This is a genomic window from Devosia sp. A369 (assembly GCF_054489345.1).
The window spans coordinates 1-112,653 of record NZ_JBTMWV010000008.1; the positions used below are offsets into that span (position 1 = coordinate 1).

The 112,653-nt window shown below is 63.2% G+C and carries 110 protein-coding genes, 1 other RNA gene and 1 pseudogene (1 of these 112 only partly in view); 38 read left to right on the forward strand and 74 right to left on the reverse strand.

Annotation, left to right across the window (positions count from 1 at the left end; all coding sequences use genetic code 11):
• The first annotated feature begins 468 nt into the window (after positions 1-468).
• Together ACX3OZ_RS11650 and ACX3OZ_RS11655 are read left to right on the forward strand one after the other, a co-directional pair.
• Positions 469-693, forward strand: coding sequence for a hypothetical protein (locus tag ACX3OZ_RS11650; RefSeq protein WP_459104553.1), 225 nt, complete (start codon positions 469-471; stop codon positions 691-693).
• 1,522 nt (positions 694-2,215) lie between these two features.
• Positions 2,216-2,440, forward strand: a complete 225-nt coding sequence (locus ACX3OZ_RS11655; protein ID WP_459104554.1) for a hypothetical protein — start codon at positions 2,216-2,218, stop codon at positions 2,438-2,440.
• A gap of 89 nt (positions 2,441-2,529) precedes the next feature.
• On the opposite strand, the gene ACX3OZ_RS11660 is transcribed toward ACX3OZ_RS11655, so the two are convergent.
• The 4 genes from ACX3OZ_RS11660 to ACX3OZ_RS11675 form a co-directional block, all read right to left on the reverse strand.
• Complete coding sequence (locus ACX3OZ_RS11660) at positions 2,530-2,784, reverse strand: hypothetical protein (RefSeq protein ID WP_459104555.1); 255 nt, start codon at positions 2,782-2,784, stop codon at positions 2,530-2,532.
• A gap of 399 nt (positions 2,785-3,183) precedes the next feature.
• Entirely contained in the window at positions 3,184-3,315 is a 132-nt protein-coding gene (locus ACX3OZ_RS11665) for a hypothetical protein (protein WP_459104556.1), read from the reverse strand.
• Between the two features lie 125 nt (positions 3,316-3,440).
• A complete protein-coding gene (gene tnpB, locus ACX3OZ_RS11670) occupies positions 3,441-3,764 on the reverse strand; it encodes an IS66 family insertion sequence element accessory protein TnpB (protein ID WP_459104557.1) in 324 nt (107 codons plus the stop codon).
• 19 nt (positions 3,765-3,783) lie between these two features.
• Positions 3,784-4,125: a transposase gene (locus tag ACX3OZ_RS11675; RefSeq protein WP_459104558.1), complete on the reverse strand. Its 342-nt coding sequence runs from the start codon at positions 4,123-4,125 to the stop codon at positions 3,784-3,786.
• Positions 4,126-4,296: 171 nt separating this feature from the next.
• On the opposite strand from ACX3OZ_RS11675, the gene ACX3OZ_RS11680 reads away from it, so the two are divergent.
• Positions 4,297-4,584 (forward strand): DUF2934 domain-containing protein, encoded by a 288-nt coding sequence (locus ACX3OZ_RS11680; protein ID WP_459104559.1) that lies wholly within the window; start codon positions 4,297-4,299, stop codon positions 4,582-4,584.
• Between the two features lie 127 nt (positions 4,585-4,711).
• Here ACX3OZ_RS11680 and qatD read toward each other — a convergent pair whose 3' ends face one another.
• The 6 genes from qatD to ACX3OZ_RS11710 form a co-directional block, all read right to left on the reverse strand.
• Entirely contained in the window at positions 4,712-5,281 is a 570-nt protein-coding gene (gene qatD, locus ACX3OZ_RS11685; protein WP_459104634.1) for a Qat anti-phage system TatD family nuclease QatD, read from the reverse strand.
• A 73-nt stretch (positions 5,282-5,354) separates the two neighbouring features.
• A complete protein-coding gene (scpB, locus tag ACX3OZ_RS11690; protein ID WP_459104560.1) occupies positions 5,355-6,026 on the reverse strand; it encodes an SMC-Scp complex subunit ScpB in 672 nt (223 codons plus the stop codon).
• A gap of 11 nt (positions 6,027-6,037) precedes the next feature.
• Positions 6,038-6,997 carry a DUF1403 family protein gene (locus ACX3OZ_RS11695; protein WP_459104561.1) on the reverse strand — a complete coding sequence of 320 codons (960 nt, stop codon included), beginning with the start codon at positions 6,995-6,997 and terminating at the stop codon, positions 6,038-6,040.
• Positions 6,998-7,993: 996 nt separating this feature from the next.
• Entirely contained in the window at positions 7,994-9,388 is a 1,395-nt protein-coding gene (locus tag ACX3OZ_RS11700; protein ID WP_459104562.1) for a DUF6035 family protein, read from the reverse strand.
• A 32-nt stretch (positions 9,389-9,420) separates the two neighbouring features.
• Positions 9,421-10,473, reverse strand: coding sequence for an AAA family ATPase (locus ACX3OZ_RS11705; protein WP_459104563.1), 1,053 nt, complete (start codon positions 10,471-10,473; stop codon positions 9,421-9,423).
• 135 nt (positions 10,474-10,608) lie between these two features.
• Positions 10,609-10,743: a hypothetical protein gene (locus ACX3OZ_RS11710; RefSeq protein WP_459104564.1), complete on the reverse strand. Its 135-nt coding sequence runs from the start codon at positions 10,741-10,743 to the stop codon at positions 10,609-10,611.
• A 213-nt stretch (positions 10,744-10,956) separates the two neighbouring features.
• Here ACX3OZ_RS11710 and ACX3OZ_RS11715 point away from each other — a divergent pair, with 213 nt between their 5' ends.
• Positions 10,957-11,490 carry an IS3 family transposase gene (locus tag ACX3OZ_RS11715; RefSeq protein WP_459104565.1) on the forward strand — a complete coding sequence of 178 codons (534 nt, stop codon included), beginning with the start codon at positions 10,957-10,959 and terminating at the stop codon, positions 11,488-11,490.
• A gap of 438 nt (positions 11,491-11,928) precedes the next feature.
• On the opposite strand, the gene ACX3OZ_RS11720 is transcribed toward ACX3OZ_RS11715, so the two are convergent.
• The 5 genes and pseudogenes from ACX3OZ_RS11720 to ACX3OZ_RS11740 all read right to left on the reverse strand — a co-directional run bounded on the left by ACX3OZ_RS11720 (position 11,929) and on the right by ACX3OZ_RS11740 (position 17,911).
• Positions 11,929-14,247, reverse strand: coding sequence for a glycoside hydrolase family 15 protein (locus ACX3OZ_RS11720; protein ID WP_459097238.1), 2,319 nt, complete (start codon positions 14,245-14,247; stop codon positions 11,929-11,931).
• A gap of 16 nt (positions 14,248-14,263) precedes the next feature.
• Positions 14,264-15,126: pseudogene (locus tag ACX3OZ_RS11725) on the reverse strand (SDR family oxidoreductase).
• A gap of 8 nt (positions 15,127-15,134) precedes the next feature.
• Positions 15,135-16,025, reverse strand: a complete 891-nt coding sequence (locus tag ACX3OZ_RS11730; protein ID WP_459097240.1) for a sucrase ferredoxin — start codon at positions 16,023-16,025, stop codon at positions 15,135-15,137.
• Positions 16,026-16,039: 14 nt separating this feature from the next.
• A complete protein-coding gene (locus tag ACX3OZ_RS11735; protein WP_459097241.1) occupies positions 16,040-16,966 on the reverse strand; it encodes an ABC transporter substrate-binding protein in 927 nt (308 codons plus the stop codon).
• A 24-nt stretch (positions 16,967-16,990) separates the two neighbouring features.
• On the reverse strand, positions 16,991-17,911 hold the full coding sequence (locus ACX3OZ_RS11740; RefSeq protein WP_459097242.1) for an ABC transporter substrate-binding protein: 921 nt from the start codon (positions 17,909-17,911) through the stop codon (positions 16,991-16,993).
• Between the two features lie 127 nt (positions 17,912-18,038).
• On the opposite strand from ACX3OZ_RS11740, the gene ACX3OZ_RS11745 reads away from it, so the two are divergent.
• The 3 genes from ACX3OZ_RS11745 to ACX3OZ_RS11755 are packed head-to-tail and all read left to right on the forward strand — an operon-like array spanning position 18,039 to position 20,831.
• Complete coding sequence (locus ACX3OZ_RS11745; RefSeq protein ID WP_459104566.1) at positions 18,039-19,010, forward strand: FecCD family ABC transporter permease; 972 nt, start codon at positions 18,039-18,041, stop codon at positions 19,008-19,010.
• On the forward strand, positions 19,007-20,041 hold the full coding sequence (locus ACX3OZ_RS11750) for a FecCD family ABC transporter permease (protein WP_459097244.1): 1,035 nt from the start codon (positions 19,007-19,009) through the stop codon (positions 20,039-20,041). Before ACX3OZ_RS11745 ends, ACX3OZ_RS11750 begins: the two co-directional genes overlap by 4 nt.
• On the forward strand, positions 20,031-20,831 hold the full coding sequence (locus tag ACX3OZ_RS11755) for an ABC transporter ATP-binding protein (RefSeq protein ID WP_459097245.1): 801 nt from the start codon (positions 20,031-20,033) through the stop codon (positions 20,829-20,831). The genes ACX3OZ_RS11750 and ACX3OZ_RS11755 overlap by 11 nt, the downstream gene beginning before the upstream one ends.
• A gap of 7 nt (positions 20,832-20,838) precedes the next feature.
• Here ACX3OZ_RS11755 and ACX3OZ_RS11760 read toward each other — a convergent pair whose 3' ends face one another.
• From ACX3OZ_RS11760 to ytfQ, 5 genes are all read right to left on the reverse strand, one after another.
• Positions 20,839-21,579 (reverse strand): FadR/GntR family transcriptional regulator, encoded by a 741-nt coding sequence (locus tag ACX3OZ_RS11760; protein ID WP_459097246.1) that lies wholly within the window; start codon positions 21,577-21,579, stop codon positions 20,839-20,841.
• A 145-nt stretch (positions 21,580-21,724) separates the two neighbouring features.
• Positions 21,725-22,702: a galactofuranose ABC transporter, permease protein YjfF gene (gene yjfF / locus ACX3OZ_RS11765; RefSeq protein ID WP_459097247.1), complete on the reverse strand. Its 978-nt coding sequence runs from the start codon at positions 22,700-22,702 to the stop codon at positions 21,725-21,727.
• A complete protein-coding gene (locus ACX3OZ_RS11770) occupies positions 22,699-23,703 on the reverse strand; it encodes an ABC transporter permease (RefSeq protein WP_459104567.1) in 1,005 nt (334 codons plus the stop codon). Before ACX3OZ_RS11770 ends, yjfF begins: the two co-directional genes overlap by 4 nt.
• Entirely contained in the window at positions 23,700-25,217 is a 1,518-nt protein-coding gene (locus tag ACX3OZ_RS11775; RefSeq protein ID WP_459104568.1) for a sugar ABC transporter ATP-binding protein, read from the reverse strand. Before ACX3OZ_RS11775 ends, ACX3OZ_RS11770 begins: the two co-directional genes overlap by 4 nt.
• Before the next feature lie 200 nt (positions 25,218-25,417).
• Positions 25,418-26,392: a galactofuranose ABC transporter, galactofuranose-binding protein YtfQ gene (ytfQ, locus tag ACX3OZ_RS11780; protein ID WP_459104569.1), complete on the reverse strand. Its 975-nt coding sequence runs from the start codon at positions 26,390-26,392 to the stop codon at positions 25,418-25,420.
• Between the two features lie 269 nt (positions 26,393-26,661).
• Between ytfQ and ACX3OZ_RS11785 the strand changes: the two genes are divergently transcribed.
• Positions 26,662-28,284, forward strand: coding sequence for an ABC-F family ATP-binding cassette domain-containing protein (locus tag ACX3OZ_RS11785; protein ID WP_459104570.1), 1,623 nt, complete (start codon positions 26,662-26,664; stop codon positions 28,282-28,284).
• On the opposite strand, the gene ACX3OZ_RS11790 is transcribed toward ACX3OZ_RS11785, so the two are convergent.
• From ACX3OZ_RS11790 to ACX3OZ_RS11805, 4 genes are all read right to left on the reverse strand, one after another.
• A complete protein-coding gene (locus tag ACX3OZ_RS11790) occupies positions 28,281-30,098 on the reverse strand; it encodes a glycosyltransferase (protein ID WP_459104571.1) in 1,818 nt (605 codons plus the stop codon). The two genes, ACX3OZ_RS11785 and ACX3OZ_RS11790, sit on opposite strands and share 4 nt — an antisense overlap.
• 369 nt (positions 30,099-30,467) lie before the next feature.
• Positions 30,468-31,448: an Hsp33 family molecular chaperone gene (locus ACX3OZ_RS11795; RefSeq protein ID WP_459104572.1), complete on the reverse strand. Its 981-nt coding sequence runs from the start codon at positions 31,446-31,448 to the stop codon at positions 30,468-30,470.
• Between the two features lie 250 nt (positions 31,449-31,698).
• Entirely contained in the window at positions 31,699-32,631 is a 933-nt protein-coding gene (argF, locus tag ACX3OZ_RS11800) for an ornithine carbamoyltransferase (protein ID WP_459104573.1), read from the reverse strand.
• Positions 32,632-32,754: 123 nt separating this feature from the next.
• Positions 32,755-33,954, reverse strand: coding sequence for an acetylornithine transaminase (locus ACX3OZ_RS11805; protein ID WP_459104574.1), 1,200 nt, complete (start codon positions 33,952-33,954; stop codon positions 32,755-32,757).
• A 435-nt stretch (positions 33,955-34,389) separates the two neighbouring features.
• Between ACX3OZ_RS11805 and ACX3OZ_RS11810 the strand changes: the two genes are divergently transcribed.
• Positions 34,390-34,893 carry a GcrA family cell cycle regulator gene (locus tag ACX3OZ_RS11810; protein ID WP_459097376.1) on the forward strand — a complete coding sequence of 168 codons (504 nt, stop codon included), beginning with the start codon at positions 34,390-34,392 and terminating at the stop codon, positions 34,891-34,893.
• Positions 34,894-35,132: 239 nt separating this feature from the next.
• Here the strand turns inward: ACX3OZ_RS11810 and ACX3OZ_RS11815 are convergent, their stop codons facing one another.
• Complete coding sequence (locus ACX3OZ_RS11815) at positions 35,133-35,531, reverse strand: VOC family protein (protein ID WP_459104575.1); 399 nt, start codon at positions 35,529-35,531, stop codon at positions 35,133-35,135.
• Positions 35,532-35,764: 233 nt separating this feature from the next.
• Positions 35,765-37,048 carry a sensor histidine kinase gene (locus ACX3OZ_RS11820; RefSeq protein ID WP_459097257.1) on the reverse strand — a complete coding sequence of 428 codons (1,284 nt, stop codon included), beginning with the start codon at positions 37,046-37,048 and terminating at the stop codon, positions 35,765-35,767.
• Between the two features lie 68 nt (positions 37,049-37,116).
• On the opposite strand from ACX3OZ_RS11820, the gene ppk2 reads away from it, so the two are divergent.
• Both ppk2 and ACX3OZ_RS11830 read left to right on the forward strand, forming a co-directional pair.
• On the forward strand, positions 37,117-37,995 hold the full coding sequence (gene ppk2 / locus ACX3OZ_RS11825) for a polyphosphate kinase 2 (RefSeq protein WP_459097258.1): 879 nt from the start codon (positions 37,117-37,119) through the stop codon (positions 37,993-37,995).
• A 92-nt stretch (positions 37,996-38,087) separates the two neighbouring features.
• Positions 38,088-38,852 carry an N-formylglutamate amidohydrolase gene (locus ACX3OZ_RS11830; protein WP_459097259.1) on the forward strand — a complete coding sequence of 255 codons (765 nt, stop codon included), beginning with the start codon at positions 38,088-38,090 and terminating at the stop codon, positions 38,850-38,852.
• A gap of 146 nt (positions 38,853-38,998) precedes the next feature.
• Here the strand turns inward: ACX3OZ_RS11830 and ACX3OZ_RS11835 are convergent, their stop codons facing one another.
• On the reverse strand, positions 38,999-40,465 hold the full coding sequence (locus ACX3OZ_RS11835; RefSeq protein ID WP_459094770.1) for a mannitol dehydrogenase family protein: 1,467 nt from the start codon (positions 40,463-40,465) through the stop codon (positions 38,999-39,001).
• A gap of 125 nt (positions 40,466-40,590) precedes the next feature.
• On the opposite strand from ACX3OZ_RS11835, the gene ACX3OZ_RS11840 reads away from it, so the two are divergent.
• Positions 40,591-41,502, forward strand: a complete 912-nt coding sequence (locus tag ACX3OZ_RS11840; RefSeq protein ID WP_459094769.1) for a sugar kinase — start codon at positions 40,591-40,593, stop codon at positions 41,500-41,502.
• Between the two features lie 4 nt (positions 41,503-41,506).
• Here ACX3OZ_RS11840 and ACX3OZ_RS11845 read toward each other — a convergent pair whose 3' ends face one another.
• Together ACX3OZ_RS11845 and ACX3OZ_RS11850 are read right to left on the reverse strand one after the other, a co-directional pair.
• Positions 41,507-42,049, reverse strand: a complete 543-nt coding sequence (locus tag ACX3OZ_RS11845; protein ID WP_459094768.1) for a DUF924 family protein — start codon at positions 42,047-42,049, stop codon at positions 41,507-41,509.
• 71 nt (positions 42,050-42,120) lie between these two features.
• On the reverse strand, positions 42,121-43,041 hold the full coding sequence (locus tag ACX3OZ_RS11850) for a VOC family protein (RefSeq protein ID WP_459094767.1): 921 nt from the start codon (positions 43,039-43,041) through the stop codon (positions 42,121-42,123).
• A gap of 141 nt (positions 43,042-43,182) precedes the next feature.
• Here ACX3OZ_RS11850 and ACX3OZ_RS11855 point away from each other — a divergent pair, with 141 nt between their 5' ends.
• Complete coding sequence (locus ACX3OZ_RS11855; RefSeq protein ID WP_459094766.1) at positions 43,183-43,608, forward strand: organic hydroperoxide resistance protein; 426 nt, start codon at positions 43,183-43,185, stop codon at positions 43,606-43,608.
• A gap of 168 nt (positions 43,609-43,776) precedes the next feature.
• Here the strand turns inward: ACX3OZ_RS11855 and ACX3OZ_RS11860 are convergent, their stop codons facing one another.
• On the reverse strand, positions 43,777-45,573 hold the full coding sequence (locus ACX3OZ_RS11860) for an ABC transporter ATP-binding protein (protein ID WP_459104576.1): 1,797 nt from the start codon (positions 45,571-45,573) through the stop codon (positions 43,777-43,779).
• 573 nt (positions 45,574-46,146) lie between these two features.
• On the opposite strand from ACX3OZ_RS11860, the gene ACX3OZ_RS11865 reads away from it, so the two are divergent.
• The gene (locus ACX3OZ_RS11865; RefSeq protein WP_459094764.1) at positions 46,147-47,379 is read left to right on the forward strand and encodes an aminopeptidase; all 1,233 of its coding nucleotides are present in this window, start codon (positions 46,147-46,149) and stop codon (positions 47,377-47,379) included.
• A gap of 108 nt (positions 47,380-47,487) precedes the next feature.
• Entirely contained in the window at positions 47,488-47,934 is a 447-nt protein-coding gene (locus ACX3OZ_RS11870) for a hypothetical protein (protein WP_459094763.1), read from the forward strand.
• Between the two features lies 1 nt (position 47,935).
• On the opposite strand, the gene ACX3OZ_RS11875 is transcribed toward ACX3OZ_RS11870, so the two are convergent.
• The 5 genes from ACX3OZ_RS11875 to ACX3OZ_RS11895 all read right to left on the reverse strand — a co-directional run bounded on the left by ACX3OZ_RS11875 (position 47,936) and on the right by ACX3OZ_RS11895 (position 53,832).
• Positions 47,936-49,210 carry an L-fuconate dehydratase gene (locus tag ACX3OZ_RS11875; RefSeq protein ID WP_459094762.1) on the reverse strand — a complete coding sequence of 425 codons (1,275 nt, stop codon included), beginning with the start codon at positions 49,208-49,210 and terminating at the stop codon, positions 47,936-47,938.
• A 164-nt stretch (positions 49,211-49,374) separates the two neighbouring features.
• On the reverse strand, positions 49,375-50,106 hold the full coding sequence (locus ACX3OZ_RS11880) for an SDR family oxidoreductase (RefSeq protein ID WP_459094761.1): 732 nt from the start codon (positions 50,104-50,106) through the stop codon (positions 49,375-49,377).
• 173 nt (positions 50,107-50,279) lie between these two features.
• Entirely contained in the window at positions 50,280-51,221 is a 942-nt protein-coding gene (locus tag ACX3OZ_RS11885; protein ID WP_459094760.1) for a substrate-binding domain-containing protein, read from the reverse strand.
• Positions 51,222-51,313: 92 nt separating this feature from the next.
• Entirely contained in the window at positions 51,314-52,309 is a 996-nt protein-coding gene (locus tag ACX3OZ_RS11890; RefSeq protein WP_459094759.1) for an ABC transporter permease, read from the reverse strand.
• Positions 52,306-53,832, reverse strand: a complete 1,527-nt coding sequence (locus ACX3OZ_RS11895; RefSeq protein WP_459094758.1) for a sugar ABC transporter ATP-binding protein — start codon at positions 53,830-53,832, stop codon at positions 52,306-52,308. The genes ACX3OZ_RS11890 and ACX3OZ_RS11895 overlap by 4 nt, the downstream gene beginning before the upstream one ends.
• Before the next feature lie 78 nt (positions 53,833-53,910).
• Between ACX3OZ_RS11895 and ACX3OZ_RS11900 the strand changes: the two genes are divergently transcribed.
• The 3 genes from ACX3OZ_RS11900 (at position 53,911) to ACX3OZ_RS11910 (ending at position 56,504) form a co-directional block, all read left to right on the forward strand.
• The gene (locus ACX3OZ_RS11900; RefSeq protein ID WP_459094757.1) at positions 53,911-54,675 is read left to right on the forward strand and encodes an IclR family transcriptional regulator; all 765 of its coding nucleotides are present in this window, start codon (positions 53,911-53,913) and stop codon (positions 54,673-54,675) included.
• Positions 54,676-54,684: 9 nt separating this feature from the next.
• Positions 54,685-55,509 carry an amidohydrolase family protein gene (locus ACX3OZ_RS11905; RefSeq protein WP_459104577.1) on the forward strand — a complete coding sequence of 275 codons (825 nt, stop codon included), beginning with the start codon at positions 54,685-54,687 and terminating at the stop codon, positions 55,507-55,509.
• A 161-nt stretch (positions 55,510-55,670) separates the two neighbouring features.
• Complete coding sequence (locus ACX3OZ_RS11910; RefSeq protein WP_459104578.1) at positions 55,671-56,504, forward strand: sugar phosphate isomerase/epimerase family protein; 834 nt, start codon at positions 55,671-55,673, stop codon at positions 56,502-56,504.
• Positions 56,505-56,679: 175 nt separating this feature from the next.
• Here the strand turns inward: ACX3OZ_RS11910 and ACX3OZ_RS11915 are convergent, their stop codons facing one another.
• The gene (locus ACX3OZ_RS11915; protein WP_459104579.1) at positions 56,680-58,059 is read right to left on the reverse strand and encodes an FAD-containing oxidoreductase; all 1,380 of its coding nucleotides are present in this window, start codon (positions 58,057-58,059) and stop codon (positions 56,680-56,682) included.
• A 153-nt stretch (positions 58,060-58,212) separates the two neighbouring features.
• Here ACX3OZ_RS11915 and dapD point away from each other — a divergent pair, with 153 nt between their 5' ends.
• The 5 genes from dapD (at position 58,213) to ACX3OZ_RS11940 (ending at position 62,041) form a co-directional block, all read left to right on the forward strand.
• Complete coding sequence (dapD, locus tag ACX3OZ_RS11920; protein ID WP_459104580.1) at positions 58,213-59,055, forward strand: 2,3,4,5-tetrahydropyridine-2,6-dicarboxylate N-succinyltransferase; 843 nt, start codon at positions 58,213-58,215, stop codon at positions 59,053-59,055.
• 209 nt (positions 59,056-59,264) lie between these two features.
• A complete protein-coding gene (locus ACX3OZ_RS11925; protein ID WP_459094752.1) occupies positions 59,265-59,732 on the forward strand; it encodes a DUF805 domain-containing protein in 468 nt (155 codons plus the stop codon).
• Positions 59,733-59,755: 23 nt separating this feature from the next.
• Positions 59,756-60,916, forward strand: a complete 1,161-nt coding sequence (dapE, locus tag ACX3OZ_RS11930) for a succinyl-diaminopimelate desuccinylase (RefSeq protein ID WP_459104581.1) — start codon at positions 59,756-59,758, stop codon at positions 60,914-60,916.
• Positions 60,913-61,455 carry a hypothetical protein gene (locus ACX3OZ_RS11935; protein WP_459094750.1) on the forward strand — a complete coding sequence of 181 codons (543 nt, stop codon included), beginning with the start codon at positions 60,913-60,915 and terminating at the stop codon, positions 61,453-61,455. The genes dapE and ACX3OZ_RS11935 overlap by 4 nt, the downstream gene beginning before the upstream one ends.
• A 16-nt stretch (positions 61,456-61,471) precedes the next feature.
• Positions 61,472-62,041, forward strand: a complete 570-nt coding sequence (locus ACX3OZ_RS11940) for a hypothetical protein (protein ID WP_459094749.1) — start codon at positions 61,472-61,474, stop codon at positions 62,039-62,041.
• Here ACX3OZ_RS11940 and truA read toward each other — a convergent pair.
• The 3 genes from truA to def form a co-directional block, all read right to left on the reverse strand.
• Positions 62,038-62,775: a tRNA pseudouridine(38-40) synthase TruA gene (gene truA, locus ACX3OZ_RS11945; protein ID WP_459094748.1), complete on the reverse strand. Its 738-nt coding sequence runs from the start codon at positions 62,773-62,775 to the stop codon at positions 62,038-62,040. The genes ACX3OZ_RS11940 and truA overlap by 4 nt on opposite strands.
• A 174-nt stretch (positions 62,776-62,949) precedes the next feature.
• A complete protein-coding gene (fmt, locus tag ACX3OZ_RS11950) occupies positions 62,950-63,870 on the reverse strand; it encodes a methionyl-tRNA formyltransferase (protein ID WP_459104582.1) in 921 nt (306 codons plus the stop codon).
• A 220-nt stretch (positions 63,871-64,090) separates the two neighbouring features.
• A complete protein-coding gene (def, locus tag ACX3OZ_RS11955; RefSeq protein WP_459094746.1) occupies positions 64,091-64,606 on the reverse strand; it encodes a peptide deformylase in 516 nt (171 codons plus the stop codon).
• Between the two features lie 131 nt (positions 64,607-64,737).
• On the opposite strand from def, the gene ACX3OZ_RS11960 reads away from it, so the two are divergent.
• Both ACX3OZ_RS11960 and ACX3OZ_RS11965 read left to right on the forward strand, forming a co-directional pair.
• Entirely contained in the window at positions 64,738-66,144 is a 1,407-nt protein-coding gene (locus ACX3OZ_RS11960) for a DNA recombination protein RmuC (protein WP_459094745.1), read from the forward strand.
• A gap of 63 nt (positions 66,145-66,207) precedes the next feature.
• On the forward strand, positions 66,208-66,702 hold the full coding sequence (locus ACX3OZ_RS11965; protein ID WP_459094744.1) for a hypothetical protein: 495 nt from the start codon (positions 66,208-66,210) through the stop codon (positions 66,700-66,702).
• Between the two features lie 149 nt (positions 66,703-66,851).
• On the opposite strand, the gene recR is transcribed toward ACX3OZ_RS11965, so the two are convergent.
• From recR to ACX3OZ_RS11990, 5 genes are all read right to left on the reverse strand, one after another.
• Positions 66,852-67,448 (reverse strand): recombination mediator RecR, encoded by a 597-nt coding sequence (gene recR / locus ACX3OZ_RS11970; protein WP_459094743.1) that lies wholly within the window; start codon positions 67,446-67,448, stop codon positions 66,852-66,854.
• A 4-nt stretch (positions 67,449-67,452) separates the two neighbouring features.
• Positions 67,453-67,776: a YbaB/EbfC family nucleoid-associated protein gene (locus ACX3OZ_RS11975; RefSeq protein ID WP_459094742.1), complete on the reverse strand. Its 324-nt coding sequence runs from the start codon at positions 67,774-67,776 to the stop codon at positions 67,453-67,455.
• Positions 67,773-69,518: a DNA polymerase III subunit gamma/tau gene (locus ACX3OZ_RS11980; protein WP_459094741.1), complete on the reverse strand. Its 1,746-nt coding sequence runs from the start codon at positions 69,516-69,518 to the stop codon at positions 67,773-67,775. Before ACX3OZ_RS11980 ends, ACX3OZ_RS11975 begins: the two co-directional genes overlap by 4 nt.
• Before the next feature lie 78 nt (positions 69,519-69,596).
• Positions 69,597-69,692, reverse strand: an RNA gene (gene ffs / locus ACX3OZ_RS11985) — signal recognition particle sRNA small type.
• 51 nt (positions 69,693-69,743) lie between these two features.
• On the reverse strand, positions 69,744-70,412 hold the full coding sequence (locus ACX3OZ_RS11990) for a class I SAM-dependent methyltransferase (protein ID WP_459094740.1): 669 nt from the start codon (positions 70,410-70,412) through the stop codon (positions 69,744-69,746).
• A gap of 347 nt (positions 70,413-70,759) precedes the next feature.
• On the opposite strand from ACX3OZ_RS11990, the gene ACX3OZ_RS11995 reads away from it, so the two are divergent.
• Positions 70,760-70,945 (forward strand): hypothetical protein, encoded by a 186-nt coding sequence (locus tag ACX3OZ_RS11995; protein WP_459094739.1) that lies wholly within the window; start codon positions 70,760-70,762, stop codon positions 70,943-70,945.
• On the opposite strand, the gene ACX3OZ_RS12000 is transcribed toward ACX3OZ_RS11995, so the two are convergent.
• A complete protein-coding gene (locus ACX3OZ_RS12000) occupies positions 70,939-71,808 on the reverse strand; it encodes a DUF817 domain-containing protein (protein WP_459094738.1) in 870 nt (289 codons plus the stop codon). The two genes, ACX3OZ_RS11995 and ACX3OZ_RS12000, sit on opposite strands and share 7 nt — an antisense overlap.
• Before the next feature lie 102 nt (positions 71,809-71,910).
• Between ACX3OZ_RS12000 and ACX3OZ_RS12005 the strand changes: the two genes are divergently transcribed.
• On the forward strand, positions 71,911-72,771 hold the full coding sequence (locus ACX3OZ_RS12005) for an LOG family protein (RefSeq protein WP_459094737.1): 861 nt from the start codon (positions 71,911-71,913) through the stop codon (positions 72,769-72,771).
• 219 nt (positions 72,772-72,990) lie between these two features.
• Here ACX3OZ_RS12005 and ACX3OZ_RS12010 read toward each other — a convergent pair whose 3' ends face one another.
• On the reverse strand, positions 72,991-73,821 hold the full coding sequence (locus ACX3OZ_RS12010) for a prephenate dehydratase (protein WP_459094736.1): 831 nt from the start codon (positions 73,819-73,821) through the stop codon (positions 72,991-72,993).
• A gap of 263 nt (positions 73,822-74,084) precedes the next feature.
• On the opposite strand from ACX3OZ_RS12010, the gene ACX3OZ_RS12015 reads away from it, so the two are divergent.
• The 3 genes from ACX3OZ_RS12015 (at position 74,085) to ACX3OZ_RS12025 (ending at position 76,617) form a co-directional block, all read left to right on the forward strand.
• Positions 74,085-74,840, forward strand: a complete 756-nt coding sequence (locus ACX3OZ_RS12015) for a c-type cytochrome (protein WP_459094735.1) — start codon at positions 74,085-74,087, stop codon at positions 74,838-74,840.
• A 73-nt stretch (positions 74,841-74,913) separates the two neighbouring features.
• Positions 74,914-75,852, forward strand: a complete 939-nt coding sequence (locus ACX3OZ_RS12020; protein WP_459104583.1) for a 2-hydroxyacid dehydrogenase — start codon at positions 74,914-74,916, stop codon at positions 75,850-75,852.
• 87 nt (positions 75,853-75,939) lie between these two features.
• Positions 75,940-76,617 carry a YqaA family protein gene (locus ACX3OZ_RS12025; protein ID WP_459094733.1) on the forward strand — a complete coding sequence of 226 codons (678 nt, stop codon included), beginning with the start codon at positions 75,940-75,942 and terminating at the stop codon, positions 76,615-76,617.
• Here ACX3OZ_RS12025 and ACX3OZ_RS12030 read toward each other — a convergent pair whose 3' ends face one another.
• Entirely contained in the window at positions 76,618-77,967 is a 1,350-nt protein-coding gene (locus ACX3OZ_RS12030) for a leucyl aminopeptidase family protein (RefSeq protein WP_459104584.1), read from the reverse strand.
• Positions 77,968-78,108: 141 nt separating this feature from the next.
• Between ACX3OZ_RS12030 and ACX3OZ_RS12035 the strand changes: the two genes are divergently transcribed.
• Positions 78,109-78,879 carry a tetratricopeptide repeat protein gene (locus tag ACX3OZ_RS12035; RefSeq protein WP_459094731.1) on the forward strand — a complete coding sequence of 257 codons (771 nt, stop codon included), beginning with the start codon at positions 78,109-78,111 and terminating at the stop codon, positions 78,877-78,879.
• Positions 78,880-79,080: 201 nt separating this feature from the next.
• Here the strand turns inward: ACX3OZ_RS12035 and ACX3OZ_RS12040 are convergent, their stop codons facing one another.
• The 8 genes from ACX3OZ_RS12040 to ACX3OZ_RS12075 all read right to left on the reverse strand — a co-directional run bounded on the left by ACX3OZ_RS12040 (position 79,081) and on the right by ACX3OZ_RS12075 (position 87,273).
• A complete protein-coding gene (locus ACX3OZ_RS12040) occupies positions 79,081-80,094 on the reverse strand; it encodes a type II secretion system F family protein (protein WP_459104585.1) in 1,014 nt (337 codons plus the stop codon).
• Between the two features lie 22 nt (positions 80,095-80,116).
• Positions 80,117-81,091, reverse strand: a complete 975-nt coding sequence (locus ACX3OZ_RS12045) for a type II secretion system F family protein (protein ID WP_459094729.1) — start codon at positions 81,089-81,091, stop codon at positions 80,117-80,119.
• A complete protein-coding gene (locus ACX3OZ_RS12050; RefSeq protein ID WP_459094728.1) occupies positions 81,091-82,578 on the reverse strand; it encodes a CpaF family protein in 1,488 nt (495 codons plus the stop codon). The genes ACX3OZ_RS12045 and ACX3OZ_RS12050 overlap by 1 nt, the downstream gene beginning before the upstream one ends.
• Before the next feature lie 35 nt (positions 82,579-82,613).
• On the reverse strand, positions 82,614-83,885 hold the full coding sequence (locus ACX3OZ_RS12055) for an AAA family ATPase (protein ID WP_459094727.1): 1,272 nt from the start codon (positions 83,883-83,885) through the stop codon (positions 82,614-82,616).
• A gap of 27 nt (positions 83,886-83,912) precedes the next feature.
• Positions 83,913-85,328 (reverse strand): type II and III secretion system protein family protein, encoded by a 1,416-nt coding sequence (locus ACX3OZ_RS12060; protein WP_459094726.1) that lies wholly within the window; start codon positions 85,326-85,328, stop codon positions 83,913-83,915.
• 14 nt (positions 85,329-85,342) lie between these two features.
• Positions 85,343-86,242 carry a Flp pilus assembly protein CpaB gene (gene cpaB / locus ACX3OZ_RS12065; protein WP_459094725.1) on the reverse strand — a complete coding sequence of 300 codons (900 nt, stop codon included), beginning with the start codon at positions 86,240-86,242 and terminating at the stop codon, positions 85,343-85,345.
• 207 nt (positions 86,243-86,449) lie between these two features.
• Positions 86,450-86,950 (reverse strand): A24 family peptidase, encoded by a 501-nt coding sequence (locus ACX3OZ_RS12070; RefSeq protein ID WP_459094724.1) that lies wholly within the window; start codon positions 86,948-86,950, stop codon positions 86,450-86,452.
• 125 nt (positions 86,951-87,075) lie between these two features.
• Positions 87,076-87,273, reverse strand: coding sequence for a Flp family type IVb pilin (locus ACX3OZ_RS12075; protein ID WP_459094723.1), 198 nt, complete (start codon positions 87,271-87,273; stop codon positions 87,076-87,078).
• Between the two features lie 392 nt (positions 87,274-87,665).
• Between ACX3OZ_RS12075 and ACX3OZ_RS12080 the strand changes: the two genes are divergently transcribed.
• From ACX3OZ_RS12080 to ACX3OZ_RS12095, 4 genes are all read left to right on the forward strand, one after another.
• Positions 87,666-88,124, forward strand: coding sequence for a pilus assembly protein N-terminal domain-containing protein (locus ACX3OZ_RS12080; protein ID WP_459094722.1), 459 nt, complete (start codon positions 87,666-87,668; stop codon positions 88,122-88,124).
• Positions 88,125-88,235: 111 nt separating this feature from the next.
• Positions 88,236-88,811, forward strand: coding sequence for a TadE/TadG family type IV pilus assembly protein (locus tag ACX3OZ_RS12085; RefSeq protein WP_459094721.1), 576 nt, complete (start codon positions 88,236-88,238; stop codon positions 88,809-88,811).
• The gene (locus tag ACX3OZ_RS12090; protein WP_459094720.1) at positions 88,808-89,401 is read left to right on the forward strand and encodes a TadE/TadG family type IV pilus assembly protein; all 594 of its coding nucleotides are present in this window, start codon (positions 88,808-88,810) and stop codon (positions 89,399-89,401) included. The genes ACX3OZ_RS12085 and ACX3OZ_RS12090 overlap by 4 nt, the downstream gene beginning before the upstream one ends.
• A 67-nt stretch (positions 89,402-89,468) precedes the next feature.
• The gene (locus ACX3OZ_RS12095) at positions 89,469-90,092 is read left to right on the forward strand and encodes an HAD family hydrolase (RefSeq protein ID WP_459094719.1); all 624 of its coding nucleotides are present in this window, start codon (positions 89,469-89,471) and stop codon (positions 90,090-90,092) included.
• Positions 90,093-90,290: 198 nt separating this feature from the next.
• On the opposite strand, the gene ACX3OZ_RS12100 is transcribed toward ACX3OZ_RS12095, so the two are convergent.
• From ACX3OZ_RS12100 to ACX3OZ_RS12160, 13 genes are all read right to left on the reverse strand, one after another.
• Positions 90,291-90,686: a VOC family protein gene (locus ACX3OZ_RS12100; protein ID WP_459094688.1), complete on the reverse strand. Its 396-nt coding sequence runs from the start codon at positions 90,684-90,686 to the stop codon at positions 90,291-90,293.
• Positions 90,687-90,698: 12 nt separating this feature from the next.
• Positions 90,699-91,340: a uracil phosphoribosyltransferase gene (upp, locus tag ACX3OZ_RS12105; protein ID WP_459104586.1), complete on the reverse strand. Its 642-nt coding sequence runs from the start codon at positions 91,338-91,340 to the stop codon at positions 90,699-90,701.
• Between the two features lie 13 nt (positions 91,341-91,353).
• Entirely contained in the window at positions 91,354-92,571 is a 1,218-nt protein-coding gene (locus tag ACX3OZ_RS12110) for a phosphopentomutase (RefSeq protein WP_459094686.1), read from the reverse strand.
• A gap of 31 nt (positions 92,572-92,602) precedes the next feature.
• On the reverse strand, positions 92,603-93,922 hold the full coding sequence (gene deoA, locus ACX3OZ_RS12115; protein WP_459094685.1) for a thymidine phosphorylase: 1,320 nt from the start codon (positions 93,920-93,922) through the stop codon (positions 92,603-92,605).
• A gap of 156 nt (positions 93,923-94,078) precedes the next feature.
• A complete protein-coding gene (locus ACX3OZ_RS12120; protein ID WP_459104587.1) occupies positions 94,079-96,448 on the reverse strand; it encodes an aldehyde dehydrogenase family protein in 2,370 nt (789 codons plus the stop codon).
• Between the two features lie 170 nt (positions 96,449-96,618).
• A complete protein-coding gene (gene deoC, locus ACX3OZ_RS12125; RefSeq protein WP_459094683.1) occupies positions 96,619-97,608 on the reverse strand; it encodes a deoxyribose-phosphate aldolase in 990 nt (329 codons plus the stop codon).
• Complete coding sequence (locus tag ACX3OZ_RS12130) at positions 97,605-98,399, reverse strand: purine-nucleoside phosphorylase (protein ID WP_459094682.1); 795 nt, start codon at positions 98,397-98,399, stop codon at positions 97,605-97,607. The genes deoC and ACX3OZ_RS12130 overlap by 4 nt, the downstream gene beginning before the upstream one ends.
• Positions 98,396-98,806 (reverse strand): cytidine deaminase, encoded by a 411-nt coding sequence (locus ACX3OZ_RS12135; protein ID WP_459104588.1) that lies wholly within the window; start codon positions 98,804-98,806, stop codon positions 98,396-98,398. Before ACX3OZ_RS12135 ends, ACX3OZ_RS12130 begins: the two co-directional genes overlap by 4 nt.
• Before the next feature lie 29 nt (positions 98,807-98,835).
• Positions 98,836-99,801 carry an ABC transporter permease gene (locus tag ACX3OZ_RS12140; protein ID WP_459094680.1) on the reverse strand — a complete coding sequence of 322 codons (966 nt, stop codon included), beginning with the start codon at positions 99,799-99,801 and terminating at the stop codon, positions 98,836-98,838.
• 3 nt (positions 99,802-99,804) lie between these two features.
• Positions 99,805-100,938 (reverse strand): ABC transporter permease, encoded by a 1,134-nt coding sequence (locus ACX3OZ_RS12145; RefSeq protein WP_459094679.1) that lies wholly within the window; start codon positions 100,936-100,938, stop codon positions 99,805-99,807.
• A complete protein-coding gene (locus ACX3OZ_RS12150) occupies positions 100,935-102,527 on the reverse strand; it encodes an ABC transporter ATP-binding protein (RefSeq protein WP_459094678.1) in 1,593 nt (530 codons plus the stop codon). Before ACX3OZ_RS12150 ends, ACX3OZ_RS12145 begins: the two co-directional genes overlap by 4 nt.
• 11 nt (positions 102,528-102,538) lie before the next feature.
• Entirely contained in the window at positions 102,539-103,543 is a 1,005-nt protein-coding gene (locus tag ACX3OZ_RS12155; RefSeq protein WP_459094677.1) for a BMP family lipoprotein, read from the reverse strand.
• Between the two features lie 182 nt (positions 103,544-103,725).
• The gene (locus ACX3OZ_RS12160) at positions 103,726-104,202 is read right to left on the reverse strand and encodes a CoxG family protein (RefSeq protein ID WP_459094676.1); all 477 of its coding nucleotides are present in this window, start codon (positions 104,200-104,202) and stop codon (positions 103,726-103,728) included.
• Between the two features lie 238 nt (positions 104,203-104,440).
• Here ACX3OZ_RS12160 and ACX3OZ_RS12165 point away from each other — a divergent pair, with 238 nt between their 5' ends.
• From ACX3OZ_RS12165 to ACX3OZ_RS12175, 3 genes are read left to right on the forward strand one after another with little or no spacing between them, the layout of a single operon-like run.
• Positions 104,441-105,664 carry a cell surface protein gene (locus tag ACX3OZ_RS12165; protein WP_459094675.1) on the forward strand — a complete coding sequence of 408 codons (1,224 nt, stop codon included), beginning with the start codon at positions 104,441-104,443 and terminating at the stop codon, positions 105,662-105,664.
• 29 nt (positions 105,665-105,693) lie between these two features.
• Positions 105,694-106,632 (forward strand): DUF6384 family protein, encoded by a 939-nt coding sequence (locus ACX3OZ_RS12170; protein ID WP_459094674.1) that lies wholly within the window; start codon positions 105,694-105,696, stop codon positions 106,630-106,632.
• 4 nt (positions 106,633-106,636) lie between these two features.
• Positions 106,637-108,184 carry a hypothetical protein gene (locus ACX3OZ_RS12175; protein ID WP_459104589.1) on the forward strand — a complete coding sequence of 516 codons (1,548 nt, stop codon included), beginning with the start codon at positions 106,637-106,639 and terminating at the stop codon, positions 108,182-108,184.
• Between the two features lie 112 nt (positions 108,185-108,296).
• Here ACX3OZ_RS12175 and ACX3OZ_RS12180 read toward each other — a convergent pair whose 3' ends face one another.
• The 6 genes from ACX3OZ_RS12180 to ACX3OZ_RS12205 all read right to left on the reverse strand — a co-directional run.
• On the reverse strand, positions 108,297-108,695 hold the full coding sequence (locus ACX3OZ_RS12180) for a VOC family protein (protein WP_459104590.1): 399 nt from the start codon (positions 108,693-108,695) through the stop codon (positions 108,297-108,299).
• Positions 108,696-108,760: 65 nt separating this feature from the next.
• Complete coding sequence (locus tag ACX3OZ_RS12185; protein ID WP_459094671.1) at positions 108,761-109,519, reverse strand: iron ABC transporter ATP-binding protein; 759 nt, start codon at positions 109,517-109,519, stop codon at positions 108,761-108,763.
• Complete coding sequence (locus tag ACX3OZ_RS12190) at positions 109,516-110,523, reverse strand: iron chelate uptake ABC transporter family permease subunit (protein ID WP_459104591.1); 1,008 nt, start codon at positions 110,521-110,523, stop codon at positions 109,516-109,518. Before ACX3OZ_RS12190 ends, ACX3OZ_RS12185 begins: the two co-directional genes overlap by 4 nt.
• Positions 110,513-111,475, reverse strand: coding sequence for an ABC transporter permease (locus tag ACX3OZ_RS12195; protein ID WP_459104592.1), 963 nt, complete (start codon positions 111,473-111,475; stop codon positions 110,513-110,515). The genes ACX3OZ_RS12190 and ACX3OZ_RS12195 overlap by 11 nt, the downstream gene beginning before the upstream one ends.
• Positions 111,476-111,547: 72 nt before the next feature.
• The gene (locus ACX3OZ_RS12200; RefSeq protein WP_459104593.1) at positions 111,548-112,471 is read right to left on the reverse strand and encodes a siderophore ABC transporter substrate-binding protein; all 924 of its coding nucleotides are present in this window, start codon (positions 112,469-112,471) and stop codon (positions 111,548-111,550) included.
• Positions 112,472-112,635: 164 nt separating this feature from the next.
• On the reverse strand, positions 112,636-112,653 hold the end of the coding sequence (locus ACX3OZ_RS12205) for an SCO family protein (RefSeq protein ID WP_459104635.1). It continues 591 nt past the right edge of the window; 18 of the gene's 609 nt are visible here — the last part of the coding sequence; its start codon lies beyond the right edge, outside the window; it ends in the stop codon at positions 112,636-112,638.

A 112,653-nucleotide genomic window follows, 5' to 3' on the forward strand; every position in this document is an offset into this window, starting at 1 on the left:
GGCCACGTTTTTTACAACGTCTATGTTCGAAGCAACTCGGTTGGAGAGGGCCCTTCTGACGGCTGAAACCGCTTTCTAGCTTGACTACTCCGCTGTCAAAGATCCACGGCATTATAGGTGGGCGCCAATTGCAAATGCGCCCACCGTTCATGATCGGCTGATCGAATAGATGGCGGCAGGCGTTTTCAAAGGGTGCGTGCGCGGCCCCATAAACCTTCAGGCATCCGGCTGTGGTTCTGATGACAGTGAGGGTCCTGAGACTGCGCAATCTGCTTGGATCAGGATCTCGAGACACGGCCCAGCTCACATTTGGCATTTTCGGCCTTTGTGGCACCGCAGGCAGTGGTCACGCGGGGCAGGTTTTTCGTATGGCGAGCGTCAATTTCAATCAAATTGTCTAGCCGGCTTTTCGCCTTCGACAAACCGTTGAGGCGCACAGGTGCATCTGGGGCTCGTGGAGAATGACCATTGCAAATCCGCTACTTGCCCCACCCACTCTACGTGCAGGCCAGAGACCATCTCGAACAGGCCATGGCAGTTCTGTCGCACGAACCCGATGCAGCACCGTTGCTCGCCCTCCTTGATGAAGCGGTCGACATCGCAATCGAGCTAGCCCATCTACCGCCGACAGACGGGGCGATCCTGCGCCTACTCCCTTCCGACGAAGGTCGAGACGAGCCAAATGATGAGTGAACAGCTGTGACTATTCAGTGTCTGCTAACCTTGTGACCGCTCCGAACAAGCTACGGTGCCGTGCGCAGTCCTGCGAACTGACCTAGGAACGAACTAAGACGGATGCAGGCCGTTGGCAGGGAGCGCAGGGACGGCTCCTCTGCGCAGGGGAGCGACCTTGGCGGAGGGATTTCCCAGGTCGCTCCCTCATCTCATGCGACCAAAGGCCCACTGCCAATCACCCGGCATGGCCGCCATCCTAAGAAAGGTAACAGTGCACTTGTCCCAAGCGGTGCGCTCTACCAGGGGCCGAGCGTTGAGAGGTTGTCTCCGCCGGCTCCACCCCTCCTGCTGACGATGGGTTGATTGAGAACAATGCGCCGCCGTGGCTTAGTGAGGCCAAGAGGGAGGTAAATTGAATGTCGGGCATCCAAATTGTCTCTGCGCGCGAAAGCCAGCGCGGCTGCGTACAGTTCGAGGCACATCTTCGTAGTGCCCATGGCTCGCTGACCATCACCTCATCGGCCTCAGCGAGCGCCTGCAAGGAGCATGCAGTCTTGTCGAGAGTCAGCCAGTTGATGCTCTTGCCAAAACCGAATGGTCGGTGATGGCCTCCTGTTGATGTTGTGATTGCCACATCCCCCACATGGGGATGTATATGACTGCAGGGGGCTTTATTAGCGAAGCGCTTGGGGGATTATTATGCGTGTGCTTCATCGACTTGAGTTTGGGCTAATCGCAATAGCGATTTGCGTCGTGGCCTATTGGTTCGTAATGCAGTGACCGACCAAGCCAAGCCACCCGACGACGCGGTAGATGAACCAGCTGCAAAGCCCTTCGACCCCTGGGAAGAAAAATTCAGCTCTCATTATCGCCCTTCCAGTACTGACAGACCGAAAACAACCGGGTCCGACCAAACCCGACCGCCCAAGCAGGCTGCCTAAATGCAGCTACAGGCTTCATTGCGCAGCATGAAGATCGCCAGCAGCGGCAATTGCTACTGATCCCGCAAAGCTCCGGCAGCGGGGTAATCCCGCAGCAACTGCAGCATCTGAGCTGGCGTCATCTGGCCATAACGACGCTGGCCGATAGGTTGTTTTGTAACAGCGGGGCCGATTATCGAGGCTGAGGCCGGTAGCAACGGATATGCGCTGCCCAGCCTTATGACGTGATTGGGGACAGATTACTCGGTGCCAGCACTGCTGAAGTCGAGATCGGAATCATCGCGGATGGCTACGCGCTGGTCAAGCCGACCGGGTAGGACAGACGGACTCACCAGTCGTCAGTTGCTCGTTGATGACCTCCCTATGGTGACGTTGTGATGTTGGTGAATTAATCGGTCATTCACCTAGTGATGGCAGCCTTGATGGGCGCGCCACGTATCGAGTTCGCGCAGCCGTCTTCCCGAAGCCTGCCTCGTTCCCACGCGGGGCAGGCTTCTCGTTTCGAGTACCTCAAGTTCAATCAAATTGTCCGGCGAGCTTTCGCCGCCGAGAAACCTATGCGGGGCACAACGCATGTAGGGGGCCTTGGAGCGTGACCGATGAAGCAAACCACCCTGCCCCACCCGTTGTATGTGCAGGCCAGAGACCATCTCGAGCAGGCCATGGCAGTGCTGTTGCACGAACCCGGCGCGGCGCCACTGCTCGCCCTGATCGATGAAGCGGTCGACATCGCAATCGAGCTGGCGCATCTCCCGCCGCCAGACGAGCCGATCCTGCACCTTATACCTTCAGACGAGGCCCGAGACAAACCAGATATCGAGTGAGGCCTCTGCCGTGACGGCCTCCTATCTTGGTAGACAAAGAAAAACCCGCCTAAGCGGGCTACATTGAGCAGATTCGAACCGTCGCAGGATCAACGTGGGATCGGTAATGCCTCTGCTACGGCCAGCACAAAATCGAATACTCTCCGATCTTCCATAATACCCATATCGATGTTGCCGTATGTGAGACCTTCGATAAGCTCATTGCGAGCATCGATTGCAGCGGTTTTGCCCTCGGCCTGTTCTATTCGATCAAGGAGAAACGCTTGCGAGAGATACAGCGCGTTGACGACGATCTTCAACTTTTCAACGTCAGTGTGGGAATAGATTTTACTGGTATCGGTCATTTCCGTCCAGCCTCCAGCGCGATCATAGCTGGAGGATAAACCGGGTCGAAGGGCAGTTCGTTCCCTAGGCTGCCCCGTAGCGCCAGAGATCGTCCAAAGCCGGCTGTAAGGATTAACGGCTGATTAACTGTGTGGTCTACTTGGCCGCGCTACGGTACAGCGCGCAGTCCTGCGATCTGTCTAGGAATGGTTCTGATGGCAGAGAGGGTCGTAGGGCTGCGCAATCGCCCACAAGTTGCCCATGATGGCCTCCCTATGGTGGTGGACAAAGAAAAACCCGCCGAAGCGGGTGGGGCGTTGATCGACTGTAGCCAGTCGTGCCATTCAACAACAACGAGCACAAAGCCTGCCTATCGCCCCGATGTTGACGGACTACGCGCAGTCGCCGTTCTAAGGGTTCTACTTTCCTGGTACGGCCCCTTGAGCCCGCTGCAGCATGGCGATGATCGAGGTCAGCTGCGCTATCCGCTCGTCGGACGTGGCGTTGATAACCTTGAGTTCGGCGATCTCGGCATGGGCGGCAGCGATCATCGCCTTAAGGGCGTCGATGTCGTCGGGAAGCTGCTGCAGGTCGGCCGGGCCATGCCTTTACAATGGCACAAAACACCCCGGATCGCCTCAGTTTTTGCGCCAGTGAGTCAGTCTGCCGCAGGCTTTTATCCAGCCGATTGCGGCCGGCTCGCTGGTGCCACCCGCACTCGCTTCCAGTCCATGCCCTCGACCAGCGCCAGGAGTTGGGCAGGGCTCAGCTGCACCCGGCTATGTCCGACCCGCGGCCAGCAGAACGCCGCTTTCTCCAACCGCTTGGCGTAAAGGCACAGCCCAGTGCCATCCCACCAAACGATCTTGATCCGATCTGCCCGTTTGGCGCGGAACACGTACAGCGAGCCGTTGAACGGATCGGCGCCCGCATCCCGAACCAGGCCGACCAAGCCATCGGGCCCCTTCCGAAAATCCACCGGATGACTGGCCAGGAACACCGTTTCACACCCGAGGGGATCATGCCGAGCGGACGGCGCGAAGGACGCGGCGCAGGTGATCCTCGCTCACCATGGGGCCGACACGGACAGTGGCACCCGCGATGCCGATCTCGATGATCCCGCCCGAGGTACCAGCGTCTTCGTCAGGCGTCTCACGCAGTTCAACCTGGCCCTTGGCAATGGTTTTGCGCCGCCAGCCGAACAACTGCGACGGCGACATCCCATAGCGCCGCGCTACCGCCGAGACGTTCACGTCCGGGGCCAGAGCTTCTTCAACGATCCGCGCCTTGGTCTCGTCCGGCCAGTGGCGCCGCCCCACCGCCGGGCTGCTCTCCATCCGGCTCGGCACGACCTCCAGCAACTGGAAGCTCCTGACGGCCCCGGTCGAGAAACGCCTTCAGTTCCGATCTCAAAGTGCCCATCGCATCTCTTGGTGGCCGCACAGCGTAAGCCGGCTTCATCAACGCACGCGGAACTTGCCCGCTGGCTAGGCATTTAGCAACTAGACGTGTTGAGGCGTGAGGATGATTAGATGAACCAGGATTCAAATGACCCATGGGCAAATCCCGAATTCGAGCATTCGGTTCGGGACATGGCATATTTCCTTTGGGAAAACGATGGCCGGCCGGAAGGAAGAGAGCAGGAATATTGGTTTCAAGCCTTAGAAAAGTGCCTCTTTCAGCGTCAGTCCGATAAGCTCTTGGCACAAAATTCTCAGCCAGGCCGCCAGCTAGACGACAACATTGATGATTTAGGCCGAAAGGTCAGCGGGGCCGGAAGCGTTCATGAGCAACCGACGTCAGAGGCAAAAAGTGAGTAGTACGCCCTGATGACGCAGGCGCGGGCGCCCGCAACTATCGGTTGTGATCGGCGTTATCATATCTCGGCATTCGCGCTGGCTTCAACTACGCTTCACGCCCGTGTCGTCGCCAGTAGCACTTTCTGAACTAAGACACCAGATTTGCGAAATTCTGCACTATAAGACGCTGTGTGTCGGAGTAACTCAGCTCAAGAAGGGAAGACAAGCGCTCAACCGCCAGCGTCACGTCGCCTGGGCCGATAGCGCCGTTCTCACCCTCAATAAACGGCCCGTCCGTCTCGGTTAGCAATTGACTGGGCGGCAGCGTCCCAACAAGATTTCGGCTTCGGTCCCTCTCCAGCATTGCTTGGTTTATGGAGAAGTAGCAGCCAAGCTCGGCGGCGCGCTTGGCCTCCTTCGGGGTGCCGCTGAACCAGTGCAGCACGACTTTGCCCCTGTCTTGAGGAAGGAGTTCCTCGACATGATACAAGACTTGGCTCGCCGTACGGACACTATGCACGGAGAGCACCTTGTGACCGTGTTCCGCGCACAGAGCCAAAACGCGGCGGAAAATGGTGGTCTGCCTCGGCATGGTCTTGAAGAAGCGCGGGCCCGCGTCAAGTCCCACCTCTCCCACATAACGGGTCTCACCCAGCAGCCCCTCAAAGAGAGGCATCTCACTATGGCGTTCTTCTACGAGATGCGGGTGCAATCCCAGGCCAGCACGATGACGGAACTCGCGATGAACGCTCTAGAACGCGCACCATCCATCGAGACCTAGTCTTCGTCCCTCACACGTCGAAGTCAAAAGCTCCGGGAACCGTGAGAGAGGACGTGGGACTGCCGTCTGGCACATCATTGCTGCCGATAAGACCGGCATCTTCAAGCGCTTCGATGTCGGGCAAGTCGCTGAGCGTGTCGAGACCGAAATGCTCCAAGAACCCCTTGGTCGTCACATAGGTGAACGGCGCCCCGGCCGTCGGACTGCGCGGCCCAGCGGTGATCATGTGCTTATCCCGCAGCGCCCCGATGACGTCACGCGACACTTCGCGTCCCAGGATTTCGGACACAACGGCCCGGGTGACCGGCTGGTGATAAGCAATCGACACCAGCACCATGGCCTCGTTCTGGCTCAGCTCGATTGGTTTCACCGACACGGCCGCGGATGCCGCGATCGCCTCGGCATAGGCGACCCGGGTCCGAAACGCCCAGCCCCCGGCGACGTTGACGACCTCATAGGGTTTGCCGCGCAGCCCTTCCCGGATGTCTTCGATCAGCAACTCAATGCTGGCGCTGCGGCCGACGACGCGCGCCAGGGCCTCATGCTGCACCGGTTGCGGCGCCGCGAACAACACCGCCTCGATGCGGTTCATCCATTCGCGCCAACGCAGCGCCGCCGGCATCTCGGCCAGCTCGGGATCGAAACTTACCGGTTCGGCCTCTGCCCGCTTGCGCCGGACCATTACTTTTGCCCTCACAACCCGTACAGCCGAAACGTTGGTCGACCCGAAACCTCGCGCACCGCGCCCAGCTCCCCCAGCCGGTTGAACAACCGCCGGGCCCCGCGCGCCGACAACTTTGGGCTGGACCATGACCCCGGCACGGCATCATCGGACAGCAGCAGCTTCACCACGTCGCCGGCCCCCTTGGCCCGCAGCTTCGGCGCAACCGCCGCTAGTGTTGCCGCGCGCGGCGCCAAAACATCGGCGCCGAGATCGCAGGCTTCTGCGGCCGCGGTCGCGTAGGCCAAAAGCACTGTTCGACTCCAGCCTTCCCCGCCCGGCCGGATGCGCCGGCGGTTGTCGCCGGCTTTGAACACCGATGACGTCCCCTGCCCCATCAACAGTGGCACCGGGATGGGCCAGCGCAGCTTTTGTGCCAAAAGCGCATCGGCGAGCCAGAACGCCAACAATTCGGCATCCGGCCGGGCCCGATAGACGGCACTGGCGAGCTCGGCCGCCAGCACCGGCGCCGGTCGTGATGACAGCAGCAGGTCCTTCGCATTGGCCATCACCTCGGCGAGAGCGTCATCCCAGTGCAGACCAAACTGCTGTTCGGCGACCGGGCGCACAACTTCCGCATCGCAGCTTGTGGTCCGACTGGCCAATTTGCGCCAGGCCAACAACAGGTGGCCTGAGGGGCCGGGATCATCGCCGGTGCCGCGCAGATAGTGGCTATCGCGCAGCGCAGATTCGTCCTCGCGCCGGCCGGTCAAATGCACCGCCGCGGCAGCACTCTTCAGGGCCAGCCGCTGCCGCCAGACCCCGGCCCATACTGGCTCTTGGCGTACCAAATTATCCAACGCATTCAACGCGGCCCCGGCCAAATACGCCGCTTCAGCGTCGTGCAACACCAGCCCACGCGGTCGGGCCCAGACCGGCACTTTTGGCACCAGCGGCGGGTCAGCAGTGGGCAAATCAGCGCGCGTTTTCATGCCAACAGGTTACGTCATAGCGGCGCTTAATGCCATAAAGAACGCATTTATCCGCCCCACCTGTCGCCATCATTTCACTTCCGATAATGTTCAATTATTAGCTGTTTAGATCAAAAATGGGGTGATCGGCGGCGAACATGAGCCGTTTGGACTACAGTGTGGCACCAGCCGGGATCGTTACGCCAATCTGCCCCTGCTGCACTTGGTGCTGGCCATACTTGATGCTGGCCCTAGACATCGACTTTCAAACTCGCCGGTCTCAAAAACCTCGTGCAAAGGCAGCAGCCAACCCCGGCGCCGAAGATAGCTCCTGAGCAACCGTAGGAACCAACACCATGGAGCTGGAAGTCGCACGAAACGGCAGTTCGGTTGTGGCGTCCCGCTCCGATATTACAATGGTGATGGGTTGATCTGATGTTTCTTCCAATGGCCCCAGTCGCCACCCTGTCTGGATGCGCCTCTTAACCGGGACTTTGGACGCTTGGGAAAGATATTCACCCTCGCACTCCGCCCCACGTTATGAGTGTATCGTTGATGACAAACCGCCCAAGGTCCAGCACCCTCATCCCATGGTAAATGCCGTTCCGGTCGACCCGACCCCGCTAGTGCTGGGGCCGTGGGGTTTAGATGCCTCCACTGCGCTGCGCGCGCATTTGCCATGGGACCCTGGAGGTCGCTTTGACTCCGAAGCAGGCCGCTGTCGCCTTGCGGCGTAAGCCAGCTCCGATGGAGCTGGTGGGGGCAAGGATAGGCGGCCTGCCTCGGCGTCAACCTGTGTGCTCGATTGCCCGGCGCAGGCAAAGACCGCCTTGTTGAGCGCCCCTTACTGTCCTTCAGTCCGGGAACCTTTCTTCTCTTTTCTTCATCTTTCTTACAGTCCCCGAACAGGCCGCCTCTGGCGGCCTTGGTGGCGGCTTACCCCGAGCCACGTCGGCGAGCGGAGTAAACTGACGCCAGCGCCCCGGGACCTCAAGGGTCCCGGGGCGCTTCACTTGCTTAAGGCGCGCTCTGGACACGCAGGGGCGGAGCAAACTTTGGCGCCCGCACGATCAACCGGAACGCTAGCCAGGGGTAGAGCACCGCCAACATGCCGGCATGGACCCGGAGCACCGGCACCACGCGCTCGGTGGTGGTGAGCAGCTTGGTCAGTCGGGCCCGGTTGTCAGCCGAGAACGCCTGCGTCAGCATCGGCAGGATTTTGCCGGTCGTGTCGAGCAGCGGCGCCCAGTCTTTGGCGTTGCGCATCGTCAGCAACCGCTCGGTCGCCGCTTGCAACGCCTCAAGGGCCACCGGGCGCAGCGTTGGGTCGGCACTGGTGACATAGACCTCGACCGTATGCAGCCAGGCCAGCACCTCGCTGACATGGTCAAGTTTGGCAATTTCCACGCCACAACCCTTGATCTGTGTTGCGATTCTGGCCCATTGCGGCGCCACCCAGCCCAGATTTTTGCGCTGGGCCGCGGCCTGGCGGATGAGCGTACGCTCGGGGCCAAAGTGCTCGTTGGCTTGGGCCGACAGGGCTTTACGGTAGCGGGTTTCACCTTCACGCTTGCGCGCCAGTTGATCCATCACGATCACATCCGCCTCGACCAGGGCCACCTCCCACACATTGTGGATTGGCAAAGGTGGGGCCAGCCGCGGGGCAATGCTGAGTTCTTTCAGCTGGAACCTGGCGTGCTGGACGCAGGCCGCCACCACCTCAGTGTCGATAGCAAAGATGCGACCGCCCATGGTCAGATGCAGATCGCGGAACGCCAGCTGGCTCAGTCGGGCCAGATCCGCGGCATCGGTCAGCCAGACGTGGCAGACGCCGTTGGGGGCATAGAACTGGCCGCGCTGCAGGATCGACACCAGCGAGGCGCCGGCCAGTTGCAGATCGAATGCCACCAGCGTGTCGCGGATGACGGCGGAGACATCGGGCTGGCGCCAGCTGCCGTCTGTGGCGCGGATCTGCCGCTCGATCTGGATGTCGGTGATGTCGGGATCCTGCGACAGGCACAGCGCCAAGGAGCGCTTGAGCTCAGCATGATTGGCGCCCTCGGTCAGACCGGCAAACTTGACCGCGCCAATGTCGCGCAGATTGGCCGCGCTGCGCTGCTCACAAGGTGGCGCGTCCAGAGTGGCATAATGTTTGAAGTGCGCCCCGCGCCCATCCGAGGGTACGCCGGGTCCGGCCGGGTTCTGCGCCACAAACAGCGCCCCGCCGCAGCCGGCGCAGCGGAAGCGCGGCTGACCCGCCACATGGGCCTGGCGGACCTCGGCGCGCAATTCGGCCAGGTCGACGGCCGATAGCGGGTCGAGAATGGCCTGGGCATGGCGCAGTTGCTGCCCGGCGGGCAGCGTGGCGTCAATGATGGCCTGAATGGCGCGGGGATTGGGGAGTTGAATCATGGAAGCTTCCTTTTTTGCGATTTTGGCAATTTTCAGTTGAGGAGGGGGCGCGCCGCAGCAGCAGCCGCGGCATCGAGGGCTTTGTGGAGCTTGCGCAGACTGCTCAGGCGGCCGCTGCGCACGGCGCGAACGAGTGGCGGGATCAGCTCTGGCGCCAGCCCGCGCCGAGCAACTTCGCGGCGGGCGATCTCAGCAATCTCATCGACATCGGGCGCCGCCATCCGGATCACGATGCAACGATCCCGCACCGGCTTGGCGATGCGGTTGAGGTCGTTGCAGAGCAGGATCCAGTTGATGAAGCTGAGATCGACCCGCGATTGCAGGAAGTGATCGACATGTGCCGCCGCCGTGCGCCGCTCGAGCAATGGCAGCATGATCTCGGTCGCATCGGGTCGCGCATGGCTCGACAAATTTTCCAGCTTGTCTATCTCATCGAGAATGATGATGGGATTGGCCACCTGTTCGCGGGCCAGGACCTGCACCACCTCGGAGGCGCGGGAGCTGCTCCAGACACTGTCACTGCTGACGATCGGGCCCGTTGTGGTCATGGCAGTGGCGTCGAGATAGAGCGCCGGCAGGCCGCTGGCGTCAGCGAGCCGCATGGCCCAGCTGGTCTTGCCAATGCCGGGTGGGCTCTCGATGAGGATCGGCTTGAACTGGAAGTAGCGCGCGCCCCGCCGTAACATCGACTGGGCGCTGAGCCGGAGCGTCTGCAGTGGCACGGCAAAGTTCGGTGCGCGCTCAAATACTTTGGCCGCGAGTTCGTCGATGGCGTGGGCTGAAGCGGGCCCCCGCAAGGTGAGAGGCTCGCTCAGTGCCTTGACGGTATCAAAGGCGGCATAGCCGGTAGCGCGCTCGCCGCTGCGCCTGATCGGGTAGGCCGCAAGATCAGGCACCGGGCTGAGCCGCACAAACACGGCGTCCGAGCCCCACGCCATGCGCGGGCGACCAATGGTGGTGCGGTCGATGGCGTCGAGCTCGGCATCGCTCAACGGGGCCTCAGCCGCCGTATCCAGGGCGGCGACCCAGGACGGCGTGAGGTCGAGATCAGCCTCAGCGTCAGGTTTTTTGTCAGATTTCGACATTTTGGTGGAATCCAGCGCATGCTTACTGGAGCACGCAGGCGTGCCAGCAAGCGGGTTCACGGGGACGATGGCGCGGCCGAACTCACACGGGCGGCAGGCCCGACGCAGTCAGCAGAGCGATCGACGGAAAGGGCGCTAGCCCTGGCGGCGGGCCCGAACCTCGTCGCAGGACGATGCTGCGACGCGGAACCCATAGCGCCCGTGACGGCGGAAAATGTCGGTGGGGGAGTTGCGGCGAATCCAATCACCGCGATAGATGAGCATAGCCATGCGGCCACTCCTGTTTGCGCAGGTCAGGCTGTCTGGTCAGGCCGATGGTTCGGTTGGCGCCGAGCCGTCGGCCGTCTTATCAGACAACCAAGATTCCGGGCGGAATCCTGCGAGAATTCTGCCTCATCTGCAGGGCGGTGTCATCACGTCTTGTTAGGAATGGTTAACAGTTCGTCGGCATGCTGAGTGCTGTTTCCGTTCGAAGGCTCTCAGATGACCGGCGGCGACGCGTTAACAGTCCTTGTGGCGCTTGGTAATTCCGCTCGCTTCGACATATCTCGAATGCTGCAACAGACAGCTGCCGAGCTTTATTTTGGCAAGGCTGTGAATGCTGATCCAAACTTGACCCTGCAGTGGAGTGGGCCCCTGGTCGCCATCTGTGATGAGTTTGAACATTACGGCTGGCGTCGTGTTCGGGCCGCCCTTAGTCAGCAAAGCCTGATCGTCAACCACAAGAAGATCCGCCGGCTGATTCGCCAACACGATCTTCTGCCCAAGATCCGCCGCCGCTTCATAGCGACGACGGAAGGACGTCCGCGGGTCGCAATATGCGGCCGGTGCCTATCGGCAATTTCTCGCTGCCAATGGCCTTGTCGGTTCAATGGGACGGCGCGGAAACCCGTACAACAATGCCAAGGCGGAAGGCTTCGTGAAGACGCTGAAGGTCGAGGGTGTGTATCCGATGGCGTTCGAGACATTTGCCGACGTCGCAGAATACCTTCCCGCTTCATCAACGATGATCTATAACTGCTGAAGGCTCCATTCAGCTCCGGGCTATCTCAGCCCCATGCATTTCGAGGATCAACACGCCCGCCTCATGGTCATGGAAAACAACCTGATTGTGTCCGATCCGAGGGGCCTACTCCACAGTTGGCGCTGGCAGTCCGCCAAGTATTTTAGCTGTTCACCTCCAAGTAGCGCCCCATGCGCCGGTCGGCGCCAAATACCTACGGCCGGTTCACAACTGGGGTTTGCGAGGCGACCCTATGCATCATCAAGAAACTGGGTAAATTGTTCAAGCCTTGAGACCTACACAGTAGCAATAGCAGGTCGTAAATGTGCGATACAAAACGGGCTACAAATCGAGATACAAGGTCGCTCCAAAATCAACCTAAGCATATGAATTAATTACTAATTAATATAAGAATCGATTCCCTTCACCCGCTCCAATCCCCAAAATCGCGACTAAATACCCGCTTGAATGGCCTCCTTGGCGCCATCAAACCGGATCTGATGGGTTGGTCCCTGGGCAGCATCGGGGCTGGTGGAAATCGCGAAGTTCAGCACTTCATGATCGCCGATGGTCTCGGCTGTCAGCTCAACCCCATGCAGGCCAAAGGCGGTGGCGCAGGAGGCTTGCGTGACGTCAAGCGGCGCGGCATCGAAACCAAATGTCAGGGTAAAGGGCGCAGCGCACTCGATCAGCAGCGCCCGACCGCTTGGCATGGCGCGGAACGGGCTGGCCTCGCGCCAATGCCAGCGCGCCGCAGCCGGAATGCGCGCGCCATAGCGGCTTTCGACCACGTCCAACAGCTCGACTGGCCGGCCATTGGCCTGCGCGGCCAATAGCTTGATGAACTCGGCATGCGCCCATACCAGCGGCATGGCACTGCCCGAAGGGCGGCCCGGTTGCAGGCCGGCGCTGGAGATCGGATCGCTGTCCCAAATCTGCTCGGGGATCAGCCCACCCGGCCCGCACATCCGCGCCATGGCGCCGAGATAGGGCTTGGCATCCTCGCCCGCCACCACGGCATAATGGCCGCGCTCGCCGGTGAGCAGCGGCCACAGTCGGCCAATGCCCGTGCCATCGAACGGGGTGCCATCGGCATGCTCGCCATAGCCATCGCCATTGTAGCGATAATAGGAGGGCCCGCTCGGGGTCTCGCGGCGCAGCACCGTCTCGACCAGTTTGAGCGTATCGAGAATGCGCTTGTCGTCGGGTGCGCGCAGGCCGGCACGCACCAGATAGAGGAATTCGAGGCCAACCAGTTCGCTGGCGGCAATACTGCCCTGGGCGACGTTGCGCACATCGATCTTGCCGCGCATCCCGCCCTCGGACGCACGCGGTCCCAGTCGCACATAATGGCCGGCAATGCCGTGTTCGGCGGCGAGCGGCCCATCGCTGACATAGGTCCAGCCCTCGATGCGCTCATTCCAGCAATCGGCCAGCCCCAGCACATAGGCGCGCTCGGCAGCGCCCAGCAGATCGGCGGCGGCGACCAGCGCACAAATGACCACGCTGAGGGTGAACGGGCTGGCGCCGGCATTTTCCTCCCAGCGATCCTGATCGCTCATCGGCCCGTTGCGCACGATAAAGCCGATGGCGTTTTCGATCATGGTTTCCACAGGGCGCGCGGTGGTCAGCCGCCCCACGGCCCGCAGCTTGGCCGCCAGCAACACCGGCAACGCCACCTCATCGAGCTGGCTGCCGGTCCAGTAGCCGCGGCCATCGGGAAAATAATTCTGCAGCCAGCTGCCGTCTTCGGACTGGGTGCCGATCAGATAGGCCAGGATGCGCGAGGCGTCGACAATCTGACCGATAGCGATGAGGGCGAAGGCTGCCTCCACCGCGTCACGCGTCCACACCAGATGATAGCCCCCCAGATCGTCATGGCTGCTGCCCCAGGGCACGCTGAGGCTGGCCACCACCGCCCCAGCATAGGTGCGGTCCTCATGCATTTTGAGCACCGCCGCCGACAGTTCCGCCGCATGCTTCAGCTCGGCTGAGCTATAGGGGATGTCGAGCGTCTTGCTCCAATCCTCCCACTGGTCGGTGAAAATCCGGCGCGTCTCGTCATAATCATCGGCGAGGCTCGACCGCGCCAGCGTGCGCGCGCCATCCAGGGTTTCGGCAAAGCTCAGTGCCAAAGTGCCGCTATTGGCTGCCAGCTCGCCCAGCAGCGCCACATTGCCATCGCCCGCCAGCGGATAGGTCCAGGTCATGGCGCCATTTTTGGAAAAATCCTGCCAGCCATCGGAAAAGCCGACATAGCCGGCGCTGCTCCGGGAAAACCCGGCATCGCTGCGCAGGCAGAGGGCGACACCGCCATTCTGGGCGCTGAGATCGGCGGCGGCCCAGGCACTATTGCCATGCCGGTCGCCATCCAGATGCGGCGACAGCAGCACGTAAAGCCTGAGCGCCTCGCCATCGAGCCGGTAACGGATCAACAGCGTATCGCGCAGCGGATGGGTCAGGCATTCCAGCTCCAGCCGATAGCCGTCCCCCTCATGCACAAATTGCGGCAAGGGCACCGAGCCGCGCGGGGTGGTGATCGTGTAGTGCCGCGCCCGCTTCACCTCGGTCCAGCCGTTCGGCCCGGCGATGATAAAGCCCAGATCGCGAATCTGCGGCTGGCCGGTCGAGGGCCAATAGACCTCGTTGACGATGCCATAGCCGAACGTGGCCCAGAGCCGGCTGGAGCCCAGCGCGGTGCTGACCATATCCTTGGCGCTGGAGCACCAGGTCGGATCAATGCCGGGTTTTCCCGGCGCCTCCTCGCTCATTGCCTGTCCTTGTGGTTCAGCCGCCATGGGCGAAATCGGCAAAGTCGGTCATGCCGCCATCGACGAACAGCGTGGTGCCGGTGATGTAACTGGCCAGGTCGGAGGCCAGCACCGCGACCATGCGGCCAATTTCGGCGCGCTCGCCCATGCGCCCAGCGGAATTTTGCGCTCCAGATCGGCAAGGCCCACGGCATCGCCCCAAACGCTCTGATTGATCGCGGTCTTGATGGCGCCCGGGGCCAGCGCCAGCACCCTGACCCCGTGCGGCGCCGCTTCCTGCGCCAGGGTTTTGCTCAACATCGACACCGCCGCCTTCGACGCGGTGTAGGCGCTATAGCCGCTCCAGGGGATGACCTCATGCACCGAGGAGATATTGATGATGACGCCAGTCCGCTGCGGCACCATCAGGGCCAGGGCCTGACGGCAGCAATAGAAGGTGCCGAACAGATTGACGTCCAGCACCTGCCGCCACTCGTCCAGCGGCACGATCCAGCCGGGACCGGGTCGGCCGTCGATACCGGCATTGTTGACCAGAATGTCGATGCCGCCCCAGGCATTGGTCAGGCTGGCAAACATCGCCTCGACCTGCTTGGCATCCGCCACATCGGCCTGCAGCGTCAGCGCCCGGCGACCCGTGGCGGTGATCTCGGCGGCCAGCGCTTCGGCAGCAGCCGCCGAGCCGCGATAATTGATGGCCACATCAGCGCCAGCCGCTGCCAGTGTCTGCGCCACCACCGCGCCAATGCCGGAACTGGCGCCGGTCACCAGCGCCCGCTTGCCACTAAGATCAATGCTGAGCATGGGCAATTCCCCCGTCCTTTGGCAAGGGGAACCGGGGGCAGCAATATCGGTTCCGACACCAAATGGTGATGCGGGCATTGCCGAGGTTACGCGGTGGGCGTGACCTCGGTGATGACCCAGCGCCAGACCAGCTTGCCGTCGCCCTCATCCAGCGAACGGCAGGTGCCATGCACGTGGAATTGCTGCTGCCGCAGCGTGATGCGCAGGCGGGTGTTGCCGGCGCTGGCATAGGCGCGGATTTGCGTGCTGGTGTCGTCCTCATGCCCGAGCAGGCGGACATCGGTTTGCTGCAGGCCATTGGCTTCGGCCCATTGCCCGGCAGCGATCTCGACGCATTGGTCGATTTCGCTCAGATCGGCCGTGCCCTTGAAGTGGGACAGGTGGTTCCGTCCCTCGGACAGGCTGCGCAGGAAGGCGGGAATTTCGGCCGGGCTCAGCCGGCCATAGCGGGCGCGCTGCGGCATGACGATCAGCGACGGGGCGAAGTGGCAGCCGCCGAAATGGGTGGTCTGCACCACGTCAAAGCCATAGTCGCCGGCCTGTTCGCACAGCGCCTTGTAGATGGGAAAGCCATAGCGGGCGCAGCAGGCGTTCACCTTGGCATCGGTGCAACAGAGGATCACCGGACGCGGCAGCTTTGGCCCATCAAGCGGCGTGCCGCTGGCCCAGGCGCGGATCATCGCCGCCGCTTCCTGCTGGCTCGTGGGCTGGGCGGTGCGACTATCGGGAAACGAGATCAGTTCGAGATCGGGCCGCCCATCGCTCTCGATCAGCCCGACATAGCGGTCGGGGCCATAGGATTCATGGATGGCGCGTTGCAGCACCAGTTCCAGATCGGCCGATTCATAGCGCGGCCGCCGCCACTTGCCCTTGGGCCAGCGGACGAACAGATGGCGGGCTGCCATCGCCCCGGTGCCGGCAAGCGGCTCCTGCTGGGCGATGGCATGGTCGGTGCAAAAAGCGCGGGTGACGCTCATTGAATTTTGGGCCCTCAGTTGGCCGCTGGCGCCGGCACACCGTAAATGACGGCGATCTCGTCCAGCAACATATTGGCGCAATAAATCCCGCCGCCGGTGTTCCACACCAGCTCGCTGACGCGCTGCGCCTTGCCTTGCTTGACCGCATCGAGCGCCAGCCACAGCGGGTCGTTGAGCCAGTCATTCAGATTGGCCTTGGTGTCATCGGGGTCGGCATCGTCGGAGAAGTAGAAGATGCGGTCGCCGGCCATGTTGGGAATGCGTTCCTTCTGCACTTCCTCGGCGAATTCATCCTTGTCCTGCGCCGGCGGGCGCTGGAAGCCGATCTTTTCCAGAATGCCGCCGGCAAAAGTGTCCTTGTAGTAGATGCGCGTGCGGCCGGGCGCGAAGCGCACCAGCGACAGCTGCTCGGACAGCGCCGGGCCGATCGACGCGCCGAGCGCCTTGGCGCGGGCGTCGAAATCGGCGAGCGCTTGCTGGCCTTCGGCAGCCTTGCCCACGGTTTCGCTATACAGCGCCAGATTGTCCGGCCAGCTGCCGCTCAGGTCCTCGGCAAACACCGTCGGCGCGATGGCCGAAAGCTGGTCGTAGATCTTTTCCTGGCGCACCTTGTTGCCGATGATCAGATCGGGCTCGAGGCTGGCCAGCACTTCTAGATTGACCGCATATTCGGTGCCCAACGGCACGGTGTCCTTGAGGGCCTCCTCCAGGTGATCATACCAGGGATCGCCATCCCAGCTTTGCACGGCGCCAACCGGCACCACGCCGACATAGAGCAGCGCCTCAGTGCCCTCATTGGTCAGCATGACGACACGCTGGGGAGCGTCAGGCACTTCGGTCACGCCCATGGCATGGGTGATTTCGCGGGCGGCGCTGCCCCCGGCGATGGCAAGCATCAGGGCCGAGCCAAGCAGGGCCGCAGTGGTGAGCGATTTGAACATCGATAGTCTCCGGTCGATTGGCGGTCAGCGGGTCGAGGCCAGCCCGTAAATGGTCTCGATATCGTCGAGCATGACATTGGCGGCGATGATGCCACCGGCGGTGTTCCAGATGGCGTCGGAAACGCCCTGCGCCTTGCCGGCGACGACGACGGGCAGCGCCAGCCACAACGGATCGGCCATCCATTCGGCGGCGGCCGTGTCGGCAGCGCCATCACCGGTTTCGTAGATGAAGTAGAACAGGCGATCGCCCTCGAATTCTGGGATGCGTTCCTTGGTCACTTCGTCGGCGAATTCGTCGCGGTCCTGATTGGCCGGGCGGGCAAAGCCGATCTGGCTGAGGACGTTGCCGGCAAAAGTGTCCTTGAGATAGATGCGGGTGCGGCCGGCCATGAAGCGGACCAGCGAGATTTCCTCGGCCTTGGCGTCGCCCAAAGCGGCGCTGATGGCGGCAATGCGCGCATCATAGGTGGCAAAGGCCGCTTCAGCCTCGGCCGTCTTGCCCACGGCTTCGGCATAAAGCGCCATGTTGATCTTCCAGTCGCCGCGCAGGCGCTCGGAAATCACCGTCGGGGCAATGGCCGAGAGCTGGCCATAAAGGTTTTCGTGGCGAATTTTGGTGCCGATGATCAAATCGGGCTCCAGCGCCGCCAGCAGCTCCAGATTGACCGCCGATTCCTCGCCCAGCACGGTCACGTCGGCCATGTCGGCGGCGATATGATCATACCAGGGATCGCCCAGCCAGGAGCGCACGGCACCTACCGGGGTAATGCCGACGGCCAGCAGGGCCTCGGTGCCCTCATTGGTCAAAATCACCACGCGCTGCGGCGCATCAGGGACTTCGGTCACACCCATCGAATGGGTGATCTGGCGCGCCATGGCGGCAGGCGACAGCGCCAATGCGACGGCCAGTGTCGCGGCGGTCAGGACAGTCTGAAGTTTGCGCATTGCACACCTAACTTGACAATGAGGATCATGAATGATTTGAGCACTCACCAGAGTTCAACCTGACTGTCAATATCAAGTTTCCGGGGTCATCCTGTCCGCAGCATTTTCATCCCGGCAGCCCATGCCGATGGCCATCATCTATGGCGGCTTGCTGGTCGCCCTCGGCGTCGTCATGCTGGTCAGCATCACCATCGGCTATCGCAGCTATGGGCTCGATCAGGTCTGGAACGCGCTGTTTGCCTATGATGACTCCGAGACTTCGGTGGTCATCGCCAATCTGCGGCTGCCCCGTGCGCTGATCGCACCGCTGGTCGGCGCCGGCCTCGGCGTGGCCGGGGTGCTAGTGCAGACCCTGTCGCGCAACCGCATCGCCTCGCCCGATACGCTGGGCCTCAATGCCGGGGCCTCGCTCGGCGTGGTCATTGCCAGTGTCGGCTTGGGCATCGGCTCGCTGACCGGGCTGTCGCTGGCAGCGGCGCTGGGGGCGTTGGCCACGAGCCTCCTGGTCTTCGGCATTGCCGCCAGCGCCGGTGGGCTGTCGCCGCTGCGCATCATTCTGGTCGGCGTCACCATTGCCGGGCTTGGCCATTCGCTGGTCGAAGTGGTGCTCACCACCAATGAGGCCCAGCTGCAGCAATTGCTGTTCTGGCTCTCCGGCGCCTTCGTCGATCGCCCCATGGCGCTGGCGCAAACCGGCGCGCCGATCATTGCGCTTGGCGCGGTGCTGGCGCTGCTGCTGGCCCGGCCGCTCGATGCGTTGCAGGCCGATGATTCCACCGCCACCGGGCTGGGCGTGCCGCTGTTTCTAATTCGCGGGCTGAGCTTTGTCGCCGTCTCGCTGCTGACCGGCGCGGCGGTGTCGATGGCCGGACCGGTCGGCTTTGTCGGGCTGGTGGTGCCGCATGCGGCGCGTTGGCTGGTCGGGCTGCGCCATAGCCGGCTGATCCCGGCGGCGGCGCTGATCGGCGCCATCTATGCCACGCTGGCCGATGTGGTGGCGCGCTTTGTGGTTTACCCCACCGAAGCCCCGGTCGGCGCCATCACTGCGGTGGTCGGTGGCGTGGTGCTGCTGGTCCTGCTCAAGCGGAGAGCGGCATGAACGACTTCTCTTTCACCGCCAGTCGCAACCGCGCCCCGCTGGTGCTGAGCCTGATCGGCGTGGTCTTCGCGCTGCTGGCGCTGAGCGGGGTCGCCTTCGGCTCGACCTGGATTCCGTTCGACCAGATCGTCAGCGTCATCCTCGGCGCGGGCGAAAAGACCCAGAACATCATCGTGCTGCAATTGCGCCTGCCGCGCGTCGTCATCGCCATTCTGGCCGGTGGTGGCATGGCCGTGGCCGGGTTCCTGCTGCAAAAGGTCACCCGCAATTCGCTGGCCTCGCCGGGCGTGTTGGGGGTGATCGACGGCGCCGCTTTGGGCGTGGTGATTTTCCTCGCCGCTTTGTCCAACGAATCCAATGCGCTGGTCACCTCCATTGCCTATCAGCCGGTCGCTGCGGTGCTGGGCGCGCTGGCAGCAATCGCCCTCGTCTTCATCCTCTCCGGCCGCCAGGCGTCCTCCGCCATTCGCCTGCTGTTGTTCGGCATTGCCGTTGCCGCCGTGGCCAAGGCGCTGACCATCATCCTGATGCTGATCGGCCCGATCTATCGCACCACCCAGGCGGCGCGCTGGCTGGCCGGCGCGGTCAATGAGGTGAACTGGAGCGAAATCCAGATCACCGCCATCGCCATGCTGCCGATCCTCATTCTGGTGCTGCTGGCCGCCCGCCGCCTGCCCCCGGCCGATCTCGATGAAGTCTCGGCCCGCGGCGTCGGCCTCAATCTGCCGGTGTTCCGCATCTGGATCTTTGCCCTGGCGGCGGCGCTGACGGCGCTGGCCGTGGCGTTTGTCGGCGGCGTCGGCTTTATCGGGTTGATGGCGCCGCATCTGGCGCGGCTGCTGGTGGGGCGCAATGTCTATGTCGGCATCATCGCCAGTTTCCTGCTCGGCGCGATTTTCCTCGTCGGTGCCGATCTGATCGTGCGCGTGCTGTTCGCCCCCGTCGAAGTGCCCGCCGGCACGGTCACGGCGATTATCGGCGCGCCGTATTTCCTCTTCCTGCTGATGGGCAAGCAACGCCATGACGGATAATCACCGCATCGAGATCCGCGATCTCAGCCTGAGCTATGGCAAGGCCAGCGTGCTGCAATCGCTGACGCTGCCCATCGAGCGCGGCAAGATCACCGTGCTGGCCGGGCCGAATGGCTGCGGCAAATCCACTTTGCTGCGCGCCATCCGCCGCCTGCACAAGCCGGCCAGTGGGCAGATTTTTCTCGAAGAGGTCGATATCACCCGCCTCAACGACAAGGCGCTGGCCCGCCAGATTGGCCTGTTGGCGCAGAGCCCCTCGGCGCCCGAGGACATGACGGTGGAAGAGCTGGTCCGCCTCGGCCGTTACCCGCATCAAACCATGTTCCAGCCCTGGAGCCCCAATGACGCCACGGCGCTCGAACAGGCCATGGCCGGCACCGGCGTCGCCGCATTGCGCCAGCGCCGGCTGGGCTCGCTATCGGGCGGGCAGTTGCAGCGCGTCTGGATCGCCATGGTGCTGGCGCAGGAGACCGACGTGGTCTGCCTCGACGAGCCGGTCAATCACCTGGATATGGCCCATCAGCTCGATTGCCTCGATCTGGTGCAACAGCTCAAAAACGTGTTTGGCCGCACCGTCATCCTGGTGCTGCATGATCTCAACCTGGCGGCGCGCTATGCCGATCATCTGGTGTTTTTGCGCGATGGCGTCATCGCCGCCGCCGGCTCGCCCGAGCAGCTGATGACCGAAGAAACCATCGCTGCCGTGTTCGACGTGCGGGCGCAGATCATCGTCGACCCGGCGCATAATCGCCCGCTCTGCATCCCGCTCAGCACGGTGCGCAACGGCTGATTGCGGCCTAATCCAGCGCCGCCATGACACAGCGCTGGTCCAGATCAATCACCCGGTTCACCGCCGCCATCGCCGCCGCGCCATCGGCCTCGCCAACGGCGGTCACCAGCGTGGTCAACGCGCCATGCGTCGCCGCCAGATAGGCATCGGCACTGCTGGCAGCGCATTGCTTGAGCGCCAGTGCCAGCGTCAGTTCGACAATTCCGACCACCGAACGCAGCAGCGCATTGCCCGAGGTTTCGGCCAGCGTGCGGTGGATTTCCAGCGCGGCGATGCCGTGGTTTTCCAGATCCCCATTGGCGGCTTCCATCTGGTGCAGCCAGTATTTCATCACGCGGATATTCTCGGCAGTGCGGCGCTCGGCGGCCAAGGCGGCGGTGCGGGTTTCCAGCGCCCGACGGGTATCGAACAGGCTTTCGTAAAACCGCCGGTCCGGCTTGGCGTAAAAATGCCAGGACAGCACCTGCGGATCGAAAAAGCTCCAGCGGCTGGTCGGCGAGACGCGGGTGCCCACCTTGGGCCGCGCCTCGACCAGGCCCTTGGCTTCGAGCGTCTTCAGCGCCTCGCGCAGCACCGTGCGCGACACGCCATAGGTCTCCATCATCACCACATCGCTCGCCAGGATCGAACCGACCGGAAATCTGCCGGTGACGATGCCATGGCCGATTTCGTTGATGACGAAGGTGTGGAAATTCCGTGCAGCGGGTCGCCCGGATAGCGAGCGAATAAGGCTGCCTGCTTCGATCATGCTAGAACCTGTCGCTATTCAGCTCAGGATGAGCCGAAAATGTCGGGTTTCGAGAACCGGACCGGAGCGTACTTTAGGGTACGTGAGGACCGGAAGCGCAGAAAACTGGCATTTGCAGGCCAGCCTCAGATGAATAGCGACGGTTCTACACTTTCTCGGGCTTCTCTTCTCCCGGAGAAGACGCCGCAAATATGATCCGCTGCAAGACGATGAACAAGAATAGCAGCACCCCGATCACGATCTTGGTCCACCAGCTCGACAGCGTGCCGTCGAAGATGATGTAGGTCTGGACCAGCCCCAGCAGCATGACGCCGACAAAGGTGCCCAGCACGAAGCCATAGCCGCCGGTCAGCAGCGTGCCGCCGATCACCACCGCGCTGATGGCGTCCAGTTCCACGCCCACCGCCGCCAGCGGATAGCCCGCCGAGGTGTAGAGCGAAAACACGATCCCCGACAAGGCCGCCAGCACGCTCGACAGCATGTAGATCTGCACCGTGGTGCGCGCCACCGGCACGCCCATCAGCGACGCCGACACCGGATTGCCCCCCAGCGCATAGACATAGGAGCCAAACCGGGTCCGATGCGCCAGCAGCGCCCCGAGCAGGAACACCGCGATCATCAGCAGACCGATAAAGCTCAGCCGGCCCCCGCCGGGCAGGCGGATGATGGCTTCGGAAATGAAGCGGTAGAATTCATGCTCGATCGGCACCGAATCCTGGGTGATCACCGAGGCCCCGCCCCGCGCCAGGAACATCCCCGCCAGCGTGACGATAAATGACGGCACCTGCAGATAATGCACCGTCATGCCCATCGCCGCGCCGAACACCGCCGCCACCCCCAGCGCGATGACGAAGGCAAATAGCGGATGCAGCCCCAGCCAGGAGATCAACACCGCCACCAAGACGCCGGTAAAGCCGATCACCGCGCCGACCGACAGATCGATACCGCCCGAGATGATGACGAAGGTCATGCCCACGGCGGCAATGCCGAGGAAAGCATTGTCGGTGAGGAAATTGCCCAGCACGCGGGTGGAGAGCATGTTGGGAAACTGGGCGACGCTCAAGCCATAGGCGATGAGAAAGATAATGGCGGTGGCCGCCAGCGGGCGAAGACTGCGTTTCATCGGGGAGCCGCCTGCTTGGGGTCGCGCTTGAAAAAGCCGAAGACATGGCCGACCAGCGGCGATTGCAGCATCAGGATCAGGATGATCATCCCGGCCTTGACGATGAGGTTGAATTCGGGCGGGAAGCCGGACACCAGAATGCCGGTATTCATCGCCTGGATGATCAGCGCCCCAACCACCGCCAGCGGCACCGAGAATTTGCCGCCCAGCAGCGAGGTGCCGCCAATGACCACCGCCAGAATGGCGTCGAGTTCGAGCCACAGCCCGGAATTATTGGCGTCGGCGCCGCGAATATCGGCGGCGACGATAATGCCGGCAATCGCCGCGCAAAACCCGCTCAGCCCATAGACCAGCAACAGCAGCATGCGGGAGCTGATGCCGGCCAGCGAGGCGGCCGCGCGGTTGATGCCGATGGCCTGAATGAACAGCCCGATCGCCGTGCGTCCCAGCACCAGCGTCACCAGCACCATCAGCACCAGCGCAATCACCGCTGCCATCGGCAGGCCGAGAAACGAGCCGGTGCCGATAAAGATCAGCGCCGGGTCGTTGAAGGTGACGATATAGCCCTCGGTGATCAGCTGGGCGATGCCGCGCCCGGCCACCATCAACACCAGAGTGGCGATAATCGGCTGAATATCCAGCACCGCCACCAGAAAACCGTTCCACAACCCGCAGGCCAGCCCCACTGCCAGCGCGGCGATGACCGCAATCGGCGTCGGATAGCCGGCCACCACCATGGTCGCCGCCACCGCGCCGCACACCGCCATGATGGCGCCCACCGACAGGTCGACGCCCTTGGTGGCGATCACCCCGGTCATGCCGATGGCGAGGATCGCCACCGGCGCGCCGCGATTGATCACGTCGATGACGCTGCCGAACAGCCGCCCATCCTGCCAGGAGATGCGGAAGAAATTGGGAAACAGCATCCAGTTGACCAGCAGCACCGCCACCAGAGCCAGCAATTGCGGATTGGCGAGGCGTTCGAGTGGGAGCCGCTTCATGGCACGGCCTCGTCAGTGTTATTGGCGATCGCATGCACGATGACGCCGGGATTGATGTGCTTGCCGCGCAGTTCGGCGACCATTTCGCGGTCGCGCATCACCACGATGCGTGAGCTATAGGCCACCACTTCATCCAGCTCCGACGAGATCACCAGCATGGCCATGCCCTCGTCGCGCAGCCGGTTGATGGTGCGGACGATTTCGGCATGAGCGCCGACATCGATACCGCGCGTCGGCTCGTCGAGAATGAGAAAGGCCGGGTCGGTGGCCAGCCAGCGCGACAGGATCACCTTTTGCTGGTTGCCGCCCGACAGGAGCTTCACTGGCATGTCGAGCGAGGCGGCGCGGATATCCATGGCCTCGCCGAATTTGCCGGCAATTTCGAGCTGTTCGTCGCGGTTGAGCGCCTTGAACCAGCCGAGCTTGCCCTGCAAGGCGATGATGATGTTTTCACGCACCGACAGATCGCCGATAATGCCCTCGGCCTTGCGGTCCTCGGGGCAAAAGCCAAAGCCTTGCTTGATGGCGTCGGTGGCGCGGCGCAGCGCACTGGGCTTGCCATTGATGCTGACACTTCCCTGATCGGCCGGATCGGCGCCGAACATGATGCGCGCCACCTCGGTGCGCCCCGAACCGAGCAGCCCGGCGACACCGACCACCTCGCCCTTGTGAATGGTCAGGTCGAAAGGCAGCACGCTGTGCTTGCGGCCATAATTCTTGAATTCGACCAGCACCTCGTCCGGCGTCTCGCTCGGCTCGATATCGGTGGCCCCGGAAAAGGCGATGTCCTTGCCCAGCATCAGCCGCACCACATCGGTGCGGTTCAGCGCATCGAGCGGCCGCGTCTCGATCAGCCGACCATTGCGCAACACCGTCACCCGGTCGGCGATGGCGAACACCTGGTCAAGGAAATGGGTGATGAAGATGATGGCGAGACCGCGCGCCTTGAGCCCGCGCACCACCTCGAACAGCCGTTCCACTTCATTGCGGTCGAGGCTGGCGGTGGGTTCGTCGAGGATCAGCACCTTGCCGGATAACTGCACGGCGCGGGCAATGGCGACGATCTGCTGCACCGCCACCGAATGGCTGCCCAGCTCGCTCGCCGGATCGATATGCAGATCATAATTGGCCAGCAGGATTTTGGCGTCAGCCTCCATCTTGCGGAAATTGACGAAGCCAAAGCGCAAAGGCTGGTGCCCGAGAAACAAATTCTCCGCCACCGACCGGTTCGGCAACAGGTTGACCTCCTGATACACCGTGCCGATGCCGAAGGTCTGGGCATGCAGCGGGTCATTCAGCGCGATCGGCATGCCGTCGAGAAACACCCCGCCGGCATCCGGCTGATAGGCGCCGGTCAGGATCTTGATCAGCGTCGATTTGCCGGCGCCATTCTCACCCAGCAGCGCATGCACCTCGCCGCCCCGCAGCCCAAAATCGATATTGTCGAGCGCGACATGCTGGCCGAAAATCTTCATGACGCCGCGTGCTTCCAGCACGTATTCGCCACCCGCCATGCCGTTCTCCCTTAGTCACCCTGCCCGTAGTCGACACCCTCCCCCTTGCGGGGAGGGATCAAGGGTGGGGGTCGAGTGTACGCAGATTTATATTTGACCGTCATTGCCCGGCTTGTCCGGGCAATCCAGCTTCGCCCCCTGGACCACCCGGACAAGCCGGGTGGTGACGGTGTGGAGAGGTCGGGACGGACGAAAACCGCCTAGTAACCCAGGCTTTTGCGCGTGTCATACTCACCCTGCGGATTGTCCGCCGGGGTGTAGAGCTTGGACTCGGTGATGATGGTCTTGGGCGGCACGGTGCCGTCCTTGAGATAGGCGGCCAGGGCTTCAAACGCCGGACCAGCCATGTTCGGGGTCAGCTCCACCGTGGCATTGGTTTCGCCGGCGACCATGGCGGTGAAGATGTCCGGCACGCCGTCGATGGACACCACCTTGATATCGGTGCCGGGCTTGAGGCCGGCATCCTTGATCGCCTGGATGGCGCCCACCGCCATGTCGTCATTATGGGCATAGACCGCGCAGATATCGGCGCCGCCATTTTCGGCCTTGATGAAGCCTTCCATCACTTCCTTGCCCTTGGAGCGGGTGAAGTCGCCGGTCTGGCTGCGGGCGATGGTGATGTTGGCGTGGCCGGCAATGGCCTCTTCAAAGCCCTGCTTGCGGTTGATTGCCGGCGTGGAGCCGACCGTGCCCTGCAGCTCGACCACCTTGCAATCGGCATCGCCGACAGCGGCCACCAGCCAGTCGCCGGCCACCCGGCCTTCGAGCACCTGATCGGAGGCGACCATGGTGAAATAGAGGTCTTCGGGCGCATCGACGCCGCGGTCGAGCAGCAGCACCGGAATTTCGGCTTCCTTGGCTTCGCTCAGCACGTCTTCCCAACCGGTGGCGACCACCGGGGCGACGAGGATGGCGTCAACGCCCTGGGCGATGAAACCGCGCAGTGCCTTGATCTGGTTTTCCTGCTTCTGCTGCGCATCGGCAAATTTGAGATCGATACCCAGCGCTTCGGCCTGCTGCTTGGTCACCGAGGTCTCGGCAGCGCGCCAACCCGACTCCGAACCGATCTGGCTGAAGCCGACCACGAGGCCGCTCAAATTCTCCTGGGCAACGCTGACTGACGTCAAAGCGGTAGCGAGGCTCGCCGCGATGGCAAGCTTGGAAATGATGGTCACGATGTCCTCCCAAAATGGCCGTCGCGGTGTTTTCACCTGCGACGATGGGCTGACGCTACATAAAGTACTATTATATGTAAATAGGGAAAAATATGACTAATGCCGACCCGTCAGACAAGCGCAAGAAAACCACCAGCATGCTGCCAGCCGATGCTGACAGGCCTGACAGCATGGCTCCTGTGACCCGGTAGCGCTTGCGCGCGCCGCCATCCAATGCTTTACCGGCGCTTTCGTCGGGCCCACTGCCCGTCTCCAGCACGCAGGGTCCCATGATACGTCTCGAAAGCATCGGCAAGCAAAACGGCAAGCAGATTGTCTTTATCGAGGCGTCGGCAGTGTTGCAGAAGGGCGAAAAGATCGGCCTGGTCGGCCCCAATGGCTCCGGCAAGACCACGCTGTTCCGCATGATCACCGGCGAGGAACAGCCCGATGAAGGCCAGGTCTCGGTCGATCGCGGCACCTCAATTGGCTATTTCAGTCAAGACGTTGGCGAGATGGCGGGCCGCAGCGTCGTTGCCGAAGTGATGGATGGCGCCGGCCCGGTCAGCGCCCTGATCACCGAAATGCGAGCGCTCGAAACCGATATGGGCGACCCCGACAAGGCCGACGAGATGGACGCCATCATCGAACGCTATGGCGAAGTGCAGCATCAATTCGAAGAGCTGGACGGCTATTCGCTCGACGGCCGCGCCCGCGAAGTGCTTGATGGACTTGGCTTTTCTCAAGAGATGATGGATGGCGACGTCGGCGCTTTGTCGGGCGGCTGGAAGATGCGCGTGGCCCTCGCCCGCATCCTGCTCAAGCGCCCCGACGCGCTGCTGCTCGACGAGCCGAGCAACCATCTCGACCTCGAAAGCCTGATCTGGCTGGAAGACTTCCTGCAGAATTATGCTGGCGCCTTGTTCATGACGTCGCATGACCGCGAATTCATGAATCGCATCTGCACCAAGATCGTCGAGATCGACGCCGGATCGCTGGCAACCTATTCTGGCAATTACGAATTTTATCAGCAGCAGCGCGCCATTGCCGAGAAAAACCAGCAGGCCCAATTCGAGCGCCAGCAGGCCATGCTGGCGAAAGAACTCGATTTCATCGCCCGCTTCAAGGCCCGCGCTTCGCATGCCGCGCAGGTGCAGAGCCGGGTGAAAAAGCTCGACAAGATCGACCGGGTGGAACCGCCCAAGCGCCGCCAGACCGTCGACTTCGAATTCCGCCCCGCCCCACGCTCCGGCGAAGATGTGGCGCAGCTGAAAAATGTCAGCAAAAGCTATGGCAGCCGCACCATTTATGACGGGCTGGACTTCCAGGTCCGCCGCCGCGAACGCTGGTGCATCATGGGCGTCAACGGCGCCGGCAAGTCGACCTTGCTCAAGCTGATCACCGGCACTGCCGCGCCCGATCAGGGCAGCGTGACCCGCGGCCCCTCGGTCAAGATGGCCTATTTCGCCCAGCACGCCATGGACGTGCTGGAAGGCGACCTGACGATTTTCCAGCAGCTGGAAAGCTCGTTCCCGGCGGCCGGACAGGCGCCGTTGCGGGCGCTGGCCGGGGCTTTCGGCTTTTCCGGCGACGAAATCGAGAAGAAATGCCGCGTGCTCTCGGGCGGCGAAAAGGCCCGCCTGGTGATGGCGATGATGCTGTTCGATCCCCCGAATTTCCTGGTGCTCGACGAGCCCACCAACCACCTCGACATCGCCACCAAGGAAATGCTGATCACTGCTCTGGCGCAGTATGAAGGCACCATGCTGTTCGTCAGCCACGACCGCCACTTCCTCGCCGCCTTGTCCAACCGCGTGCTGGAACTGACCCCCGAAGGCGTCCGTACCTTTGGCGGCGGCTACACCGAATATGTCCAAAGCACCGGCCAGGAAGCCCCCGGCCTGCGCAGCTAGCGCCGGCTCGACGCCTTCTCGACGAGCGCCGAGGGCATGGCGGCTTTTGTCGCCGGCACCGGCACAACCGGGCGGTGGGGCGACTTGAACCAGTAGAACGGGCGCGTCAGCAATTCATGGGCGGCGCGCAGCGTGGCAAAGCCCATCAACAGCCAATAGAGCGGCAGCAGCGCCTGGATCGCCAGCAGCTCCAGTTTGCGCGCCCGCGCCAGCCCCAGCGCCGTCATCGCCAGCGTGCTGCCATAGCCCAGGCCGAGCACGGCCAGATAAAACACGAACCAGCTCGAGCCCTGCATGCCCCCGGCCCCGGTCAGGCCCTGGGCGAGCACCACCAGCGCGAAGCCGCAATGCAGCAGTGGCGCGATAATCATGCCGAAGACCAGCGCCTGGAAGGTCAGGAAGGCCGGCAGGCCCATATCCGCCAGCAGCCGTTTCGGGTTGCGATTATGCACGATGAAGGTCTGCATCCAGCCTTTCATCCAGCGGATCCGCTGGCCCATCCAGGGTAGCAAATGGGTCGGCGCCTCTTCCCGCGTCGCCGAATCCAGCACCGAAACCACCAGCCGCCGCCGGGCCAGCCTGATGCCGAGATCGGCATCCTCGGTGACGTTGAAGGCATCCCAGCCGCCCAGCGGCATGGGCAGGCCCCAGCGGGCCAGCGCCGGTAGCAGCACGCTGAACAGGCCGGCATATTCGCCGGCAAACAGCGCCGCCAGCCAGTTGGTGCGGCCATTGCCGATCACCAGACGCGCCTGCAGGCAGATCAAATCCGGCGCCTCGCGAAAGCGCAGCACCGCCTTCCACAATTGATCGGGATCGGGAATATCCTCGGCGTCATACACCACCACATGCTCGCCTCGGCACAGCGGCAGGGCAAAATCCAGCGCCTTGGGCTTGGTGCGCGGCAGCGCATCGGGCACCGGCACCAGCGCGAAACGCGGATCGCCGAGCCGGGCGCGCACCGCATCGATGGTGACGGTCGAGCGCGCTTCGACCACGAATTTGATATCCAGCCGCTCGGCCGGGTAGTCGAGCGCCCCCATCGCCGCGAACAGCTGGGGCACCATCGCCGCTTCACTGCGCAGCGGGATCAGCACCGAATAGACCGGCAATTCCTCGTCCGGCGGCCGGCTGGGTCGTGCAACTGGAGGCGCCCGCGTCATGATGGCGGCGACCCGGATCAACGCCGGCGCCACCAGCAAAGCCAGCACCACCGGCGCCATCCAGACCTGCGCCTCGACCCAGAACGGGGTCAGCAACAGCGCCGTCACCAGCAGCGTTAGTCCGGTCATGAAGCCGTAACGCACCGCCACGGTCAGTTCGAGTTGCGCCGAGGCATAGGGCCAGCGGCGGGCCAGATTTTGCCGCGCCCCATCGATCAGCGCCGGCGAAGCCACCTGGGTCAGATAGGTCCGCAGCGCCGGCTCGGGCACCAGACACAACAGGCGCCGCAGACGGGGCATGGACTGCCGACGCTGCTTGAGGCGGATGACACCGTGGAAATCCGGGGCAGCAAAGGCGATTTCGCGATCCAGCAATTGCACCCGGAACAGGCGCACCTCGGCCAGCGCCTCGAGCCGCGTCGGTTCGGCCCGGCCGGTCAGGCCCGCCGGCACATGGTGATAGAAGCCATAGCCGGCCCAGGCCGCCGCGCGCTCCATGACCAAAGTGGCCCCCAGGCCTAGGGTCGCGGCGCAAAACAGCAGCACATCCACCTCGCGCTCCAAAGCGGTTTCCAGCACCGAGCGCGCCAGAGCATCGTCCGGGCCATCCTCCATGAGGATCGCCTTGATCAGGTCCAGGGCGTCCGACATGCGCGAAGGCCCATCACAGGATTATCAAAGGGGATGGCGGCTGGATGTTCCGGCCCTGATGCGGCCACAAGCGCCATCGCGGCACCTCCGGCAGGCACCGAGCATTACCCAGGAGCCAGCGACAGCTCACTCGGAACGCAGACGCACAAAAATGGCGGCACCAAGGGCAATATACATCGCCATGTTCCACCATCACCCCAGTTACGCACGGCAAGTATATTTGAAATACGATCTATTTTCATTTACCCCGCCCACTCAACCTGCGCAGAAATACTGACCAATTTCTCAGCAATAAGCAAGACCGAGCGTCAACAAGAAAAACGGCCGCCTATTGGCGGCCGTTTCTTGCATCATAAAGCAAACCCGAATTCAGTGCTTGGCGTCGAACTGGTGCGGGTTGAAATGGTAAGCGGTCGAGCAAAATTCGCAGACCACTTCGATCTCGCCATCCACCGCCATTTCCTCACGGTCCTCGGCGGTAAAGCTGGTGCCCAGCATGGCTTCAATGCCATCGGCCGAGCAGGAGCAGCGCTCCACCATCGGCATTGGCGTAAACACCCGCACGCCGGTCTCGTGATAGAGCCGGAACAGCAGTCGCTCGGAGGTCAGGTCTGGATCGGCCAGTTCGAGATCGTCGAGCGTCGCCATCAGCGCGCGCGCCTCGCTCCAGCCATCCTCCTCGTCGGCGAGGGCCACCACGCCGTCGCCCGGCAGGTCGGCAATGCGCGACATGCCATGCTCGGGCAGATGCTGGATCAGCACGCCGCCGGCCCGCCAATGCGGGCGATGGTCACCCTTTTTGGTGAACTCGGCCACCGCCAGGCGGACCTGGGTCGGGATCTGCTCGGACTGCATGAAATAGGTATGCGCGGCTTCCTCAAGCGAGTTGCCGTCCAGCGCGACAATGCCCTGATAGCGCTCGGTATGCGGCCCCTGATCGATGGTCATCGCCAGATGGCCCTTGCCGAGCAGCTCGCTCGGCTTGGTGCGGCCTTCCTCGGCCGCCTTGACCAGCGCATCATGATCGAAGCGCGCATAGCCGCGCAGCCCGTCCGGCGCGTCGAAATCGACCACCAGCAGATTCACCGGCCCATCGGTCTGGGTCTGCATGATGAACTTGCCCTCGAATTTGAGCGAGGAGCCGATCAGCGCCGCCAGCACCACCGCTTCGCCAAGCAGGCGCGCCACCGGGGCCGGATAATTATGGCGGGAGAGAATAGTGTCGAGCGCGTCGCCCAGCCGCACGCTGCGGCCACGCGTATCGAGCTGGTCGAGGGTGAACGGCACGACCGCATCGTCGCCGCTTTCCGGCCGGTCGAGCCCGAGGGCAGTCATCAGGTTCTCGGTCATGGTCGTCGTATCCGTCGTCATTTTGGGCACGGGGCTTTCAATTCGGCTTGGCCACAATGGTACCAGCCACCAAGCTCGGCAAGAGCCTGGGGCGACCGTTGCCGGGGGCGAGCACCGCACTGCGATGAGCTTCTGGTTGGGACGAGGCGAAAATGGTGGCTTTCGAGCACCGGAGCGAGCGTACATAAGTACGTGAGCACCGCAGAAAGCCGCCATTTGCAGGCCGTTCCCAGCCAGAAGATCGAAGCAGTTAGTTGGTTTCGACCCCGAAGGCCCAGCACAGGATGGCTTTTTGGGCATGCAGGCGGTTTTCGGCCTCGTCAAACACCACCGACTGCGGACCATCGATCACTTCGTCGGTCACCTCGTCGCCGCGATGGGCGGGCAGGCAGTGCATGAACAGGGCGTCTTTATTCGCCAAGCCCATCAAACTGGTGTTCACCTGATAGGGTTTCAAGACCCGGCGGCGCTCGGCGGCGTCGGTGTCGCCCATCGATACCCAGGTGTCGGTGACCACCAGATCGACGTTCTCGACGGCCTCGCGCGGGTCCTCGATCATGCGGACCCACTTGCCGGCCTTCTTGATGTCGTCCATCAGGTCCTTTTCCGGCCGGTATTCGTCCGGCACGGCGATGGTCAGCTCGCATTCGAACAGCTCAGCCGCATTGACCCAGGAATGCAGCACATTGTTGCTGTCACCGACCCAGGCCACCTTGGCGCCTTTGATATTGCCGCGATGTTCCTCGAAGGTCATCAGGTCGGCCATCACCTGGCAGGGATGAGCGCGGCGGGTCAGCCCGTTGATCACCGGGACGCTCGCGCCTTCCGACAATTCCACCAGATCGGCATGGCTGAGAATGCGGATCATGATGGCGTCGACATAGCGGCTCATCACCCGGCCGGTATCGGTCAGGGTTTCCTCGCGGCTCAGCTGCATTTCCTGGCCGGACAGCATGATGGTCTCGCCGCCGAGCTGGCGCATGCCGACGTCAAAGCTGACGCGGGTGCGGGTGGACTGGCGCTCGAAGATCATCGCCAGCACTTTTTCGGCCAGCAGCTTGGGGCGGTCGCCCTGCTTCAGGCGGGATTTGAGCGAGGCGGCGGCGTTGAGCATGCCGCGCAGTTCAGAATAGTCGAAATCGTCGAGATTGAGAAAATGCCGTGGGGTGCCGGTCAAAGTCATGGGCCGGGTTCCTTTGTGGACGCTGAAAGCTAATGGCGAAGGCCGCGAAGGGGCATGCCCCTCACGAGGGAGGGAACAAACCGCGTCGTCGGCGTCGCGCCTGGGGATAGCTCAGCATCGTGGTCATCCCACTGCTGGCGCCAATGCCGCCTCGGCAGCAATCGCGTCAAACGCCGCGCCCAGCCGGGTCATGGCGTCCTCGATATCGGCTTCGGTGACGATCAGCGGCGGAATGAGCCGCAGCACATTGTCGCCGGCGCCGATGGCCAGCAGCTGGTGGTCACTGCGCAGCCGCTCGACAAAGTCGCGCACTGGCGGGGTGATCTTGATGCCGGCCAGCAGACCCTTGCCGCGGGTTTCCAGCACGAAATCGGGGTATTTCTGCGCCAATTGCTGCAGATGCCAGGCCAGTTTCTGGCCCATCTGATTGACGTGATCGAGAAAGCCTGGCGCCAAGATCCGGTCGAGCACGGCATTGCCTACCGCCGTCGCCAGCGGATTGCCGCCATAGGTCGAGCCATGCGTGCCCGGCACCATCGAGTCCGCGACATCGCCGCGCGCCAGGCACGCCCCGAGCGGGAAGCCGCCGCCGATGGCCTTGGCCACCGCCACGATATCGGGGGTGATGCCACTCCATTCATGGGCAAAGAAGCGCCCGGTCCGGCCATAGCCGCACTGCACTTCATCGAGCACCAGCAGCAGGCCGAACTCATCGCAGATCGCCCGCAGGCCCTGCATGAATTCATTGGTCATGGCGGTCACGCCGCCCTCGCCCTGCACCGGCTCGATCAGGATGGCGCAGGTCTGCGGCCCGATAGCGGCGCGCACCAGCGCGAGATCGCCCGGCTCGATATGCTTGAAGCCGGGCAATGCCGGGCCGAAGCCTTCGAGATAGCTCGGATTGCCGCCGGCGGCGATGGTGCCCAGCGTACGGCCATGGAAGGAATGGTTGAAGCCGAGGATTTCGTAGCGATCCTTCTCGCCCTTGGCCCAGAAATAATGCCGCGCCGTCTTGATGGCGCATTCCAGTGCCTCGGCGCCCGAATTGGTGAAGAACACCGCATCGGCAAAGGTGGCATCGACCAGCCGCTGGCCCAGCCGCTCCTGCTCGCGAATGGTGAACACGTTGGACACGTGCCACACCTTGTCGGCCGCGTTTTTGAGCGCGCTGACCAGATGCGGGTCGCCATGACCGAGCGCATTGACGGCGATGCCGGAATGGAAATCGAGATAATCTCGCCCGTGCTGGTCGTACAGTCGCATACCCTCGCCCCGCTCAAAGGCGAGATCGGACCGGGCATACGTGCCGTAGAGCGCAGACATGGGAACTTCCTTATATATGGACGGGGTTGAGCATAGTCTCAGGCGGGCGTGACAATAGCGCCACAAAAACCAAAAACGCGCTCGTGACGCAGCGCGTTTGGGTGCCTGAGTTAGGCCAATTTCGTCCGCTAAGTCAATGATCCTAGCCCAAGTGCCTGATTTGACTCAGGGATTGTTAGGATAATTTTAACCAATGAATTTACGGGGAAAGTCGCCCCCCAGCCTTGATCCTGATTCCGTCGATGGCGTAAACTAACAGCCATTGGGAACACGACATCTCGTGTGGCGGCCCCACCTGACATACGACGCCTAGCGTTTGATGGCTGCCATTTATTAATTGGCAGCACAATGAAGGATTCTGTTTTGACGATAGTTTCAGGAGCACAACCGGCGGGCTGGACTGACGAGCGCGTCGAGACTTTGAAGAAGCTCTGGATGGAAGGCCTCTCGGCCAGCCAGATTGCCGGCGAGCTCGGCGAAGGCGTTACGCGCAATGCCGTGATCGGCAAGGTTCATCGTCTCAAGCTTTCTGCCCGGGCCAAGCCCACCAATTCGGCCCCGCGCGCCCGTCCGGCAGCGCGACCGGCCCCGCGCCGCGTCGCCAGCCCCTCGGCTGGCCTGTCCAGCATGGGCGCCGGTGTGGCCAAGCCGCGTCCGATGATGGCCTCGCGTCCGCAATCGATCGGCGCCACCGCGCTGGCGCATAATCCGCAGACCGAGCACCAGCTCTATGTGGCCCCTGTCGTGGCCGAGCTGTTCATCCCCGAGGACAAGCGCCTCAGCCTGCTGCAGCTCACCGAAGCCACCTGCAAGTGGCCGATCGGCGATCCGCTGACCAAGGATTTCTACTTCTGCGGCCAGCACAGCCTGGAATCCGGCCCCTATTGCGAATTCCACTCGCGCCGGGCCTACCACCAGGTCGAAAAGAAGCGCCGCTAAGCTGCACCAGACTGAAATAAAAAAGGGCGCCCCGAGCGCCTTTTTTGTTTGGTGAAGCAGACTCATCAGTCGTCCCACCCTCCCCCTTGCGGGGAGGGACAGCGAGATAGGACTTAGCTTGCTAGGTCCGTTTATCGAGCCGGGAGGGGGTATCTCTCCGCAGGCTCAGTGCGCCTGGCCCACCCCACCCTTGATCCCTCCCCGCAAGGGGGAGGGTGTCGACTGTGGGTTCAGCCCCCTCAATCCAAATTCAGCTGCCAGGTCACGCCGAACCGATCCCCCACCCAGCCGAAGCGCTGCGAGAAGCCATAATTGTCGATCGGCATATAGACCCGGCCACCCTCGGCCAGTGCGTTAAACGCCGCATCCAGCTCCTCGGCGCTCTGGCAGCTCACAAACACCGAAATCGCCGGGGTAAAATCCCACTGATGCTTCACCGGGCTATCCGAGGCAATGAAGCTCTGCCCGCCCAGACTGAACTCGGCGGTGATCACCGTGCCCTCCGGCCCCGGCATGCCGGCGGCATAGCGCGTGATCCGGTTGATGCGACTATCGGGAAACACCGAGCAATAGAAATTCATCGCCGCTTCCGCGACGCCACCCTGAAAGGTCAGGAACGGGGTAAAACTCTGGGACATGGGGGCACTCCTTGCTGCGGGCCGAGCTTATCGCCCGATCCGCCCCGCTGAAAGCCTCAAGGCCTACCCGTATCCCTGCCGATTGGGTGCCCCGATCCATTCCCCTCCCCCTTGAGGGGAGGGGTTAGGGGTGGGGGTGTCGTGGCTTCCAAACACACCGAGCAAGCGGAGATCACGACACCCCCACCCCCGCCCTCCCCTCAAGGGGGAGGGAGCCCATCGGGGCTTCCCCCTCACGGCAGCAGCACATCCACCCGCATGCCCTCGCCGGGGCTGCTCTTTATGCTCATCTGGCCGCGATGGCGATGCACGATATGCTTGACGATGGCCAGCCCCAGCCCGGTGCCCTTTTTGCGTCGGCTGGCATCGGCATCGATGCGATAGAACCGCTCGGTCAGGCGCGGCACCTGATCGATCTCGACGCCCGGCCCATGGTCGATCACCGTCACCAGATGCTGAAACCCGGCGCGACCAGCCGGCGCCAGGTTGACCTCGACGAATTTGCCGCCGGCACCATATTTGATGGCGTTGTCGAGCAGGTTCTCGAACACTTCATAAAGCTGCCCCCGATCGCCGGTGGTGGTGCTTGGCCCCTCGAACAGGGTCATGCGGATTTCGATATTGGCGGCCTTGGCCTGCATCATCAGCCCGTCCCGCACCTCGCGCAGCAGCCCGGCCAGCTCGATGCTGGCGGTGGGGCGGACATGCTGGTGCATTTCGATGCGCGACAGGCTGAGCAGATCATCGATCAGCTTGCTCATGCGCTCGGCCTGTCCGCGCATGATGCCCAAAAACTTCTCCCGCGCGGCCGTGTCCTTGGCGGCCGGGCCCAGCAGCGTATCGATAAAGCCCAGCAGCGAGGCCAAAGGCGTGCGCAGCTCGTGGCTGGCATTGGCGATGAAATCACTGCGCATCGCGTCGACGCGCTTGAGTTCGGTCAGGCTCTGGAAGGTCACCACCAGCTGGCGCGCCTCATCACCCAGCCAATCCTGCCCCGGGCGCTGCAGGGGCGAGACCACCACCTTGTCCCAGGTTTCCGACGGCACGGTTTCATGCAGCTCGATGGTGCGCGTCTCGCCATTGCGCAGCGCCAGGTCGATGGCCTGCACCAGGTCAGGATTGCGCAGCGACAGGGTGATCGGCTTGCCATTGGCCACCGAGGGATATTGCCGGAGTGCCGCCACATTGGCATGCACGGCCGCCCCGCGCCGATCCAGCACCAGACAGGGATCGGCCAGCGCATCGGCAAAGGCGAAGACCGCATCATCGGCACTGGCCTCCACCGGGCGTCCCAGCTCGAGCGCCGGAGTCACGGTGATGGTGGCCGGCGCCAATAAAGCCGCCCCGGCGATGATCACCACAAAGCCGAGCAGCGCCGCGCCCACGCCCAATTGGGCAAACAGCACCAGCCCGAGCAGCACCACGCCGATCCCGGCCAGCAGCGGGGCATGCGCCGTCAGACGCGCCAGCATGACGGTCAGACGGGAAACAGGCGGTCGGGAACGAAATTGGTCCATATTTTATTTCTGTAAATCAAAGAGTTCTGATGGCCTTGCGCCGCAGCCGGCCTTCATTGCACGGTGATATGACAACGGAGAGACATCAGGTGAGCGATCCCCTCGACAGCTTCGACATCGAAAATCCAGAGCTACCCAAAGCCATCCGCAAACGCGCCATGGCTTCGGGCGGCTATCCTTACGAGGATAAGCTGGATAGCAAGCTCTATGAAGAGCGCATGTATCAATTGCAGAAGCAATTGGTGCTGTTGCAGGCCCATCTGGCCCAATCGGGCGAGCGCGTCATGATCGTCTTCGAGGGGCGCGACGCCGCCGGCAAGGGCGGCACCATCAAGACCTATCTGGAAAATCTCAATCCCCGCTACAATCTGATCGCCGCCCTGCCCAAGCCCAATGATCGCGAACGCACGCAGTGGTATTTCCAGCGCTATGTCGACTGGTTCCCCGCCGCCGGCGAAACCGTATTGTTCGACCGTTCCTGGTACAACCGTGCCGGGGTGGAAAAGGTCATGGGCTTCTGCACGCCCGAACAGACCGAACATTTCCTCGATGAAGCCCCCAAATTCGAGAAGCGCATCACCCGCGACGGCATCCATCTGTTCAAGTTCTGGCTCTCCATCGGCCAGGAAATGCAGTTCAAGCGGTTCCATGATCGCCGGCATGATCCGCTCAAGGTGTGGAAGCTGTCGCCGGTGGATATCGACGCGCTGCATCAATGGGACGCCTATACCGATGCCCGCGACGCCATGCTGGTCCGCACCGACCGCCCGCATGCCCCCTGGATGGTGATCCGCGCCAATGACAAGCGCCGTGGCCGCATCAACGTCATCCAGACCGTGCTCGACCGGCTGGATTATGCCGGCAAGAGCCGCAAGGCCATCGGCAAGATCGACCCGGAGATCACGCTGAGCGCGCGGGACTTCCTCAAGCTGGCCAATGCCGACTAGGCTTGCCCGCCTCCGTGCGGGCAATTCGACATTGACAGCGCCCGGCGATACGCGCACCCGATAGCCAGTTCAACGATGCGGATGGGGACTGAATGAGCAGCGATGGACAGGCAGCGGTGCGGGTCATCAATGCACGCGGGACGTCGCCCTTCGTCATGGTCTGCGACCATGCCAGCAACCGCATTCCCGAGAAATATGGCGATCTGGGCCTGTCGCATAGCGAAAGGCTGAGCCATATCGCCTGGGACCCCGGCGCCCTCGCCGTCAGCCTCGCGCTATCGGACCGGCTCGATGCGCCGCTGGTGCAATCGACGGTGTCGCGCCTGATCATCGACTGCAACCGCGATATCGATGCGCCCGACCTGATCTGGACAGTGTCGGAAGCCACCCACATCGCCGCCAATAAGGGGCTCGACGCCGCCGAGCGGCAATATCGGATCGAGCATTTCCACCGCCCCTACCACGCCGCCATCGACACGCTGCTGGAGGCCCGCCGCCATGCCGGCCAGCACACCATCCTGGTCTGCATGCACTCGTTCACGCCGGTCTATCACGGCGTGCCCCGGCCCTGGCCGATCGGGCTGATCCATGGGGTCGACACGCGCTATACCAAGGCGCTGTTCGACGCGCTCAAGGCCTCGGACACTGCGCTCAATATCGGCTGGAACGAACCCTATGCGGCGCTGCTCGGGGTCACGCTGACCCTCGAACGCCATGGCGACGGTCGCGGGCTCGACGCCACCATGATCGAAATCCGCCATGACGAGATCATTCACCCCGAGGGGGTGAAATTCTGGTCGACCCGACTGGCCGAGTGCCTGCAGGCGGCCCATCAGTCATCCCCCTTCTCCCCTTGAGGGAGAAGGTGCCCCGAAGGGGCGGATGAGGGGTCCCTTTCCTTGAGCATCCAAGCATGGGCGCACTCCGCACCCCTCACCCTGAAAATCTGCTGGACGCAGATTTTCTGTCCCTCTCCCTCAAGGGGAGAGGGAAGCTCCGGGGATTAGGCCACCGCCGCCGCTACGGTCGCCTTCACGCCCTCTTCAAACAGCTCATCGAGATGGGTCGCCACCGTCTCGCCAAAGCTCTGGTTGTCGCCCAGATCGCTGCCGAACACTTCGGTCAGCCCAGCCAGCCCGATATAGAGTGCTTCGGCATCGTCGCCGGCATCGGCGGCAATCGCCAGCATGCGCATCGCCAGCGGATCGCGCACATCGATGCTTTCGCCCGTCTCGTCAATGCCGGTGACATAGCGCATCCACGCCGCCACCCCGAGCCCCAGCCGCTCGAACGGCAGGCCCGCCGCCAGCCGGTCGCGGATCGTGCCCAGCAAACGCTGCGGCAGCTTTTGCGAACCGTCCATGGCGATCTGCCAGGTGCGGTGCTGCAGCGCCGGATTGCGGAACCGTTCCAGCAACTGGTCGCGATAGGCACCCAGATCGACGCCGGGCATATCCAGCGTCGGCATGGCTTCCTCGGTCATCAGCCCATGGATGAGCGTGACGAAATCAGGGTCGCCCATCACGTCGGAAATATAGTCATAGCCCGCCAGATAGCCGAGATAGGCCATGGTGGAATGGCTGCCATTGAGCATGCGCAGCTTCATCCGCTCGAACGGCTCGACATCGGCGACCAGTTGCGCCCCGACCTGCTCGAAAGGCGGACGACCCTGCGGGAAGTCATCCTCGATCACCCATTGGGTGAAGGGCTCGGTCATGATCGGCCAGGCGTCTTCCACCCCGATCAGCTCGGTCACCGTGGCGCGGTCGGCATCGGTCGTGGACGGCACGATGCGGTCGACCATGGTGCCGGGAAACGCGGTGTTGCCGACATAGTCCCCCAGCTTTGCATCGCGCAGGCGGGCTAGTGCCGTGACGATGCGCTTCACCGTCGCCCCATTGGACGGCAGATTATCGCAGCTCATCACCGCAAACGGGGCAATGCCCGCCGCCTGCCGCCGCGCCAGCGCTTCCACGAGCATGCCCGGTGCCGATTTCGGCGCGGTCGGATTGGCCAGGTCATGCACGATATCAGGATGGCGCTGGTCCAGCTCGCCGGTCGCCGGATCGTGGCAATAGCCCTTCTCGGTCACCGTCAGCGAGACGATGCGAATGGCTGGGCTCGCCATCAGCGCCAGCAATTCCTCGCGCTCGGTATTGGCATCCAGCACCTTGAGGATCGAGCCGATCACCCGGGGATGGGTGCCCGAGGCGTCACGCACGGCGACCGTATAAAGCCCGTCCTGCGGCGCCAGCGCTTCCTTGGTGTCGGGCCGGCGCAGGCTGGCGCCGACAATCGCCCAATCGGGGTGCTCGGCCAGCAGATCGTCGACATAGACGGCCATATGCGCGCGGTGGAAAGCGCCAATGCCCAGATGCACGATGCCGGGCGTGACGCTGTTGCGATCATAGCGCGGCACGGCAATGCCGGCAGGAATTTGGCTCAAGGTTTCGGCGCTCAAACGCGTCATGGAAGTCTCCGGCGGTAAAATCGGGTGCACCATAGGGCTTTGCGATCTTGTATGGAAGATACTGACTTGCAGGCAAATCAGCTTTACCGGCATAAGCCTCAAGCAAATCGTGGAGGGCAAGAGTTTTGGCACAGCAGCGCTTCGTCAGCATCGGTGAATGCATGATCGAAATGAGCGGCGGCGAGGATCGCCAATATCGCCTCGGCTATGCCGGCGATACGCTCAACACCGCCTGGTATATGCGCGCTCTGCTCGGCGCCGACTGGTCGGTGGATTATTTCACCGGCCTGGGCGAGGACCGCTATTCCGGCGAAATCCGCGAATTTCTCGACAGCAACAACATCGGCACCAGCCATATCCGCACCGTGCCCGGCCGCCGCCCCGGCCTCTATATGATCCATCAGGACAAGGGTGATCGCCACTTCACCTATTGGCGCGACACTTCCGCCGCCAAGCTGCTGGCCGACGACAAGCCTGCACTGGCCGCTGCCGTCGACGGCGCCTCGATGGTGTATTTTTCCGGCATTACCCTGGCGATTCTGGCCCCCCGCGCCCGGGGCCGGTTGCTCGGCGCCATCGTCAAGGCGCGCGATGCCGGCGCTAAAATCGTCTTCGACACCAATCTGCGCCCGGCCTTATGGACCAGCCCGCGCGTCATGGGTGCCGTGCTCACCGCCGCCGCCAGCGTCTGCGATATCGTGCTGCCCACCCATACCGACGAAGCGCCACTGTTCGGCGACGCCTCGGTCGACGCCACCGCCGACCGCTATCTCGCGCTCGGGGTCAGTGAAGTGGTGGTCAAGGATGGGGCCGGCGAAGCCCTGATCGCCACCGCCACCGAACGCGTCCGCCTCGCCCCAAAACCCGGCGCCAAGGTGGTCGACGCCACCGGCGCCGGCGACAGCTTCAATGGCGGTTATCTGTCAGCACGCCTCGCCGGCAAGTCGCTGCTGGAAGCCGCCGAAAACGGCCACCGCGTCGCCGGCGTGGTAATCGGCCAAAAAGGCGCACTGGTCGATCCGAAGCTGCTGGGCTAGCGAGCTAGAACGCCCGGTCGCCCTGCTCTGCCATATAGGCCAGTTCGTCCGGCGTGCTCTCGCGCCCCAGCGCCTTGTTGCGGAACGGGAACCGACCGAAGCGGGCAATGCAATCGCGGTGCCCGGTCATGAATTTCAGCGATTCTTCGCCGAACTGGGCGAAATGCTTGCAGCCCTCGTCCTGGATCACCAGCGATTCCGCATGCATGAACGGCATGTACAGGAACATCCGCCGCTCCATCGCAATCGCCTGATCGGCCCCGGCGGCAATCGCCTCCTGCGCCAGCGCCAGGGCCATCTTGTCCTGCGCAAACGCCTCGGGCAAACCGCGATGCAGCTGCCGCGAAAACTGATCCAGCACGATGATTTCCGCCAGCCGGCCCTCGGGCGTCTGGCGCCATTCCCAGGCTTCGCCCAGCGCGACCCTGGGCAGCGTGTCGGCAAATTCCGCCGCCAGCGCCGCATCAAATTCCGGCTTGCCGCCGAACCAGTCCTCCATGCCGTGCTCGACGAACCAGAATTTTGTGACGTCTTCAGCGCTGCGCATGCGTGTCTCCCAACACAACCGGACCCGCGTGTCTTCTAGCACGCGCGGCCCGGGATTGTAGCCGCTTGCGCTTACCCCAGCAGCACCTTGATCCGATTACCCGACGGGTCCTGCGTTTCAATACCGCCCTCAATCGCCGCAACGGGAGCCCCAGCCGCCGCCAGCCGCGCCTTGAGGCCGTCCAGCGTCGCCGCATCCGGCAGCACAATGGTGAACCAGCGCAATCCCGCCGTCCCCGCCGGCGGCAGAGTCGCAGCCGGCCCGGACCAGATATTGAAGGCGATGGTATGCGGCATGTAGTCGAGCCCCACATCGCCCATGCCGAAGGAGTTGATCAGCAAAAACCCGGCAAAGCCGATGACGTCGCGATAAAAACCCATCGACTGGTTCAGGTCATTCACATGGACATGCACGTGGCCGATCCGCGTCCCCGCCGGCATCCGCGCCGCCAGTACCGGCGATGGCCCCAGTTCGGCCAGCAGCCCGTCGAGATCGATGGGGTCGCGGCCCGAATGCGGCTTGCCATCGGCGGTCACGGCATAGGTTTCGCCCTTGTCGGGATCGCCCAGCGTGCCGCGCCATGGCGTTTCGAGGGTAATCTCAATGCCATTGCCGTCGAGGTCCCACAGATAAATCGCTTCCGACACCAGATGGTCGGTCGGCGAAATCCGCACATTGCGTTGCAGTGCCCGCACCGCCATCTGCGCCAGATCGGCGCGCGTCGGCAGGTGGATGGCCACGTGATACAGCCCGATGCTGCGCGGCACCACCGTGCCGATAGCGCCGGTTTCCAGCACGAGCAATGGCTTGCCGCCGGCGCCCAGCGTCAGTGCATTGCCGTCCTCGGCGATCAGCTCAAGCCCGACCACATCCTGCCAGATCGCCAGTGCCTTGGCGCGGTCGGTCACGGCCAGATGCACCGGCCCCAGCGTCGTGCTCAGCGGCAGAATGGGTTTTGATTTCACATTGGTCTGTACGGAGGTGTCGATCATGGCGAATTCCTGAATTCCTGTTGACCTATCATATGGGTCCGACCCACGATCGCACCATCATCGCTGTGCCGAAGGCATTGTTCGTCAAAGCCCAGGCAATCAGGCGGTGTTTTTTTGCTGCCATTTTTCAGGAGACGTTGAATGACCAAGATCATGTACACCGCCCGCGCCACCTCCACCGGTGGCCGCGTTGGCCATGGGGCCACCGATGACGGCGTACTCGACGTCACCTTGACCTCGCCCAAGGAAATGGGCGGCGATGGCGCACGCGGCACCAATCCTGAGCAGCTCTTCGCCGTCGGCTATTCCGCCTGCTTCCTCGGCGCCATGAAGGGCGCCGCCCGCAAGAGCGGCGACACCCTCCCCGAAGACACCAAGGTCACCGCCGAAGTCAGCTTCCGTGACCGCCCCGATGGCGAAGGCTTCTGGATTCAGGCCGCCCTCAAGATCGACATCCCCGGCATGGACAAGGCCAAAGCCGACGACATCGTCAAGCGCGCCCACATCATCTGCCCTTATAGCGAAGTCAGCCGGAAGGGCTTTGATGTGACCCTTGACGTGATCTAGCACTCAGCCGGATACCCCCTCCCAACCTCCCCCTGACAGGGGGAGGAGAAGGCCGGCGGATGGTCAATATCCTGCAACACACGCGATGGGATTCCTCCCCCTATCAGGGGGAGGTTGGGTGGGGGTATCCGGCAAAAACCGCCGGGGCTCCCACCCCGGCGTTTCCGTTCAAGCCACCAGACCCTTGGTCAGCTCCAGCGCCTGCCGTTCGAACAGCCGGCGATAGATGCCGCCATTGAGCCGGATCAGCTGGCCATGATCGCCTTCTTCGACGATGCGGCCCTTGTCGAACACCAGCAGCCGATCCAGCGCCCGCACCGTCGACAGCCGGTGTGCGATCACCAGCGTGGTGCGGCCGACCATCAGCCGTTCCATCGCCTGCTGGATCTGCACTTCGCTCTCGCTGTCGAGGCTCGATGTCGCCTCATCGAGGATCAGCACGCGTGCATCGGCCAGGAACGCCCGGGCGATGGCGACGCGCTGCCGCTCCCCACCCGATAGCTTCACCCCGCGCTCGCCCACCAGGGTTTCATAGCCCTTGGGCAGGTTGAGAATGAAGTCATGCGCATTGGCCTGCTCTGCCGCCTGCTCGATCTCGGCGCGGGTGGCGTCGGGGCGGGCATAGGCGATGTTTTCGGCCAGCGTCCGGTGAAACAGGATCGGTTCCTGCTGCACAATGGCGATCTGGCCGCGCAGGCTGGCCTGCTGCACCTCGGCAATATTCTGGCCGTCGATGCGGATGGCGCCTTGCTCCAGATCATAGAGCCGCTGGGTCAGCTTGACGAAAGTGGTCTTGCCGGAGCCCGAATGGCCCACCAGCCCGACGCGTTCGCCCGGCGCAATGCGCACCGAGAAATCGCGATACAGCGGCGTCGGATGCGCGCCATACTGGAAGGTGACATTGTCGAACACGATCTCGCCCTTGCCGATGGCAATGGCTTTCGCACCCGCCTTGTCGTCGACACCAAGCGGCGTCTTGTCGAGCGCCACCAGTTCTTCCATGTCGTTGACCGCCCGCTGCAGATTGCGGATGTGCTGCCCCACATCGCGCAGATAGCCCTGCAACACGAAGAACATGGCGAGCACGAAGGTGATGTCGCCCGGACTGGCCAGCCCGCGTTGCCACATCAACAGGCCAGTGCCGAGAATGCCCGCCTGCATCGTCACCATCATAAAGCCCTGAATGGTGCCGCTTAGCGTGCCACGCTTCCAGGTGCGGCGCGTGCGATGGTCCCAACGGCCCAGCACCCCGCGAAGCCGCGACTCTTCACGCTCCTCGGCGCCAAAGGCTTTCACCACCGAGTTGCAGCTGACCGCATCGGCCAGCGCGCCGCCAAGCCGGGTGTCCCAGGCATTGGCGAGGCTCGCCGCCGGCGAGACGAAGCCCATCGAGAGCAGCACGGTGACGCCGATATAGATCAGCGAGCCCAGCCCCACCACCAGGCCCATCACCGGCCAATACGAGCCCAGAATGACGGTGGCGCCGACCAGCATCACCAGCGACGGCAACAGCGCCACCAGCAGCACGTCATTGAGCGAATCCAGCGCCCACATGCCGCGCGTGATCTTGCGCACCGTGGAACCGGCAAAGCTGTTGGCATGCCAATCGGTCGAGAAGCGCTGCACCCGATAGAAGCCATTATTGACGATGGTGGCCATCATCCGCAGCGTCAGTCGGATAATGCCCTGAAAGATGAACCAGCGCAGCACGACGCTGACCAGGCCCAGGCTGGCGACGATGGCAAAGGCGCGCAACGCCGCGCTCGCTGCCGAGGCTTCACCGCCGGCAATGGCATCAACGATCTGGCCGGAAAACACCGGCACCATGACTTCGGCCAGCGTGCTGACAATCACCAGCACGCAGATCAGCGCGATCAGGCCGGGCTGCGTGGTCCAGTGCCGAAAGGTAAAGCCGAGCACGTTGCGATAGGCATCGGCACGGAAATCGAGTTTCTTGCGACTCATATTGGCAGTCCGGTTCCGTTCTCCGGCAACCGGCCCTCAAAAGCAGGGGATGAAAGGCACAGCCGGAGCGGGAGACGAAATGATCCCCGTCAGATCAATTGGGCTGTGATGGAAAAACCGCGAGCAGCGAGCCAAAACTGGCGGGCCGCGAAGGGCGAGAACCTAAGCTCGGTTATCGCCGCGAGGGAGGGTGGTGAATGTCACTGTCATACAACGCCTCCCATGTTCGAGATCTGAAGCGGTGGACGATTTGTAGCCAAAGCGTTCGGACTTGCCAACGGGGTATTTTTGCAACGTGGCAATAGTGATGCGCGAAAGACACAGGGGGTGTTCGCGCACTGTCTCCCTTCTCCCCTTGAGGGAGAAGGTGCCCGAAGGGCGGATGAGGGGTCTCTTGCTACAGCATCAAAGCAAGGGCGGGCGCAGAACCCCTCACCCTGCAATTCTGCTGAACGCAGAATTGCTGTCCCTCTCCCTCAAGGGGAGAGGGGAGCACGGTGGTGGGTAGCGCCCGCCCCCCATCCGGGTCTAACCTCGCGCCAACCGATTCAACACCAAGAGGCCTTCGCCCAAATGACCATCGATCCCGTCAAGCTCGACAAGCTCGCCCAGGTTGCCATCAAGGTGGGCCTGCAACTGGCCGAGGGCCAGGATCTGGTGATGACCGCACCGATGAGCGCCGCGCCGCTGGTTCGCCGCATCACCGAGCATGCCTATAAGGCCGGCGCCGGTCTGGTCACCACCATCTATTCCGACGAGGAAGCCACCCTCGCGCGCTACAAGCACGCCAACAATGCCAGCTTCGACAAGGCCGCCGGCTGGCTCTATTCGGGCATGGCCGACGCCTTCAAGAACAACGCCGCGCGCCTCGCCATTGCCGGCGACAATCCGATGATGCTGGCCGGGCAGGACCCGGACAAGGTGACCCGCGCCATGCGCGCCAACTCGGCCGCCTACAAGCCGGCACTGCAACTGATCACCGGCTTCGACATCAACTGGAACATCGTCTCCTATCCCAGCACCGCCTGGGCCAAGCTGGTGTTCCCCAATGACAGCGAAGAAGAAGCGGTCACCAAACTGGCCGACGCCATCTTCAAGGCGTCCAGAGTCGATCAGGACGATCCGATTGCCGCGTGGGCCGAGCACAATGCCAATCTCAAGAAGCGCTGGACCTGGCTCAACGGCAAGGCTTTCGCCTCGCTCAAATATACCGGCCCCGGCACCGACCTCACCGTCGGTCTGGCCGATGGTCACCGCTGGAAGGGCGGCGCTTCGGAAGCCAAGAACGGCATCACCTGCAACCCCAATATCCCGACCGAAGAAGTGTTCACCACGCCGCACCGGATGCGCGTCGACGGCTATGTCGCCGGCACCAAGCCGCTCAGCCACAATGGCGCGCTGATCGAGGACATGCAGGCCCGCTTCGAGGGCGGCCGACTGGTCGAGTTCAAGGCCAGCAAAAACCAGGACCTGTTCAACAAGGTGCTCGACACCGACGAAGGTGGACGCCGGCTGGGCGAAGTGGCACTGGTGCCGCACTCCTCGCCGATCTCGGCTTCCGGCATCCTGTTCTTCAACACGCTCTACGACGAAAATGCCTCCTGCCACATCGCGCAGGGCCAGTGCTATTCGGACTGCTTTATCGACGGCAAGGATCTGACCCAGGACGAGATCAACGCCCGCGGCGGCAACAGTTCCAACATCCATATCGACTGGATGATCGGCTCGGATAAGATCGATATCGACGGCGTTCATGCCGATGGCAGCACCGAACCGGTGATGCGCGGCGGCGAGTGGGCCAACTAAGCCAGCAAACCGCAAGAAAACTGTCAGCATGCTGGCAGCAAAGGAGAAGAAAACTGGCGGCGTGCTGCACGCATGCTGCCAGTTTCGCGGCATCAAAGGGGGACGGATATGCGCCGATCGCTGACGATGTTACTGCTGGCCATGCTGGCGCAACCGGCCTTGGCCCAGAGCGTGATCGACAGCGATTTCACCATCGAAGTGCCCACCGCCAAGGGCGATCCGATCGTCGAAAGCACCACGCTGGTGCCGCTGCTAACTGACACCTGCTACTATTGGCATTTGCGTTTCGCCAAGACCAAGGGCGACGTGACGGTGAGCGAAATCTACACCCTGCCCGCCCCGCCGGCGAACTGGGATATCGGCGACAGCAGCCTCATCGTCATCGCCGACGACCAGCGCAGCGTTGCCTCCGAGCTGACGCTAACCCCTTATGATGGCTGGGTTTCCAGCGGCTGGTGCATCTCCGAAGGCGACCCGGAGGGGGACTATCTGTTCCAGATCAAAAGCGGCGACACCACGCTGGGCACCTTCGCGTTTGAATTGCAGGCGCTGTAAATCAGCCCCGGAATTCGTTGCTCGCAATCGACTCCGGCTTCATCTGGATCGAAAAACCCGGCAGCTTCGGCGGCATATAGGCGGCATTGCGGATGTCGCAGGGCTCGATGAAATGCTCGTGCAGATGATCGACATATTCGATCACCCGCCCCTCCTTGGTCCCCGACACCACCAGATAGTCGATCATGCTAAGGTGTTGAACATATTCGCAAAGTCCGACACCGCCAGCATGCGGCCACACCGGCAGACCATATTTCGCCGCCATCACCAGCACCGACAGCACCTCGTTGAGCCCACCGATGCGGCAGGCGTCGATTTGCACGATGTCGATGGCGCCGTCCTTGATGAACTGCTTGAATAATATACGGTTTTGGCACATCTCGCCGGTCGCCACCTTCACCGGGGCGATGGCCTGGCGGATGGCGCGATGCCCGGAAACATCGTCGGGGCTGGTCGGCTCCTCGATGAAATAGGGGTTGAACCGGCTCAGCTTTTGCACCCAATCAATCGCCTGATCGACCTCCCAGACCTGGTTGGCGTCGATCATCAGGTAGCGGTCCGGCCCCATGATCGAGCGGACGATTTCCAGCCGGCGGATATCGTCATCGAGATCGCGGCCGACCTTCATCTTGATATGCTGGAACCCTTCGGCGACCGCCTCGGTCGCCAGCCGGGTCAGCTTCTCATTGGAGTAGCCCAGCCACCCCGCCGAGGTGGTGTAGCACTGGTAGCCCTCGGCCTTGAGCGTCGCCATACGCTCCGCCTTGCCGGCCTCGGCCTGGCGGAAAATCGCCAGCGCCTCCTCCTGCGTGATGGCATCGGTTAAGTAGCGGAAATCAATGATGGAAACGAGCTGCTCCGGCGTCATATCCGCCACCAGCTGCCACACCGGCTTGCCCGCCATCTTGCCCAACAGGTCCCACACCGCATTGACCACCGCGCCGGTGGCCAGGTGCATCGCCCCCTTGTCCGGACCGATCCAGCGCAGCTGGCTATCGCCGGTCACATGCCGCCAGAACCGACCCGGATTCTCGGCAATCCACTCCAGCTCCAGCCCGATCACGCGGCTTTCCAGCGCCCGAATGGCCGCCACCACCACCTCATTGCCGCGCCCGATGGTGAAGGTCAGGCCATGGCCCTCATGCGCGCCATCGGTACCCAGAATGACATAGGCCGCCGAATAATCCGGATCAGGATTCATCGCGTCCGACCCATCCAGCGTGGCCGAAGTGGGAAAGCGGAGATCATGGGTGGCGAGGGAGGTGATCTTGGTCATGTTCATTCCATTGATAGTCCGGTCCCTCACCCGCCGCGGTGCGGCGACCTCTCCCCGAAGGGGCGAGGTGAGGCGGGCTCACTGCAAACCATCGGCTCCTGCGTCCCCTCGCCCCGTTGGGGAGAGGGTCAGGGTGAGGGGGCCGCACTCACCGCCAGTTCGATTTAAGCCGTCCAGCCACCATCGATGATGTGGATCTGCCCGGTCGTATAAGTCGCCCCGGCCAGATAGACCGCCAGATCGGCCACCTCTTCAGGCATGGCGATGCGGCCGATCGGCTGGCGGGCGATGAAGGCCTTCTTGGCCGCTTCGAAATCGCCGGTGGCGTGCCAGCGTTCATGCAAGCTCGGCGAATCCACCGTGCCGGGGCAGATGGCGTTCACGCGGATACCTTGCGTGGTGTAGTCGGCAGCGATGGACTTGGTCAGCCCGATCACTGCGGCCTTGGAAATCGTATAGGCGGCCCGGTTGGGCACGCCCTTCACCGAGGAAGCGACCGTCGCCATGTTGATGATGGTGCCGTCCTGGCGCGCCAGCATTTGCGGCAACACCGCCTGCACGGTGCGCACCTGGGCCCGCACATTGAGGTCGAGCGCGAAATCGAGATCGGCGTCGCTCATCTCCAGCACCGTGCCGGAATGCACCACGCCGGCGCAGTTGAACAAAATGTCGATATGACCGATCTCGGCCACCGCCGCCTTGACCGCCTCGACCGACAGCACGTCCAGAGACCGCGTGGTAACCCCCGCCATGCCGTCCAGCTCGGCGAGCTTGGCTGCGTTGATATCGGTGGCAATGACGCTGGCGCCGGCCTTGACGAAGGCCTCCACCGAAGCGCGGCCAATGCCCTGTGCAGCAGCAGTGATGAGAACGATTTTACCAGAGAGGTCGGCCATAAAGTGGATCCTAGAACTATCAGTCAACACCCTCCCCCTTGCGGGGAGGGATCAAGGGTGGGGGGCGTCTGGCCCCAATCATCGGGGCTCTCGCACCCCCTCCTAGCCTCCCCCGTCAAGGTGGAGGTACAGCGTGGTGGGTGTGGCGATTTCTCGCCACACCCAATGTTAGCTTAGTCGTACAGCACGGCGGCGATTTCGGGATCGGCCATGTTGGACTTGTCGTAGTAATAAAAGCCGGTGTCGATAATCGGCGGCAGGGCTTCGCCCTTGAGCGCCTTGACGGCGGCGGCGACGGTTTCGTAGCCGATGCCGACCGGGTTCTGGGTGATGGCGCCGTTCATCAGGCCGCTTTCGACCATGCCCTTCTGGGCCGCGCCGGAGTCGAAGCCGATGACCACGACATCGCTGTTCAGTTCCTGCTTGCCATTGGCAACGCCGATGGCTGAGCCTTCATTGGAGCCGAAAATGCCCTTGAGATCGGGATTGGCCAGCAGGATCGACTTGGTGATTTCGGTGGAGGCGAGTTGGTCGCCGCCGCCATACTGAACCGACACCACTTCGATATTCGGATAGGCTTCCTTGATGCGGTTGACGAAGCCTTCGACGCGGTCGATGCCGGTACGGCTGGTCTGGTCGTGGGCGACCACGGCAACCTTGCCTTCGCCACCGATCAGTTCGGCCATCTTGTCGGCGGCCAGCGCGGCAGCGGCCACGTTGTCGGTGGTGGCAGTGGTCAGCGGAATGTCGCTGGCGACGCCGGAGTCAAAGGCGATGACCGGAATGCCGGCGGCCTTGGCCTGTTCCAGCAGCGGGGTTGCAGCCTGGCTGTCGAGCGCGGCAAAGCCGATGGCGTCCGGGTTACGCGACAGGGCGGCGGCCAGCATATCCATCTGGCGGTCGACCTGGGTCTCGCTCTCGGGGCCTTCAAAGGTCACGTTGACGCCCAGTTCAGCGGCGGCCTTGTCGGCACCGGCCTTCACGGCCTGCCAGAACTGGTGCTGGAAGCCCTTGGAGATCAGGGCGATGTCATAGGCCTCCTGAGCCAGGGTCGCGCCGCTGGCAGAGAGCAGAGCAACGGCGCTGAGGGCGCCAAGCAGGGTACGTCTAAGCATGTAAAAATCCTCCCATGGAGTTGAAAATTCGTCGTCTGGCGAGGCGTTGCCGCCTTCTTGTTGGCGCCCAAGGGCGCGGGAATATCCGACGCCTATAAAGTGCGGCGCCGCAGGATATCGGCGTAGACGGCCAGGATAATGATCGAGCCGGTCACGACCGTCTGCCACTCCTGAGCCACCGAAAGGATGCGCAGGCCATTGGCCAGCACGGAAATGATGAGCGCGCCGATCAGCGTGCCGAGCACGGTGCCACGACCGCCCGATAGCGAGGTGCCGCCAATGACCACGGCGGCAATGGCGTCCAGCTCATAGCCCTGCCCCAGCGCCGGCTGCGCCGAATTGAGCCGGCTGGCAATCAGCAGCCCCGCCACGCCGCAAATGGAGCCGGCCACCGCGTAAACCGCGATCTTCCAGCGATCGACATTGACGCCCGACAGGCGCACGGCCTCTTCATTGCTGCCCAGCGCAAAGGTGTAGCGGCCCAGCGCGGTCTTGCTCAGCACGAAGGCCGCCAGCAGCGCCACGCCGAACAGGATCACCACGCCATTGGGAATGGGCAGTCCCGGGACCAGCGCCCCGACCAGCGAGCCCTGGGCGATCTGGGTGAAGCCGGGTGTATCGTTGAAATAGATCGGCCGCGTGCCGGAGATGACCAGCGACAGGCCCTTGAGGATCAGCATCATGCCCAGCGTGGCAATGAAAGGCGGCACTTTGAGCTTGGCGATGATGACGCCCGACACCAGCCCACAGCCGGTGCCGGCCAGGATCGCCGCAGCCACGCCAAAGGGCAGCGGCAGGCCGAGATAGGTCAGCACCACGCCGGTGATCACCGCGCAGAAGGTCATCAGCGTGCCGACCGACAGATCGATACCGCCGGTGATGATCACCAACGTGGCGGCGATGGCCAGCACCCCATTGACCGAGGTAGCCTGCAGGATCGCCAGCACGTTCTGGGTCTGCATGAAATTGGGCGAGGCGAGGCTGAACACCACCACCAGCGCGATCAGCCCGGAAAAGGCCAGCAGTCGGTGAAAAGCACCGGAAATACGCGGGCCGGATTTGGCTGCGGCGGCTGCGGTATCGGTCATGCAGACCTCCGTTCAGTTGTCGTTTCGGCAACGCTGCTCGGGCGCTGGGTCGCCAGTCGCATGATCTCTTCCTGCGATGCGCCACCCGGCAATGTGCCGGTCAGCCGCCCTTCGCACATCACCGCGATGCGGTGGCTGAGGCGCAGGATTTCGGGGAGTTCGGAGGAGATGACGATGATCGCCCGGCCCTGGGCGGCCAGCGCATTGAGCAGCTTGTAGATTTCCGCCTTGGCGCCGACATCGATGCCGCGCGTCGGTTCGTCAAAAATAAGAATATCGCAGTCGCGCAGCAGCCATTTGGCGATGACCACTTTTTGCTGGTTGCCGCCCGACAGCAGGCGGGCCTCCTGGGCATCGCTCGGGGTCTTGATCGAGAGTTGGCGGATATAGTTTTCGGCCGTCTCGTGCATGGCGCCGTCATTGATCACGCCAGCGGGGCCGGTGAAACGCTCCAGACTCGCCAGCGCAATATTGTTGCGCACGTCCAACCCGGTGGCGAGACCGAAATGCTTGCGGTCTTCCGACAGATAGCCAATACCGGCCTGCACGGCGTCGCGGGGCGAGGAGATGCCGGCGCGCTTGCCATTGACCCAGATTTCGCCGCTGTCGCGCGGATCGGCGCCAAAAATGGCGCGGGCCACTTCGGTGCGGCCGGCGCCCATCAGCCCGGCAAGGCCGAGGATTTCGCCCTTGCGCACCGAAAAACTGACATCACGGATATCGCGGCCCCGGTTGAGGTTGCGGACTTCCAATGCCACTGGAGCGCCGGTGGTGTTGGGAATGGACAGCGCCTCATTGGTCAGCGTGCGGCCCACCATCATCGAAATGACGGTTTCGATCGGCGTGTCGGCGGCCGGCACGGTGCCGACATATTCGCCGTCGCGCATTACCGTCACCCGGTCGGAGATGCGTTTGATCTCGTCCATCTTGTGGGAAATATAGACAATGCCGACGCCCTCGGCCTTGAGCCGGTTGATGATGGTGAACAGCTCGGCGATTTCGGCATCGTTCAGCGCCGCTGTCGGCTCGTCCATGATCAGCACGCGGCTGCGGTAGCTCAGCGCCTTGGCGATTTCCACCATCTGCTGCTTGGCGATAGTCAGGCTTTCGACCCGCACCGTCGGCTCCAGCCGCAAATTCATCGAGTCGAAAATAGCCTGGGTGGCGCGGTTGAGCGCCCGTTCGTCCAGCAAGAAGCCCCGGCGCGGTTCGCGGCCGATAAAGATATTCTGCGCCGCCGTCAGGTCGCGCATCAGCGCCAGTTCCTGATGGATGATGCCGATGCCCATATCCTGGGCCTGACGCGGCGAGGTGATCTCCACCGGCTGGCCATCGAGGCGCACTTCGCCCGCGTCGCGGGTATAAACGCCCGAGAGGATTTTCATCAGCGTCGACTTCCCGGCGCCGTTCTCCCCCATCAGTGCATGGACTTCCCCCGCCTGCAGTTCGAAGCGCGCACGCGACAGCGCCCGGACACCGGGAAACGATTTATCGATGTCGAGAAGCTCGACGAGGGGGGGCATTTTTTCCTCCGAAACGCATTCTTGCGATGCGTATGCGAACAATCTATTCATAAATGAAAGTTGGTGGCAAGGACTAACATGTCAGAGGACAATGACCGCTATCGCGCGCCGGCGCTCGACAAGGGCCTCGATATCATCGAGCTGCTGGCCCAGACGCCCGACGGCCTGAGCCAGGCCGAGATCGCCAAGGCGCTCGAGCGCTCGCCCAATGAAATCTATCGCATGCTCGACCGGCTGGTGCGCCGCGACTATGTCCGCCGCACCCCGGAAGACCGCTACATGATCACGCTCAAGCTGTTCGAGCTGGCCCATGCCCAGCCGCCACTGCACCGCATGATCAGCCAGGCGATGCCGGCGTTGCGCCAGTTTGCCTTCAAGGCGCAGCAGGCGGTGCATATGGTGGTGCAGGACCGCAATATCCTGGTGGTCATCGCCCAGGTCGACGGGCCGGGCTATTGGAATGTGTCGATCCGCGTCGGCAGCCGCATCAGCCTGGTCAATACCGGCTCTGGCCATGTCTTCCTGGCCTTTGCCAGCCCGGAAGAGCGGGTACTGATGCTGGAAGAACAAGGGCTTGGCAGCCCCGAACAGATGCCCAAGGGTCTTGAAACCCGGCTCATGGATGTGCGCGAACAGGGCTATGAGATGATGCCCAGCGCCCAGGTGTCGGGAGTGTCCAACCTCACGGTGCCGATATTGGGGCCGCTCGGCTCGGTGATCGCGGTGCTCACCTGCCCCTATACCCAGCGTCTCGATAAACTCGATGCGCCCAACATCCAAACCGTGCTCAAACTGCTGCAACAGACCGGCCAAGACGTGACGCAACGGACGACGGAAACCTAGGCGGAAACCATGCGCATCCTCGATACCCATCTGCACCTCGTCTATCCCGACCGCTTCGCCTATCCCTGGCTGGGCAATGCCCCGGCGATCAACCGGCTGTGGAGCGTCGAAGCCTATTTCGCCGAGGCCCTGCCGCTGGGCATTGAATCGGCGCTGCATATGGAGGTCGATGTCGCCGAGGCCGACAGCATGGCCGAGAGCGAATTCGTGCTCACTTTGCCCCGGATTGCCGGCGCCATCGCCGCCTGCCGGCCCGAGCAGATGAATTTTGTCGATCAGATCGAGCAGCTTGCCGGCCACGCCCATATCAAGGGCGTGCGCCGCATCCTGCATGACCAGCCCGACGAATTGAGCCAGTCGGATTTATTCATCGAGAATATCCGCCACCTGCCCGACTATGATCTGAGCTTCGATCTGTGCCTGCGCGCCGACCAATTGGCGCTGGGCACCATGCTGGCGCAGCGGGCGCCCGATGTGAGCTTCATCCTCGACCATTGCGGCAATCCCGATATCAGCGGGTCCGGGCTCGATCCGTGGCGCGCCGCCCTCAGCGAAATCGCCCGCAACCCCAATGTCACCGGCAAAATCTCGGGGCTGGTCAATCACTGCGCCCCCGGCTGGACCGCCGAAACGCTGCGCCCCTATGTCGAGCATATGATCGAGAGCTTTGGCTGGGACCGGCTGGTCTGGGGCAGCGACCACCCGGTCGCCACCACCAGCGGCGGCACGCTGACCGATTGGGTCGCCGCCATCCGCCATATCGTCAAAGCTGCCAGCGCCGACGAGCAGGCAAAGCTGTTCCACCGCAATGCCGAGCGCATCTACAAGGTGTAAATTCTTCACTCACAGGTGAAGCAAAAACCGGCCGAGCGGCAGCATGCCTGTCAGCATGCTGGCAGTTTTCTTGTGGTTTGCTGCCAGCATGCTGCTGATTGTCTTGCGATATTGCGCCAGCCGGCAAGGCGAGGCACAGTCATGGCAACGAGGATCCAATCATGGCCCATATCAGTCCCGACCGTATCGCCGTTTCCACCTGGTCGCTGCACCGCCTGCTCGGCACCACCTATCCGCATGATTTGACCACCACCGAGATCGGTCCGATGCAGGAGACCTATGGCGAGGGCGATGAATCGCTGCTCGGCCTGCCCTCGGTGCTGGCCAATCATGGCTATCACCGGCTAGAGATCGTTTCCTTCCATCTGCGCAGCCGCGATCCGGTCTATCTGGCCGAGCTGCGCGACCAGCTGCGCATTGCCGAGGTCACGCTGCAGACGCTGCTGATCGACGCCGGCGATATCAGCCATCCCGAACATGGCGCCCGCGACCAGGCCTGGATTGCCAGCTGGATCGAAATCGCCAATGCGCTGGGCGCCGAAAACGCCCGCATCATCGCCGGCAAGCAGAAGCCGACCCGCGATGCGCTCGACCGCTCGGTCAAGGCGCTGAATGCCTTGGCCGCTGGCAATGCCGGCTCGTCGGTGCGGCTGGTGACCGAGAACTGGTTCGACCTGCTGGCCGAGCCGGCGCATGTGCATTATCTGCTCGACAAGCTGGATGGCCGGGTTGGGCTATTGGGCGATTTCGGCAATTGGAGCGGCGCCAGCAAATATGCCGATCTCAAGTCGATCTTTGGCCGGGCCGAGCTGTGCCACGCCAAGGCGAGTTTCATTGATGGCGATCTGGATGAGGCGGATTACGGCCAGTGCATAACGCTGGCGGAAAAGGCTGGGTATAAGGGGCCCTATACGCTGATTTTCGACAGCGAGATTCCCAGTGAGTGGCATGGACTGGCGGCGGAGCGGGATTTTATTACGACGCGGGATGTTTAGGGATTGGGGCTGGTTGGGGCATCGGGGGTGAGGAGGGATCACCCCCTCACCCTAGCCCTCTCCCCTGAGGGGAGAGGGGATTTGGCTGGTGGGTGAACAGCGATGGTGCCACGCGCTCGATGGGCTCCCTCCCCCTTGAGGGGAGGGGACAGATCGGGTTTGTTGGTGCCTCAGCTCACGCCAGTGGCTTGAGATCTGCCAGCAGGGTCGGGAGCAGTTCGGTCACCGTGGGGTGGATGTGCATGGTGTGCAGCATGGTGGTGTAGGGGGTGCCCGCTGCCATCAGTTGCAGCAGCGATTGCACCACTTCGTCGCCGCCGATGCCGAGGATGGCGGCGCCGAGGATCAATTTGGTTTCGGCGTCGACCAGCACTTTCATCAGGCCCTGGGTTTCGCCGCGTTCGCGGGCGCGGGCGACTTTACTCATCGGCATGGTGGCGATCAGCGCCTTGCGGCCGGATTGGCGCACTTCCGTTTCGGTCATGCCGATGCGGCCGAGCGGCGGATCGATGAACAGGCCATAGACCGGAATGCGCCCGGCGAGGGAACGCTGGCCCTTGTCGAGGATGTTGTCGGCGACGATTTCGAACTCGTTATAGGAGGTATGGGTGAAGGCGCCGCGGCCATTGCTGTCGCCCATGGCCCAGATGCCCTTGGCGGTGGTGCGCAGGTGATCATCGACCGGGATGAAGCCGCGCTCGTCGGGTTTGATGCCGGCGGCGGCCAGATTGAGATCAGCAGTGTTGGGACTGCGGCCGAGCGCCACCAGCAGATGGGTGCCTTCGACCGAGGCCAGCCGCGCGCCACGTTTGAGCGAGAGCAGCACGCCATGGCCGGCCCGGGCCACCGCATCGACAGTGGTGTCGAACATGAAGGTGACACCCTCGGCTTCGAGGATGCTGCGGATGGCGGCGGAAATATCGGTATCTTCGCGCGGCGCCGGGCGCGACCCGCGCTCGATCACCGTCACCTTGGAGCCGAAGCGGGTGTACATCTGGGCGAATTCGAGCCCGATATAGCTGGCCCCGACAATGATCAGATGATCCGGCAGGGTGTCGATATTCATCATCGAGCTATTGGTGAGATAGGGCACGCTGCTCAGCACCGGCCAATCCGGCAAATGGGCGCTGGCCCCGCTATTGATGAAAATCTGCGGCGCGGTCAGCAGGCGCTTGCCGGCCTTGACCGCAGTGGGCGACACAAAGCTGCCGGTTTCCTTGATGATCTCGAGCGTTTTGAGGCCGCCCAGCCAATCGGTGAGGCTCCGGACCGAGGCGCCCACGACCCGGTCCTTGCGGGCCTTGACCGCCTTCATGTCGACGCTCACCGGGCCTTTGACCGTGACCCCGAAGGCAGCGGCCTGCCGGGCCGACCAGGCCATGCGGGCGCTGGCCACCAGGGTCTTGGTGGGGGTGCAGCCGGTATTGACGCAGGTGCCGCCGAGATGCTCGCGCTCGATCAGCGCGACTTTCTGGCCGGAATTGGCAAGCTTGGCCGCAAGGAACGGGCCGGCCTGACCGGCGCCGATAATGATGGCATCGAATTGTTCCGGCATGACCGCTCCCCAAATCGGGGGCGAGTTTACGGCGGCGCCGGCCGCGACGCCAGTAGGACAAGGGGACCTCAGGCAAATTCGCCGGGCGCGCAATTGACACGATAGCGCTCACCGCTATTGTCCGCTCCCCCACAGTTTTTTAGGACCCCGCGCATGGACCATGCCGCCCTCGCCCAAACCATCGATGACGCCTTCGAAGCCCGCGCCGAGATTCGCATCGATACGGAAGGAGCGGTGCGTGAGGCCGTGGAGGAAGCGCTGGCGCTGCTGGATAGCGGCGCGGTGCGGGTCGCCGAAAAGATCGACGGCAGCTGGCGGGTCCATCAATGGCTCAAAAAGGCCGTGCTGCTGCATTTCCGACTAACCGATAATCGCCTGATCGACGGCGCGCCGGGTGGCTCGCAATATTGGGACAAGGTGGCCACCAAATTTGAGGGCTGGGGCGCGGCGGAGTTCCGCAATGCCGGCTTTCGCGCCGTACCCGGCGCCGTGGTGCGCCGCCCGGCCTTTATCGCCCGCAATGTCGTGCTGATGCCCAGCTTCGTCAATGTCGGCGCCTATGTCGGCGAAGGCACGATGATCGACACCTGGGTGACCGTCGGCTCCTGCGCCCAGATCGGCAAGCATGTGCATATCTCAGGCGGCGTCGGCATTGGCGGCGTGCTGGAGCCGCTGCAGGCCGGTCCGGTGATCATCGAAGATAATTGCTTTATCGGCGCGCGCTCGGAAGTGGTCGAGGGCGTGGTGGTGGGCGAAGGCGCGGTGATTTCGATGGGCGTGTTCATCGGCGCCTCGACCAAGATCGTCGACCGGGCGACCGGAGAAATCCATATCGGCAAGGTGCCGCCCTATTCGGTGGTGGTATCGGGCTCGCTAGCGGGCAAGCCACTGCCCGATGGGAGCCCCGGGCCGAACCTCTATTGCGCCGTGATCGTCAAGACCGTCGATGCGCAGACCCGCAGCAAGACGGCCATCAACGACTTGCTGCGCGACTGAGCCGGCTGGTGGAGGCCAGCAGTTTTCGCACCGTCACCACCCGGTTTATCCGGGTGGTCCACACCACGCGCTGGGCAGATGGATTGCCGGGACGAGCCCGGCAATGACGAAAGAGGGGGGGCGCATGGATGCTTCCAACAAAAGCTGAAGCACCCTAGAGTGAGCGCGCGCCGGATGGGACCCGGCGCTGATTTTCTGAGGGGATAATCATGAATGATCTTATGCCGCTGCTGACCACAACGGATGGTCGGATTTCGCGCAAGCAATGGTGGCTGGGCACAGTGGTGGTGATCATCGCCAGCATCGTGCTGACCATCCTGCTTGGCATGCTGGGGCTGGGCCTCTGGGCACAGCTGATCGCCTATCTGGCGCTGCTCTATCCGAGCTGGTGCCTCGGCCTCAAGCGCCGGCAGGACCGCGACAATAATGGGCTGGATTTCAAGATTCTGCTGGTGGTGTCGGGGCTGGCGACGCTGCTGCAGGCCTTGGGCATCGGGGTGACGATGACCGATATCGGCAATGGCATGATGATGCCGACGCCGGATCTGTGGCTGTCGGTGGTGTTTTTCGCCACCGCGATACTGGGGCTCTATCTGCTGGTGCAGCTGGGGTTCCTCAAGGGCACGGCCGGGCCCAATAGCTACGGGCCAGATCCGCTCGGCTACGCCGCCGCCTAAACACACAAGGACGGGATGGTTTCGTGACTGCTATATCGACGGACGATCCCGTCCATCTGCTCAAGCAATTGATTGCCTGCCCCTCGGTGACGCCCGAGACGGCGGGGGTTCTCGACGTGGTCGAGACGGCGCTCAGCGCCAGCGGCTTTGCCGTGACCCGGCTGCGCTTTGAGGGCGATGGCTCCTATGCCGTGGATAATCTGTTTGCGGTGCGCGGCAGTGGCGGCAAGCGGCTGCTGTTTGCTGGGCATACCGATGTGGTGCCGCCGGGGGACGTTGCTCTGTGGAGCGCTGATCCGTTCGTGCCGCGCGAGGCGGATGGCAGGATTTTTGGCCGTGGCGCGGCGGATATGAAATCTGGCATTGCGGCGTTTGTCGCGGCGGTGGCGAGTGTGCCGAAAGAGGCGGGAACGGTGATGCTGGCCATCACCAACGACGAGGAAGCCGACGGCATTAACGGCACCGCCAAGCTGATGACATGGGCAGAGGCGCAGGGGCACGCGTTTGATTTCGCCATTGTCGGCGAGCCGAGTTCGGCGGCGTTGCTGGGCGATAGCATCAAGATCGGGCGGCGCGGGTCGCTGTCGGGGCGGATTACGGTCAGCGGCCGGCAGGGACATGTCGCCTATCCGGAGAAGGCCAACAATCCGCTGCCGGCGCTGGCGCGGCTGGTGACGGCGCTGGATGTGCCGATCGATGGTGGCACGGCGCATTTTCCGGCGAGCAATCTGGAGGTCACCTCCATCGATGTCGGCAATGCCATCTCCAATGTCATTCCGGCGGCGGGGACCATCCGCTTCAACATCCGCTATAATGATCTGTGGACGCCGGAGACGCTGGCGGCGTGGGTTCGGGGGCGGATTGCTGGAGTGGAATTGGGCGGCGCCACGGTGAGCTTCGAGGTGGCGGGGGTGCCGTCGCGGTCGTTCCTGTCGCCGCTGAGTGGGGATGTGGAGACGCTGGGGGATGCTATCGAGAGCGTCACTGGGCGGCGGCCGGGATTGTCGACCGGCGGGGGGACGTCGGATGCACGGTTCATCGCGCAATATGGGCCGGTGGTCGAATGCGGGCTGGTGGGCACGACGATGCATCAGGCCGATGAGCATATCGCCGTCGCCGACCTCATCGGGTTGACCGCCATCTACCGCGCCTTCATGGTCCGCTTCTTTGGAGGGACGGCATGAAGGTCTGGGCTGCGTTGAGCAATGCCGTCGCCGGGTGGATGATGATCCTGCGCGGGGACGCCGGTTGGCGCGAGCGCTTTGCCCGCACAATGCCAGGGCTGACCACGGCGCTGATCATCTTTGCCGTCATCGCCTTCCTCGCCGTGGCGTTTGCCTCGATGAGCATTGGCATGCCTAGCCTGTTCGGGGTGGTGGCGGCGATGTTCGTGCTGGCGCTGCCGATCACCGCGCTGGTGGTTAGCCTGCTCGGCACGCGGATGATGCTGAAAAGCCGCGAACCGGCACTCGACGTGATGGTGCCCGGCACCTATCTGCTGACGGCGTTTTTGCTGGTCGAGGGGCTGCTGGCGATCATCGGTGGGCCGGTGGTGCTGCTGAGCTGGCTGGGACTGGCCTATCTGCTGTATCGATTGGCGCGCGCCGCAACCGGCTGGACAGTCGGGATTGCCGCCGGTTTTGCGGTTTTGACGGTCGTGCTGCTTGTGGCAATGCGTCTGGCGCTCTACATGCTGAGCAACGCCGCCATTTCTCCCATTTGATATTCGAGACAAGCCCTTGGCCCAACCGACCACGACCTTCCTCGAAGAACTGATGGCTGCAGCACGCGGCTGCTTCGCGCTGCTGGTGGGCAACCGCCAGGCGCCGACCTATTTCGACTTCAGCCAACGCGGCCTGGTCGGCAGCCTGATCGCCACCCTGATCGCCATCGGGCTGGCCGGGTTCGGCCCGATGCTGACCGGCATGCAATTGCCCGCCGGCGCGGCGACGCAATCGATCATCGTCAATGTGGTGCTGTTCGTCGCCCAGGCGGCGACGGCAGTGATCGCGCTGCGCCAGATGGGGCGGCAGGACGGGTTCATCCCGTATCTCGTGGCGTCCAACTGGGTCACGCTGGTCTCGGCGGTGCTGCTGCTGGCCTCGACACTGCTGGGCGGGCTGGGCATCGCCATTCTGTTGCTGGTGGTGATCCTGGCGCTGGCCAGCTTTATCAATATCGGCCGCTTCATCGTCACGCTGACGCCGCTGCAGATCGGCATGCTGTTCCTGTCGCAGGCGGTGGGCGTGTTCATGGCGATGGTGGTGATCGCGGTGATCGTCGGACCCGGCCCGGCGGGCCTCGGCTAATAATCCGCCCTGGTCAGATAGAGCCCGACTGACGGCGCCATGGCGCCGCAGCGACGACGATCGCGCGCGTCGAGCGCCGCGCGGAAATCCGCCGGTGACCACTTGCCCTCCCCCACCAGCTTGAGCGAGCCCACCATCGAGCGCACCTGATGATGCAGGAAACTGCGGGCGCTGGCGGTGATGACAATGTGATCCAGCTCGCGCCGCACCGCGAAGGCATCCAGCGTGCGCAAGGGTGATTTGGCCTGGCATTCCGAGGAGCGGAAGGTGGTGAAATCATGGGTGCCCAGGATCAGCCCGGCGGCGTGATCCATGATCTCCGCATCGAGCTGCATGGGCAGGTGCCAGACGTGATTGCGCTCGAGCACCGGCGGAGCGCGGCGGCAGAGAATGCGATATTCGTAATGCCGCGACTTGGCGGAAAAACGCGCCTCGAAACTGTCATCCACCGCTTCGGCCTCGATAATGACGACCGGGGCGGGGCGGAGGTGGAAATTCAGCGCCTCGCGGATGCGGAACGGGTCCCATGGCTTGCTGAGATCGAAATGGGCCACCTGGCCGAGCGCATGCACGCCGGCATCGGTGCGGCCGGCGGCCTGGGTGGTGGCGCGCTCTCCGGACATGGCGGTGATCGCCTCCTCCAGCGCCTGCTGCACGCTGGGGCGCGCGGTCTGGCGCTGCCAGCCGGAGAAGGGAGTGCCGTCATACTCGATGGTGAGCTTATAGCGCGGCATGGCTGGGTATCGCGCTGAGGCCGTTCCCCTCCCCCTTGAGGGGAGGGGTTAGGGGTGGGGGTGTCGTGGGTGGTGCGAACCCGGAAATTCCAGTCTGCTGAACGCACGACACCCCCACCCTAGCCCTCCCCTCAAGGGGGAGGAGACCGACCGCGTTCGGGGTGGGTCCGGTGCTCAAGCCGCGCGCTCCGGCAAATCCCCGGCGCCGCGCAGGAAGGTGGCGGCGTCCATGGCGCCTTTGCCTTCGCGCTGCACCTGGGTGAGGCGGACGGCGCCGCTGCCGCAGGCGATGGTGAGGTTGTCGAGAAGGGTGCCGGGGGCGCCGCTGCCCTGCCCCATGGTCGAGCGCAGCGCCTTGACGCGCACCGGCTTGCCGGCCAGCTCCAGCTCGAACCAGGCGCCGGGAAAGGGCGAGAGGCCGCGAATGTGGTTGTGGACTTCCTCGGCCGGGCGGGACCAGACGATACGGGCCTCAGCCTTGTCGATCTTTTTGGCGTAGAGGGCGCCGGCTTCGGGTTGCGGGGTGAAATCGAGGCTGTCGCGCTCGAGCGCCGCCAAGGCCCGGCCCATCAGGTCCGCGCCGACGCGCATCATGGCGTCGTGCAATTCGCCGCCGGTCATGTCGGGGGTGATGGCGATGACTTCGCCGAGGGCGACCGGGCCGGTATCGAGGCCTTCATCCATCTGCATGACCATGACGCCGGTCTGGCTATCGCCAGCCATCACCGCGCGCTGGATCGGCGCGGCGCCGCGCCAGCGCGGCAGCAGCGAGCCATGCAGGTTCAGGCAGCCGAGGCGCGGGGCGTCGAGGATCGGCTTGGGCAGCAGCAGGCCGTAGGCGACGACAATGGCCAGATCGGCATCGTGGCTGGCAAAGACGATCTGCTCGGCCTCGCCCTTGAGCGAGCGCGGGGTGAATACCGGAATGCCAAAACCTTCGGCCGCCAGATGCACCGGCGACTTGCGCTCTTCCTGCCCGCGTCCGGCGGGTTTGGGCGCGCGGGTATAGACGGCGACGACCTCATGGCCGGAAGAGACGATTTCGGTCAGAGTCGGAACGGAAAAATCCGGCGTGCCCATGAAGACGACGCGCATGTTGGCAGCTCCTTGTCGGGGCGATGCCCGGATAATTCAGCCACCGTCATTGCCCGGCTTGTCCGGGCAATCCAGGGCCAGACCAGAAATGGATCACCGGGACAAGCCCGGTGATGACGCTGCGCATGGGCGAGCGCAGTACCCTCACCCTGACCTTCCGCTGAACGCGTCAGGTCTGTCCCTCTCCCGCAAGGGGCGAGGGGAAGAAAGGGAGGGCCGGTTAGCCCGCAGCGCGTTTGGCGGCTTTGTCGAATTTCTTGATGACACGGTCGCGCTTGAGGCGGCTGAGGTAGTCGATATACATCACCCCATCGAGGTGATCGAGTTCGTGCTGGATGCAGACGGCGAGCTTGCCTTCGGCTTCGCGCACCACTTCCTTGCCATCGAGATCGGTGTATTTCACCGTCACCTCATTGGGGCGCTCGACTTCGTAATACAGCTCGGGGATCGACAGGCACCCTTCTTCGGTGACCTGCATCTGCTCGCCGAAATGGGTGATCTCGGGATTGATCAGCACCAGCGGATCGGGCTCTTCGCCTTCGCCGGCGAGGTCCATCACCACGATGCGCTGCATCACGCCAAGCTGGGTCGCGGCCAGGCCAATGCCGGGCGCGTCATACATGGTGTCCAGCATATCCTGGGCCAGCGCCTTGATCTCATCGTCGATTTCGATGATCGGGTCGGCAACGGCGCGCAGCCGTGCATCGGGAATGACGAGAATGGGGCGTACAGCCATAATAAAGGTCCGGCAGAATGGGGTTTGCCTCTCGATATGGTATTTTCGCGCGTGCGGTCAACTCTTGTGGCCGCCCAGCATAGAACATTTCACGAACAAACGAATCGCGCTACCCTGTGCGGATGGATAGCGTGGTCTTTTTCATCGGCGACTATGCGGTAACGCTGGGGCAAGCCTTGATCGCGGGCGTGGCGCTGGCCGGCCTGGTGCTGGTCGGCGCGACGATTGCCGTGATGCGCGCCGGCGCGGCACAGACCGCCGAGGCGAGCGCGCAACTGGCCGAGCAACTGCAGACTGGCTTTGCCACGCAGCTGGGCGAGCGGGACCGCCGGATTCAGGAACTGGACCATCAGGTGCGCGTCGAGCGCGAGCGCGGCGCCGATTTGCTGGATCGGGAGCGGGAAAAAGGCGCCGAGCTGCTGGCCGATGCCTCGGCATTGCGCGCCCGCCTGGCCGAACAGGCGGCGCAGTCGGAGGCCAATCTGGCGCGCTTCCTCAGCGTGCGCCAGCAGATGACCGACGAATTCAAGGCCATTGCCGGCGACGTGCTCAAAAGCCATGGCGAGACGTTTTCCAAACAGAACCGCGAGCAGGTCGATGTGCTGCTCAAGCCGCTCAACGAGAAGATCGTCGAGTTCCAGGGCGAATTAGCGCGCGACCGCTCGACCATGGCCGAGCAGATCAGGGCGCTGGCGGCGAGCAATCTGCAAATCACCACCGAAGCCGGCAATCTCACCCGCGCGCTCAAGGGCAATGCGCAGACGCAGGGCGCCTGGGGCGAAATGATCCTGTCGACCATTCTGGAAAGCTCGGGCCTGCGCGAGGGCGAACAATTCATCACCCAGATGAGCCATACCGCCGAAGACGGCAGCCGGGTGCGCACCGATGTCGAAGTGCTGATGCCCAATAATGACCGGCTGGTGATCGACTCCAAGGTCTCGCTGACGGCCTTCTCGGCCTATACCAATAGCGCCGAGGCCGATCGGACGCTGCATTTGCAGGCGCATATCCAGTCGATCCGCACCCATATCAAGACGCTGGGCGACAAGAGCTATCAGCGCCATGCCAAGTCCAAGATGGACTTCGTCATGATGTTCGTGCCGATTGAATCGGCGCTGGCCACCGCCATCCAGCAGGATGCCGGGCTGGTCGAATTCAGCATGAGCCGGGGCGTGATGCTGACGACGCCGACCACGCTGATGACGGTGCTGCGCACGGTGCGCAATGTCTGGGACATCGAAAAGCGCCACCAGAATGCCGAGCAGATCGCCGAGCGGGCCGGCGCGCTGTACGACAAGGTGGTGGGGTTTCTCGCCAGCATGGACAAGCTTGGCCTCAATCTCGACCGGGCGCAGCAAAGCTATGTCGAGGCCAAGGGGCAACTGGCGACCGGCAAGGGCAGCGTGGTCCGGCAGGTGGAAATTCTGCGCGAACTGGGCGCAAAATCGAACAAACAACTGCCCGCGGGCTGGGACAGCGGCGAGGACGACGCGCCGATGCTGCGGCTGGTGGGCGAGGAGCCCGGGGACCTCTCCTGATCACGATCATCGAACCGGTTGGCCGCCACCGCGTTGTCTTCTCATCCAACATGGGAGACGAGAATGGCTCAGCATCACGACCATCACGGCACCATGGTGCCGCAGGACACGAATTTCGACAATTCCGACCAGCCGGGCATTTCCCAGCCCTATAGCCAGAGCGAAATCGAAGAGCTGCTTTACGGCGATGACCGGCCGGCGGCCGAGCGGCTGGCGCGGCTCAAGGAACTGCGCGACGAAAGCGCCATCCGCGAAAGCGGCGACTGGGGCGGGCAGGACCCGGCTTCACTGCTGGACGAGCTGGACCGCGCCATCGACGAGCTGAGCGCCACCATTGCCAATGGCGATGAGAATGACGCCTATTCCGGGCTCGGCACCAGCTTTGACAATGATCCGGCCGACCGGCTCGACGCGCTATCCCCCGACGATGAAGAAGCCCGCCAGGCCATCGAAGGCGATGAGGATGCGTTTTTCGAGGATGAAGAGGCCGAGGAGAGCCTCGAGGAAGAGCGCTGGGACGGTGGGGATGAGTTCAGGACGGATAAGGATTTGCACTGAGGGGCATGTGAGTTCGCCCCAGCCGCGATGTCACCCCGGCCTTGAGCCGGGGCCCAGCTTGAGATTGTGCCGGTGAATCCATCTCAGGATGGGTCCCGGCTCAAGGCCGGGATGACATCGCGTTTTTGGATGCGCCTGAGGTCGGCATCTTAGATCTCGGTGCGAGCCTTCAGGGCCTGGCTGAGGGTGCCTTCGTCGAGATAGTCCAGCTCGCCGCCGACGGGGACGCCGTGGGCGAGGCGGGTGATTTTGGTACCGGTGCCGGCGAGGCGGTCGGTGATGTAATGCGCCGTGGTCTGGCCTTCGACGGTGGCATTGACCGCCAGCACGACTTCCTTGAATTCGGCGGCGCGGGCGATCAGCGCGTCGATGGTGATGTCGTCCGGGCCGACGCCGTCGAGGGGGGAGAGCACGCCGCCCAGCACGTGATAGCGGACGGCGCCGACGCCGGCGCGTTCCAGCGCCCAAAGGTCGGCGACATCTTCGACCACGATCAGCATGCCGCTATCGGCGCGCCGCGGGTCGGCGCAGATGGTGCAGGGGCTGATGGTGTCGACATTGCCACAGACCTCGCAGGTCTTGACGGCGGTGACGGCGCGGTCGAGGGCGGCCGAAAGCGGGATCATCAGCTGATCCTTCTTCTTGATCAACTGCAATACCGCCCGGCGCGCCGAGCGCGGCCCCAGCCCCGGCAGGCGCGCCAGGAGCTGGATCAGCTGTTCAATTTCGGGTCCGCCAGAGGCCATCTGGTTAGAACGGCAGCTTCATGCCGGGGGGCAAAGGCAGGCCGGCGGTGACCTCGGCCATCTTCTTCTGCGTCTCGGCTTCGGACTTGGCCTTGGCGTCGGCATGGGCGGCGACGATCAAATCTTCGAGCACTTCCACATCGTCTTCCTTGAACAAGGACGGATCGATCTTGAGGCCCTTGAGTTCGCCCTTGCCGCTGAGCGACACGGTGACCAGACCGCCGCCGGAGCGGCCTTCGACCACCAGATCGGCCAGCTCGGCCTGCATGGTTTCCATCTTGGCCTTCATCTCGCCGGCGGCCTTCATCATTCCCATGATGTCTTTCATTCGTCGTCCTCTTCGATGGGGGGCGGAGCCTCGGGCAGTTCGGCGGTGGCTTCGTCGCGCACCGTCACATTGACCAGCTTGGCCCCGGGAAATGTTTCGAGAATGGCTTTGACCAGCGGGTCCTCATGAGCGGCGGCCTGCGCCGCTTCGACCTTCTGCTCGCGCTCCTGGCGCATGGTCAGCCCTTCGGGGGGCTTGGTCGAGACCATCACCAGCCAGCGCTCGCCGGTCCAGAGCTGGAGGCGCGCGGACAGGGTGGCGATCATGCCCGGATCGGCCGAGTCGGTCAGCGCCACTTCGATCTTGCCCTGCTCGAAGGAAATCGGCCGCATCTGGCCCTCAAGGGCGATCTTGAGCAGCACGTCGCGCTTGGCGCCGGCCAGAGCGATCAGTTCCTTGTAGGAGCCGATCGAGGACAGGGCCGGCCTGACGACCGCTTCGGCCTGCGGCTGGGCGGCTACGGCGTCGACTGGTTGCGGCTGGGTTTCGACCACGCGCATGGCCGAGGCACCGCCGCCGCCACCGCCGCTTGGGCGCGTGGGCGGGGTGAAGGACTGCAGAGCGGGGGCCGGGGCGGGCTGGTTGGCGAGGCGGGCAATCAGATCGTCGGGGCTGGGGAGATCGGCGGCATAGGCCAGGCGGATCAGCGCCATTTCGGCGGCCTGCAAGCCATTGCTGGCGCGGGCCACTTCGTCATAGCCCTTGAACAGAATCTGCCAGGCGCGGGTCAGCGCCCGCATCGGCAGCTTGCCGGCCAGTTCGGCGCCGCGTTTGCGCTCGTCGGGAGTGAGCGACATGTCGTCGGCAGCGGCCGGGACCACCTTGATGCGGGTCACCAGATGGGTGAAATCGGCGAGGTCCGAGACCAGGGTCTGCGGATCGGCGCCGAGATCATAGAGGGCGCGGAAAGTGTCGATGGCGTCGCCGATCCGGCCGCCCATCAGTTCTTCGAACAGGTCGATGACGCGGGCGCGGTCGCCGAGGCCGAGCATGGCCTTGACGGTGGCGGCGGTGACCGTGCCATTGCCATGGGCGATGGCCTGATCGAGCAGGGAGAGATTGTCGCGCGCCGAGCCTTCGCCGGCCCGCACGATCATCGCCAGCGCCTCGGGCTCGAAGGAGATGCCCTCCTGCCCCAGGATCGATTCGAGATAGGCGGTCATGATCTCGGGCGTGATGCGGCGCAGGTCGAAGCGCATGCAGCGGCTGAGGATCGTCACCGGCACCTTGCGGATTTCGGTGGTGGCGAAGATGAACTTCACATAGGGGGGCGGCTCTTCGAGGGTCTTGAGCAGGCCGTTAAAGGCCGCCGTCGAGAGCATGTGCACTTCGTCGATGACATAGACTTTGTAGGGCGCCGAGGAGGGCGCGTATTTCACCGAGTCGATGATCTCGCGAATATCGTTGATGCCGGTATTGCTGGCGGCGTCCATTTCGATGACGTCGACATGGCGGCCTTCAATGATGGCGCGGCAATGGTCGCCCTCGACGCTCAGATCGAGCGTGGGATGGGGGCCAGAGGCGTCCTGATAATTGAAGGCACGGGCCAGAATACGGGCCGTGGTGGTTTTGCCCACGCCGCGGACGCCGGTGAGGATGAAGGCATGGTGAATGCGGTTATGCGCAAAGGCATTGCCCAGCGTCTGCACCATGGCGTCCTGGCCGACCAGGGTGGTGAAATCGCGCGGCCGGTATTTGCGGGCCAGCACGATATAGGGCGATGATGATGTTGATTCAGCCACGAGCCGGCTATCCTGCCCGTTCAAGGCGTTCCCGATTGAGCGAACAAGTCAGCTTATACCACGGGGCGTGGGTGAATTAGTAGGAGGCTGGCAACGACCCGTGAAGGTCTCGTTGGGGCTGCTTCCTTCCGGACCTGACCCGGTTGGCGAGGAACACGTCCGCGCCAACCTCCCGCTCGCTATATGCGAACAAAACCCGGCTTTGGCAAGACCCGGTGAACCAGTCTAGGCAGCATAAGCCACCCAGCCCCTGATGCTGAAACCGAGATGGAACAGGCTGACGCCGGTAAAGCCGGCCTGAACCAGCAAATCCTCGTCTTCGGCGGGGTCCAGAATCGTCAGTCTTGTGTCCAGCGCCGCGACAGAGCGCTCCAGCTGGGCCGGGGGTGGCGGCTCGGCGGAGCCGAAGGCTACGTGGCGGGCCAGCCACAGGGCGCGCTCGGCCAGCGGCACGCTGAGATGGGCAACGACCAGGGGGGCACCGGGCTGCAGGCGGGTGCGAAGTTGTTGCAGGGTCGCGAGGCGCTGGTCGGCCGGCACGAAATGCAGGGTGAGCAGGCAGGTGGCGGCGTCGAAGGGACCCTGTGGCGCGGTGTCGATATAGCCTTCGTGCAACTGGATGCGCGCGGCATGGGGCGCAGTGGTCTGTGCGGCCAGTTCCAGCATGGAGGGGGACGGATCGACGCCGGTGAAAGTCCAGTCGGGGTGGGCTTCGGCCATGGATTTGAGCTCGAGGCCGCCGCCGGCGCCCAGCACCAGCACGCGGCCCGTGGTGGGGATGTGCTCGGCCAGCAGCAGGGTGGTCATGCGCAACAGGCCGGTATAGCCAGGCACCTGGCGCGGTGGGCCATCGAGATAGGCGGCGGCAGCCCGCTCGTCGAAAAAGGATGACATTTACCTGGCTCCACTCATGTAACTTATATTGTTACATTTATGGCGAACGTCAAGGATGGTGCTGGGATCATTGATACCTCTGCGTGTTTTGCCCCACCCCACCCTCAATCCCTCCCCATCAGAGGGGAGGGAGGCGCAGGTTGCGAGGCCGGGGTTCGCCGGCGCGATCTCGGGATGGGCCCCGGCTCAAGGCCGGGGTGACATCCGGGGTGGGGTGGGAGCGGGAGCAGGCTCAAACCATGCCAGCGGCGCTGCCGCCGTGCCCGGCGTAAACCAAGTTTTCATATGGCCCCAGACGAAACCGGCGCTGCTGCGTTAAGGTTTTATCAACCATGTGGGAGGCCGCCATGCGCGTTCCATCTATAGGACTGCCGCTCGATGAGCGCCGTATCGTGCGCGAAGGCTATCGTTTGGCCGAGCATATGCTGCGCAACTACCAGCCTGCGCCGCGGCCGATCGAGCTGCTAGCGGCGCAATTGGCGGGGTGGCGCCGGATGATGCACGGCGCTTATTGGCGTTTCCGCCGTCACTGAGCCGGGCGCTCCGGCTCGTCGCGATAGGCGCGGGGCGGATGCACCAGCGTCACCAGCACCACCGAGATCAGCATCAGCAGATACCACGAGCCCAGCTTGGACCAGCTGACCATGGCCCAGCCAGTGGCCTGATCGGGGTAAATCCAGGCGCGCGACCAGGTGCCGATATTCTCGGCGATCCAGATGAACAGAGCCACCAAGAGGAAGGCCAGCAGCATCGGCATGGCATGGCGGAAGCGGAAGACGCGGTAATGCATGAAGCTGCGCAGATAGAGCGCCACCACGCCGGCGAAGAGCAGCCAGCGCAGATCGATCATGAAATGATGGGTGAAAAAATTGGCGTAGATGGTGATGGCCAAAACAACCGTCATCCAGACCGGGGGATAGCGGGTGAACTGGATATCGAAAATGCGCTGGATGCGGGCCATGTAGGAGCCGACACAGGCATACATGAAGCCGGAAAACAGCGGCACGCCACCGAGGCGGAACAGCGCCTCCTCGGGATAGATCCATGAGCCGGCGGCGGTCTTGAACAATTCCATGCCGGTGCCGACGATATGGAAAATCAGGATCACCTTGGCTTCGCTCAGGGTTTCGAGGCGGAACGCCAGCATGGCGGCCTGAATCAGCAGCGCGGCGAGAAAGAATACGTCATAGCGATCCAGCCAATCACCCGGCCACCACAGCCGCGTGACGATGATCATCGCCAGCATCAGCCCGCCAAACAGGCAGGCCCAGGCCTGCTTGAGGCCGAACACCAGGAACTCCACCACGCCATCGGCCAGCCGCCCGCGCGGCAGGCGCGCCAGCACGGCATGCGCCGCCGCGTCGATGCGCGCTTCCAAACTCGTGTACTGGTTCAAGCCCCTCGCCCTTGCTCACTTGGCCCCGGCTGGATATGCCCAAGCAATGATTTCGGAATTAAGGCGGAGTCTCGCCGTTCCGATTTATATGGAGAAGCCGGCATGGCCAAACGCCGCCCGACATCGCTGCGCACTTCGGTAGAGGATATCGCCGCCAGCAAACGCGCGCCATCGACGCCACAGACCGAAGCCTCGGCGTTCCGGCTGGCTTTTGCCGATGACGAGTTCATGACCTCGGAGGATACGCGCGGCATCCGGTTCCAGCTGGAATATCTCAAGCCGGAATTCCGCCTGCGCGAGCGCGGCATCAATTCGACGGTGGTGCTGTTTGGCGGCGCGCGGATTCCGGCGCCGGGCAAGCCGGCCTGGGCGGCCAAGAACGAGGTACAGAAGCGCAATCTTGAGGCGGCATCGCGCTATTACGACGAAGCGCGCCGCTTTGCCCAGCTGGCCTCGGCCACCTCAAAGGCGCTCGACTATAAGGAATATGTGGTGGTGACGGGCGGCGGCCCCGGCGTGATGGAAGCCGGCAATCGTGGCGCTGCCGATGTCGGCGCGCCCTCGATCGGGCTCAATATCGTGCTGCCGCATGAGCAGGCGCCCAATCATTATGTGACGCCGGAGCTGAGCTTCAACTTCCACTATTTCGCCACCCGCAAGATTCACTTCCTGATTCGGGCCAAGGCGGTGGCGGTGTTTCCGGGCGGCTTCGGCACGCTGGACGAATTCTTTGAAACGCTGACGCTGATCCAGACCGGCCGCATGGACAAGGTGCCGCTGCTGCTGTTCGGCGCGGAATTCTGGAACAAGGTGATCAATTTCGAGGCGCTGGCCGAGGCGGGCACCATTTCCCCGGACGACGTGAAGCTGTTCAACGTGGTCGATACGGCCGACGAGGGCTGGGAAGTCGTGCGGGCGTTTTACGATTTGCCGGTGGTGGACGAGGTGTTGCGGGGGGATTGAGGCCTTCGGCCTGGATTTTTGCTGGGCTGTGCCGAGTGAGTAGTCGGCACCCTCCCCCTTGCGGGGAGGGATCAAGGGTGGGGGTTGAGCAACGGACACCGGACTCGCCGAGAGATACCCCCTCCCGGCTCGACGTACGGACTTAGCAAGGGCCAAGTCCTATCTCGCTCTCCCTCCCCGCAAGGGGGAGGGTGGCAGACTGATAGCTCTTAGCCTCGCCTACTTCGCTTCGTTGGCCGGATAGACGCCCAGGACCTTGAACTGGTCGGTGAAGAAGCCGAGTTCTTCGAAGGCGAGTTGGACGGCGCGATCGGAGGGGTGGCCTTCGATATCGGCGTAGAACTGGGTCGCGGTGAAGGCGCCGCCGACCATATAGCTTTCCAGCTTGGTCATGTTGACGCCATTGGTGGCGAAACCGCCCATCGCCTTATACAGCGCGGCCGGGACGTTGCGGACGCGGAAGACGAAGGTGGTCTTGACCTTGCCATTGTCGGCCGGGGCTTCCTGCGGGGTGGGCGACAGCACCAGAAAACGCGTGGTGTTGTGGGCGGCGTCCTCGATATTGGACGCCAGCACATCAAGGCGGTAGATTTCGGCGGCAAAGCGCGACGCGATGGCGGCGACCGATTTGTCGGCCTTCTGCGCGACTTCGCGGGCCGAACCGGCGGTGTCGACGGCGTTGATGGTGCGGAAGCCGTTATCGGCGATGAACTTGCGGCACTGGCCGAGCGCCACCGACAGCGACTGCACCGCTTTGATGTCGGCCATGGTCGCGCCGGGCACGCCGAGCAGGTTCATTTCCACGCGCAGATAGGTCTCGCCGATAATGTGAAGCCCGCTTTCGGGCAGCAGATGGTGGATATCGGTGATGCGGCCATAAAGCGAATTTTCCACCGGGACCACGGCGAAATCGGCGCGGCCGGACTGGACAGCGGCTATGGTCTCCTCAAAGGTGACGCAGCCGATCGCTTCCTCGCCGGGAAAGACATTTTGGGCGGCGGCATGGCTGAAAGCGCCGGGCTCGCCCTGGAAGGCAATCTTCTTGGTCATCACGGAGATCCATTGCAGGTAGGCGAAGGGCTTTTGAACCCGGGGGAGAGCGGAGTCAATTGAAGGCGCCGCCGGGGCCTGCCGCGCCTGCCGGTGAGGAATTGTCGCAGTGGGGCTTTGAGCGGTTGCGCCGCCCCCGCCTTGGGACTATCTTCCGCCGCGCGTCGTGCTGCTCTGTTGAGGCGATATTTCCTTAGGGGGATATCGAAAGTTGAGCCGGGACCGACTAGTGTCCACAGGGGATGGACTGGCAGAGAGATCAAATGAATTCGTTCGAGCTAAACAAGATCATGGGCGCCGTGCTGGGCACGCTGCTGTTCATTATGGCCGTCGGCTTTCTGGCCGAAGCGGTTTACCATCCCATCCAGGGTCAGGGGCCAGGCTATGCCCTGCCCGAGCCTGAGGCTGTCGCCGCCGGCGGCCCGGCCGAAGCGGCACCAGCGGAAGTTCCGCTCGGGGTGCTGCTGGCCAGCGCCAGTGTCGAACGCGGCGCCGCTGCTGCACGCAAGTGCCAGTCGTGCCACAATTTCGGCGAGGGCGATCCCAACAAGCAGGGTCCGCATCTCTATGACATCGTCGGCCGTGCCGAGGGTTCGGTTGCGGACTTCTCCTATTCGGATGCGATGAAGGCTCACCATGACGCCGGGGACACCTGGACCTATGAGAACCTCAATCACTTCCTGACCAAGCCGAGCGATTACGCGCCGGGCACCAAGATGGCCTTTGCGGGCATCAAGACTGCCGAAGAACGCGCCGACCTGCTGGCTTACCTGCAGACCCTGTCGGGTAGCCCCGTGGCCTTCCCGGCCGCTGAAGAAGCTGCACCGGCAGAAGCTGCGCCTGCTGAGGCTGCTCCGGCGGAAGCTGCACCTGCTGAGGCCGCTCCTGCGGAAGCTGCTCCGGTTGAGGCGGCACCTGCTGCAGCCGCTCCGGCGGAAGCCGCACCTGCTGAGGCACCCCCGGCTGAGGCCGCGCCTGCTGCAGCCGCTCCGGCGGAAGCCGTTCCTGCGGCACAGTAAGACTGGCTGCTGATACACAAAATTTCTGGCCGCGCCCGTCAAACGGCGCGGCTTTTTTCTGAGGGGGCTATCCATGTTGTTGCTGCATTTGTCCGATGTCAACGAGGCGAGCTGGGCTGAACAGTTCGCGGCGGCGCTGGCCCCCTACCCCGTAGTGCGGCGCGGCGACGATTTCGATCCGGCGGATGTGCGCTATCTCTTCGTATGGAAGCCCAAAGAGGACGCCTTTGACGGGCTGAGCGGGCTCAAGGCGGTGCTGTCACTGGGGGCCGGCGTCGACGCGCTGCTCAAGCACCCGCGCCTGCCCGATGCGCCGATCGTGCGCTTTGTCGATAATGATCTCAGCCAGCGGATGAGCGATTATGTGGTGGCCCATGTCACCATGCATCACCGGCTCTATACGCGGTTCCGCGCGCAACAGCAGGCGCGGCGCTGGGAGCAGTTCTATCCGCCGTCCGCCGCCGAAACTACGGTGGGCATTATGGGCATGGGTGTGTTGGGGCAGGATGCCGCCAAGCGCCTGCTGCCGCTCGGCTTCACGCTGCGCAGCTGGAGCCGCTCGCCCAAGGCCGTCAACGGCCTCGAGAGCTTTGCCGGCGCGGAGGCGTTTGATGAGTTTCTCGGCGGCACCGATATTCTGGTCAATCTGCTGCCGCTGACGCCCGACACCACGGGCATTCTCAATATGGAGACGTTCGGCAAGCTGCGGCGCGACCGGCTGCAGGGTGGTCCGGTGATCGTCAATGCGGCGCGTGGTGGACATCAGCGCGAGGCCGATATCGCGCAGGCGCTGGGCGATGGCACGCTGGGGGCCGCGAGCCTTGACGTGTTCGAGACCGAACCACTGCCGGCCGACAGCCCGCTCTGGGCCATCGAGAACTGCTATATCACGCCGCATATCGCCGCGATTTCGGATGAAAAATCCGGCGTGCGCTATTTCTCGGGCATCATTGCCGAGCGTGAGGCGGGCAAACCGCTGCTGAATGTGGTGGACCGCGCGCGCGGCTACTGACAGACTTGTTATCCAGCCGGTGGAGACGCCGCGCTCCAGGCGGAGGATAACAGGTCTTCGCACGAACCCGAATCGCCAAGGCCTTGGATGACCGACACCACTGCGACGCCGAAGCTGAAGCTGTATGACCGCCTGAAACTGGCCACCCAGCACCGGCTGGCCGAACCGATCCTGGCGCTGCTGTGCTTTCTCGAAGCGATGATCCTGCCGATCTTTCCCGAGATCATGCTGGCGCCGATGATTGTTGCCGACCGGCGGCGGGCCTGGCGGCTGGCGGCGATCTGCACCTTTGCCTCGGTGGCCGGGGGCCTGCTGGGCTATGCCATCGGCTATTTCCTGTTCGACACGGTCGGGCGGGCGATCATCGATTTTTACGGCGCCGGCAACGGCTTTGCCTCGCTGACGCAGAGTTTCAAGGATAATGGCCCGCTGATGATCATCATCGGCGCCATCTCGCCCATCCCCTACAAGGTGATCACCATCACCAGCGGCGTGGCGGGGCTGGACCTGTTCACCTTCATCTTCTACGGGCTGATCGGCCGCGGGCTGCGCTATTTCGTGCCCTGCGGGCTGTTTTATTTCTTCGGCCCGACGGCCAGCAAATTCATCGAAAAGCACAAGGCGCTGGCCGGCTGGGCCATGCTGGCGCTGGTGGTGGTGGGTTTTGCCATGGCGCCGCTGCTGTTCCCCAAGAACGGCGCCGAAGTGCAGGAAGCCGCCGAAGTGGTCGAGCAGATCCTGCCCGACGACTTCCTGCCGCAGTAATTATGCCGGATAGCGCTGCTTGAGCACGCCATAGACGGCGCGGATGCCCTGATCGGTGCCACCTTGCGAACGGCTGACGCGGGCTTCGGGGGCCCAGCCGTAAATATCGAGATGCACCCAGGCAGCGGCGTTGCTGACGAAGCGGCGCAGGAACAAAGCGGCGGTAACGGAACCGGCAAAGCCACCGCTGGCGGCATTGTTCACATCGGCGACGCGCGAACTCATCATCGAATCATAGGGTGACCAGAGCGGCATCTGCCAGAGCGGATCGTCGCTGGCGGCACCGGACGCCATCAGCGCCTGCGCCAGGGCGTCGTCAGTGCTGTAAAGCGGCGGCAGGTCGGGGCCCAGCGCGACGCGGGCGGCGCCGGTGAGCGTTGCCATATCGAGCAGCAGTTCCGGGCTTTCCTCATCGGCCAGCGCCAGCGCATCGGCCAGAATCAGCCGGCCCTCGGCATCGGTATTGCCGATTTCGACAGTGATGCCCTTGCGCGATGGCAGTACATCGCTGGGGCGGAAGGAGGCGCCGGCAATGGCGTTTTCGACAATCGGGATCAGTACACGCAGGCGCAGCCGCAGCTTGGCCGCGACGATGGCGTGGGCCAAGCCCAGCACGTTGGCGGCGCCACCCAGATCCTTCTTCATCAGCAGCATGCCGGCTGCGGATTTGATATCGAGACCACCAGTGTCGAAGGTGACGCCCTTGCCGACCAGCGTGACCTTGGGATCGCCTTCGCGGCCCCAGCCGAGATCGACGAGACGCGGGGCCTGCGGGCTAGCGCGGCCGACGGCGTGGATCATCGGGAAATTGGCGGCAAGCAGATCGTCGCCGCTGGTGACCTTGATGCTCATCTGATTGGCGCTGGCGAAGGCGCGGATTTCGGCCTCGAAGGCGTCGGGGCCCAGATCATTGGCCGGGGTGTTGATGAGGTCGCGGGCCAGCGTCGCCGCGGTGACCAGACGATCGACCTCAGCCGCGTCAGCGCTGTCGGGAGCCACCAGTTCGGGCGCGGGCTTGCCGGCGCGATAGCGATCATAGCGGTAGGCACCGAGACGAAAGCCGATGGCTGCCAGGGTCGGATCGCCATAGGCGCCATCGAGGCGGTAAAGCCCGGCCCCAAGGGCGGCACCGGCCAGGCCGGTGAGCAGAGCGGGACGACCGGCGGGCACACCCATGCCGAAGAGCTGGCCGGCCAATGCGCCATCGCTGCCCGGCAAGGCGAGCAGGCGCCCACGCTGGCCTGCGAAATCATTGGCCCCGGCCCAGGCATGGTGCGCCGCTGACAGATCGGCGCCGGGAAGGCCCCCCTCTTCAACGCAGATCAGGGGGATGATGGGGGCCTTGGGCATGCTGCACTCCGAAGGATGGTGCTGTGGTTGTACCGAAGCCCGACCGCGTCGGCAACGCCGCGACGGCGGGGTTTTAACCGGCTGTTAGGGTTAATGATTTATTGCAGGAGCAGCGTGCCATCTGGCCCGAGGAGTCGCCCCGTGACGTCGCTGCAGAGCTTTATCAGACCGATGCGTGCCCTGCTGCTGGCCAGCGTGGCGGCGGTTGTGCTCAGCGCCTGTGCTTCCAATCGCGGCAGCATGCCATCGCCCGATTATTCGGGCATGCCGGCCGGGCAGACCCAGCAAAGCCTGGGCGAGCTGACGGCGCGCTACAAGGCCAATCCCAAGGATAAGCGCCTAGCCATTCACTACGCCGCCGCCCTGCGCGCGGTGGGCCAGAGCAAGCAGGCCGCCTCGGTGCTGGAAATCAGCATCGGCTACCTGCCCGGCGACGTCGATATCTCGGTAGCCTATGCCAAGGCACTGACCGCCGATGGACGGTTCGAACAATCGCTACAGGTGCTGGATAACGTCATTCGTCCGGAAGCGCCGGACTGGAACGCGCTGCTGGTCAAGGGCGCGACGCTTGACCAGGTCGGGCGCAACGGCGAAGCGCGGGCGCTCTATACGCAGGCGCTGGTCTATGCCCCCGGTGAAGCGTCGATCGAGGCCAATATGGGCCTCAGCTATGCCATGACCAATGAGCTGCCCGCCGCCGAGCAGCATCTGCGCCGCGCCGTAAAAATGCGGGGCGCCAGCAGTCAGATCCGCCAGAACCTGGCGTTGATTGTGGGCTTGCAGGGGCGGTTTGAGGAATGCCGGGCCATGTATGCCGCCGAACTGCCGCCCGCGCAGGTGGAGAGCAATATGGCCTATGTACGGGCGCTGCTGACCCAGCAGAACCGCTGGGACATGATCGAAAAGGGCTAAGGCCCTCCCCGGCTTGGGCCGGGAGCAATTCAGAAATCTTCAGATACCCCTGCATCTCAGGATGGGCCCCGGCTCGAGGCCGGGGTGACATTGTGGGTGGGGAAAGCGACGTGCTGACTGGTGGAGCACCCCTCACCCTGGCCCTCTCCCCGGAGGGGCGAGGGTACGCAGGAGCCGAGGGATTAGAGTGGGCGAAGCCCCCTAGACGCCGTTGCTCATGACGGTGGCCACGGGGCCGCCGAAGACCTTGATCATGGCGGGCGCCAGGATGACGATGAACAGCACCGGCAGGAAGAACAGGATCAGCGGCACGGTGAGTTTTGGCGGCAGCGAGGCCGCCTTTTTCTCGGCTTCCATCATGCGCTGTTCGCGGCCTTCCTCGGCCATGACGCGCAGAGCCTGACCCACTGACGTGCCATAGCGATCGGCCTGAATCAGCGCGGTCATCACCGATTTGACGCCATCGAGCCCGGTGCGCCGGCCCAGATTTTCATAGGCGCGGCCGCGATCTTCGAGAAAGGCCAGTTCGGCCGTGGTGAGGGTCAGTTCTTCGGCCAGCTCGGCGCTCTGCTGGCCGATTTCCTTGGCGACACGCTTGAAGGCGTGTTCGACCGACATGCCCGCCTCAACGCAGAGCAGCATCAGATCGAGGCAATCGGGCCAGGCGCGCCGAATCGAGAACTGGCGCTTGGTGGTGGTGTTCTTGAGCAGCACATTGGGCAAGTAGGCGCCGACCAGGCCCGCGCCGATGGCATAGACCAGATTGAGATAAAGCGGGCGGTCACCCGGCGCCAGCACCAGCAGGTAAAAGGCGCCAAAGGCGAAAATGGCCAGCGGCGTGACGAAGCGCATGAACAGGAAAGTGGTCAGGTGCCCCTGCCCGCGAAAGCCGGCCATGGCCAGCTTGTCGACGGTGGCATCGTCCTGAAAGGCCTTTTTGAGGTCGAAGCGCTCGACGGTGCTTTTCATGTAGGACTTGGTTTCGGCCGAGCGCCGGATGCCCCGACCATCGGTGGCGACGCCGCCACCGCGCAGCCGGGCCATTTCCTCGGCCCGCATCTTTTCGCGCTCGAGGGCCACGCGCTTGATGCGGCCCTTCATCTCGGATTTGCCAATGAGGCTCGAGCCGAAAGTGAAGACCACCGCGGCCATGGAAATGGCCGCAAGGGTGGCGATCAGGAACTCCCGCTGGGTCAAAAGCTGCAAGATGTTCATGGCTGCGCTCCCCGCCTGGCTATCAATATTCGAACTGGATCATGCGGTTCATGACGAAAATGCCCATGCCCAGCATGGCCACCCCCACCCCGAGCCAGATATGGCCCAGCGGGGTGAAAAACAGCGGCCCGAGATAGGCCGGCGAGACGATGCTGACCAGGGTGCCCACAACAAACGGCAGCGAGCCGATAATGCCGGCGGAGGCCTTGGCTTCCGAGGACATGGCCTTGATCTTCTGCTTCATTTTCTTGCGGTTGCGCAGCACCTTGGCGAGATTGCCCAGGGCTTCGCTGAGGTTGCCGCCGGCCTGCTGCTGCACGGTGATGACGACGACGAAGAAATTGACTTCGGGCAGCGGCACCCGGTCGAGCAGCACGCCCACCGCCTCGGTCATCGACATGCCGAAGGCCTGCTGATCGAGCACGCGGCCGAATTCGGATTTCACCGGCTCCTTGGCGTCCTTGGCGACCGAGCGAATGGAGTCGTTGAGCGGTAGGCCGGTCTTGACGCCACGCACGATGGCTTCGACGGCGTTGGGCAATTCGTCGAGGAACAGGCTGTGATATTTCTTGCGCTTGCGGCTGACATACATTCGCGGCAGCAGATAGCCCGAGGCCAGGCCAAACACCGGCGCCAGATAGATGGGCACCTGCACCAGCACCAGCAGCACGGTCACCACCGCGCCGAAAATGATGCTGTTGCGGATGAAGGCGGCCGGCTTGATGGTCATGCCGGCCTGGAAGATCAGCTGCGCCAGGGTCAGGCGCTTCTTGGCGTTGAGCGCAGCGGTCTGCGATTTCAGCGCCTGCTGCACGCTCTTGCGGCGGTCATCGCGGCTACGGGCCAGATCGGCCTCAAGTCGGTTGACCCGTACATTGCCCTGCAAGGCCTTGCGGCGCTGCTCGGCCCGACCACCACCCAAGGCCGAGGGCACGAGCGCAAAGCCCGCCGCACCGACGGTAATCATGGCGAGAATGACAAGGAGAATGGTGTTCATTACGAATCCAGCAGTTCGCGCTGTTCGGTATTGGACTTTTCGAGGGCTTCGACGAGGTTGGCTTCCTCGTTGAAATAGCGGGCGCGCTCCGCAAATTGCGGCTTGGTGATGCCGGTGGAGCGGTGCTGGCCCATTAGCATGCCGTTCGCGTCTTCGCCCATGATGTCATAGACAAAGATATCCTGGGTCACGATGACGTCGCCTTCCATGCCCAAAATCTCGGTGATGTGGGTGATGCGGCGGGAGCCGTCGCGCAGGCGGGCGGCCTGCACCACCACGTCGATGGACGAGGTGATCATTTCGCGGATGGTGCGGCTGGGCAGGCTATAGCCGCCCATGGTGATCATCGATTCCAGTCGCGACAGGGCTTCGCGCGGGCTGTTGGCGTGCAGCGTGCCCATCGAGCCGTCATGGCCGGTATTCATGGCCTGGAGCAGGTCGAAACTCTCGGGGCCACGCACTTCGCCGACGATGATGCGTTCGGGGCGCATGCGCAGGCAGTTCTTGATGAGATCGCGCATGGTGATCTCGCCTTCGCCTTCGAGGTTCGGCGGACGAGTTTCGAGGCGCACCACATGGGGCTGCTGCAGCTGCAGTTCGGCTGAGTCCTCGCAGGTGATGACGCGTTCGTCTTTTTCGATGAAGGCGGTCATGCAGTTGAGCAGAGTGGTCTTGCCCGAACCGGTACCGCCTGAAATCAGCACATTGGCGCGCACCCGGCCCAGGATGCGCAGCACCTCGGCGCCCTCGGGCGAGATCGAGCCGTATTTGACCAGCTGGCCCAGAGTCAGCTTGTCCTTCTTGAACTTACGAATGGTCAGCGCGGCGCCGTCGATGGCCAGCGGCGGAGCGATGACGTTGACGCGGGAGCCGTCGGGCAGGCGGGCGTCGCAGATGGGGGAGCTTTCATCGACGCGGCGGCCGACCTGGCTGACGATGCGCTGGCAGACATTCATCAGATGGGCGTCGTCGCGGAAGCGCACATTGGTCAGGCGCACCTTGCCGGCGACTTCGATGTAGCATTTCTGCGACCCGTTCACCATGATATCGGCGATGTCGTCGCGGGCCAGCAGCGGCTCGAGCGGGCCATAGCCGAGCACGTCGTTGCAGATATCTTCAAGCAGATCTTCCTGCTCGGAAATCGACATGATGATGGATTTGAGCGCGATGATTTCGGCGACGATGTCGCGGATTTCCTCGCGTGCCGCGTCCTGATCCATGGTCGCGAGCTGGCTGAGATCGATCGAGTCGATCAGCGCGTTGAAGATGGCCGACTTGGTGTGGAAATATTCCTTGTCGCGCGCCGCATCGGCGGGGGAGCGGACATCGACCACCTCGTCGCCGCTGCGCATGCGTGCCGCCATGGCATCGCCATCGGAGGTGCGCCGGACCGGCGCCTCGGAGCGGGGCGCGGGGCTTTGCACCGGGCGCGCAGCTTCGCCGACGCCTGGAGTATTGCCGCCGAAAGATGTGCGCTTGCCAAACATGGTCGTCCTACCGTTCTCGATAACTGAAGGCGTTCTCAGGCCCGCTTCTTGAGGAACGAGGGCAGTTTCATCAGGCTCGCTGACCTGCCCCCGACCAGTGGTGCCTGCCGCCCCGTCACATGCTGGCTGATGGCGCGATAGACGTCGTTGATCTTGTTGTTGGCAGCGACCTCGGCGATCATCTGGCCATTATTGGCGGCGGTGCCGAACAGGGCCGCGTCGAAGGGAATCTGGCCCAGCAGCTGGCATTCCACCGAGGTGGCGAATTCGGTCGCATTGATCTCGGGGCGGCGCGGCATGCCGACCTTGTTGAGCACCAGGCAGGGCGCGCTTTCGGTGGGGCGCAGCGCCCGCATGGTATCGGCCAGGTTCTTGGCGTTGCGCAGATTGGCCAGGTCGGGCTCGGCCACGATCACCACCTCGTCCACCGTGGCCAGCGTGTGCCGCACCCAGGCATTCCAGGCATGGGGAATATCGAGCACCACCATGGGCATGGTGTTCTGGCACAATTCGAGGATCTGCTCGAATTCGCGCTCTTCGAAATCAAAAGTATTATCCAGCGTGACCGGCGCGGTCAGCAGGTTGATATGGTTGGCCGCCTTGCTCATCAGGCGGTCCAGCATGGTCTGATCGACCTTCTGGTTGGCCATCAGCGCATCGGCGAGGCCGTGCGGCGGGTCCTGATTGAAATTGAGCCCGGCGGTGCCGAAGGCCAGGTCCATGTCGAGGATCAGGCTATCCTGGCGGAGCGTTGTGGCGATGGCCCAGGCGACGTTATGCGCCACGGTCGAGCCGCCGGCGCCGCCCTTGGCGGAGACGAAGCCAACGGTACGTCCGATCGGCGCCGAATTCTCGGAAGCGAACAGGTCGGTGATGGCGGTGACGATCTGCTGGGCGGTGGCCGGCAGCACGATATATTCGGAAATGCCCGAGCGGATCAGTTCGCGATAGAGCAGCACATCATTGACGTGACCGAGCACCACGACACGGGTCGAGGCGTCGCAGACTTCGGCCAGCCGGGCCAGCGCGCCAGGAATCTCATCGGGCACCAGCGTGGTCTCGACGATGATCAGATTGGGTGTGGGGTTGGATTTATAGGTCTCAACCGCACCGTCAATGCCGCCATTATGGGTGGTCAGCGCCACCTTGGACATACGCCGATCATGGATGGCGCTCTCGACCAGCTGGGCGGTCTGGGAATGCTCGCAGAAGGCCTGGATGGTGATGCGCGGAATGAGGCGCGCCCCGGCCGCGATGTCGGCCGCCGGCTCTTCGGACTTTTTCGGTTCAGATGACAGGAAACTCATGCAACCAATACTCCTTGACGCCTGGCCTCAATCGAGGACGAAGCCGACCGAACCGCTAAAGCTGCCGCGCATCTCGCCGGTCCGGCCTACGCCGTACATATTTTCAAGCCGACCGAGGAAAATGGACTCGGCATCGCTGGCCACGGTCGACCGGTCGGTCGGCACGGGGATGGAATTGCCCGGGCTGGGCGCCACCAGATAGGGCGTCACCAGGATCACCAGCTCGGTCTGTTCGGTCTGGAAATCGCGCGAGCGGAACAGCGCCCCCAGGATCGGGATATCGCCCAACCAGGGGAACTGATCGACCTGCTGACTGGTGCGCTCTTCGAGCAGGCCGCCAATCGACAGGGTCATGCCGCTGGGCAGTTCCACCGAGGTGCTGGCCTGACGTTTGCTGATCGACATATCGGCCTTCGGCTCGGACACCGAGGTGTCGACCTTGAGCGCGATGGTGCCATTGGACTTGACCACCGGAGTGAAGGACAGTTCGACGCCGTAGGGCTTGAACTGCACGGTTCTGGTCAGCTTGCCGTTTTCCTCATCAAAGGTGGTGTAGGGCAGCTCCCCACCGGCCAGGAAGGTGGCCGGCTCGCCGGAAATGGCGGTCAGTGTTGGCTGCGCCAGCACGCGCAGGGCGCCGCGACCTTCAAGCGCCCGAATGGCGGCGGTGATGCCATTCCCATTGGACTGGAAACCGGCATTGGCAGCATGCGGGTTCTCGGGATCGATCATGGTGTTGGCGAAATTCAGCAGATTGGTGGTGCCAACGTTGAAGACTGCGCCCAGATTGATGCCGAACTGCTTGGCGATGCTGCGCTTCACTTCCGACACGGTGACCTGCAGCATGACCTGCTGGGCGCCGGACACATCGAGAATATTGGCGACGTTTTCGGGGGCGCCAGCGAATTGCACCGCCACGGCACTGGCCCGGTCACGGTCTTCGCCGGACAGCACATTGCCGGTCAGCACGACGCGGTTGGTGTCGCCACCCAGCGTTACCGATTCAACGCGGATATTGGAACCAGGGATGATCCGGGCCAGCGCCACCTGCAGCGCATTGCCGATCTGGGACGGCTCTTCCATCACCTTGACGTCGAGCACGGCGATGGTGCGGCCGGAATCGTCGAGGAAGAAAATATTGGTATCGCCGCCGGTGATGCCCTGAATGAGGGCCCGGGTGCGCGTCCGCATGATGGCCGCCGCGACGCCGGGCTGAGAGACAATGACTTCAGCGGCGCCGGCCGGCAGATCGACCAGTACGGTCTTGTTGATCTCGACCTCGAATTTGCGCGTCGACCCGTAAGCAGCCGCGGAGATGGCCACATGGGTCTCGCCTAACGCCATAGCCGGAACCGTGGGCAAAAGCAGAAGACCGAAGCCTAGAGCCGGGGCGGCGAGCAGCAAGGCGAGCCGGCGACGAAGTGTGGTGCGCTGTGTGATCATGATCATCTCCGCCCCTACTGGGGCACCACCTGGGGTTCGAAGGCACCCATATCGGGATCGGTATAGGCCACCGGCTCCATGGACTGGCCGAGCAGCGTGGGATTGGCTCCCGCCAGGATCGACTGTTCCCGGCCGAAGCGGATGAGCCGCACCGTCTGGTTGGAATTGGATGTCTCGGCCGCGGCGGTCTTGTTGAAATCGACCACCGAACGCAGGGTCAGGGTCAGCTGGCCGCGCGTCGATGCATTGATGATGGTTTCGGCCTGGGCCGGATTGAGTTCGAGCGTCGCGATGGTCGAGCTGTCAAAAACCACGGGCGTCGGGGCCGGCGACGCGGGGTCTTCCTGACCGCCGGTGGCACCCATTTCGCCCAGGCGGTGGCCGATGGCGAGCACCCGCACATTGGAGAGCAGCACTTCGGATTGCTGACCCGCGTCGGTCTGGCTGGTCAGCACCACATCGACCCGATCATTGGGAACGACGAAGCCGCCAGCGCTGGAGACGGCGGTGACGCCGACCGACACACCGCGCATGCCTTCGCTCAGCACTGCCGAAAGATAGCCCTGATCGGAGCGGACCAGCTTGGCTTCGCGGATGGGTTCGCCGGGGAAAAATTCAAACCGCGCCACGGCGCCGGTCAGCTTTTCCGGTGCATCGGGCATGGCGGAGATGGTCACATATTCGGGACGAACCGCGCCTTCGGGCCAATCCTGCCATTCCAGCGTGGCCGGGCTCAGGCGCTCGCCCATGCCGATCGGCGCCCTGGCGACGAGAATCTGGGTCTTGGCTTCCTGAATGGTTTCGGTCTGCACGATTTGCTGCGGAGCCTGGCCGCCACCACGTGTCACCAGAAAGGCGGCCAAGCCGCCGGCGACAAGCGCCACAACCAACAAGATGATACGCGCCGGCTTCATGACCCACTCCGGTTGTCCGCGGGCACGATAAGCCCAATTCCACCGAGTGAACTCTGAACCGAAAGGGTCAAAGTTTGGTTAACCGGAGCTTTTCCGATGCAGTTAACAATAGGTAAATTTTATTGATTTGCGAAAATGGCCAGCAAGCACAACAAACGAGGCCACACTATTGCGCCCTGTCGACCCGGTTACTTGCTGGCATCTCACTCAGGTGGTGAGGCGCTCGAAAATGGCGGAGTTGGAATAGGTGAGCAGGCCCGCCACGGCCAGGGCGATGCCATAGGGCACGCCGGCCTTCTTGTCGCGCAGCCGCTCGATCCAGCCATAGCGGGCCAGCAATGGCGTGAGCGGCAGGTTGCGCAGCGCCAGAATGGCCAGCGTCAGCACCCCGCCCAGCAGGGCGGCATAAACCAGATAGGGCAAGGTCAGCCCGAAGCCGAGCCACAGGGTGGTGGCCGCTGCCAGCTTGGCATCGCCGCCGCCGATCCAGCCCAGGGCAAACAGGGTGAACGCCACCGCCAGCACGATCAGCGCGCAGACGACATGCATGGCAAATTGTTGCAGCGGCAGATTGACGGCGATGGCCACGACGCAGAAGCAGGCGACGAGAAACAGCACCAGCTTGTTGGAAATGCGCATGGTCAGCAAATCGGATGACGCCGCCAGAGCCATGCAGGCCGGAAACAAAAACAGCGCCAGGGTCGACATAAGAAACTCCGGGCTAACCGAATGGTGCAGCAACAAGGCTAGACTGCCAAGGCCCGGTTAAGAAAGCTCAAATAAAAGGAGGAGCGCAAGCGCCCCTCCTTCAGGATCGGATGACCCCAACCGCGTTAGGTGCCAGCTGCCGGAGCTGTCGGCACAGTGACCGCACCGAGGCGATTGGAAATACCGTTGAACAGATCACCGAGATTGGTTCCCAGCGCGCTGGCGGCCAGAATGATGCCGACAGAGATCAGAGCGGCGATGAGGCCGTATTCAATTGCGGTTGCGCCGGACTCGTCCTTGGCGAAACGTGCGAAGATGTTCATTCCCAGGCTCCATTTTTCACGTCATCTAGTGACGTCATCGTCCGACACGTCACACATCGAACAGTTACGGAAGCTAGTTTGAAGGTCTTGAAATTACGTTAATCGGATAGTGTGCGTGACGCCGCCTCTTCTTCGTTTATCTCATGATAATCAAAGCGTTAACAGGATCGACGGCATTTTATGAATCCCACAGAACAGCCGGTATATTAAGCGAATATCCGCAGATACTCATTCCACTAGGGCAACAACTCATCCTCAGGGAAATCTACTACGTAATAAAGACAGACAACTTGGCTCAACATCATCGATGCCGCGTTGAGCGCGTTTGCCAATTGTAAACCATTCCAGCGGAAACTGATGCCGTCGAGTATCAGTACCGCCCGGAAACCGCCATGCGCCCCATGATTGCCGCCGCCTTTGCACTCAGCCTGTCGCTGGCCGCCAGCCTGGTTCCGGCGACACCGGCCATTGCCGTCGAAGGCGCGCCGATCAACGTCAATGTCAACATGGCGCGCATTTTGCGCATCAATGCCGCTGCGGCGACGGTGATCATTGGCAATCCCGGCATCGCCGATGTCACCATCCAGGACCCGCAGACGCTGATCCTGACCGGCAAGAGCTTTGGCCAGACCAATCTGATTGTGCTCGACAGCGCCGGCAATCCGATCGCCGATACCTTGATCGAGGTAGTGCAGATGCAGGCCGGCGTGGTCACGGTCTATCAGGGCCAGGCCCGCACCAGCCTCGCCTGCGCGCCAGTCTGCCAGTCGGTGGTGATGATGGGCGACGACACCGAATTTTCGTCGCAGGCCATCGCCTCGGCGCAGCTGGTGCAGCAGCTCGCCAACTAAGATTCAGGCTTACTTAACCCTAGCGGCAGGCCATGCCCGCCGGCTCGGCGATCCTAACTATCGATTAGCCATGGCAGGCTAGGTTCGGCGCGTTGTAACCGAGCGTGGACCATGGCCGGACGGATCGCTTCGCTTATCGGAAATGCCGTGCTGCCCCGACGGCGGCGCGACTTCCTGCGCAACGAGGCCGGCGCGACCGCCGTTGAAGTCGGCCTGCTCGCTTTGCCCTTTTTCGCCATTCTTGGCGCCATCCTTGAGACTTCGGTCGTGTTCCTGTCCGGGCAGGTGCTCGACAGCGCCGTGCATGATGTCAGCCGGCTGTTGCGCACCGGGCAGGCGCAGAACGCCAAATACACCCTCACCGACTTCCGCAAGGGCGTGTGTGACCGGCTGTTTGGCCTCTACTCCGATTGCGACGGGCTGCATATCGAAGTTCAAACCCTCTCCAGCTTTGCCGCTGCCGATATCAAGCCGCCGATCGACCCGAACTGCGACAAGCCCGAATGTGACAAATGGACCCGCGATGAGGTTTACGCGCCGGGCATGGGCAAGGAAATCACCGTGGTTCAGGTCTATTACAAATGGCCGGTGATCCTCAATCTGGCCGGGATGAACCTGGCTGATCGGCCCGGCGGCAAACGCTTGATGGGCGCGGTTGCCGTGTTCAGCAACGAGCCCTTTTCATGAGCGCGGCCGGTCGCAAATTGCTGGCTCTGCTGCGCCGCCTGCCCAAAGCCCAAGAGGGCGTGGCGGCGGTGGAATTCGCCCTGATCCTGCCGATCATGCTGATGATCTATATCGGCTCAGTGGAGGCCAGCGCGCTGATTTCCATGGACCGGCGGGTGCAATCGGTCACCGGCACGCTGGGCGATCTGGTGGCGCGGACCGACACCTCGCTGTCGCGGGACCAGCTGGACGACTATTTCCGCGCCGCCAGCGCCATCATGACGCCCTATCCGGCCAATGAGCTGCACCAGGTGCTGTCGCAGGTGAATGTCGCGCCCGACGGCAAGGCAACGGTCGACTGGTCGCAGCGCTACGATCATAACGGCGAGGCGTTCATCATGGGCCAAGGTTATGCCAAGGGCGCAACCTATCCGCTGCCGGCCGCCATGGTCGCGATCGCCAAAAAGGATGCCGCCAGCGTCTCCGTCATCGTCTCCGAGGTCAGCTACAGCTATCTGCCGCTGTATGGCATCGTGTTCGAGCTACCGGTGCAGCTGCACCGCGAAAATTTCTTCATGCCGCGCTTTGGTGGCAGCATCGCGTTCAAATAGCCCGGCTTGCCTCGGCTAGCCCTGCATGGCACAAGCCGGCATTCCCTTCCTGTCTGGCGGTAAAGCAATGAACGACGATACGATTGTCCCGGTATTTGATCTTGGCGGCGTGTTCGTCGACTGGAACCCGATGTACCTGTTCCGCAAGCTCTTCGACAGCGAAGAGGATGCGCTGTGGTTCCGGGACAATATCTGCACCCTGGACTGGAACCTGGAATTCGACGCCGGCGAGATCTACTCGGAAGGCGTGGCCAAGCTGATCACCCGCTTCCCCAAATACTGGCGCGAAATCCAGGCCTTCGACCTGCGCTGGAAAGAAACCATGGGTGACTTCATCCACGGCACCATCGACATCCATAACGAGCTGGTCGAGCAGGAAGTCCCCACCTTCGCCATCACCAATTTCTCCTGGGAGAAGTGGGTGAGCTGCCTGCCGGACTGGCCGTTCCTCGAGAAATTCGATGGCGTGGTGGTGTCGGGCCTCGAAGGGCTGGTGAAGCCCGATCCGCGCATCTATCGCGTGTTCTGCGAGCGCTATGGCCTGGCGCCGGAAAGCTGCGTCTTCATCGACGATAGCGAGTCCAATATCGTCTCGGCCCGCCGCTTCGGCATGCACGGCATCCACTTCACCGACCCCAAGGCCCTGCGCCAGGAACTGATCGCGCTCGGCCTGCCGCTCAAGGCGAAGTAATTCTAGCCACTATCCACGATGCCTCCCTTCTCCCCTTGTGGGAGAAGGTGCCCGAAGGGCGGATGAGGGGGCTTCCTCAGCATTGAAGCATGGGCGGATGCAGCCCCCTCACCCTGCAATTCTGCTGGACGCAGAATTGCTGTCCCTCTCCCACAAGGGGAGAGGGTAGAAAGAGGTGATGGGGAAAGAGCCTGGCGCCTACTGGAACCGGCCGCCCTTCTGGATGACTTCGATCTGGTAGCCATCGGGGTCGGCGATGAAGAAGAAGCGGGCGACCAGCGTCTCGCCATTCTTGAAATCGACCAGCTTGCGCGGGCCGTAGCCCAGTTCGGCCAGCCGCGCATGGGTGGCGTCGACATCATCGACCACCACCGCCAGATGACCATAGCCATCGCCCAGCACATAGGGCTCGGTTCGGTCGTGATTGATGGTCAGTTCCAGCTCGAACCCGCCGGTCTCGGCGGCCATATAGACCAGTGTGAACGCCTCGAACGGCACGCGGTCGACAACGGCCAGCCCGAAGGCCTGCTCGTAGAAATCGACCGAGCGGGCTTCATCGATGACGCGGATCATCGTGTGGGCAAGTTTAGCCATGGTTAGTCAGTCCTATTTGGTGCCGTACATGCGGTCGCCGGCATCGCCGAGACCAGGCACAATATAGCCCTTTTCGTCAAGATGACTGTCGATGGCGGCGGTGAAGACCGGCACGTCGGGCTCGCTTTCGGTGAAATTCTTGATGCCTTCGGGCGCGGCCAGCAGACACAGGAAACGGATATTGTTGGCGCCGCGCTCCTTGAGCTTTTCAATGGCGGCGGTGGCCGAATTGCCGGTGGCCAGCATTGGATCGACGACGATGATCAGCCGGTTGGCCAGATCGGAGGGGGCCTTGAAGTAATATTCGACCGGCTCCAGCGTTTCATGATCGCGGTAGAGGCCGATATGGGCCACGCGGGCGGCGGGCACCAGGTCGAGCATGCCATCGAGCAGACCATTGCCGGCACGCAGGATGGAGGCAAAGACCAGCTTCTTGCCCTTGATTGCCGGCGAGTCCATCGAGGACATCGGCGTCTCGATCGGGATCATCTCCAGCTCAAGATCGCGCGTCACCTCGTAGCACATCAGATGGGCGATCTCGCGCAGCAGGCGGCGGAACCCGGCAATCGAGGTTTCCTTGTTCCGCATGATGGTCAGCTTATGCTGGATCAGCGGGTGATCGATGACAGTCACATTGCCCACGACCTTGCTCATTCGATCACCTCAACTACAGAAAAGATTTGCCGTGGCGGCCGGGCGCGAGGCCGAGCCAGCTGGCAATGGTTTCGCCAATATCTGCGAAGGTGGAGCGAATGCCAATCTCTCCCGCAGCCAGGCTTGGGGAAAAGACCAGGATCGGCACCTGTTCGCGGGTATGATCGGTGCCCGGCCAGGTCGGATCATTGCCGTGATCGGCGGTAAGCACCAGCAGATCGTCGTGGCGCAGCTTGGCGATCATTTCCGGCAGGCGGGAATCGAAATATTCCAGCGCCGCCGCATAGCCCGGCACGTCGCGGCGGTGGCCATATTCGCTGTCGAAATCGACGAAATTGGTCATGATGAAGGCGTGGTCGTCGGCCATCTCCATGGCGTCCAGCGTCTTGTCGAACAGTTGCGGCAGGCCGGTGCCCTTCATTTTGTGGGTGACGCCATGGCCGGCATAAATGTCGGAAATCTTGCCGATGGCATAGACTTGGTTGCCGGCGCCCTGATTGCGGTCGAGCAGGGTCGGCTCAGGTGGAGCAATCGCGAAATCGCGACGATTGCCGGTGCGCTTGAAGCTGGCGGCATCCTCCCCGATGAAGGGGCGGGCGATGACGCGGCCGATCATCAGCGGCGCAGTGAGTTCAAAAGCGATCTGGCAGATTTCGTAGAGGCGTTCGAGCCCGAAATGGCCCTCATGGGCGGCGATCTGGAACACCGAGTCGATGGAGGTGTAGCAAATCGGCTTGCCGGTGCGGATGCTCTCCTCGCCCAGTTCGGCAATGATGGTGGTGCCCGAGGCGTGCTTGTCGCCCAGAATGCCGGGCAGCTTGGCGCGCTTGATGAACTCGGCGATCAGCTCGGGCGGAAAGGTGGGCTCGGTCTGGGGGAAATAGCCCCAATCGAAGGGTACCGGCACGCCGGCGATTTCCCAATGGCCCGAGGGGGTATCCTTGCCACGCGACACTTCGCGGCCGACGCCGAAGCGGCCGCCCTTGGGCGTGGCTGACAAATTGGGCGGCAGGCTGCCGGTGGAGAGCTGAATGGCGGCGCCAATGCCGAGCGCGTCCAGATTGGGCACATTCAGCGGCCCGGCGCGCAACCCCGCACGGTCGGCCTTGCCGGCCGCCGCAAATTCGGCGATGTGGCCAAAAGTGTTGGAGCCGACATCGCCATATTTATCGGCGTCCGGTGCGCCGCCAATGCCGACGCTGTCGAGAATGCAGAGAATGGCGCGCGGCATGGGGGACTCCTGGTTTGTCGGCGTGAGCAGGCTAGGCTGGCGAAATGGCGCCGGCAATCAGTGGATGCGGAGTGGCCCTATCCCCTAGCTGGTAGGCGGATTTGAGGCGGGCTTCTGCCTCGGCGGCAGAGGCTTCGTCGCGCGCGTGGATGCGGGCAATCGGGGTGTGCGCATCGGCGGCGGCGCCGAGGCCAAGCAGGCGGTCAAAGCCAACAGTATGATCGATGCTGTCAGTGGGTGTGGTGCGCCCGCCTCCCAGGATGACCACGGCCATGCCGACGCTGCGGGTGTCGATGGCGGAGACAGCGCCCTGCCCGGTGGCGAAGACATCGCGGATGATCGGCGCGGGGGCGAGATAGCGATCCATGTTGGCGATGAAGTCGCTCGGCCCACCCAAAGCCGCAACCATGCGGCCAAAGCGGTCGGCGGCGCGGCCGCTGTCGAGCGCCTCATCCACCAGTTTGCGGGCTGTAGCGGCATCGCTGGCAACGCCAGCCATTTCCGCGACCACGGCGCAGAGCGCCAAGGTCACCTCGCGCAGGCGGGCATCCTGATGCTGGCCGGTGAGGAAATCGACCGCATTACGCACTTCCAGCCCATTGCCGGCGGCGCTGGCCAGCGGCTCGTTCATGTCGGTGATCAGCGCGCGGGTCGGCAGGCCGGCGCCATTGGCGACCTCAACCAGACTGCGCGCCAAGGCCTGCGACTTTTCCAGCGTCGGCATGAAGGCGCCGGAGCCGGTCTTGACGTCGAGGATCAGCGCGCCGAGCCCCGCCGCCAGCTTCTTGCTGAGAATGGAGGCGGTGATCAGCGGGATGGATTCGACCGTGCCGGTGACGTCGCGGATGGCGTAGAGCGCCTTGTCGGCGGGGGCGAGATCGGCAGTCTGGCCGATAATGGCGCAGCCGGCCTCGCGCACCACCTTGCGGAACAGGGCATTGTCCGGGCTAGTGGTGTAGCCCGGGATGGCGTCAAATTTATCCAGCGTGCCGCCGGTATGGCCGAGGCCGCGCCCGGAAATCATCGGCACGTAAATACCGATGGCAGCCAGGATCGGCGCCAGCATCAGGCTAACATTGTCGCCGACGCCGCCAGTGGAATGCTTGTCGGCCACCGGGCCATCGAGATCGGACCAGTCGAGCACCGTGCCGCTGTCGCGCATGGCCAGGGTCAGCGCGACGCGCTCCGGCATGGTCATGTCGTTGAAATAGACCGCCATGGCAAAGGCGGCGGCCTGAGCATGAGACACGCTGCCCGTAGTGAAGCCGGCGATGAAACCGGCGATTTCCTCAGTGCTGAGGGCGTGACCATCACGTTTGCGGGCGATGACTTCTTGCGGGAGGAAGAGCATTCAGGGTCTTTCTGCGGGCGGCGCTTGTTGCTCCACCCCCTCCTGGCCTCCCCCATCAAGGGGGAGGTATCTCTCCACTCGCTGGGCTCGATCCAGTCCACTCACTGAGCGGCACCTCCCCCTTGATGGGGGAGGATGGGAGGGGGCGATCCGGGCTTACGCCCCGTAGGGAATCCAAACATTCTTGACCTGGGTGGCCTTGCTCAGGAAATAATCGCCTTCAAAGCGCCGGTCGGCGAGATCATAGGCCAGGCCACGGGTGGTCCAGGTCTGCTTGACGTTGGTGATCGAGGCTTTTTCCACCATCGTGGACGCTTCGGCCGAGCCGACGAACCACATGGCGTCGACGCCATCATGTTCGGCCAAAGTCTTCGCAAGGTTGACGCTATCGCCGGTGACAATGTTGATCACGCCGGAGGGGACATCGGAGGTTTCGATGACCTGATAGAGGTCGGTCACGCTCAGCGGCGACTGCTCCGAGGGCACCAGCACCACAGTATTGCCCATGGCCAGCGACGGGGCGATGAGGGCGATGGACCCGAGCAGCGGGCGGTTGGTGGGGGCGACGATGCCCATGACGCCAAGCGGTTCGATCATGGCGGCGGCGACAGCACGCAGGGGCGGATTATGCACCGCGCCATCATATTTGTCGGCCCAGCCGGCAAAGGCAAACAGCCGCTCCACCGACAGCGCGACTTCCTCGGCCCCATCGACGCCGGTCTGCGCCTTGAGGCGGGCGGCAAATTCATCGCGGCGATAATCGAGATTTTCTGCGAGGAAATAGAGGATTTGCGCGCGGGTATGGGCGGCCGTGGTCGACCAGCCCAAAGCGGCGCGGGCAGCTTCGACGGCGTTGCGGATATCCTTGCGGTTGCCGTCGCCAGCCTCGCCGATCAGCTTGCCACTCGAGTCGAGCACGGCGCGGGAATAGCCGCTATCGGGACGAGCCTGCTTGCCGCCGATATACATCTTGGCGGTCTGGTCGAGATGGCCAGAATCGAGCGGATTGGCTGCCGCCTTCGCCGGGGCGGCGTTAGGTGCAGCCGCCTTCAGCGTCTTTTCCCAAGCCGGCTTGAGATAGGCGCTCATGCCCTCGCGGCCGCCTTCGCGGCCAAAGCCGGATTCCTTGTAGCCACCAAAGCCCACGGCGGCGTCGAAATTATTGGTGCCGTTGATCCAGACCACGCCGGCCTTGATCTTGGGGGCAATATCGAGCGCCAGATTGATGTTCTCGCTCCAGATGGTGGCAGCGAGGCCATATTTGGTGTTGTTGGCCAAGGCCACCGCTTCCTCGGGCGTGCGGAAGCTCATCGCCACCAGCACCGGGCCAAAGATTTCCTCGGCCACCAGCGTATTGGCGGGCGATACATTGGTCACCAGCGCCGGCTTGAGATAGCAGCCGCCGCTCGGCAGGTCGCCATCGGGCTCATAGATGATGGCGCCTTCCTTGCTGCCGCGTAGCATCAGCTCACGGATGCGCTCGACCTGCACCGGGGCGACCAGCGCGCCGATATCGATGGATTTATCCAGCGGATCGCCGATGCGCAGGCTCGCCATGCGGGTCTTGAGCTTGGCGATGAAGCGGTCCTCGATGCTCTCCTGCACCAAAAGCCGCGAGCCGGCGCAGCAGACCTGGCCCTGATTGAACCAGATGGCGTCGACCAGCCCTTCAATGGCGCTGTCGATATCGGCGTCTTCAAAGACGATATAGGGCGACTTGCCGCCCAGCTCGAGCGACAGGCCCTTGCCGGTGCCGGCCGTGGCGGCGCGGATGGCCTTGCCGACTTCGGTCGAGCCAGTGAAGGCGATCTTGTCGATGCCCTCATGGGCGACAATGGCCTCGCCGGTTTCGCCGGCGCCGGTGACGATATTGACCACGCCCTTGGGCAGGCCGACGCGCTCGCAGATTTCGGCGAACAGCAAGGCGGTGAGCGAGGTGAATTCGGCGGGTTTCAGAATGACGGTATTTCCGGCGGCCAGCGCCGGGGCGATTTTCCACGACAGCATCAGCAGCGGGAAATTCCACGGGATGATCTGGCCGCAGACGCCATAGGGCACCGCATCGGGGAATTCACGGCTCAGATGCTGGGCCCAGCCGGCATGGTGATAGAAATGGCGGGCGACCAGCGGAATATCGATGTCCCGGCTTTCGCGGATCGGCTTGCCATTGTCCATGGTTTCGAGCACCGCGAACAGCCGGCTGTGCTTCTGGATGGCGCGGGCGATGGCATAGAGATATTTGCCGCGCTCATAACCGCTGAGTGCGCTCCAGCCCTTGAAGGCGGTTCGGGCGGCCTTGACCGCCTTGTCGACGTCCTCGGCCGTGCCATCACTGATCTGCGCCAGTGGCGCGCCGGTTGCCGGGTTATCGGACGAAAAAGTGGAGGCGCCCGACTTGGTCCATTTGCTATCGATGAAATGGCCGAATTTGCGATCATGGCTGTCCAGCCAGGCGATAGCGGTGTCAGCGGCCTCCGGGGCCGGACCGTAATCGAGGGACTGAAAGATTTGCGCGATCTTGTTCATGTCGTTCTCCTGTTGGCCCGACCCTCTCCAATCCGTCATCACCGGGCTTGTCCCGGTGATCCATAAGCGCGCTCAAAGCATGCGAAACTCAGATGGATTGCCGGGACAAGCCCGGCAATGACGATGGAAAAGAGCCAAGTGCCTCCTCCTGAAAAATACTACCGAGGTCCCTAGACCATCGGCTGGCGGTAGTCCGCCGCATAGTGGCCGGTCAGGCCGTGCTCCAGCTGGCGCTCGATATCGGTCAGCAGGCTCGAGGCGCCGAAACGGAACAGATGCGGCTGCAGCCAGTGCGTGCCCAGCTCTTCCTTCATCAGCGCCATATATTTGATGGCGTCACCGGCCGTGGCGATGCCGCCGGCCGGCTTGTAGCCGATCTCGATGCCGGTCTCGTCGGCGAACCAGCGGATCATGCGGATCATGGTCAGGCTGGTGACCAGATTGGCGTTGACCTTCTCCTTGCCGGTCGAGGTCTTGATGAAATCGGCGCCGGCCATCATGCAGACCAGCGAGGCCTTGGCGATATTGGTCTGGGTGGCCAGTTCGCCAGTGCCCAGAATGGTCTTGATATGGGCATCGCCGCAGGCTTTGCGGAAGGCGCGGATCTGGTCGTAGAGCCCCTGCCAGTCGCCGCGCAGCACCATGCCGCGCTCGATGACGATGTCGATTTCCTTGGCGCCATCAGCGACCGACAGCTCGATCTCGCGCAATTTGGTTTCGACGGGCGCGAGGCCATGCGGGAAAGCGGTGGAGACCGCCGCGACGGGAATGCCGGTGCCCTCAAGCGCTGCCACCGCCGTCTTGACGAAATTATGATAGACGCAGACCGCGCCGGGCAGGATGCGCAGCCCGCCAATATCGAGCCGATCGACAATGTCCTGGCGCAGCGGATAGCGCGCCTTGGCGCAGAGTCGTTCGACCCGCCCGTCAGTATCGTCGGAATTGAGCGTCGTTAGATCGATCAACGTGATGGCCTTGAGCAGCCAGGCCAGCTGATAGTCCTTTTTCACCGTGCGGCGGGTGCCGATGGTGCTGGCGCGGCGCTCCAGCGCCGAACGGTTCATGCGGACGCGCTCGACCCAATCGAGATCGAGCGGGAAACCGGGATTGCGCTTATGCGGCATATGGGTTTCGGCGGTATCGACAACGCGCAGGCTCATAGCTCCTCCACCAGCGCGGGGATCAGCTGCTTGAGCTTTGTCGCGCCCTGTACCGCCATGGTTTTGGTATGCTCATGGCTGATGTTTTCGGTCGAGAGGCCCGCGCCCATATTGGTGATGGACGAGCAGGCCCAGACCTTCATACCAAGGAAACGCCCGAGAATGACTTCGGGTGCCGTCGACATGCCAACGGCGTTGGCGCCCAGTCGCACCGCCATCTGGATTTCGGCGACGGTTTCAAAGCTGGGGCCGGAATACCACAGGTAAATCCCCTCCCCCAGCTTGATGCCCTGCCGCGCCGCAATGGCATTGGCCTTGGCGCGCAAAGCGGGATTGTAGCAATCGACCAGATTGACGAAGCGGCGATCGGTGGGCTCGCCGATCAGCGGGTTCATGCCGGCATAGTTGATGTGATCGGAGATCAGCATCAGATCGCCGGGCGCAAAGCGGGGGTCGAGCGAACCGGCCGAATTGGTCAGCAGCAGCGTCTCGGTGCCGAGTTCGGCCATTGCCTCCAGCGCCGGCCGCATGGCGGCGGCATTGCCGTGCTCGTAATAATGCTCGCGGCCGGTGAGGATGGCGAGGCGCTTGCCGCCCATGGAGCCGATCAGCAGGTCGCGGCCATGGCCGGACACGCCACCGCCGGGAAAGCCTTCCAGCTCGCCATAGGGAATGGTGATTTTGTCGCCCAGCAGATCGCCAATGGCCGACAGGCCCGAGCCGAGCACCAGAGCGGCGGTGATGGGTTCGGCGCCGGCGCGGTTCTGGATGATTTTGGCGGCAGTGGTCATTTCGGCAGATACTCCGGGCCAAAACTATGGGGCAGCAACTGGTCGAGGGTGCAGACCAGCGGTTCGCCATCGACGCCGTGCGAGATCACCTGCACGCTGAGATCGGCGAATTCGCGGATGCGCTGGCGACAGCCGCCGCAGGGGGTCACCGGCGCCTTGCCCGGGCCGGTGACATAGATGCGGGTGATGCGCTTGCCGCCGCCGGCGATCATGGCGGCGATGGCCGAGGCCTCGGCGCAATTGCCCTGCGGATAGGCGGCGTTTTCGATGTTGCAGCCGGAGTAGATCTTGCCGTCATCGGCCAGAATAGCGGCCCCGACGGAGAAGCGTGAATAGGGCGCATAGGCCTTGGCACGAATGGCTTCGGCGGCCTTGAACAGGGCCTCTCCAGTCGGTGTCTTCGACATGTTACGTCCTTTTGCGCCGCCCGCTGGGGCTAGCGCTCCTTGGTATAGGGCACGCCGCCGGCCTTGGGCCCGACGGCCTTGCCGATGAAACCGGCGAGCAGCACCACGGTCAGCACATAGGGCAGCGCCTGAATGGCCTGCACCGGGATTTCGATATTGAACAGGCTGGCGCCCTGCAGGCGGATCTGCAGCGCATCGAGGAAGCCGAACAGCAGGCAGGTAAACATGGCCGGCACCGGCTTCCACTTGGCAAAGATCAGCGCTGCCAGAGCGATAAAGCCCTTGCCGGCGGTCATGTTATTGCCGAAGCCCGAGCCCTGGGCGATGGAGAAATAGGCCCCGGCCAGCCCGCATAGCACGCCCGTAATCAACACGGCCTGATAGCGCATCTTGGTGACGGAAATGCCGGCCGTATCCACCGCCTTGGGGTTTTCACCGACGGCGCGCAGGCGCAGGCCAAAGCGGGTGCGATACAGCACATAGGCGGTGATCGGCACCATCAGGAAGGCCACATAGACCAGCAGATAATGCCCCGAAATCAGCTCGGCATAGATCGGGCCGAGAATGGGGATGCCCGAGAGTTCATTGACGAAGGGCAGATCAATGGTGCCGAAGCGACCATTCGGCCCCAGCGCCGGGGTGCGGCCGCCTTGGTGGAACCATTGCTGGCCGAGGAAAGTGCAGAGACCCGCCGCCAGCATGTTGATGGCGACGCCGGCAATCAGCTGATTGCCCTTGAGCGAAATCGCGGCGGCGCCCTGCAACGCCGCCGTGGCGACCGAAACGCCGATGCCAGCCAAGAGGCCCAGCCAGGCCGAGCCGGTGACGGCAGCCACGGCCGCAGCGCCAAAGGCGGCCGCCAGCATCTTGCCTTCAAGCCCGATATCGAACACCCCGGCCCGCTCGGAATACATGCCGGCCAGACACGCCAGCAGCAGCGGCGTCGACAGGCGCAAAGTCGCATCGAGAATGGAGAGAATGGCGCCAATATCCATGGCTCAGCTCTCCGTCGTCTTGGCGGTGGACACGGCGATGGCCTCGGCCTTTTGCTCGGGCGAGAACAGCATGAAGGTCCGTTGCAGACCCGGACGGAACAGCCCTTCCATGGCGCCGGTGAACAGGATGACCAGCGCCTGGATGATCACCACCACGGTGCGGTCGAGCCCCGAAATCACATATTGCAGCTCATTGCCGCCCTGATACAGCGCGCCGAACAGCAAGGCCGCCAGCCCGATGCCGATGGGATGGTTGCGCCCCATCAGCGCCACGGCGATACCGACAAAGCCGGCATCGGCGACGAAATCCAGCACCAGCCGGTTCTGCACCCCCAGCACTTCGTTGAAGGCCACCAGCCCGGCGAGCGCGCCTGACAGGGTCATGGTGATGATGATCATGCGGGAATTGGAAATGCCGGCATAGCGGGCGGCGGTGGGGTTTTGCCCCATGACGCGCAGGGCATAGCCGAATTTGGTGTGCCAGATCAGGATATAGACCCCGACCAGCGCCAGCAGGGCGACGAAGATCGACAGGTTGACCGGGGTGTAATTGAACGGCGCGAAGAAGCTGCCCAGCTTGGGCATGCGGCCGGTTTCGGCAATCATCGCCGATTCCGGGCCGGAGACGCCGGCGGGCTTCAAGACGCGATTGAGCATGTAGATCATCAGCGCCGAGGCGATGAAGTTGAACATGATGGTGGTGATCACCACGTGGCTGCCGCGCTTGGCCTGCAGATAGCCGGGAATGAACGCCCAGGCGCCACCGAACACCGCCGCGGCGAGCAGCGCCACCGGGGCGACGATCAGCCAATGGGTATCCTGCAGGGCCAGCGAGACGATGATGACGCCGAGTCCGGCGACATAGGCCTGGCCATTGCCGCCGATATTGAACAATCCGCCATGCGCCGCCAGCGCCACGGCGAGGCCGGTAAAGACGAAATTGGTGGCGTAATAGAGGGTATAGCCGATGTTGTAGCCATTGCCGAAGGCGCCGGTGATGATGGCCCAGATGGCGGTGAACGGGTTCTGCCCGATCATCAGCACGACAAGGCCCGACACCAGAATGGCCAGCAGCAAATTGAGCACCGGCAGCAGGGCCACATCGGCCCAGCGCGGCAGGGGTCTGAGCGCACTCACTTTACGGACCTTTCCTCGACGACGCCGGCCATCATCAGGCCGAGCTGGCCTTCGGTGGCGGTGGCGGGATCGGCCTCGCCGACGATCTGGCCGTCGAACATGACCAGGATGCGGTCAGCCAGCGAGCGGATTTCATCAAGTTCGACCGAGACGAGCAGGATCGCCTTGCCCGCGTCGCGCATCTTGATGATCTGGTTGTGGATGAATTCGATGGCGCCGATATCGACGCCGCGCGTCGGCTGCCCGACCACCAGCACATCGGGGTCACGGTCCATCTCGCGGGCCAGCACGATTTTCTGTTGGTTGCCGCCAGAAAATAGCGCGGTCTTGAGATTGATATCGGCCGGGCGCACGTCAAAGGTCTTGATGTGCTCCTCCGCCTTGGCCTTGGCCGCATTGATATCGAGAATGGCGCCAGCGCCATATTCAGGACTAGTGGCATAGCCCAGAATGGCGTTTTCCCATTCGGCAAAACCGGTGACCAGCCCCATGCGCTGCCGATCTTCGGGCACATGGGCGAGGCCGGCGGCGCGGGCGCGGGCCGCGCCATCATCGCCCCGCAGCGAGAGCGGACTGCCATTGAGAATGACCTTGCCGGCGCGCTGGTCGCGCATGCCGGTGATCGCTTCGAGCAATTCGGACTGGCCGTTGCCCGAGACGCCGGCAATGCCGACAATTTCGCCGGCGCGGATAGTGAAGCTGACATCCTTGACCCGGGTGATGCCCATATCGTCGTTGACGACGAGGTTCTGCACTTCCAGCAGGGTCTTGCCCGGATTGGCGGCGCCCTTTTCGACGCGCAGCAGCACGCGGCGGCCGACCATCAGCTCGGCCAGCTGCTCGGGCGAGGTTTCGGCGGTCTTGACCGTCGCCACCATCTCGCCCTGGCGCATGACCGACACCGCATCGGTGATGGCCATGATTTCGCGCAGCTTGTGGGTGATCAGGATCACCGTCTTGCCCTGCTCGCGCAGGGTGCGCAGCACGCGGAACAGATCGTCGGCTTCCTTGGGCGTCAGCACGCCGGTCGGCTCGTCCAGAATGAGGATTTCGGCGCCGCGATACAGCGCCTTTAGAATTTCGACGCGCTGCTGCTGACCCACCGATACATCTTCGATGATGGCGTCGGGGTCGACTTCCAGCTCGTATTCGCGCTCCAGCCGGTCCAGTTCGCGACGGGCACGGTCGAGGCTGGGCTTGATGAAGCCGGAATCCTCGGCGCCCAGAATGACGTTTTCGAGCACGGAGAAATTGTCGACCAGCATGAAGTGCTGGTGCACCATGCCGATACCCAGCGCCAGCGCATGGCGGCTGTCGGTGATGGCCTGCTCGGCGCCATTGACGCGGATCTTGCCGCTATCGGCGGTGTAGAAGCCATAGAGGATCGACATCAGTGTCGACTTGCCGGCCCCGTTTTCCCCGACAATGCCGTGGATGGTGCCGCGCGCGACCTTGAGGTCGATATCCTTATTGGCGTGCACGGCCCCAAAGCGCTTGTTGATTTTTTCAAGCTCGATGGCCCAGCCGTTCGCCGGTGCGGAAGCAGCGGCCGGGTCCGGCCGCTGCGTGATGTTTGTGTTATCGCTCATGCGCTGGCCGCTTAAAGCGGGCAGCTCGAGTCGGATTCATAGTCGTGGACGGCAATTTCGCCCGACAGAATCTTGGCCTTGAGCGCCTCAACCTGGGTGACCATGTCTGGTGTGATCAGGTCCTTGTTGTACTCGTCGAGGGCGTAGCCCACGAAGTCGCCTTCCAGACCCAGATCGATCTTGCCGGGCTTGAAGGTGGCGTCGTCGCCAGCATTGGTGAAGGCTTCGATGACCGCGTTATCGACGCGCTTTTCCATCGAGGTCAGCACCGAACCGGGATGCAGATAGTTCTGGTTGCTGTCGACGCCGATCGAGTATTTGCCGTTGTCGGCCATGGTCTGCAGCACGCCCAGACCCGAACCGCCAGCAGCGGCAAAGATCACTTCGGCGCCCTGATCAATGGAAGCCTTGGCCAGCTCGCCCGCAGTCACCGGATCATTCCAGGCAGCGGGGGTGGTGCCGGTGTAGTTTTCGATCAGCTTGGCATCGGCGTTGACCGCCTTCACGCCCTGGGCATAGCCGCAATAGAAGCGGTGGATCAGCGGCACGTCCATGCCACCGATAAAGCCATAGGTGCCGGCAGTGGACTTCATGGCGGCGAGCGCGCCGACCAGGAACGAACCGGTATGCTCGTCAAAGCGGATGGACTGCACGTTGGGCGCATCCACCACGGCGTCGATCACCACGAAATTGGTGTCGGGGAACTCAGCAGCCAGCGGGCCAAGCACCGATTCCCACATGAAGCTCATCACCACGATGGGATTGGCACCCTGGGAGGCGAAGCGGCGCAGGGCCTGTTCGCGCTGGGCGTCGTTCTGCAGTTCGAGATCGAGATAGTTGCCGCCGGTATCGGCCTTCCACTTCTCGGCGCCATTATAGGCTGCTTCGTTGAAGGACTTGTCGAACTTGCCGCCCAGATCGTAGATCAGCGCCGGATCAGCGAGCGCAGCGCCAGTGAGGACTGCGCTCAGCGCGACGCCGCCGGCAATGGCCTTGGTAAAGGTGGTGAGTTTCATTGAGTTCGTCTCCCTGTCTCGCACTGAAGCGTTGGCGCTTGTCTTCCAACGGACAATCTTCGTGCGCTACAGCGAATACAATCGTGCAAACGAGACGCCCGCAAGAGGGAATCGAGCAATTTTTTCCGAATGGTCAAATATTGAGCAAGGTTCTGCTGGCCACTTTATGCCAATAGGCCCGATCAGGACGGAGTCACGTCGCGTTCCAGCGGCGTGACCTCGGCGCCCATCGCTACGCCAAAGCGCTCGAAAAAGCCGTCGATCACCTTCTGCGCCGAATTGCCGATAATGGCCTTGCCCAGCCGCATGAGCTGGCCCGAGGCGCCACCCTGGGCGGCAAAGACCAGCAGGGTTGCGTCGCCGGAATCGGACAGGATGATGTCGGCCGAGCCTTCGGCCAGCCCGAGCAGGCCACCCTTGCCCTTGCCCGACAGGGTATAGCGCTGGGCCGGCACGATGCCGGACAATTCCAGATCGCCTTTGAATACCGGGTGGACCACGCCGAGATTGACCTTGATCTCGAGTTCGAGCGCGGTTTCGCTGGTCCAGTCGATGCGGTGACAGCCGGGAATGGCGGCCTTGAGCACTTCGGTGTCGTTGAGCGCGGCCCAGACGGCGATGCGGGGCGCGGCGACGCGATAGCGGCCTCCAAAGTCCATTAGTGACGCCCAACTGGCTGCAAGGACGCTGCCGCCCTATTAACGCCTTGATAGGTCAACAAGGAATTCCCGGCCATGGCGTGCAACCCCGCTCTTTACGTGCGGCTTTTTCGCACCAATATGGTCTAAATAGTTGCCCCGGCCCCGTGTTGCAATTGTCATGCGGCCAGCCAGCAGCGATCTAATAGCGCAAACAAGCGCCTTCCGCCGGTCCGGCGTCAGTTTACGGGAGCGAATAATGGCCGATGAAGTGACCACCGCACAGCCAAGCCAGGCCTCTGTCGCCGTGATGGCCGAAAAGCCGTTGCAGTATCTGGACAAGGCGGTCAACGCCATTCGCGACCTGGGCATCTGGCCCGAACAGCAGGGCGAACAGCCGATTACCGGGCTGCTCAGCCAGATCACCGAACTGGACGAAACCCGCGTGGTGCTGATCGGCCGCACGCTCAGCCAGGCCAGCGCCTTCAACGAAGTGGTGCGCGAGCAGATCGCCGCCATGAAGATCGGCGAGCGCTACGAAGACATCACCAAGGGCTTCGATTCGATCCGCGACGACGCCAAGGGCATGGTCGACCAGTTGGCCGACAACAAGCTCGACCTGCTGGAGCGCGCCTCCAATGTGTGGATGAAGGTCAGCCGCGGCGACATCGCCCAGCGCTTCAACAAGATCCGCGACATCTATCTTGAGGTCACCAAGGACACCAAGGACCAGATCGACCGCGAGCAGACCATTCTCGAGGCCTATCGCGACTTCCGCGGTGCGCTCAAGCAGTCCGAAGTGATGGCGCTCGAAGTGCTGCATACCGCTGAAGGCCGCCTCGAAGCCAAAAAAGACATCCTCAACGCCTCCTCGGCTGCCGTCGCCGGCTATGCCGGCACCGTGCCGGCTGATCGCGCCCGCCTCGAAATGGATCGTGACGAAAAGCTGCGCGACATGCAGAACGAGGAAAAGCGCTACCAGATCGCCAAGGATCTCTCGGACAATCTGACCATCTCCTACAACACCTCCGAAGTGGTGATGGCCCGGCTGATGCAGACCACCAATGCCAAGGAGCGGGTGTATCAGCAGTCGATCTCGTTCTTCTCGACCAATGAGACGGTACTGACGGCGCTCAGCGCCTCATTCACTGGCATGTTCGGGCTGCATGAATCGACCCAGACCCTCAACGCGATGAAGGAAGGGATGAGCAAGAGCCTCGAAACCCTCTCCGAAATCGGCGACAAGGTGCAGGAAGAGGCGGTCAAGGCCGGCTACGGCCCGACGGTGCGTGCCGATGCGGTCAAGAAGCTGGTCGACTCGGTGGTGAACTTCCAGGAGAAGAGCCGCACCATCATCAACGAAATGCGCATCGCCTCGACCAAGAACTCCGCCGAAATCCGCGATGCTGTCGAAGACGGCAAGCGCCGGCTGGCGGCCCTGGCTGCCGATGGCAATGCGCTGCTGCTTGAAACCAAGAACTGAAAGGCCCTGACCTCGGGTGAACGCCAACTATGAGTGACGTGACAGCGAAGCCCGCTGCGCCCCTGGATGAAGTCATGCTGGCGATGGACGTGGTCGACACGCTCCGTCACCGGCAGGACTTGGCCGTGCGTGAACTTGGCACCGATGCCAAGGAACGCCAGCTCATCGACAAGCTGCGCGACATCTATCACCAGCAGGGCATCGAAGTGCCCGACCACATCCTCAAGGAGGGTGTGGCGGCACTGCAGGAAAGCCGCTTCGCCTATGATCCGCCGGCGCCGGGCTTCGGCACGACGCTGGCGCGGCTCTATGTCGGCCGCAAACGCTGGGGCAAGCCGGTCGGGTTGGCGCTGCTAGCGCTGGTCCTGCTCGGCGTCGGCTTTTTTGGCGTCTGGCAGCCCTATCAGAACGGGCGGGCCGAACAGGCGCGGATCGAGCTGGCCGAAGGCCTGCCGGCGCAGCTGGACCGGCTCTACGACACGATCTTCGAGGAAACCAAGGTGCAGCAGGCCGTGCTGCAAGCCGAGTCCCTGCGCACAAGGGGCAAGAATTTTGCCGCCGAGGGCGACCGCGTAGCGGCCGAAGCGGCGGTGGCCGATCTGACCGCATTGCGCGACCAGTTGCGCCGGGAATATGTGCTGCGGGTGGTCAATCGCGCCGATGTGCAATCGGGGTTCTGGACCATCCCCGAAATCAACACCGCCGCCACCAACTACTATATCGTGGTCGAAGCGATCGATGCCGACGGCAACACGCTGAGCCTGCCCATTCTCAATGAAGAAAACGGGGAAACCGAGATCGTCTCCAGCTGGGGCGTGCGCGTGCCGGAAAGCGTTTATGACGGGGTCGCCGCCGACAAGCGCGATGACGGCATCATCCAGGTCAATGAAGTCGGCCGCAAATCGGATGGCTTCCTCGATGTTGAATATAACATGCCCGTTCTCGGCGGCGCAGTGACGCGGTGGTAGAGCAATGAGCATCCGCGGACCTGAAGCCCTGGCCAGTCTCGACGAGGCGATGCGCGACATTCGGCGCGAGGAGGAGGAAATCTCCAAGCGCCTCGCCCGGTCGGCTGAAAAGCTGGGCAAGATCAAGGAAAACGAGGCCGAGCTGTTCCGGCAGCTGGCGCAGCTGCGGCTCGACCCTGCCGTGCAGGGCGAGCTGGACGGGCGCATTTCGGCCGCCGAGGCCAAAGCCCGCGACATGCTCAAGGCCCGCGCCAAGGATTTGAGCAAGGCCGAACAGACCATCGCTGAATGCGACGCGACTTTGGGTCGGCTGACCGCCGAGCGCGCCGCGACGCTCAAGGTTTTTGAAGGCCATCAGGCCGAACTCAAGGCGCTGGCCGCCAAGCTCGGCGCCACCATCGCGCGCGACCCGGCCTTCGCCGCCCAGCGGACCCAGGCCACCGAGCTGGGCGAGATCGCGGCGCAATCGATGCGCAAGACCGAGCAGGCCGAGACCGACCGCGACGAGAAGGGCAAGCCCTACCGCGACGATCCGCTGTTCATGTATCTGTGGGAAGCCGGCTACGGCACCGCCAGCTACCGTGCCAGCAATCTCATCCGCTATTTCGACGGGATGGTCGCGAGCTTGGTGGGCTTCCACAAGGCGCGGCCGAACTTCACCATGCTCAACGAGATCCCGCTGCGACTGCGCGAGCATGCCGAGCGGCAGATCGAGAATGCCCGTGCCGCCGAGGCCGAGGTCGACAGGCTCGAAACCGAGGCCATCGACGCTGCCGGCGGCAAGCCGATGCGCGAGGCGATGCAGGCCAGCCAGGACCAGATCGAGGCGCTGGACAGCCAGATCGTCGCCACTGAAGACCAGCGCGACGACACTGCCAAGACGCTGGGCCTGCTGTCGCAGGACAATAACCCCGCTTTCGAGGGCGCCTTGTCGGAACTGGCGACGGCGCTGGGCCGCGAGGATATCCAGACGCTCTTGGCCGAGGCCCGCCGCACCCGCACCGGGCAAGACGACACCATCGTCGCCCAGATCGACGATGCCCGCGCCCGCGCCAAGGACGAAGACGCCGAAACCGCCGACCAGAAGGAGCGGCTACGGACACTGGCGGCGCGGCGGCGCGAGCTGGAAGACATCCAGTGGGAATTCAAGAAGCAGCGCTTCGACGATCCGCGTTCGACCTTCCGCGACGAAAAGCTGGTGGGCGACGTGCTCAACGACTTCCTGCGCGGCGGCATTACCGCGGCCAGCTATTGGGATCAGTGGCGGCGCAGCCAGAACTGGAGCGCCGGTACCTCGGACTGGGGCGGCGGCGTTGGCTTGCCCAATAATGGAAGGCAGCGCTCCAGCTCGCCCTGGGCCGACAAGGGTGGCAGCAGCTTCAACTGGCCCGATTCCAGCTTTGGCGGCGGCAAGTCCAAAGGCAATAGCGGCGGCTTCGGCGGCGGCTGGGGCGGTGGCTCCAGCAGCGGTGGCGGCGGCTTCTCGCGCCCCCGCACCGGCTCCACCGGCACGCGCAAACATTCCGGCTTCAAGACCGGCGGCGGGTTTTAGGACTCCCGGATCGTCACCCTCGGGCTTGACCCGAGGGCCCTGCACCGACCCAACACGCAGCTAGTATAACGCCCTCGGGTCAAGCCCGAGGGTGACGGCTGGTGGACAAGCCTCAGTTCGCCGGCGGCGTGGCCATCAATTCCCAGACATTGCCTTCGCTATCCTCGAAATAGGCGGAATAGCCCCATTCGGACTCGGTACCGGGGGTGATGATGGTGCCGCCGGCGACCAGCACCTTGTCGAGGATGTCATCGACTTCGATCGCGCTCGCGGCCTGATGGCTCAGCACGAAGCCGGGCGTGCCGGCGACCACGGCATCCTTGCCGGCGGTCTCGGCGATCTGCTCGCGCGGGAACAGCACAAAGGAGAAATCATTGTCGAAGAAGAAGGCGACATGGTCCTCTCCGGCGCCGATCTGCTCGTCGCTGATGTCGAACAGCGTCCGATAGAAGGCAAAGGCCCGCTCCAGATCGTCGACCCCGATGGTGATGATGGAAATCGAAGGCTTCACGACTGGCTCCTGATACGCGGGATTTTGCGCAAACTAGCCCAGCAGGCGCCGTGGAGCCAGCCGAGCTAGTCGTAATAGACCGAAATCCGCTGGCCGCCGATTTCGTGGACCTTGATGTCCATTTCGTAGATTTCCGAGAGCACCACCGGATCAATCATCTGGTCGGCCGGGCCCTGCCCCGCCACCTTGCCGTGCTTCATCGCCACGATGTAGTCGGAATACCAGGAGGCGAAATTGATGTCGTGCAGCACCAGCACCACGGTCTTGCCCAGCTCGTTGGCGGCGCGGCGCAGCAGCTTCATCATGCCCATGGCATGTTTCATGTCGAGATTGTTGAGCGGCTCGTCGAGCAGCACATAATCGGTGTCCTGACACAGCACCATGGCGACGAAAGCCCGCTGGCGCTGGCCACCCGAGAGTTCATCCAGGAAGCGGTCTGCCAGTTCCACCAGGTTGAGATAGGTGATGGCTTCCTCGATATGACGCTGATCCTCTGGGGTCAGCCGGCCCTTGGAATAGGGATAGCGGCCAAAGCTCACCAGATCGCGTACGGTGAGCCGCGCGGTCATGTGATTGTCCTGCCGCAGGATCGACAGCCGCCGCGCCAGCACGTCGCTGGGGGTCTTGGTGACGTCGAGACCGTTGACCGTCACCGTGCCGCTATCCATCGCCATCAGCCGGCTGACCATCGACAGCAGCGTCGATTTGCCGGCGCCATTGGGACCGATGATGGAGGTGATGCCACCGCCCGGCAGGGTCAGCGAGACGCCGTCGACGACGCAGGCATTGCCATAATGTTTGGTGACGCCATGGGTGACGATCAACGTGCAGCCCTCCGCAGGACGAGAATGATGAAGACGATGCCGCCGAGAAACTCGATGATGATCGAAAGCGCGGTATCGAAGGCGAAAACGCGTTCCAGCACGGTCTGGCCACCGACGAGGCAAGTGATGGCCAGCAGCACCGCTGCCGGCAGCACATATTTATGGCGGCTATTGCCGACCAGCGAATGCGCCAGACTGGCCACCAGCAGCCCAAAGAAAGTAATCGGCCCGACCAGCGCAGTGGATACCGCCACCAGCACCGAAACCAGCATCAGGATGATGACCACGGTGCGCTTGTAGTCGACGCCCAGATTGATGGCATGGGCACGGCCGAGCGAGAGAATGTCATAGGTATGCATCAATCGCAGCCCGACAAGGGTGACGGCGATGATGATGGCCGAGGCCACCGCCAGCAGCGTCGTATCCACTGTGGCGAAGCTGGCAAAAAAACTGTCCTGCAGCACGTTGAAGGCATTGGGATCGAGCATGCGCTGCATGAACTGGCTGAGGCTGCGGAACAGAATGCCGAAGACGATGCCGACCAGCACCAGCAGGGTCAGGCTGCGCTCCTCGCCCAGAAACAGCCAGCGGAACAGAAGGCCGGAAAACACCACCATGACGACGACTTCGACGCCGAACTGGAGTTGCGGATCGAGCGCGGTCAGCGCACCGACGCCGAGAAAGAACACCACGGCGGTCTGCAGCAGGATGTAGAGTGCGTCGAAGCCCATGATCGAGGGGGTCAGGATGCGGTTATTGGTGACAGTCTGGAACAGCACGGTGGACACCGCCACCGAATAGGCCACCAGGCTCAGCGCCAGCAGCTTCCGCCCCCGGAACGGCAGCACGAAGCTCCAGCTGCCCTTGGCCCCCAGCGTCATGAAGCAGGCGACGGAAATAAGCGCCAGCGCGCCGAGGATCAGCAGCACCAGCACCGGGCGGGTCAGCCAGACCGGCCGCAGCGACAGCTTGCCCAAGGTAGCGGTCTGGGTGTCAGGAGGCATGGCGACGCGTCCCCAGCAGCAGATAGAGGAACACGGCGCTGCCGATGACCCCGACCACGACGCTGATCGGGATTTCATAGGGATAGCGAATGACGCGGCCCAGAATATCGCAGGCCAGCACGAAGCCGGCGCCACTCACCGCCACCCAGGGCACGGTGCGGCGCATATTGTCGCCAACCATCAGGCTGACCAGATTGGGGATGATCAGGCCAAGAAACGGAATGGAGCCGGCGGTGACCAGCACCACGGCGCTGACCAGCGAGACGATGACCAGCCCCAGCACCATGACGCGCTGATAGTTCAGCCCCAGATTGGTGGTGAAATCCTTGCCCATGCCGGCCACGGTGAAGCGGTCGGCGGCGACATAGGCCAGACCCAGGCACCCCAGCCCGATCCACAGCAATTCATAGCGCCCGCGCAAAATGCCGGAAAAATCGCCCATGTTCCAGGCGAGCATCGACGCCATCAAATCGAAGCGATAGGCGAAGAAGCTGGTGACGGCGCCGATGATGCCGCCCAGCATGATGCCGACCAGCGGCACCAGCATGACATCGCGCAGCGGCACCACGCGCAGGATGCGCAGGAACAATGCCGTGCCGGCCAGCGCGAACGCTGCCGCGATCAGCATCTTGCCCATCAGCGGCCAGCCCGGCACGAAAATCGTCGCGACAAGAAAGCCGAGCCCAGCCGATTCCGTGGTGCCGGCAGTGGAGGGTTCGACGAAGCGATTGCGCACCACCATCTGCATCACCAGCCCGGCCACCGCCATGGAGCTGCCGGCCAGGATGATGGCCAGGGTGCGCGGCACCCGGCTGATCAGCAGCACCTGCATCGGCCGGTCTTCGGCACTGGTCGACAGCAAACCGCTCAGCGACACGTCGCTGACGCCGACAAACAGGCTGATGACCGCAAGGGCCAGGGTCGCCACGATGGCGAGGATGAGCAGGCGCACCGGCCGACCTTCCTAAAAACATCAGAAGCCCGGCGGCCTTGCGGCAGCCGGGCTGGGATCAAGTCAGGTCGATCAGCCGTTGAGGCCGGCCAGCACCTGGTCGAGCATCAGCATCACGCCGTTATAGCCATGCATGGTGATGTAGGCGGCCTGGGGGTCGAGGTAAACGATGTGACCTGCCTGGGCAGCCTTGGTCTGGTTGACCAGCTCATTGTCGAGCAAGGCCGCAGCGGCGCCAGCGTTTTCGCCGGTGCCGGCATCGCGGTCGACCACAAACAGCCAGTCGGGATTGGTTTCGAGGATATATTCGAAGGACACGCCGTCGCCGCCGTGATCGCCATCCTTGACGTCAGCCATGGCCGAGGGGATGCCGACCTGATTGTGGATCCAGGCGACGCGGCTATCGGGGCCATAAACGCCGAGCTTGCCGGCATTGGTGACCAGCACCAGGGCATTGCCCTTGCCTTCGGCAGCGGCGGTGACTTCGGCGACCTTGGCGTCGAGTGCGGCCTGCAGTTCAGCAGCCTTGGCTTCGAGGCCGAAAATGCCGCCCAGCGTCACCAGATTGGCTTCGAGGCCACCGATAATGTCGGCATTGTTCACCGACAAATCGATGGTCGGCAGGATGTCCTTGCCGGTCGGATAGGCGGCGGCCGAGCGGCCGGCGACGATGTAAAGGTCGGACTCGGAGGCGGCAATGCCTTCAAAATCGGGCTCGAACAGCGAGCCGATCGGCAGCGCATCAGCAGCCACGAAATCCTTGAGATAGCCCGGAACGTTGCCAGCCGGGGTGCCGGCGACGGCAACGCCGAGCGCATGCAGATTGTCGAAGGCAGCCCAATCGGACGTCAGCACCTTGGCGGGAACGCCACTGATCGTGGTCTCGCCCTGCGCGTGGGTAATGACCTTGTCCTGCGCCATTGCGGCCAGGGCGGAAAACGACAGCGCGCCGGCAACGAGCGCGGCGAAGAGTACGGGGGTACGGGTAAGCTGCAAGGCTGCTTCCAATCCAGTAACGGTCAATCGGGGGCGCGGTCAAAATCATGACTGCGTTGGTCCGGTTTACTAGCCAGATGAATCGGCGGAGTCAAAAGATAAGATGACGCATTCCATCATCTTTTTAATTGCCCGGCCGGAAATTAATCCGGCCGGGCCTGGAATCAGGATTTAGCCAGCAG

Coding starts and splice junctions, on each gene's coding strand:
- ACX3OZ_RS11745 (WP_459104566.1), top strand. CDS start 18,039: ATGGCCATCATCTATGGCGGCTTGCTGGTCGCCCTCGGCGTCGTCATG.
- ACX3OZ_RS12150 (WP_459094678.1), bottom strand. CDS start 102,527: ATGAGCGATAACACAAACATCACGCAGCGGCCGGACCCGGCCGCTGCT.
- upp (WP_459104586.1), bottom strand. CDS start 91,340: ATGAGCAAGGTCGTGGGCAATGTGACTGTCATCGATCACCCGCTGATC.
- ACX3OZ_RS11655 (WP_459104554.1), top strand. CDS start 2,216: ATGAAGCAAACCACCCTGCCCCACCCGTTGTATGTGCAGGCCAGAGAC.
- ACX3OZ_RS12155 (WP_459094677.1), bottom strand. CDS start 103,543: ATGAAACTCACCACCTTTACCAAGGCCATTGCCGGCGGCGTCGCGCTG.
- scpB (WP_459104560.1), bottom strand. CDS start 6,026: ATGGTCCGGCGCAAGCGGGCAGAGGCCGAACCGGTAAGTTTCGATCCC.
- ACX3OZ_RS11845 (WP_459094768.1), bottom strand. CDS start 42,049: ATGCGCAGCGCTGAAGACGTCACAAAATTCTGGTTCGTCGAGCACGGC.
- truA (WP_459094748.1), bottom strand. CDS start 62,775: ATGCCGCGCTATAAGCTCACCATCGAGTATGACGGCACTCCCTTCTCC.
- ACX3OZ_RS11875 (WP_459094762.1), bottom strand. CDS start 49,210: ATGACCAAGATCACCTCCCTCGCCACCCATGATCTCCGCTTTCCCACT.
- ACX3OZ_RS12075 (WP_459094723.1), bottom strand. CDS start 87,273: ATGAACATCTTCGCACGTTTCGCCAAGGACGAGTCCGGCGCAACCGCA.
- ACX3OZ_RS12110 (WP_459094686.1), bottom strand. CDS start 92,571: ATGCCGCGCGCCATTCTCTGCATTCTCGACAGCGTCGGCATTGGCGGC.
- ACX3OZ_RS11965 (WP_459094744.1), top strand. CDS start 66,208: ATGGCTCAGCATCACGACCATCACGGCACCATGGTGCCGCAGGACACG.
- ACX3OZ_RS12120 (WP_459104587.1), bottom strand. CDS start 96,448: ATGAACAAGATCGCGCAAATCTTTCAGTCCCTCGATTACGGTCCGGCC.
- ACX3OZ_RS11975 (WP_459094742.1), bottom strand. CDS start 67,776: ATGAAAGACATCATGGGAATGATGAAGGCCGCCGGCGAGATGAAGGCC.
- ACX3OZ_RS12175 (WP_459104589.1), top strand. CDS start 106,637: ATGAGCATCCGCGGACCTGAAGCCCTGGCCAGTCTCGACGAGGCGATG.
- ACX3OZ_RS11680 (WP_459104559.1), top strand. CDS start 4,297: ATGAACCAGGATTCAAATGACCCATGGGCAAATCCCGAATTCGAGCAT.
- ACX3OZ_RS11890 (WP_459094759.1), bottom strand. CDS start 52,309: ATGACCGATACCGCAGCCGCCGCAGCCAAATCCGGCCCGCGTATTTCC.
- ACX3OZ_RS11835 (WP_459094770.1), bottom strand. CDS start 40,465: ATGACGCGTTTGAGCGCCGAAACCTTGAGCCAAATTCCTGCCGGCATT.
- ACX3OZ_RS11760 (WP_459097246.1), bottom strand. CDS start 21,579: ATGATCGAAGCAGGCAGCCTTATTCGCTCGCTATCCGGGCGACCCGCT.
- ACX3OZ_RS12100 (WP_459094688.1), bottom strand. CDS start 90,686: ATGGCTAAACTTGCCCACACGATGATCCGCGTCATCGATGAAGCCCGC.
- ACX3OZ_RS11850 (WP_459094767.1), bottom strand. CDS start 43,041: ATGATCGACACCTCCGTACAGACCAATGTGAAATCAAAACCCATTCTG.
- deoA (WP_459094685.1), bottom strand. CDS start 93,922: ATGCTCTTCCTCCCGCAAGAAGTCATCGCCCGCAAACGTGATGGTCAC.
- ACX3OZ_RS11925 (WP_459094752.1), top strand. CDS start 59,265: ATGAATGATCTTATGCCGCTGCTGACCACAACGGATGGTCGGATTTCG.
- ACX3OZ_RS11790 (WP_459104571.1), bottom strand. CDS start 30,098: ATGTCGGACGCCCTGGACCTGATCAAGGCGATCCTCATGGAGGATGGC.
- ACX3OZ_RS12020 (WP_459104583.1), top strand. CDS start 74,914: ATGTTGTTGCTGCATTTGTCCGATGTCAACGAGGCGAGCTGGGCTGAA.
- ACX3OZ_RS12160 (WP_459094676.1), bottom strand. CDS start 104,202: ATGGACTTTGGAGGCCGCTATCGCGTCGCCGCGCCCCGCATCGCCGTC.
- ACX3OZ_RS11805 (WP_459104574.1), bottom strand. CDS start 33,954: ATGTCTGCGCTCTACGGCACGTATGCCCGGTCCGATCTCGCCTTTGAG.
- ACX3OZ_RS12055 (WP_459094727.1), bottom strand. CDS start 83,885: ATGAGTTTCCTGTCATCTGAACCGAAAAAGTCCGAAGAGCCGGCGGCC.
- ACX3OZ_RS12015 (WP_459094735.1), top strand. CDS start 74,085: ATGAATTCGTTCGAGCTAAACAAGATCATGGGCGCCGTGCTGGGCACG.
- ACX3OZ_RS11660 (WP_459104555.1), bottom strand. CDS start 2,784: ATGACCGATACCAGTAAAATCTATTCCCACACTGACGTTGAAAAGTTG.
- ACX3OZ_RS12095 (WP_459094719.1), top strand. CDS start 89,469: ATGAACGACGATACGATTGTCCCGGTATTTGATCTTGGCGGCGTGTTC.
- ACX3OZ_RS11935 (WP_459094750.1), top strand. CDS start 60,913: ATGAAGGTCTGGGCTGCGTTGAGCAATGCCGTCGCCGGGTGGATGATG.
- ACX3OZ_RS11665 (WP_459104556.1), bottom strand. CDS start 3,315: ATGATCGCTGCCGCCCATGCCGAGATCGCCGAACTCAAGGTTATCAAC.
- ACX3OZ_RS12170 (WP_459094674.1), top strand. CDS start 105,694: ATGAGTGACGTGACAGCGAAGCCCGCTGCGCCCCTGGATGAAGTCATG.
- ACX3OZ_RS11710 (WP_459104564.1), bottom strand. CDS start 10,743: ATGGCTATGCTCATCTATCGCGGTGATTGGATTCGCCGCAACTCCCCC.
- ACX3OZ_RS11785 (WP_459104570.1), top strand. CDS start 26,662: ATGATACGTCTCGAAAGCATCGGCAAGCAAAACGGCAAGCAGATTGTC.
- ACX3OZ_RS11740 (WP_459097242.1), bottom strand. CDS start 17,911: ATGCGCAAACTTCAGACTGTCCTGACCGCCGCGACACTGGCCGTCGCA.
- deoC (WP_459094683.1), bottom strand. CDS start 97,608: ATGAGCCTGCGCGTTGTCGATACCGCCGAAACCCATATGCCGCATAAG.
- ACX3OZ_RS12080 (WP_459094722.1), top strand. CDS start 87,666: ATGCGCCCCATGATTGCCGCCGCCTTTGCACTCAGCCTGTCGCTGGCC.
- ACX3OZ_RS12085 (WP_459094721.1), top strand. CDS start 88,236: ATGGCCGGACGGATCGCTTCGCTTATCGGAAATGCCGTGCTGCCCCGA.
- ACX3OZ_RS11735 (WP_459097241.1), bottom strand. CDS start 16,966: ATGTTCAAATCGCTCACCACTGCGGCCCTGCTTGGCTCGGCCCTGATG.
- ACX3OZ_RS12005 (WP_459094737.1), top strand. CDS start 71,911: ATGGCCAAACGCCGCCCGACATCGCTGCGCACTTCGGTAGAGGATATC.
- ppk2 (WP_459097258.1), top strand. CDS start 37,117: ATGACAACGGAGAGACATCAGGTGAGCGATCCCCTCGACAGCTTCGAC.
- ACX3OZ_RS12010 (WP_459094736.1), bottom strand. CDS start 73,821: ATGACCAAGAAGATTGCCTTCCAGGGCGAGCCCGGCGCTTTCAGCCAT.
- ACX3OZ_RS12130 (WP_459094682.1), bottom strand. CDS start 98,399: ATGACCACTGCCGCCAAAATCATCCAGAACCGCGCCGGCGCCGAACCC.
- cpaB (WP_459094725.1), bottom strand. CDS start 86,242: ATGAAGCCGGCGCGTATCATCTTGTTGGTTGTGGCGCTTGTCGCCGGC.
- ACX3OZ_RS11705 (WP_459104563.1), bottom strand. CDS start 10,473: ATGTCGAAATCTGACAAAAAACCTGACGCTGAGGCTGATCTCGACCTC.
- ACX3OZ_RS11750 (WP_459097244.1), top strand. CDS start 19,007: ATGAACGACTTCTCTTTCACCGCCAGTCGCAACCGCGCCCCGCTGGTG.
- ACX3OZ_RS11715 (WP_459104565.1), top strand. CDS start 10,957: ATGACCGGCGGCGACGCGTTAACAGTCCTTGTGGCGCTTGGTAATTCC.
- ACX3OZ_RS11770 (WP_459104567.1), bottom strand. CDS start 23,703: ATGAAGCGGCTCCCACTCGAACGCCTCGCCAATCCGCAATTGCTGGCT.
- ACX3OZ_RS12135 (WP_459104588.1), bottom strand. CDS start 98,806: ATGTCGAAGACACCGACTGGAGAGGCCCTGTTCAAGGCCGCCGAAGCC.
- ACX3OZ_RS11700 (WP_459104562.1), bottom strand. CDS start 9,388: ATGATTCAACTCCCCAATCCCCGCGCCATTCAGGCCATCATTGACGCC.
- ACX3OZ_RS11820 (WP_459097257.1), bottom strand. CDS start 37,048: ATGGACCAATTTCGTTCCCGACCGCCTGTTTCCCGTCTGACCGTCATG.
- ACX3OZ_RS11795 (WP_459104572.1), bottom strand. CDS start 31,448: ATGACCGAGAACCTGATGACTGCCCTCGGGCTCGACCGGCCGGAAAGC.
- ACX3OZ_RS12140 (WP_459094680.1), bottom strand. CDS start 99,801: ATGGATATTGGCGCCATTCTCTCCATTCTCGATGCGACTTTGCGCCTG.
- ACX3OZ_RS11855 (WP_459094766.1), top strand. CDS start 43,183: ATGACCAAGATCATGTACACCGCCCGCGCCACCTCCACCGGTGGCCGC.
- ACX3OZ_RS11990 (WP_459094740.1), bottom strand. CDS start 70,412: ATGTCATCCTTTTTCGACGAGCGGGCTGCCGCCGCCTATCTCGATGGC.
- recR (WP_459094743.1), bottom strand. CDS start 67,448: ATGGCCTCTGGCGGACCCGAAATTGAACAGCTGATCCAGCTCCTGGCG.
- ACX3OZ_RS12090 (WP_459094720.1), top strand. CDS start 88,808: ATGAGCGCGGCCGGTCGCAAATTGCTGGCTCTGCTGCGCCGCCTGCCC.
- ACX3OZ_RS11915 (WP_459104579.1), bottom strand. CDS start 58,059: ATGCCGGAACAATTCGATGCCATCATTATCGGCGCCGGTCAGGCCGGC.
- ACX3OZ_RS12190 (WP_459104591.1), bottom strand. CDS start 110,523: ATGCCTCCTGACACCCAGACCGCTACCTTGGGCAAGCTGTCGCTGCGG.
- ACX3OZ_RS11830 (WP_459097259.1), top strand. CDS start 38,088: ATGAGCAGCGATGGACAGGCAGCGGTGCGGGTCATCAATGCACGCGGG.
- ACX3OZ_RS11870 (WP_459094763.1), top strand. CDS start 47,488: ATGCGCCGATCGCTGACGATGTTACTGCTGGCCATGCTGGCGCAACCG.
- ACX3OZ_RS11860 (WP_459104576.1), bottom strand. CDS start 45,573: ATGAGTCGCAAGAAACTCGATTTCCGTGCCGATGCCTATCGCAACGTG.
- ACX3OZ_RS12070 (WP_459094724.1), bottom strand. CDS start 86,950: ATGTCGACCCTGGCGCTGTTTTTGTTTCCGGCCTGCATGGCTCTGGCG.
- ACX3OZ_RS11900 (WP_459094757.1), top strand. CDS start 53,911: ATGTCAGAGGACAATGACCGCTATCGCGCGCCGGCGCTCGACAAGGGC.
- dapD (WP_459104580.1), top strand. CDS start 58,213: ATGGACCATGCCGCCCTCGCCCAAACCATCGATGACGCCTTCGAAGCC.
- ACX3OZ_RS11995 (WP_459094739.1), top strand. CDS start 70,760: ATGCGCGTTCCATCTATAGGACTGCCGCTCGATGAGCGCCGTATCGTG.
- ACX3OZ_RS11755 (WP_459097245.1), top strand. CDS start 20,031: ATGACGGATAATCACCGCATCGAGATCCGCGATCTCAGCCTGAGCTAT.
- ACX3OZ_RS11885 (WP_459094760.1), bottom strand. CDS start 51,221: ATGCTTAGACGTACCCTGCTTGGCGCCCTCAGCGCCGTTGCTCTGCTC.
- ACX3OZ_RS11910 (WP_459104578.1), top strand. CDS start 55,671: ATGGCCCATATCAGTCCCGACCGTATCGCCGTTTCCACCTGGTCGCTG.
- ACX3OZ_RS12025 (WP_459094733.1), top strand. CDS start 75,940: ATGACCGACACCACTGCGACGCCGAAGCTGAAGCTGTATGACCGCCTG.
- ACX3OZ_RS12030 (WP_459104584.1), bottom strand. CDS start 77,967: ATGCCCAAGGCCCCCATCATCCCCCTGATCTGCGTTGAAGAGGGGGGC.
- ACX3OZ_RS12040 (WP_459104585.1), bottom strand. CDS start 80,094: ATGAACATCTTGCAGCTTTTGACCCAGCGGGAGTTCCTGATCGCCACC.
- ACX3OZ_RS11775 (WP_459104568.1), bottom strand. CDS start 25,217: ATGGCGGGTGGCGAATACGTGCTGGAAGCACGCGGCGTCATGAAGATT.
- ACX3OZ_RS11810 (WP_459097376.1), top strand. CDS start 34,390: ATGGAAGGCCTCTCGGCCAGCCAGATTGCCGGCGAGCTCGGCGAAGGC.
- argF (WP_459104573.1), bottom strand. CDS start 32,631: ATGACTTTGACCGGCACCCCACGGCATTTTCTCAATCTCGACGATTTC.
- ACX3OZ_RS11880 (WP_459094761.1), bottom strand. CDS start 50,106: ATGGCCGACCTCTCTGGTAAAATCGTTCTCATCACTGCTGCTGCACAG.
- ACX3OZ_RS11895 (WP_459094758.1), bottom strand. CDS start 53,832: ATGCCCCCCCTCGTCGAGCTTCTCGACATCGATAAATCGTTTCCCGGT.
- fmt (WP_459104582.1), bottom strand. CDS start 63,870: ATGCGCGTCGTCTTCATGGGCACGCCGGATTTTTCCGTTCCGACTCTG.
- ACX3OZ_RS12165 (WP_459094675.1), top strand. CDS start 104,441: ATGGCCGATGAAGTGACCACCGCACAGCCAAGCCAGGCCTCTGTCGCC.
- ACX3OZ_RS12045 (WP_459094729.1), bottom strand. CDS start 81,091: ATGAACACCATTCTCCTTGTCATTCTCGCCATGATTACCGTCGGTGCG.
- ACX3OZ_RS11905 (WP_459104577.1), top strand. CDS start 54,685: ATGCGCATCCTCGATACCCATCTGCACCTCGTCTATCCCGACCGCTTC.
- ACX3OZ_RS12050 (WP_459094728.1), bottom strand. CDS start 82,578: ATGTTTGGCAAGCGCACATCTTTCGGCGGCAATACTCCAGGCGTCGGC.
- def (WP_459094746.1), bottom strand. CDS start 64,606: ATGGCTGTACGCCCCATTCTCGTCATTCCCGATGCACGGCTGCGCGCC.
- ACX3OZ_RS11695 (WP_459104561.1), bottom strand. CDS start 6,997: ATGAAAACGCGCGCTGATTTGCCCACTGCTGACCCGCCGCTGGTGCCA.
- yjfF (WP_459097247.1), bottom strand. CDS start 22,702: ATGAAACGCAGTCTTCGCCCGCTGGCGGCCACCGCCATTATCTTTCTC.
- ACX3OZ_RS11815 (WP_459104575.1), bottom strand. CDS start 35,531: ATGTCCCAGAGTTTTACCCCGTTCCTGACCTTTCAGGGTGGCGTCGCG.
- ACX3OZ_RS11730 (WP_459097240.1), bottom strand. CDS start 16,025: ATGAGCGTCACCCGCGCTTTTTGCACCGACCATGCCATCGCCCAGCAG.
- ACX3OZ_RS12060 (WP_459094726.1), bottom strand. CDS start 85,328: ATGATCACACAGCGCACCACACTTCGTCGCCGGCTCGCCTTGCTGCTC.
- ACX3OZ_RS11720 (WP_459097238.1), bottom strand. CDS start 14,247: ATGAGCGAGGAGGCGCCGGGAAAACCCGGCATTGATCCGACCTGGTGC.
- ACX3OZ_RS11865 (WP_459094764.1), top strand. CDS start 46,147: ATGACCATCGATCCCGTCAAGCTCGACAAGCTCGCCCAGGTTGCCATC.